Here is a 114,159-nt window from a genome sequence, read left to right on the forward strand (position 1 = left end):
GCTGACCGTCCTGCACGCGGGCGGCAAGTTCGGCGGCGGCGGTTACGCCGTCTCCGGCGGTCTGCACGGCGTCGGCGTCTCCGTCGTCAACGCCCTGTCCACGCGGGTCGCCGTCGAGGTCCGGACGGACGGCTTCCGCTGGACCCAGGACTACAAGCTCGGTGTCCCGACCGCCCCGCTGGCCAAGCACGAGGCCACCGAGGAGTGCGGCACGTCGGTCACCTTCTGGGCCGACGGGGACATCTTCGAGACCACCGAGTACAGCTTCGAGACCCTCTCGCGCCGCTTCCAGGAGATGGCGTTCCTCAACAAGGGCCTCACCCTCAAACTCACCGACGAGCGTGAGTCGGCGAAGGCGACGGCGGGCGCGGACAGCGCGGACGCGGTCGAGCCCGCCGAGGAGGACGTCGCCCGCTCGGTCACGTACCACTACGAAAACGGCATCGTCGATTTCGTGAAGTACCTGAACTCCCGCAAGGGCGACGTCATTCACCAGTCGGTGATCGACATCGAGGCCGAGGACAAGGAGCGACTCCTCTCGGCCGAGATCGCGATGCAGTGGAACACGCAGTACACGGAGGGGGTCTACTCCTTCGCCAACGCGATCCACACGCACGAGGGCGGTACGCACGAGGAGGGCTTCCGTGCGGCGCTGACCTCTCTGGTCAACCGGTACGCGCGCGACAAGAAGCTGTTGCGCGAGAAGGACGACAACCTCACGGGTGAGGACGTCCGCGAGGGTCTGACCGCGATCATCTCGGTGAAGCTCGGAGAGCCGCAGTTCGAGGGCCAGACGAAGACCAAGCTGGGCAACACGGAGGCCAAGACCTTCGTGCAGAAGGTCGTCCACGAGCAGCTGACGGACTGGTTCGACCGGAATCCGAACGAGGCCGCGGACATCATCCGCAAGGGCATCGCGGCGTCGACGGCGCGCGTCGCGGCTCGCAAGGCGCGCGACCTGACCCGCCGTAAGGGGCTGCTGGAGAGCGCCTCGCTGCCGGGCAAGCTGAGCGACTGCCAGTCGAACGACCCCACCAAGTGCGAGATCTTCATCGTCGAGGGTGACTCCGCCGGCGGCTCGGCGAAGTCGGGCCGTAACCCGATGTACCAGGCGATCCTGCCCATCCGAGGCAAGATCCTGAACGTCGAGAAGGCCAGGATCGACAAGATCCTGCAGAACACCGAGGTCCAGGCGCTGATCTCGGCCTTCGGTACCGGGGTCCACGAGGACTTCGACATCGAGAAGCTCCGCTATCACAAGATCATTCTGATGGCGGACGCCGACGTCGACGGCCAGCACATCAACACCCTGCTGCTGACCTTCCTGTTCCGGTTCATGCGGCCGCTGGTCGAGTCCGGGCACGTGTACCTCTCCCGTCCGCCGCTCTACAAGATCAAGTGGGGCCGGGACGACTTCGAGTACGCGTACTCCGACCGTGAGCGTGACGCTCTGGTGGAGCTCGGCAAGCAGAACGGCAAGCGGATCAAGGAAGACTCGATCCAGCGCTTCAAGGGCCTCGGCGAGATGAACGCCGAGGAGCTGCGCATCACGACGATGGACCAGGACCACCGGGTGCTCGGCCAGGTCACGCTGGACGACGCGGCGCAGGCCGACGACCTGTTCTCGGTGCTGATGGGTGAGGACGTCGAGGCGCGGCGCTCGTTCATCCAGCGCAACGCCAAGGACGTCCGCTTCCTCGACATCTGAGTCGGCCGTACAAGCAAGCCGCAGCTCGAAAGGACTTTGACCAGCAATGGCCGACGAGAACACCCCTGTGACACCTGAAGAGGTACCCGCGGTCGCGGGCGTGGGCATGCGTGTCGAGCCCGTGGGGCTCGAGACGGAGATGCAGCGCTCCTACCTCGACTACGCGATGTCCGTCATCGTGTCGCGTGCGCTGCCCGACGTGAGGGACGGTCTGAAGCCCGTCCACCGCCGGGTGCTGTACGCGATGTACGACGGTGGCTACCGGCCCGAGAAGGGCTTCTACAAGTGCGCCCGTGTCGTCGGTGACGTCATGGGTACGTACCACCCGCACGGCGACTCCTCGATCTACGACGCGCTCGTGCGACTGGCGCAGCACTGGTCGATGCGCATGCCGCTCGTGGACTCCAACGGCAACTTCGGTTCTCCGGGCAACGACCCGGCCGCGGCGATGCGGTACACCGAGTGCAAGATGATGCCGCTGTCCATGGAGATGGTCCGGGACATCGACGAGGAGACCGTCGATTTCAAGGACAACTACGACGGCCGCAACCAGGAGCCGGTGGTTCTCCCGGCGCGCTTCCCGAACCTGCTGATCAACGGTTCGGCGGGCATCGCGGTCGGTATGGCCACCAACATCCCGCCGCACAACCTCCGCGAGGTCGCGGCCGGTGCGCAGTGGTACCTGGAGCACCCGGAGGCTTCGCACGAGGAGCTCCTGGACGCGCTGCTCGAGCGCATCAAGGGCCCGGACTTCCCGACGGGCGCGCTCGTCGTGGGCCGCAAGGGCATCGAGGACGCGTACCGCACGGGCCGTGGCTCCATCACGATGCGTGCGGTCGTGGCGGTCGAGGAGATCCAGGGCCGTCAGTGCCTGGTGGTCACGGAGCTTCCGTACCAGACCAACCCCGACAACCTCGCACAGAAGATCGCCGACCTGGTGAAGGACGGCAAGGTCGGAGGCATCGCGGACGTCCGTGACGAGACGTCCTCGCGCACCGGCCAGCGTCTGGTGGTCGTGCTGAAGCGTGACGCGGTCGCCAAGGTCGTGCTGAACAACCTGTACAAGCACACCGATCTGCAGACGAACTTCGGTGCGAACATGCTGGCGCTCGTCGACGGCGTGCCCCGCACCCTGTCGATCGACGCGTTCATCCGGCACTGGGTGACGCACCAGATCGAGGTCATCGTCCGGCGTACGAAGTTCCGCCTGCGCAAGGCGGAGGAGCGGGCGCACATCCTGCGCGGTCTGCTCAAGGCGCTGGACGCGATCGACGAGGTCATCGCACTCATCCGGCGCAGCAACACGGTGGAGATCGCGCGCGAGGGCCTGATGGGCCTGCTGGAGATCGACGAGATCCAGGCGAACGCGATCCTGGAGATGCAGCTGCGCCGGCTGGCCGCGCTGGAGCACCAGAAGATCACCGCCGAGCACGACGAGCTCCAGGCGAAGATCAACGAGTACAACGCGATCCTGGTGTCGCCCGAGCGGCAGCGTCAGATCGTCAGCGAGGAGCTGGCGGCGATCGTCGAGAAGTTCGGCGACGACCGGCGTTCCAAGCTGGTGCCCTTCGACGGTGACATGTCCATCGAGGACCTGATCGCCGAGGAGGACATCGTCGTCACGATCTCCCGCGGCGGCTATGTGAAGCGCACGAAGACGGACGACTACCGTTCGCAGAAGCGCGGCGGCAAGGGTGTGCGCGGGACGAAGCTCAAGGAAGACGACATCGTCGACCACTTCTTCGTGTCGACGACGCACCACTGGCTGCTGTTCTTCACGAACAAGGGCCGGGTGTACCGGGCGAAGGCGTACGAGCTGCCGGATGCCGGGCGGGACGCGCGTGGTCAGCACGTGGCGAACCTGCTGGCGTTCCAGCCGGACGAGCAGATCGCGCAGATCCTGGCGATCCGTGACTACGAGGCGGCGCCCTATCTGATCCTGGCCACGAAGGGCGGCCTGGTGAAGAAGACGTCGCTGAAGGACTACGACTCGCCGCGTTCCGGTGGTGTCATCGCCATCAACCTCCGTGAGACGGAGAGCGGTGCGGACGATGAGCTGATCGGTGCGGAGCTGGTGTCGGCCGAGGACGATCTGCTGCTCATCAGCAGGAAGGCCCAGTCGATCAGGTTCACTGCGACGGACGATGCGCTGCGCCCGATGGGCCGTGCCACTTCGGGTGTCAAGGGCATGAGTTTCCGCGCAGGCGACGAACTGCTCTCGATGAATGTTGTCCGGCCCGGTACGTTCGTGTTCACTGCGACCGATGGTGGTTACGCGAAGCGGACCGCTGTCGACGAGTACCGCGTCCAGGGCCGTGGTGGTCTTGGTATCAAGGCCGCCAAGATCGTGGAGGACCGGGGATCGCTCGTCGGGGCGCTGGTGGTGGAGGAGACGGACGAGATCCTCGCCATCACGCTCGGCGGTGGTGTGATTCGTACGCGAGTCAATGAAGTCAGGGAGACGGGCCGTGACACCATGGGCGTCCAACTGATCAATCTGGGCAAGCGCGATGCCGTCGTCGGTATCGCGCGCAACGCCGAGGCCGGTCGTGAGGCCGAAGAGGTCGACGGGACCGATGAGGCTGAAGGCAACACGGTCGAGGCCCATGCCGAGAGCGTGGTTGAGGGCACTGTCGAGGGCACGGAGCCCTCGGCCGGGGAGCACGAGGAGTAGAGCGTGAGTGGAGCCACGGGCGCCGGTTCGGCCTCTTCCGGAGCTGGAGCGAGCGGTGCCCGTGGCCCTGCCACGGACTCCCAAGGGGGAACAGTGACGGACACTCGGGGACCTCAGCCCCAGTACGAGGGGTACGCGACCGGGCCGTTGCCCGGTGAGCGCGAGCCCGCACCGGGCCGGGCGGGGCCCTATCACCCGCCGCAGGCGTACCCGTCCCCCGCGGGCGGTACGCAGGGTGGCGGCACACAGGGCGGAGCGCAGGGCGTGGGCGGCGTACAGGCGACGCGTCGGCCCCGGACCGGGGCTCGGACCACTCCGCGTACCCGTAAGGCGCGCCTGCGGGTGGCCAAGGCCGATCCGTGGTCGGTGATGAAAGTCAGCTTCCTGCTGTCCATCGCGCTGGGGATCTGCACGGTGGTGGCGTCGGCGGTCCTGTGGATGGTGATGGACGCCATGGGCGTCTTCTCCACCGTGGGCGGCACGATCAGTGAAGCCACCGGCTCGAACGAGAGCAACGGCTTCGATCTGCAGTCGTTCCTGTCGCTGCCGCGCGTCCTCGTCTTCACCTCGGTCATCGCGGTGATCGATGTGGTGCTGGCCACTGCGCTGGCGACGCTGGGTGCCTTCATCTACAACTTGTCGGCCGGCTTCGTGGGTGGTGTGGAGCTCACTCTGGCCGAGGACGAGTAGGGCGCCGGGTATCGATTTTGGGACTGGCCCCGACGTGCGCTAATCTTCAGAAGTCAGCGCACAGCGCGGCGGGGCTATAGCTCAGTTGGTTAGAGCGCATCCCTGATAAGGATGAGGCCACAGGTTCAAATCCTGTTAGCCCCACAGGCAAGAAGGCCCCCGGTCCTCACGGACCGGGGGCCTTCTGCGTTTCCGTTGCCCGGCCGGATCGGACGTCTTCCGGGTTCCGGTCTTCCATGGAGGGCCGCTGTTCTCGGACCGGGCTCCGGGGGTGTGTTCTGCCGGCCCCTGCGGTCGTTGCTCAGGGGGGTGCGGCTCCTGGTGGGTCGTTGCTGCCGGGTTCAGGTGGCTGCGGGGGGTTCGGGCGGGGAGTGCCTGTCCTGGGTGTGTACGTGCGGACGGGCGCCGCTCAGGGGCGCGCGCACGGGAAAGGCCCCCGTCCGGTGTGAACCGGACCAGGGGCCCTGTGTGTCGTCTGAGGCGCTCTCAGGGCGGTAGCGGGGACGAGTCCCCGGCAGGTGTGCCGCCGTGGGTGGAGCGGGTGCTGTTGGTTGCGTGCGCGGCTTCCGTGGTGTCCGAGGACAGCTGGCGGGTGGCCGGTGAGGAACCGTGGGCCTCGGCGCGGATGCGCTGCTTCATCGTGGGTGGCAGCGCCCTGTCACGCGGAAGGGTCCATCGCACCGACGGGGTGGTCGCGGTTGCCGCGGTCGCACCCGTGTGCTTCTGGGTCGTGGTCGTGGGCTCCGCGGCTTCGGCCTGCGCCGCCGTGGCCTGCGCTGTGGCGAGGCCCAGCGAGGCGAGGAGTGCGAAGAAGGCGGTGATGAAGGCGGTCCAGATGCTCTTGACCCTGAAGGTGCTCATGGCCCCTCGCTTTCAGGTGGTCCGGTTTGCTTACCTTCCTGATGATGTGGATGTGGCTGCCGAATCCCTGGACCGACGCCCCCGCTGCGCCGATCTTCTGATGAACACCACTCTTATGGTTCAACCGGTCCGTAGATGTTGGTTCCGGGGGTGGTGAGCGGCCGGGAAGATCCCCGGGCGAGTGCCGGGAACGGTGCGGCGGTTGGGTTCCAGGGAGGTCACCGATCGGTATCGGCCGGTGTGTATAGTCGGGCGGCAGAAGTCCCTTACGTCAAGGAAAGACGAGGTCGCGCGGTGAAGAAGCTTCTCCTGGTCGCACTGGCTGCCATCGGCGGGCTCCTCGTGTACCGCCAGATCCAGGCGGATCGCGCCGAGCAGGATCTGTGGACGGAGGCGACCGACTCCGTGCCCGCAGGTTCGGGTGTGTGAGACGGAACAGCCTGCTGTGGGCCCCGGTCGCTGAGCGACCGGGGCTCCTTGCTGTCCGGACCCCGCTGTTGCGGGACCGTGACACCTGTGCACGTGAATTCACCTAAGCAAATCAATAGGTTGCGAGAGCAAAGCAACCGGGGTTTCAGGTGGATATCAGGTCGAGGGGGCTTCCATGGGACACGGACGAGGGCGGGAACCCGTCGCCGTACGGCTACGGCAGGGGCACTGGCCTTACGGGGTGCTGCTCGCACTCGCGGCGGGCGGACTGCCCGCCGCGGCTTCCGTACCCGCAGGGCCGGGCGCCTCGGACGCTCAGAACGGCTCGAGCAGCCTGGTGATGGTGCTCGACTCCTCCGGCTCCATGGGCGACGACGACGGCACGGGCAGGACCCGGATGGAGAGCGCCCGTGCGGCCGTGGGCACAGTCGTCGATGCGCTGCCCGACGGCTATCCGGCCGCCTTCGGGTGTACGGCGCAGACCGGCCCCGGGGCTGTACCGACACCCGCCTCGTACGACCGGTGCAGAAGCTCGACAGGGCCGCCATGAAGAGCGCCGTGGCAGGTGTGCGGCCCAGAGGGGACACCCCCATCGGGCTTTCCCTGCAGAAGGCCGCGGAGGACCTGCCCGAACCCCGGAACGGTGCCGTCGGGACGCGCACGATCCTCCTGGTCTCCGACGGTGAGGACAACTGCGGAACGCCTCAGCCGTGCGAGGTCGCCGAACAGCTCGGCAAGGAGGGGGTCGGGCTGCGGGTCGACACGGTGGGCTTCCAGGTGAAGGGGACGGCCCGCAAGCAGCTCGAGTGCATCGCGGAGGCGGGCAACGGGCGCTACTACGACGCACCCGATGCCGAGGCGCTCGCCAGGCAACTGCAGCGCTCGGCGCAGCTCTCCTCGGACGGCTATCGGTTGAAGGGTGAGCGGGTCGAAGGAGCGACGACCGCGGACAAGGCCCCTGCGATCGCTCCGGGGCAGTATCTGGACACCAGCGGACCGGGCGAGAAGCGGTACTACGCGGTCGACCTCGACGCGGTGTCCACGGCCGATTTCTCGGTGACCGCCGTTCCCCGGCCCGGTGCGGCCGTCGACAGCTTCGACGCCTTGACTACCGGCGTCGCCCGCGGCGCAGACGACTCCCTCTGCGGGACGAACACCGCGCACTTCTTCCAGAAGGAGGGGCGACTCCCCTGACCTCGGCTGTCTCCCGGATCCGTTCCGAGGGCGGCAGCCGCAGCCGCGACGACGCGGGCCGCTACTGGCTGGTGGTCGCACGGCAGAGCAGGAAGGGATCAGATGCCGCCCGTTGGCCCCTGGAGCTGCTGTACGGGGTGGAGGCACCACCGGCCGACGGGGTCACCCCGGCCCAGTCCCGGCCGGAGTACGGGGACGGCGGGAGGGAGGCCGCACTGCCCTCGGGGGATCCGCGTGAGGTCCGTGGAGGAAGCGGATTCAACGACGCCAGGGAGCTCGGCCAGGGGGTGTGGCGGGACCGGATCCTGTCTTCGCAGACCCTTTGGTACAAGGTTCCGGCCGGCTGGGGCCAGCAGGTGCGCCACGACGTGGAGTTCGCGAACGAGCCGACCGTGGAGGGCGGTTCCTCCACGTACTCCTACGGCGGGACGCAGCTGTTCACTCCGGCCAGGTTCCCGGTCGGCGGCAGTGGTGAGTTCAGCTCCACGGCGATGTACAACGGGAGGCCCGCCGCGATCAGGATGGGGTCGGTCCCGGTCGCCTGGACCAACCGCTACGAGTCCCGGTCCGCGGTCCAGCCGGTACACGCCGGAGGCGACTTCTACGTCGCGGTGACCCTGGGGGCGAAGGCCGCGCAGATCGCCGACAACCCCAGGATCGGCGTGGTGCTGCGCGTGACGGTCCTCGGTGACGCGCTCGCGGGCCCCCAGCACGGAGCCCCCGTGTCGACGAGGGAGACCGGTGACACGAAGGCGGACGATGGCGGCAAATCGACTGTGGCCGCAGACAGCAGTGGTTCGGGCGGGGCAGGATGGACCGGCATCGCGACCGCTGCAGGGGCGGGTGCCGTGGTCGCTCTGATCGCGGGGCTCGTCTTCGTGCGCAGTCGTCGCAGGCCGGGCCGGCGGACGACAAGGGGAAGTGCGTGAACAGGCAGCGCAACAGGGGCCGGGTGATCCTGGCATCGATCGCGGCTGTGTGCGCCGCGGTGGTGCTGCCGGGACAGGCACACGCAGCCGACGGTCCCGGCTCGTACGCCTTCGACCCTGCGGCAGCAACGGTCAAGGGCACGGAGACGAACGCCGAGGCGGCGGAACTGAAGCCGGGTTCGGTCTACAGGAGTTCGATTCAGCGGGGCCAGAAGCTCTACTACCGCCTCGAACTCGACACGAAGACCAACGCGTACGTCTCCGCGGTCGTCGTGCCGAGGAAGGCCGGCAAGGTCGCCTACGGGGACGGCATCACGGTCAGCATCAGGAATCTCGACGACACCCGGTGCAGTTCCGAGGACGCGATCTTCGAATCGGCGGAGTTCCCGCGTCCGATTGCCGCCTACGCCCATCGGACCGTGGAGGACAGCGACGACCCGTGCAGCGCGGCCGGCACCTACAACGTGCTGATCGAGCGTGAGAGCAAGGCGACATCCGCCTCGGACGAGTGGGACCTGGAGCTGCGGTACGACGCGGAGCCGGCGCTGAAGGACGCCGGCTCGCTGCCGACCGAGGCGCCGGAGAACTGGTCGTCAGCCTCGCCCGCTCCACCCGCCGGGAAGCAGGAGCGGGCCGGTGGCAGCAGCTACTACGACGCCACCAGTGTGACGTCCGGCGAGTGGGTGGACAGCATCAAGCCCGGACAGACCCGCTTCTACCGTGTACCGGTCGACTGGGGTCAGCGGATCTTCGCCTCGGCCTCGCTCAGCAACAACAACGCCTCGACCGAGTACCTCGGCAACGCCTTGGCGCTGTCGCTGGACAATCCGGCGCGCGGCCATGTCGACGACGCGACGCTGTCCTACTCCGGGGTGCCCGTCTCGGGTGCTCTGGACCCCCTGCCGGCCGTCGCGTACGAGAATCGCTACGCCTCGAGTTCGAAGGTCGCAGCCATGCGGTTCGCGGGCTGGTACTACCTGTCGGTGACGCTCACCCCGGAGGCGGCCGAGTACTACGGGGACAAGGGGATCGGACTGACGCTCAGGATCAACGTGCGTGACGAGGCCGGTCCGACGCCCTACAAGGGGGACGCAGGGATCTTCGGCGTCACCGAAGAGGACAAGGACATGGCCGAGACCGGGCAGAGCGCGCCCCAGGCCCGCGAGAGCGACACCATGAAGATGGTGGCCGCGGCGGGGATCGGCACGGGCTCCGTGCTGGTGCTCGGGCTCGGGGCGTGGACGCTGATGGCCAGGCGCCGAGCCGAACCGGCCGCTGTGCCGCCGGTTGCGGGCGGGCAGCCGCCGTTCGGCGGACCGCCCCGAGCCTGGTAGGCGCTCGGGCGGGCCCGACCGTCAGGTCTGGGTCAGCGCCCAGATGCCCACCGCGAAACAGATCAGAGCGACGAGCAGCACCGGGACCGCCACCTTCGGGGGCGGTCCCGGGCGCGTTCGGGGAGCGTGCGGGACGTTCCCGTGAACGGGGTGCCCGGTGGCGGGGGCGGGCGGGACAACTGCCGTGCCCGGGTGCGGAACCTGAGGGTGCTGGGCGGTGTATGCACGAGTAGGAAATGAATCGTGCTGCACCGCTGCTGTCGGGGCCTGGGCGAAGTCCGGTGCGGAAGCGGAGGAAGGGGAGGCCGCGTGCGCCGGGAACGGGGTGGGGGGTGTGTTCGGCTGCGCCTGCTGAGGGGGCGGGGCGAGGTGGAAGCTGCCCGTCTCCGACATCGAGGCGTGCGGCTGGGCGTAGGGCTGCTGTACGGGGGCCTGCTGTGCCTGATGAGGCATCTGCTGCCCGCCCGTGGGGCCCTGCGCGGGCGTCCGGAGGCCGTTTGCGGGGGCCTGGGCGCGCTGGGAGCCGTTGACGGGCCCGTCGGGGCCGAATCCGGTCGGCAGGGGGCCGATCTGGTCGAAGACTTCCACCGGCTCGTTGTCCGTGTCGTTCTCCGGCAGCATCTCGACCGCCGCAGCCAGGGCCTTGCGGGCACCCGTGGCGGTCCGGAAGCGGGCCTGGGGATCGGGCTGCAGCAGACCGGCCAGGACCTGCCACAAGGGCTCGGGGATGCCCTGGGGCGCGCCTGGGGTGCCGTGTGCGGCGAAGTGCTCGATGAGCGCCTGGGCGTCGGGCTTCTGCCCCTGCAGCAGGTAGAGCGCGACCAGACCGACGGCGAACAGGTCCGCGGGGAAGTCGGGCTCTGCTCCCATCATCTGTTCCGGCGCGAAGTAACCAGGCGTGCCGACCACATAGTTGGTCTCGGTCAGGCGCGGCTCGCCCTTGCGCATGGAGATACCGAAGTCGGAGAGCCGCAGATGCGGCCGACCGGTTCCGGTGGCCTCCATCAGGATGTTGGCCGGCTTGATGTCGCGGTGCACGACGCCCTCGGCATGCACCGTCGACAGCCCGGACAGCAACTGGTCGAGGAGGAGGCAGACGAAGCGCGGGGGCAGCGGGCCGTAGTCGCCGATGACATGGGCCAGCGATCCGCCGCTGACCAGGTCCATGGTGAACAGGACCTTGTCGTCGTCGGCGGCCCAGCTCGCGGGGGCGAGGACATGAGGGTGCTCGATCCGCAGTGCCTGCTCACGGACGAAGCGCAGCAGCGTGTGCGCGTCGCTCTGCTGCAGGACCTTGGCCGCCACATACCTGCGGCGCCGGTGGTCCCAGGCGCGCCAGACGGCGCCGACCCCACCACGTCCGATCGGATCGATCAGTTCGTACCGACCAGCGAAGACCTCACCCATTGTCCTGCGCCCGCTCCCCGTTCCGGTTTCGGCTGTGTCCCGGGCCGTCGGGATCATGCCAGGGCCCCGTCGAGCGGGACCCTGCTCCCCGGGCCTCAGGGTCTGTCTAGCTCTGGTGGCCTTCGTAGTGCGCGACCGCGTCGGCGGTGCGCCCTGCTCCGTACACCCTGAGGAACTCTGCCAGTTCGGGGTGGGTCGGGGCGAGGGAGTCCGCGGCGTCGATGATGTCGCCGGCCGCGGCGACGGACCGCAGCAGCGACTGGATCTCGCGGACCACGCGGCGGACGGTGGGTGCCCCTCCGGTGGTCGTGGTCTGGCCGGTGTTGGTCAGGACGGAGCCGCCCTGGGACTTCTTGATCTCTTCCATCCGGTCGGTGGCCTCTCCCGCGCTGACGCTGCCGTCGGCGACCTGACTGGCGAGTTCCTGCAAGGCTTGGACGCGCTGGACGACCGCGGGGTTGCCGATCTTGGCCCGCTGGCCGCTCATCAGCTGGGAGAGCATGGGGGCGGACAGCCCGAGCACCGCGGCGAGCCGGGCCTGGTTCAGGCCCAGATCATCGATCAGCCTGCGGAAGAGCGCCCCCAGCGGCTCTCCGTACCAGCTGCGCTGGAGCTCCCGGGCTCTAGCCGTTGCCTCTTGCTGCGCGGCGTCCATTGCGTCTCCCCTTCGCTGCGGCTTCGCTGCTGCGAACCTCGTCGTGCATCTTACGGAGAGCGGTTGCAGACCGGGAGTCCCAATCCTTTTGCAAGATTCAGGGGGTCACCCGGTACTCTGTTCTGCGGCGGACGTCGTGACACGCAAGTGTCCGGTGCTGTCCCCTTTCCGGGGCCTTAGCTCAGTTGGTAGAGCGCTGCCTTTGCAAGGCAGATGTCAGGAGTTCGAATCTCCTAGGCTCCACAGTCAAATGCCCCCTGACCTGCGGTAACGCAGGACGGGGGGCATTTTCGTGCTCATCGGTGGGGCCGGCGGAGCCCGAGGGGCGTTGCGTGCCCGATGGCTGCCGACGAGGCGGTGGCATTCACAGCGTGTGGGGCGCCCTTCGGCCGCGTGGTTCTTCGATCGCTGTGATCTCCGGCTCAGTGCCCGGCTCGTACCGGGGGGCCGAAGAATCCGGCGCCGCCGGTGACGTACGGCTGGGTGCTGTCGATGTCCCGGGGCCGAGAGCCCTCAGCCGATCGAGGCGTCCACGCCTTGGGGACCCGTACACCGCACTTAGCAGAGGGGCGCCGAAGACCTCACGGTCTTCGGCGCCCCTCTCGCGCCGGGTGTTGCGCGTGTACTCAGCGGCGGTCGTCGCGGTCGGTGCCGTCCGCAGTCTCCGAGCCGGCTTCGTCGTCGTCCTGCTTGGCCCTGACCTCCGGGTCGAGTACCGCCCCGCCGCTGCCGTCGACCGATGTCAGCGGGGTGCGGTCGTCAGGAACCTCGGTGGCGACCGGCGGCTCGACCAGCCAGTCGGGGTTGGCCTGCTTGTCCCACCACTTCCAGGCGGCGAAAGCGCCGCCCGCCAGAGCGCCCAGCACAAGGAGTCCCTTGGCCACCCGGCCGGTCCTGGCCCGTCGCTCGCGCTTCCTGACGAGCTTCTGGATCTCCTTGGCCGTCACCTGGCCGCGCAGCGCTGCGAGCGCGGCGGCGCTGCGGGCCGTGGCCTCCTCGGCGACGGGCTGGGCCACGGCGACCGCGTGCTCGACCCGCGGAACGGTGTAGTCGGCTGCGCTGCGGGCCGCCTTGCGGGTCCGGACGGCCGCGCGGTGTGCGGCATCGTCGACCTTGGGGGGCACGTGGGTCAGCGCCTGTTCGATACGTGGTGCCAGATACGCGTCGTACTGGACACGGGCTTGCGCGGCTGCCTTCGACATCTTGGGCGCGAGCAGTGCGCGAGCCTCCTGCGCGTAGTGCGCGGCCTGTTCCTTGGCCGTGTCGGCGTAGGGCGCCACCACTTCCGCGGCGTGCTGCGCGCTGTCCTTCGCCGAGTAGGTTGCGGCGCGCACGCTGTCGATGCGGGTCACGGGATCCTCCTCCTTGGTGGCGGGTAGGTACTCCGCCTATCCACCCATTTCGAAATCATGCCTGCTGGGGCCGTCCGCGCCATGCGGGACGGGCATCCGGGTCATGAGGGGCACTCTCGGTCAATGCGGTGCAAGGGGAGCGTGCCGACGACAATGCCACGGTTCGCGCCAGTGCGCGTCGCGTCGTCGCGCACTTGGCCGCATTTATCCCGCCGGAGGATTTTGAAGGGTGCCCGGAAGGCGGGCAACAAGGTGAGTGCGGCGGGCTACCGGGGCGGCGACCGGGCGGCGGAGGGGGTGCTCCGTGCGAGTATCGGTGGTCGTCAGCGAAGACTTACGGAAGGCAGATCGTGGCCGAGCAGCTTTACGCCACCTTGAAGACCAGCCAAGGCGACATCGAGATCCGGCTCCTGCCGAACCACGCGCCCAAGACGGTCAAGAACTTCGTCGAGCTCGCCACGGGCGAGCGCGAGTGGACGAACCCGTCGACCGGTCAGAAGTCGACGGACAGGCTGTACGACGGCACCGTTTTCCACCGTGTCATCAGCGGATTCATGATTCAGGGCGGCGACCCGCTGGGCAACGGCACGGGCGGCCCGGGGTACGAGTTCGGCGACGAGTTCCACCCGGACCTCGGCTTCAACAAGTCCTACCTGCTGGCGATGGCCAACGCGGGCCCGGGTACCAACGGTTCGCAGTTCTTCCTGACGGTGTCGCCCACCGCATGGCTGACGGGCAAGCACACCATCTTCGGTGAGGTCGTGGACGAGGCCGGCAAGAAGGTCGTGGACGCCATCGCGGCGGCTCCGACCAACCCGCGCACCGATCGTCCGCTGAAGGACGTGGTGATCGAGTCGGTCGTCATCGAGACCCGCTGACCACAGCCCGCCGACGGCCGCCGCCACGCGAGGGCACCCGGAAACGCTGCGGGACCCTGCGGGAGACCTTGTGGGATCCCGTAGGAACCCGTGGGTCCCGTGTGGGGAACCAACCGCCCTGCTTGTCCGTACTGTTGCATAACGGGCGAGCGGGGCGGTGGCATGTGCGCCGCCTCCACGGACGAGGACCGAAGGGGCCATGACCGATGGAGCAGCAGCCGCCAGAAGGCCAGGACCCGTCAGCGGGCACGGAGGGCCCACTCACGTGCTACCGGCACCCGGGCAGGGAGACGGGGATCCGCTGCGTACGGTGCGAGCGGCCCATCTGTACCGAGTGCATGATCAGCGCCTCGGTCGGCTTCCAGTGCCCGGAGTGCGTCCGTGAGGGATCAGGTACGGGACACCACCCGGCGGCGAACCGTCCGCGCACCCTGGCGGGGGGAGCTGTCGCGGAGGACCCCCGGCTGATCACCAAGATCCTGCTCGGGATCAATCTCGCGCTGTTCGTCGCCGTATGGGTCACCGGCAGGTCCTGGCTGGTCGACGATCTCCTGCTGTTCGGCCGTGCCTATTCGGGCGACGCGGGGGCCGGCGTCGAGGGGGTTGCCGAGGGGCAGTGGTACCGCCTGGCGACATCGATGTTCCTGCACCAGGAGGTGTGGCACCTCGCCTTCAACATGCTGGGCCTGTGGTGGCTCGGCGGGCCGCTGGAAGAAGCGCTCGGCCGCGCCCGCTACCTCACCCTCTACCTGCTCTCCGGCCTTGCGGGCAGCGCGCTCACCTACTGGATCTCCGATCCCGCGCAGGGTTCGCTCGGGGCTTCCGGTGCCATCTTCGGGCTGCTCGGTGCCACTGCCGTGCTGATGCGCCGGCTGAACTACGACATGCGGCCGGTGATCGCGCTCCTCGTGGTGAACCTGATCTTCACCTTCAACCCGTGGGGCGGTATCGCCTGGCAGGCACACGTCGGCGGACTGGTCGCCGGCACGCTGATCGCGATCGCCATGGTGCACGCACCGCGTGAACGCCGGAATCTCGTGCAGTACGGAGCCTGTGCGCTGGTCCTGGTGGCGGTCGTCGGGATCGTCCTCGCCAGGACGGCAGCGCTCAGCTGAGCGGAATCAGGTGTTCAGGTGCTGAGTCTGGGGCTGAGTTGTCCACAGAGTGTGCCGGATCTTGTGCATGACGTGGGGAACAGGTGTGCCCCTTGTCACTGAACTGGGTTTCTCCAGTCAGGACAAGGGGCGTACCCTCCCGCGATGCGAGAGTGTGCAGTCACACCGGCGTCAACTTCGACGGAGGTTATCCACAGATCGTCTGACCTTTTCCCCCACCTGTGGATAACTCTGTGGGTAACTTCAGGGCAGGGCTACTACTTCCACTGGGTGGAGACGCCGAAGCCGCCGGCGATGAAGCCGAAGCCGACCACGATGTTCCAGTTGCCCAGGGCGTCGATCGGCAGGTCACCCTCGGTGACGTAGAAGACCACGATCCAGGCCAACCCGATCAGGAAGAGCGCCAGCATGACCGGCGCCACCCAACTGCGGTTGGTCAGCTTTATGTTGGTTGCCTGCTTCGCCGGGGGAGGCGTGAAGTCGGCCTTCTTGCGGATACGTGACTTCGGCACGAGGGGCTCTCCTGTCGATGCGCTGCGTGACCGCGCAGGGATCTGTGGCTGGCGCCGGGGGCGCAAGGGGGAATGCTGCCTCCCCGGGGCGTCCGTTAGCGTAGTGCTTCCGTGGCGCCTAAGGAGATAAGGGTACGTTGAGCAATTCTGCCGACTCTCCTCGATCGCCGGTCCGGCGCGTGTCCCGATGGCCGGCCCGGGGGCTCACTGCTGCCGTTTTCGCCCTGGCAGGACTGATTTTCGTCACCAGTGCAAACACGGCCAAGGGTACCGATATCCGCACGGACTCCTCGCTGCTGAAGCTCTCCGACCTCATCCAGCAGCGCAGCGAGCACAACGCCGAGCTGGACGAATCGACCGCCTCCGTGCGTGCGGACATCGACGCGCTCGCCCAGCGTGATGACGGGAGCACCAGGGCGCAGGACGCCGAGCTCGCCGCCCTGGAGCGGGCCGCCGGCACCAAGAAGCTTACCGGCGCGGCCATCGGCGTCACCCTGAACGACGCCCCGCCGAACGCCACGGCCAACCCCGGCTACCCCGAGCCGCAACCCAATGACCTGGTCATTCACCAGCAGGACCTGCAGGCTGTGGTCAACGCGCTCTGGGAGGGCGGAGCCCGCGGTATCCAGGTGATGGACCAGCGGCTGATCTCGACGAGCGCGGTCCGCTGCGTCGGCAACACGCTGATCCTGCAGGGCAGGGTCTACTCGCCGCCGTACAAGGTCACGGCCGTGGGCGACCAGGACAAGCTCAGGCAGGCGCTCGACGACTCCCCGGCGATCCAGAACTACCAGCTGTACGTGAAGGCGTACGGCCTGGGCTGGAAGGTCGAGGAGCACGACCGGACGACCCTTCCCGGCTACTCGGGCACGATCGATCTCCACTACGCACAGCCTGTGGAGTGACCACCCGCCCCACCTGCCCCGAGTGCCTCCGGACGCGGCGCCGCACAGCCTGTGACGGACAGTGAGCCGAAAGCTTTCCACAGCTGACCCCCGCCTGTGCCCGGGCCCTTTAGTCTGGTGCCGTACCGAATGGAGGCGACAGCATGTACGGCTGGATCTGGCGGCATCTGCCGGGCAACACATGGGTGCGGGGCTTCATCTCGCTCGTGCTCGTCCTGGCCGCTGTCTACGCGCTCTTCCAGTACGTCTTCCCCTGGGCGGAGCCTCTGCTCCCGTTCGGTGATGTGACGGTGGACGGCGACAGCACCGGCGGAGCGGGGACCGGTCAGTGAGCGCACGCATTCTCGTCGTCGACAACTACGACAGCTTCGTCTTCAACCTCGTCCAGTACCTCTACCAGCTCGGTGCCGAGTGCGAGGTCGTGCGCAACGACGAGGTGACCACGGGGCACGCACAGGACGGCTTCGACGGTGTCCTGCTGTCTCCCGGCCCCGGCACGCCGGAACAGGCTGGCATCTGCATCGACATGGTGCATCACTGCGCGCGGAGCGGCGTTCCGGTCTTCGGCGTCTGCCTGGGGATGCAGTCGATGGCGGTCGCGTACGGAGGCGTGGTGGACCGCGCGCCTGAGCTGCTGCACGGCAAGACCTCTCCCGTGATCCACGAGGGCAAGGGAGTCTTCGCCGGGCTGCCCTCGCCCTTCACCGCGACGCGCTACCACTCGCTCGCCGCGGAACCGGAGACCGTTCCGCCCGAGCTCGAGGTCACGGCGCGCACCGCCGACGGCATCATCATGGGGCTGCGTCACCGCGAACTGGCGGTGGAGGGTGTGCAGTTCCACCCGGAGTCGGTGCTGACGGAACACGGTCACCTGATGCTCGCCAACTGGCTGGAGCAGTGCGGCGATGCGGGGGCGGTCGCGAGGTCGGCGGGGCTCGCCCCGGTGGTGGGCAAGGCCGTCGCGTGACCCCACTCCGCCCCGAACCCGATGCCGGGCAGGAAGGCCCGTACACGCAGGGAGCGTACGAGGGCGACGGCATGTTCGAGGCGGCGGTGGACAGGCTTGCCGACCCGTTGAACGACCCGCTCCCGGGGCAGCACGCGTCGCCCTGGTTCCGGACGGAGGGCGTTCCGGCGGGCGGTGGTATTCGGCAGGAGCCCTCGGAAGAGGCCCAGCAGGCGTCTCAGCAGCCCCAGCAGCCCCCGAGGGAGCGGCATGACCCCGAGGGGTATCAACGGCACTGGTACGGGCGGCAGGGGCCGCGGGAACCGGCTCCGCAGCCGGTTCCCGCCCCGCGCGAGGCCGTGATCCCCGATCCCGAGCCGCCCGCACAGGTCCGCGCCCCCGTTCCCCCGGTTCGGAACGACGAGACCGTCGCCCTGCGGACAGTCGATACCCGGCGCGCGGAGCGGACGGCCGAGGACGACGAGCCGACGGCCGGGGCAGTGGCGGAGCCTCCCGCGACGGGAGGGCGGGCCGAGCGCCGGAGGGCGGCCAAGGGGCGAGGAAGACGGCGCGGAGAACCCGTGCCCGCGGCGGAAGGGGGTACGGCGAAGCCGGCCGTCCCGATGTCGCGGCTGGAGGCCCGGCGCGCGGCTCGTGCGGCCAAGGACAGCCCGGCTGTCGTCGCCAGCAGGGTCGTCGGCGAAGTGTTCATCACCTTCGGTGTGCTGATGCTCCTGTTCGTCACCTATCAGCTGTGGTGGACCAACATCAGGGCCGACCAGATCGCCGGCCGGGAGACGAACAAGATCCAGGACGAATGGGCGAACGGCGAGCGCACACCGGGCGCGTTCGAGCCCGGCAAGGGCTTTGCCATCATGCACATCCCGAAGCTGGACGTGGTCGCCCCGATCGCCGAGGGCATCAGCAAGGACAAGGTTCTCGACCGGGGCATGATCGGTCACTACGGCGAGGGCAAGCTGAAGACCGCGATGCCGTCGGCGAAGCGGGGGAACTTCGCGGTGGCGGGCCACCGCAACACCCATGGCGAACCGTTTCGCTACATCAACAAGCTGAAGCCGGGCGACCCGATCGTGGTCGAGACGCAGGACGCGTACTACACCTACGAGATGTTCAGCATCCTTCCCCAGACGTCTCCGTCCAACGTCTCGGTGATCGGCGAGGTGCCTCCGGGGTCCGGCTTCACCGGCCCGGGCAGGTACATCACGCTGACGACGTGCACACCGGAATTCACGAGTACGTACCGAATGATCGTGTGGGGCAAGATGGTCGAGGAACGACCGCGCAGCAAGGGCAAGCCCGACGCGCTCGTCGGCTGAACATCATCACGACAGGGACGGATGCGGTGGCAGCGAGGACCGAGCACGAGGAGCGGGCCGACGGGTCGGCGCCACCGGTGCGACGCAGCAGTACCCGCCATCCCGTCGCGGCGGCCGTCAGCGTCTTCGGTGAACTGCTGATCACCGCCGGCCTGGTGCTGGGGCTCTTCGTCGTCTACTCGCTGTGGTGGACCAACGTGCTCGCCGACCGCGAGGCCGACAAACAGGGCAACACCATCCGCGACCGCTGGGCGGGCGGGCCCGGAGCCCTGGACACCGGGGACGGGATCGGTTTCCTCCACGTGCCCGCGATGAAGAACGGCGAGGTGCTGGTCAAGAAGGGCACCGACCCCAAGACCCTCAACAACGGCATCGCCGGCTACTACACGGACCCGGTGAAGTCGGCGCTGCCCACGGACGAGCAGGGCAACTTCACGCTGGCCGCGCACCGGGACGGGCACGGCGCCAAGTTCCACAACATAGACAAGGTGAAGAAGGGCGACGCGGTCGTCTTCGAGACCAAGGACACCTGGTACGTCTACAAGGTCTTCGCGGAGCTTCCCGAGACGTCGAAGTTCAACGTCGACGCGATCGCACCGGTGCCGAAGGAGTCCGGCGTGAAGAAGCCCGGCCGCTACATCACGCTGACCACGTGCACACCGGTCTACACGTCGAAGTACCGCTACATCGTGTGGGGCGAACTGGTGCGGACCGAGAAGGTCGACCGGGACAGGACGAAGCCGGCGGAGTTGCGCTGAGGTGAGCGAGGTCCTTCGAGGACCTCGCTCACCCAGGACGAACCGGGCCCGAAGCCGCAACCAGACCTTGCGACTTCGGGCTTCGGCGTCCTTGGACCTCAGCGCGGAACCTGCAGCCTCGCGCCGGCGCTCCAGACCCGCGGTAGATGACAGGCCCTCTCGAAGAGGCCCAGTCTTACCGGGTGCACAGCAAAGGGCCCCGCGCACCTCGAGGTGAGCGGGGCCCGATGGTGGTGCCGTGGCCCGCGGGTCAGTCCGCCGAGCCGGACGGGCCGCCGAAGATGTTGCCGTCTCCGCCGCCGTCCCCGCCGATAGTCGTGAGAGTTACGGTCTGGCCCTTGGGGACCTGAGCGTTGGCCCCAGGTTCGGCCTTCACCACCAGGGCGTTCGGCTTGTCCGACGAGTTCGGGGCGAGGGCGACCACGAGGCCCAGGCTTTCGAGCGTGGCCTTCGCCTGCTGGTATCGCTGGCCGACGATGTCACCCGGGATGGTGACCTGCTCCGGCTGTGCGGGGCCCTTGGAGACCTTCAGAACGATCTGGACGTCCTTGGCCTGCTTGCTGTTCGCCTCCGGAGTCTGCTCGACTACAACGCCCAGGGGCTCCTGGGAGTCGACGTCGGTCCTGGAGACGTTGGCGAAGCCCACGCCCTTCAGCTGCGCCTCGGCGTCCGTGAACTGCCTGCCGACCACGGACGGCAAATCCTGCGTGGCCTTCTTGGCCACGGTGATCGTGACCTCGGACTCCTTCTCGGCCTTCGTGCCGCCCTCGGGGTCCTGCTTGGTGACCGTGCCCGCGGTCGCCTCGGACTCGACCGCCTTGACGGTCACCGTGAAGCCCTTGTCCTCCAGCTCCTTGCGGGCGGTCTCCTCGGTCTTCTCGACGACGCTGGGGACCTCGACCTTCGGAGCACCGGTGGAAACGACGACGGTGACGGTGTCGCCGACCTCCAGCGTGCCGTCCTGCGGGGACTGGCTGCAGATCTTGCCCTTTTCCTGGTCCTCGCAGGGTTCCTTCGCTCCGACCTTGAGGACGAGCTCGGAATTCTCCGCGAGTTTCTGCGCGTCCGCCAGCGTCGAGCCGACCATGTTCGGGACGTCGGCCTTGCCGCTGCCCCCGTCGGTGGAGCTGAAGACCTCACGGCCGATGAGGATCGCCCCGATGAGCACCAGGATGCCTGCGACGACCAGCAGGATCGTCGAGGTGTTGCTCTTCTTCTGGCGTCGGCGGTCGGGGCGGTCGTCGTAGCCGTAGCCGCCGTCGTCCGGGTTGACCGGAGGCAGCATGGACGTCTGGGCGCCGCCCGGGTCCGTCTGGCGCAGGGCCGTGGTGGGCTGGTCGTTGCCGTAGGCGTCGTAGCCGCCGTAGCCCGCCGCGCCCATCGCCGCCGTGGCCGCGACCGGCTGGCCGTCGAGGCAGGCCTCGATGTCGGCGCGCATCTCGTCGGCCGACTGGTAGCGGTAGTCGGGGTCCTTGGTGAGGGCCTTCAACACGATCGCGTCCATCTCGGGCGTGATCTCGGAGTCGAAGTTGCTCGGCGGCTGCGGCTCTTCCCGTACGTGCTGGTAGGCAACCGCGACGGGCGAGTCCCCGATGAACGGGGGCCGGACCGCCAGGAGTTCGTAGAGCAGGCAGCCGGTGGAGTACAGGTCGGAGCGTGCGTCGACCTGCTCGCCCTTGGCCTGTTCAGGGGAGAGGTACTGGGCGGTGCCGATGACCGCCGCGGTCTGGGTCATCGTCATGCCGGAGTCGCCCATGGCGCGGGCGATGCCGAAGTCCATGACCTTGACCTGGCCGGTGCGCGTCAGCATGACGTTCGCCGGCTTGATGTCGCGGTGGACGATCTGGGCACGGTGCGAGTACTCCAGGGCCTGGAGGATCCCGACCGTCATTTCGAGAGTGCGTTCGGGCAGCAGCTTGCGGCCGGAGTGCAGAAGTTCTCTGAGGGTCGACCCGTCGACGTACTCCATCACGATGTACGGGATGGAGACCCCGTCGACGTAGTCCTCGCCGGTGTCGTAGACAGCGACGATCGCGGGGTGGTTGAGCGAGGCGGCCGACTGGGCCTCACGGCGGAACCGGGCCTGGAAGGACGGGTCGCGGGCGAGATCCGCCCGCAGCGTCTTCACGGCGACGGTGCGGCCGAGCCGGGTGTCGTGCGCGAGGTAGACCTCGGCCATGCCACCACGGCCGAGCACCGAGCCCAGCTCGTACCGGCCGCCGAGGCGACGCGGCTCTTCCATAACTGATCCAGCCCTCTCCGTCAGTCCCGACCGCACCCGTGTGTGGTCCGGCGGTGCGCTGTTCGCGCATACGCTACCGGGCACTCCCGGCGTGATCAGCCCGCACCCGTCACCTGATATCCGACCGGTATCCCAATGTGCTGATGTTGACGGATGCTGTGACGGGTCTCACTACTTTCCGTCCAGAACCGCCTGCATCACACTCTTGGCGATCGGGGCGGCCAGGCCGCCGCCGGAGATGTCGTCGCGGTTGGCGTTGCCGTCCTCGACGACCACGGCGACGGCAACGGGTGAGCCGCTGTCGGTCTTGGCGTACGAGATGAACCAGGCGTAGGGCTTCTCGCTGTTGTTCAGCCCGTGCTGCGCGGTTCCGGTCTTGCCACCGACTGTGACGCCGTCGATCTGCGCGTTGGTTCCCGTGCCGTTCTTGACCACGGTCTCCATCATCTGCTGCAGCTTCTGGGCGTTCTCACCCGAGAGCGGCTGGCTGAGCTGCTCCTTCTCGTGGGTGTAGACGGGGTCCAGGTTGGGGGCCTGGCGCTGGGCGACCATGTACGGCTGCATGAGCTTGCCGTCATTGGCGATCGCGGACGCCACCATCGCCATCTGGAGCGGTGTGGTGCGGTTGGACGCCTGGCCGATGCCCGCCATGGCGTTCTGCGGCCGGTTGTCCTTCGGGTAGATGCTGGCGTCGGCGCGGACGGGAGTGAAGACTTCCTCGTTGAAGCCGAACTTGTCGGCCTGCTCGATCATCTTGTCGTTGCCGAGGTCGTCGCTCATCTTGCCGAAGACGGTGTTGCAGGACCAGCGCAGTGCCTCCCGGAGCGAGGCGTTCTTGCAGGGGATGTTCCCCTCGTTCTGCAGCAGGTTGGTCGACTGCGGGAGCCGCCAGGGCAGCGGGGAGTCCGTCTTCGCGTCGATGTCGGTGTAGAGGCCGTTCTCCAGCGCCGCGGCGGCCGTGACGACCTTGAACGTCGAGCCGGGCGGGTAGGTCTCCCGCAGGGCCCGGTTCAGCATCGGCTTGTCCTTGTCCTTCAGGAGCTTCTGCCGGGCGTCCGAGTCCTTGAGGCTGTTGCCCGCGAAGACCGAGGGGTCGTACGAGGGGGTGCTGGCCAGGGCCAGGATGGCGCCGGTCTGCGGGTCGAGCGCGGCGACGGCGCCCTTCCTGCTGCCGAGCCCTTCGAAGGCGGCCTTCTGGGCGGCGCCGTTCAGGGTGGTGACGATGTTCCCGCCGGTCTTCTTGTCGCCGGTGAACATCGAGAGCGTCCGGTCGAAGAACAACTGGTCGTCGTTGCCGGTGAGGATGCCGTCCTCGAGGCTCTCAAGCTGGGAAGCGTCGAAGGCCTGCGAGGAGTACCCGGTGACGGGCGCCCACATGGGGCCGTTCTTCCAGACCCGCTTGTACTTGAAGTCGCTTCCGGTGGTCTCGACGGAGCCGGTGACAGGCTCCCCGTCGACGATGATGTTGCCGCGCTCGTGGGCGTAGCGCTCGATCTGGACGCGGCGGTTGTGCTCGTTGGAGTTGAGCTCGTCGGCGCGGACGTACTGGAGGTAGTTGGTACGGATCAGCAGGGCCAGGACGAGGATGCCGCAGAAGATGGCGATCCGGCGGAGGGGCTTGTTCACGGTCGGACCACCTGGGTCATCTCGGCGTCCGGGGATGGTGCGGGGGCCGGCGCCGGACGGCGTGCGGTGTCGCTGATTCTGATCAGGATGCCGATCAGGGCCCAGTTGGCGATGACGGACGAACCACCGGCCGCGAGGAACGGCATGGTCATACCGGTCAGCGGGATGAGACCCATGACACCACCGGCGACGACGAAGACCTGGATGGCGAATGCACCGGAGAGGCCGATCGCCAGGAGCTTGCCGAAGGGGTCGCGGGCGGCGAGCGCCGTGCGGACTCCGCGTTCGACGATCAGGCCGTAGAGGAGCAGGACGGCCATCATTCCGGCCAGGCCAAGCTCTTCGCCGACCGTGGAAAGGATGAAGTCCGCGTTCGCGGCGAATCCGATCAGGTCGGAGTTTCCCTGACCCCAGCCAGTGCCGAGGGTTCCGCCGGAACCGAAGGACATGAGGGACTGAGCGATCTGGTCACTCTGCTGCAGGGTCTTGTCGGAGAAGGGGTCGAGCCATGCGTTGACGCGCTGCTGGACATGCGGCTCGAAGGTTGCGACGCCAACGGCGCCGACCGCGGACATCAGCAGGCCGAAAACGATCCAGCTGGTCCGCTCCGTCGCCACGTACAGCATGATCACGAAAAGACCGAAGAACAGCAGCGATGTACCGAGGTCTGTCTCGAAGACCAGGATCAGGATGGACAGTCCCCAGATGACGAGGATCGGTCCGAGGTCACGGCCGCGTGGCAGGTAGATCCCCATGAAACGGCGGCTGGCCAGGGCCAGGGCATCGCGCTTCACCATCAGGTAGCCGGAGAAGAAGACCGCGATGATGATCTTTACGAACTCACCGGGCTGGATGGAGAAGGGGCCGAGGCTGACCCAGATCTTGGCACCGTTCACGGCGGGAAAGAACATGGGCAGGATCAGTAGCACCAGCGCTACGACCATGGAGATGTACGTGTACCGCTGAAGGATCCGGTGGTCCTTCAGTACGAGTAGTACAGCAACGAACAGGATGACCCCGATAGCCGAGTACATCAACTGCTTGGGGGCGTCCGGGCTGAAGGATCCGAACAGCGTCTCGGCCCGCTGGATCAGCCGCGGCGACTGGTCGAGACGCCAGATCAACACCAGGCCGAGTCCGTTGAGGAGAATGGCCAGGGGCAGCAGAAGCGGATCCGAATACGGAGCGAATTTGCGGACCACGAGGTGGGCGACGCCACCGAGCAGAATCAGCCCGAGTCCGTATCCGAGCATGCCGGAGGGCAGCGTGCCGTCCATGGCAAGCCCCACGTTGGCGTACGCGAACACCGAGATGGCGATCGCGAAGACGATCAGCGCCAGTTCGGTGTTGCGGCGGCTCGGCGCATCGATCGCGCCGATGGTGGTGGTGTTGGTGACAACGCTCATGGTGCTGAAGGCCCCCTACGGCTTTACTGCTTACCGCACTGCGGGACCAGCTTCTTCTCTTCCTCCGAGAGGCTGGGGCCGGGAGTGGGAGTCGCGGTCGTCTTGGTCCCCTTGGCGGAGGATGTGGCGGAAGTCCTGGCGGCGGGGGCACCGGCGGTGCCGCCTGCCTCGCCCTGGCCGGTGGCGGCATTGCTGTCCGCCTCGGCTGCGCGGCGTTGAGCGTCCTTCTTGCAGGCGGAGGCCTGCGCTTCGAGTTCACTGACCTTCTTGCGGGCATCGGCGAGGTTGCCCTCGGCAATGGTCGCCTCGACCTGCTTGCGCTGGTAGGGCGGGAGGTACTTCAGTTCGATCTTGGTGCTCTCCTCGACCTTCGAGAGCGAGACCCAGGCGAGGTCCTGGCTGATGCCGCGGAACAGTGCGACGTTCTCGTCCTTGGCGCCCACGTAGAACTGGGTCTGGGTCCACCGGTAACCGCCGTACACGCCGCCGCCGATGACGGCCAGCGCGAGGACGATGTAGAAGGACCGCTTCAGCCACTTGCGGCCGCTGCGGGGCTTGACGAAGTCGTCGTCGCTGTACGGGTTGAAGGCGTCGTCCGGACCGGATCCGTAGCCCATGTCGTCACCGCTGCCGGGCGGGCCGAAGCCTCCGGAGGGCGGCGGGACGGGCCGGCCGAGACCGGCCGCGCGTCCTGCGGGCGTTTCCATGGCCCGGCTGTCGCCCTGCTGGGCGGCCTGGTTCTCGGCGACCGCGCCGACGATGACCGGGGTGTCGTTGAGCTGCCCGGCCAGGGTGTCGTTGCTGTCGACGTCCAGGACGTCGGCGACGATGCAGGTGATGTTGTCGGGGCCACCGCCGCGCAGGGCGAGCTGGATGAGCTCCTGAATGGTCTCCTGAGGGCCCTGGTAGCTGGCCAGGGTCTCTTCCATCGTCTGGTGGGAGACGACGCCGGAGAGCCCGTCCGAGCAGATCAGGTAGCGGTCACCGGCACGGACCTCACGGATGGAGAGGTCGGGCTCGACGTGGTCGCCGCTGCCCAGGGCCCGCATCAGCAAGGAGCGCTGCGGGTGGGTGGTGGCCTCTTCCTCGGTGATCCTGCCCTCGTCGACGAGACGCTGCACCCAGGTGTGGTCCTGGGTGATCTGCGTCAGGACACCGTCGCGCAGCAGGTAGGCGCGGGAGTCGCCGACGTGGACGAGACCCAGGCGCTGGCCCGTCCAGAGCAGGGCTGTGAGCGTCGTGCCCATGCCCTCCAGCTGGGGGTCCTCCTCGACCATGACACGCAGTTGGTCGTTGGCCCGCTGGACCGCCGTACCGAGCGAGGTGAGGATGTCGGAGCCCGGTACGTCGTCGTCGAGCTGGACGAGCGTGGAGATCACCTCTGAGCTGGCGACCTCACCGGCCGCCTGGCCGCCCATGCCGTCGGCGATGGCGAGAAGGCGGGGACCGGCGTAGCCGGAGTCCTCGTTCCCTTCCCGGATCATGCCCTTGTGCGATCCGGCGGCGAAGCGCAGCGACAAGCTCATGCGCACCTCGCCCGTCGGTTCGGGGTACAGCCGGTCTCGAGCCACACTGCCCACCCTCCGGTCGGGAGCCGGGCCGGGTCCGTTGTCAGGACCGCCGCGGCTCGCTCGCTCCGCTCGCTCATTGTCGTACTACTTCCGCAGCTCGATGACGGTCTTGCCGATGCGGATCGGCGCGCCCAGCGGAACAGGTGTCGGGGTGGTGAGCCGGGTCCGGTCGAGATAGGTGCCGTTGGTGGACCCTAGATCCTCGACGATCCACTGGCCGTCACGGTCCGGGTAGATCCTGGCATGCCTGCTGGACGCGTAGTCGTCGTCCAGCACGATCGTTGAGTCGTGCGCCCGGCCCAGGCTGATGGTCTGGCCCTGGAGCGCGACGGTGGTGCCGGTCAGCGTGCCTTCGGAGACGACCAGCTTGGTGGGTGCCCCGCGCCGCTGGCGACCGGGCTGCTGGCGCTGCTGAGGCGGCGCTGCCTGCTGTTGGCGAGCCTGCTGCGGGCGCGCGTCGGCTGCAGTGCGGCGTGAGCCGCGCTGCGTGACGCGCGTTCCGAACAGGTCGCTGCGAATGACCTGGACGGCCACGATTACGAATAGCCACAGAACAGCTAGGAAACCTAGCCGCATGACCGTCAGGGTCAGCTCTGACATTGCCCCCGCTTCACCCTTCGGCTTGCCGGTAAACGATGGTGGTGCTGCCCACGACGATCCGCGAGCCGTCGCGGAGCGTAGCGCGGGTGGTGTGCTGCCCGTCTACCACGATGCCGTTGGTAGACCCGAGATCCTGGATCGTCGAGGGCGTTCCGGTCCGGATCTCACAGTGCCGGCGCGATACGCCGGGGTCGTCGATCCGCACGTCGGCGTCGGTGCTTCGTCCCATCACCAACGTCGGGCGGGAGATCTGATGGCGGTTGCCGTTGATCTCGATCCAGCGCCGCACCTGCGCGTCGGGCGCGGGCCCGGACGCGGTCGGCGGGCGCCAGTCGCTGGAAGGGCCTCCCTGGCGCCCGGAGCCCGGCGGCGGAGCCGCGGGCATGGGCGGTGGGGAGGTCGGGGGGTAGCCGTAGCCGCCCGGCGCCTGGGGAGCCGCGGGACGGTTCGGCTGGGCGTGGGGTGCGGGCCCGCCCTGCTGGCCCTGCTGTGACGAACTCGACGCCAGGGTCCGGCTGCGTACCCGGTAGAGCCCCGTGTCGAGGTCGTCCGCCTTCTCCAGATGGACCTTGATGGGTCCCATGAAGGTGTATCGCTGCTGCTTGGCGTAGTCCCTGACCAGGCCGGACAGCTCGTCGCCGAGCTGACCCGAGTACGGGCTGAGCCGCTCGTAGTCGGGGGTGCTGAGCTCGACGATGAAGTCGTTGGGCACGACCGTCCGCTCGCGGTTCCAGATCTGTGCGTTGTTGTCGCACTCGCGCTGGAGGGCTCCCGCGATCTCGACCGGCTGCACCTCGGACTTGAAGACCTTGGCGAAGGTGCCATTGACCAGACCTTCGAGACGCTGCTCGAAACGCTTCATGACTCCCATGGGGCACCTCCTCCGGTGTCGTCGTCCCTGTACTGCTTACTGATCGTATCCACGCGTCGGGAAATCGGCTGGTTCCCCTTGTCTGCACAGTGGATGAGTGTCACCTCTCACACGGATCGTAGAGGTGGACTCCTGACAGTGTCCCGCACTCCGGGTGCACTCAGGAGGAGTGGGGGCGTCGGCCCCGCGTTCCCGGTTCCCTCCGTGCGTCCGATGAAACAACGGATGTGAATCCACCCTGTCCAGCGTGCTAATCTTCCGGATGTCGCCAGGCGCTCGCACCACTCGGTGGGAGAGTCTGAAAACACCACTCATGCGCGAGTGGCGGAACGGCAGACGCGCTGGCTTCAGGTGCCAGTGTCCTTAGGGACGTGGGGGTTCAAATCCCCCCTCGCGCACAACGGGCAGTTGCTTGCAGCTGCTGGGTTGGTTCGAACAGAACCCCCGCTCAGGAGAAATCCGGAGCGGGGGTTCTTCGTTGTCCGGGGCCACTGGCGTGTTCGGAGCCCTTGTGCGGTGCGGCTCCCCGGCCCGGCTGCCGATCCACCGGCCGGTTCCAATTCCCTCCGCACGGCTAGCGTGGTCCGCGTGAAATCCACCCTCGTCGGCTCGGTCCTGCTGTGGGCGGCACTCAACGTTCCGGTCGTCGCACTGGTCCCCGGATCGGGACTCGACGGGAGCCGGCGGTGGGAGACCCTCCTCGGTGCCGTCGCCGTCGGTATCGCTGTCGCGGTGCGGCGTACGCGGCCGCTGGTGTCCCTGGCCCTGTGCGTGGGGCTGTGGTGGACTCTCGCGCTCCTGCTCGACGATGTCGACTCCGTTGCCGTCATGACCCGCCTTCCGGCCGTGTGTGTCATGAGTTACGCCGTGGGACGACAGCAGGTTGACCGGCGGGCGGCGCTGCGGGTGCTGGGGCCGGTGGGTGTCGCGGCTTTGGCCGGCGGTGTCCGGTCGGGGCTGACGGTGCCCATGTGGGCGGTGACGGCGTCGGGGCTGATCTTCGCCGGACTGCTCCCCTGGCTGCTGGGCCGGTAAGCACGCCAGAGACACGAGCTTCAGGTGGCCGGCTGGGAACATGCCAGGCAGCTGGAGCTCCAGCAGCGCGCAAGGGTCGAGCAGGCACGGCTGCGGGAGCGGGCCCGTATCGCGGAGGACATGCACGATTCCCTGGGGCATGAGCTGAATCTGATCGCTCTGCGGGCCGGGGCTCTGCAGATCGCTCGGGACCTGGGGGACCACCATCGGGAGACGGCGGCAGGCCTCCGCGCGGGTGCGGCCGAGGCGATGGAGCGGTTGCGGGACATCATCGGAGTCCTGCGCGAGGAGGGGGCGCCGGCGCCGTTGGAGCCTTCGCCTTCCGGTGTGGGGGTGCTGGTGGACCGGGCACGTGCCTCCGGCGCGGGTGTGGAGCTCCGGTGCACAGGAGAAGCCGGCGAACTGCCAGGCATGACGGACAAGGCTGTGTACCGGGTGGTGCAGGAGTCGTTGACCAATGTGATGAAGCACGCTCCCGGGGCGGCGGTGACCGTGAGGCTGGATCACACCCCGCTCGACGTCACCGTGGCCGTACGCAACGGCCCGCCGGTCCGGGACCCGCTGGAGAACCGCGCGCGGGGTGGTCGCGGGCTGATAGGGCTGCAGGAGCGGACCCGGCTGGCGGGCGGTGAATTCTGGGCGGGTGCGCTGCCTGACGGTGGGTTCGAGGTGACTGCGCGGCTCCCGCGCGTGCCGGGCCGGGCCGGCGCCAGGGCGGCGGGCAGTGTCCCGGAGGCAATTCCTGCGGGGGTGCTGCCCGCTGGAGGAGAGCCCGCTGGGCGCATCGCCGGTCGGTTCGGGTCAGGGAGCGGCTTTGGGCGGCCTCATGCCTGCCACCGTGGGGCTGCGGCGGCGTTTCGTCGTTGCGGTCGGCCTTCCGCTCGGTCTGTTCGCCTGCCTTGCCGTCGCGATGCTGGGCTATTACGCGTACGGGGCGGCTTCGTCGGTGCTTCCGCCGTCCGCGTACGCGCACTTGGAGACCGGTGCACCTGCGGATGCGGTCAGTCGGTTGCTTCCGGCCAGGGAAATGAGCGACGCCCCTTCCGAGCACCGGCCCGAGCCGTCGGGAGCCACCTGCAGTTACTACAGGGCCAGTGCCGATCTGTTCGTCACCGTCGACGTGTACCGACTGTGCTTCGCCCACGACCGGCTGGTCGACAAGACCGAATTGACGGCCGCATCGCGCCTCCAGGCGGATCGCGACTGACGTCCGAGGGGATGCCGAAGGTCGTTCTACGGCATGACGAAAGTGGGGGTGACTGCTTATGTCCGCGGGATGTGGCCGTACCCGGCCGGAACCTACGTTCCAGATGACATGGAGACGCGGGAATCGGCGTACGGGGAGCGGCACCGAGTATGTACGACAACGTGGTTCAGCCGGAAAGTATGGTCCGCTCGGCGAAGGCGGGTCCGGAGTACGGGGTCGGCGTGTACCGCGACATCACGGAATGGGCCGCCGACACGCCTGGGTGGGCGCAGGGGCTGGGTGAATTGGTCACCGAGGGCGGAATTCTCGTGTTCGTCGTTCTCTTCGTGATCCATTGGTGGAGGGCCCGCACGCGCGACAACAGAGCAATGGCTCACGCTCTGCTCGCCCCGCTCGTTGTCGCCGTGGTCTACATCGTCAGCGAGATCGTCAAAGTCCGGCTTCATGAGGAGCGTCCCTGCCGGGACATCCCCGGCGTCGGACCGATCGTCTCGTGCCCGGAGCCGGGCGACTGGTCCTTTCCCAGCAACCACGCGGTCATCGCTGCGGCGTCGGCCATGACTCTGCTGCTCACCTGGCGCCTGGTCGGTCTGCTGGTCCTGCCCCTGGCGGTGCTGATCGCGCTGTCCCGCGTCTACGTGGGCGTCCACTATCTGCACGATGTGGCGGCGGGTCTGCTGCTCGGAGCGCTGGTTGCCCCGCTGCTGCTGGGGATTCTGGCGGTGCCCGGCAGCTGGGCAGTGGGCCGTCTCCGGGGGCAGAGAGGGCTGGTGCCCGTCCTCGGGTGCTGAACGGTCTTCTGCCGGCGTTGGGGCGGCTGCCCCGATTCAGGCGCCGCCGCCGATCAGCCCAACCTCGTAGGCGACGATCGCGGCGTGGACGCGGTTGCGTACGCCCAGCGTGGAGAAGACCGATCCCACGTAGCTCTTGACCGTGCCCTCCACGACGTGGAGCCGCTGCCCTATCTCCGCATTGGACAGCCCGCTGCCGAGCAGGACGAGCACCTGCCGTTCCCGTTCGGTCAGCGCGTCCACCCTCGCGCGCAGCGCGGTGCTGCGCTCGTCGGCCTGTGTGCCGGCGCCTCGGTTCAATTCGGCGATGAGGTGCTGTGCGACCTTCACAGAGAGATGGGAGGCGCCGGCTGCGGCAGTGTGCACGCCCGCGAGCAACTCGCGTGGGTCCCCCGACTTGAGCATGAAGCCGCTGGCCCCACCGCTGAGCGCCCTGCTGACGTATGCGTCTTCGGAGAATGTCGTCAGGACGAGGACGGAAATTCCGGTGGAGGCGCGCCTGATTTCCTCCGTTGCCGCGAGTCCGTCCATGACCGGCATGCGGATGTCCATGAGGACGACATCGGGGCGGTGTTCAAGGGCAAGCGCCACAGCTTCACGGCCGTCGGAGGCTTCGGCCACGACTTCGATCTCGGGGTCCCCGGAGAGGATGGCGCGGATTCCGGCGCGGATCATCGCCTCGTCGTCGGCCAGAACGATTCGGATGGTGGGGAGGCTGTCTCCGCTTCCCGCTCTGTGATGAATAAGGGCCAGCGGCTGACCGTAACGGGGATGGCGGCTGGATGCGGCCGTTGTTTCACGTGAAACGTCGGATCCGCACTGCGCGGGAGTCGTACAGAAGTGGTGTGGGCGTCCCTCCAGGAGCTGTGAGAAGGCGAAAACAGGGCCACGGAGCGTTGGTCTGCTCCGTGGCTTCGGTCGTGCTACCCGGTTGCTCCGGATGTTTCCGAACGCTCAAGCGGCGAGACGTGCCGCTAGGGCCTTGGCCTTCTCTGTGGCGTCGTTGAATGCCTGGGTGCGGGAGGCCTCGGCGAGCGGAATGAGTTCGGCCATCTCGGGATTCGAGTGTGCCAGCGTCAACTCCGGCACGATGAAGTCGACTTCGACGCCGAACATGCCGGTCAGTACCTTCTCCAGGTAATTCTGGACGAACTCGAAGCCCTCGCGAGGAGTGCCGGGTGCGTATGAACCGCCGCGACTGGCGACGACGGTGACAGGGGCGCCGGTGACCGGGCTGTCGGCGCCGATGTTGTGTCCGACGATGATCACCTGATCCAGCCACGCCTTCAAGGTCGACGGGATCGAGAAGTTGTACATCGGAGCGCCGATCAGCACGGCGTCCGCGCCGGCCAGCTCAGCGGCCAGCTTGCTGCGCAGCGCGTCGTCGGCGCCGGCGGAAACGGCCGTGGCATCCAGGTGGGGCAGGGGGTCGGCGGCGAGATCGCGGTACACGACCTGGCCGTCGGGGTGCTGCTCGCGCCAGGCCTCGACGAATGCGGCGGTGATCGCGCGAGACGCGGAGTCCTGGGGGAAGACAGCGGAGTCGAGGTGCAGAAGCGTGGCCATGGGGATCTCCACAGGGAGTCGGGTGGGCGGGGAACGGTTCCGGGTCACGGGCGCGCCGTGGGAGGCGCCGAATCGCATCGGTATTTTCGTACGTACCTATTGATAACATAGTCGCTTACTTTTCATAAGTCCCTCACGGTGGCGCAGTACTCTGGAGCCATGGCAGATCACGACGCACAGGCCTGTCGGCGGGTGGATGTGGGCATCAGCCGCGTCTTCGAGCTGTTCGGCAAGCGATGGACGGGCCCGATCGTCTCGGTGCTGATGCAGCAGCCGGTGCACTTCGCGGATCTGCGACGGGCGATCCCGGGCATCAGCGAGCGCATGCTCTCGGACCGGCTCTCCGAGCTGGGGGCTGCGGGTCTCGTTGTGCGCGAGGTCGACGAAGGGCCCCCGCTCCGCGTCTCCTACCGCTTGACGGAGGCCGGTGCCGCGATGGGGCCGGCGCTCAAGGAGCTGGGGCGGTGGGCCGATACGTATCTGATCGATTCGGGCGGCTGCTGACCTGCCGCCGAGTGGGCCGGCGGTGCACGTGGCCACCTGACGAGTGGACCGGCGGGTGTGCCTGATCGCTTACGGGCGAGCCCGGCGGTGCGGGCGGACGTCTACCGGGTGGTGTCGTCGTCGCCGGACGTGTTGTAGCGCAGCAGGTACTCCGCGAATCGGGCCAGATCGTCCGCAGTCCACTCGGAAAGGCGCTCCCGGTAGGCCGCGCGGCGGCTGGCCTGGGTGGAGGCGAGCGCCTGCGTGCCTGTCGCGGTGGGGTGCAGTACCTGGATGCGGTGATCGTCCGGATCCGGATGGCGCTCGACCAGGCCGAGCTTCTCCAGGGTGGCGACCTGTCTGCTGACCGTGGACTTGTCCAGCATGTAGTGCGCCGCCAGGTCGGTGGCACGGCAGCCGTGCCGGTGGTCGATGTGGGCGAGCAGCGTGTACGAGACGAGGGGCAGCTCCGGGTGGAGGCGTGCGGCGGCTGCGCGTGCACGGCGTGCGAAGGCCGTCAGTTCGCGCTGGATGACATCCAGCGACTCTTCGCGTTTCCGGGGGGCGCCTGCCACGGGGTCACCTTTCTCGAAATCTAATTGTATGCTACAACGAATTAGAGGTTGTAAAAGCCAACGATTGGAGACTGCTCGAATGTCCGCGGGTCCGAGTGCGCCGTCCGGCTCCACTGCCGGAGCGCTGCGTCATGTGCTCAGTCATCTCGTTACGCCGCTGCTGATGTGCGTCGGCATGGGGCTCGCTTACCTGGGTGCCTTTCACGCTCCGGAACCGCACGACCTGAGGGTGGACGTCGTCGGCTCGGGAACGAGTGCCCACGTGCTGGCGCAGACCTTGCAGGACAGGGGTGACGGTGCGTTGAGTGTGCGTACGGTAGCCGACCGCGACACAGCGGTGAACCACCTGCGGACACAGCAGAGCTACGGTGCCTTCCTGCCGGGGAGCAGCCCCGAACTGATTGTGGCCACCGCCTCGTCGGAAACCAGCGCGACGGTGGTGCAGAAGGTCTTCACCGGCGTCGCCGCCGAACAGGGGGCGCCCCTCAAGGTGACGAACGTCGAGCCGACCGCGGACGGCGATCCGACCGGCCAGGGGATCTTCTTCCTTCTGGTGGCCGTCAGTATCGGGTCGTACGCGTCGGTCGCGGTGATCGGCGGCGCGGGCGCGGTGCTGGCTCTGCGGATCAGGGCCGCGCTCGCCGTCGGCGCCTCGCTCGTTGTGAGCGCGATCGGTGCGGTGTTCGCAGGGCCGCTGTTCGGCCTCGTGGACCATGGGCTCGGCGGGCTCTGGGCCATGGCGTGGCTCTATTCGGCGGGGATACTGCTGATCGGCGTCGGGCTGCACACCTTCCTCAAGCGGTGGACCACGCTCGGCGTGATGGTGCTCTTCGTCATGCTCAACTTCACCAGTTCGGGCGGCATCTTCCGGCCGGAGCTCCAGCCGGGATTCTTCGGCTCGCTCCATGCCTTCTGGAACGGTGCGGGCTTCGTCGAAGGTGTGCGCAGCCACGTGTACTTCGGCGGCCACGCGCTGGGCGGCCACGTACTGGTGCTCGCGGTGTGGTTCGTGGCGGGACTGGCCGCCATGGGTGTGGCCGGTAGGGCCGAGTCGAAGGGGCGTCGCGCGGCTGCCGAGCGGTCCCCCGCCGAAGCGCTTGCCGCGCCGGGGGCGGGGGCCGAGGAGGAGATGGAAGAGGCGGTCACGGTCTGATCCGTTCGCGGCGCCCTGGAGTTGTCCACAGGCCGGTTCCCGGAGTTGTCCACAGGGGCAGACGGCCGTCGCGGGACAGCGGTACCGTCGTCCGCAGTTGATGTTGGACGAAACGGGTCGACGAGGCGGGGGAGGCGGCGCTCCATGAGTGAAGTCGATGCGACGGTGCCGGTACAGCGGGCGGCAGCGGTAGATGCGCGCATTCCGGTCGTGCCCGGGTTTGCGCAGCGCGTGGTCGCAGGTGCGTCGGACGGGGGATCTCCGAAGGCGGCGGGCAAGGCGCTGCGGGCCACGGTTCCGCGGGCCTCGCACAGCTCCCTGGTCCTTCCTGCCGGCCGGCCCGACGCGGTGCAGGCGGTCGAGGAGTCGAACCGCGGCAGGGTGCCCGGACTCACGCCGATCCGAGTGGGGCGAATGGCTGCTACGCCATTCGCTTTCATGCGCGGCTCGGCCGGGCTGATGGCCCACGACCTCATGGGTACGCCGGTCACCGGTGTGGGCGCACAGCTCTGCGGCGACGCGCATGCGGCCAACTTCGGTCTGTACGGCGATGCCCGCGGCAGCCTCGTCATCGATCTGAACGACTTCGACGAGACCGTCTTCGGTCCGTGGGAGTGGGACCTCAAGCGGCTCGCCACCTCGCTGGTGCTCGCGGGCCGCGAAGCCGGAGCGGACGAGGACACCTGCCGTCAGGGTGCGTACGACACGGTGGGTGCCTACCGTCGCACGATGCGCCTGCTTGCCGCGCTGCCCGCACTCGACGCCTGGAACGCCATCGCGGACGAGGAGCTCGTCTCCCACACCGATGCACGGGACCTGCTCGGGACACTGGAGCGGGTCTCGGCGAAGGCCCGGAACAACACGAGTGCCCGCTTCGCCGCCAGGTCCACGGAGGACTCCGAGGACGGCGGACGGCGCTTCGTCGACGCACTACCTGTGCTGCGCCGGGTGCCGGACGCGGAGGCCGCGGCGGTCGCGGCGGGTCTGCGCGGTTACCTCGGCACGATTTCGGAGGACCGTGTTCCGCTGCTTGCCCGGTACGCGATCCACGATGTGGCGTTCCGAGTGGTGGGTACGGGAAGCGTGGGCACCCGGTCGTACGTGGTGCTGCTGCTCGATCACCGGGGCGAGCCGCTGGTCCTGCAGGTGAAGGAGGCCCGCCCCTCCGCCTTGGCGCCTTATCTCCCGCAGGCCGGCTTCGATGTGCCGGACGTGGTGCACGAGGGGCACCGGGTGGTGCTCGGGCAGAAGCGGATGCAGGTCGTCAGCGACATACTGCTCGGCTGGGCAGAGGTCGACGGCAGGCCCTTCCAGGTACGGCAGTTCAGGAACCGCAAGGGGAGCGTGGACCCGGCCGCCCTCGCCGCGGACCAGGTCGACGACTACGGACGGATGACGGGCGCGCTGTTGGCCAGGGCCCACGCGCACAGTGCCGATCCCCGTCTGCTTGCGGGCTACTGCGGGAAGAATGCCGAGCTGGACGAGGCGGTAGCCGATTTCGCTGTGACGTATGCGGACAGGACCGAGGCGGACCACGCCGAGCTCGTACGGGCCGTCGGAGCCGGGCGGATAGCCGCCGAGCTCGGCGTATGAGGGGCTTGCGGGCGACCGCGGGTCCTCGGTGTGCGGGCCGTGGCCATACGCTGGACGGGTGACCGACGAAGCCGCCGGGGTGCCGACCACCCGGAACGACGAAGACCGGCAGAACCACGACCGGCAGGACGAGCCGAATGCCGCTCCCGACACGTCGCAGGGTGGCCTGCAGGGTGATGCGTACGACGCACCGCAGGCCGATCTGCACGGTGCAGGTGCGGCCGACTCCGGTGCGGCCGGGTTCGGCGCTGCTGACTCCGGCGCTGCTGACTCCGGTACGGCCGGTGACGCGACCAGTGGCGGTGCGGCAGGTTCCGCGGCGGATGCAGCCGGTGCGCCCCGGCCCGAGGAGCGGCTTGCGAAAGCCGTCCGGGTGGCCGAGCAGGCGTTGATCGAATTCGAGATCGCGGTGGAGACCTTCCGGGTGGAGGTAGAGAACTTCTCCCGGCTGCATCACCAGAAGCTCGGCCCGATGTACGCGCGACTGGACGAGCTCGACGCGCAGATCGCGGAGGCGCGGGCCGCGAAGTCCGGTGATCCTGAGGATCTGCGCAAGGCACAGGAGGCCCGGGCGATCGTCATGCCGATGCCTGGGGTCGACGAGCTGTTCCACGACTGGATGGACTCCGACGGTCTTTCACCCGAGGCCGCGGCCATGCTCACGGAGCAGCCCGTTCGGCCTCCGAAGCGGGTCAGGCCCAGCGAGGAGGCGCGCAGGCTCTATCGCGAGCTGGCCCGCAAGGCGCACCCGGACCTGGCACCGGACGAGACGGAGCGGGAACGCCGCGATGAGTTCATCGCCCGCGTCAACGCTGCCTACGGCCGTGGAGACGTGGACCTGCTGAAGGAGCTGGCCAGGGAATGGACGGCGGGCCCGGTGGCACCGGAGCTCCGGCTCAGCGAGAGCGAGGAGCTCTACGCCCGGCTGGATTGGCTCAGCAGGCGCAAGGAGCTGCTCACGGTTCTTGCCAGAGAGCTGGAGGACAGCGCGATCGGTTCGATGCTGCGGATGGCTCCGGAGGACCCCGACCGGCTTCTCGACGACATCGGCGAGAAGCTGCTGGGCGAGGTGTCCCAGCGTGAGGCCGAGCTGGCGGGCCTGGTGGAGTAGCGTTTCCGGTGACTCAGCCGCGTACGTACGAGAGAAGGCATGACCCATGAATTTCGCCCAACTGCCCTCTGTGGACGTCGCGGCAGTGCCGTCGGACGGCTTCGTGCTGGACGTCCGGGAGAACGACGAATGGTCGGCCGGGCATGTCGAGGGTGCGCTGCACATTCCCATGAGTGACTTCGTCGGCCGGTTCGGTGAGCTGACCGCGGCGGCCGAGGACGGGCGGCGCGTGCATGTGATGTGCCGGGTGGGCGGCCGGTCCGCACAGGTCACCCAGTACTTGGTGCAGCAGGGGATCGACGCGGTGAACATCGACGGCGGAATGCTCGCCTGGGACGGCGCGGGGCGCCCGATGGTCACCGACAACGGCAGTGCGGCCTTCGTTCTCTGAGGCTCCCTTCTCCGACGTTCCTGAACGTCCTCCAGTTGATTGTGAACGAGGACCGAGCAGCCGGTGGGCTGCTCGGTCCTCGTCCACGTTCTGGCTGTGACGGCTCTGGAACGCGGTGGTTCGGGCTGCTGCGGTTCAGCGGGCAGATGGTTCAGTGGGGCATACGGGTCGGTGGGGCAGAGCCTCAGCGGTCGAAGTCGAGCTCGACCTCCGGGGTGAGCGGGTGCGACTGGCAGGCCAGCACGAACCCCGCCCCGGTCTCCTCCGGCTCCAGCGCGAAATTGCGGTCCATCCGCACTTCGCCCGAGACCAGGAAGGCCCGGCACGTTCCGCAGACTCCGCCCTTGCAGGCATAGGGGGCGTCCGAGCGGCTCCGCAGGACCGTCTCCAGCAGGGATTCGCCGTCCTGCACGGGCCAGCTGCCCGAGCGGCCGTCGAGGGTCGCTGTGAGCGTGCTGTCCGCCGGTACGGCGGCCCGGGCAACGGACGGTGATGTTGTTCCCTCGTCGGCGACGTGGAAGATCTCCTGGTGGATACGGGCCCGATCGACGCCGAGCTCTCGCAGCGCACCTTCCGCTCCACGGACCAGGCCGAACGGCCCGCACAGGAACCAGCCGTCCACGTCGGGCACCGACAGGATCGCGGGCAGCAGCCCGATGAGCCGCTCGCGGTCCAGTCGGCCGGAGGGGAGCCCGGCCGCCTGCTCCTCCCGGGACAGCGCCGTCACCAGGTGGAACCTGTCCGGATAGCGGTCCTTGAGCTCGGCCACCTCGTCCAGGAACATCGTGGAGGCAGCCGTACGGTCACTGCGGATCAGGCAGAAGCGGGCCGCGGGTTCCCTCGCCAGCAGCGTCGCCGCGATCGACAGCACCGGTGTGATGCCGCTGCCGCCGACGATCGCCGCGAAGTGGCCGGGGCGCGGGTCGAGCACGAAGCGGCCCATCGGGGCCATCGCTTCCACCTGGTCCCCGACGGCCAGTTCCTTGAGCGCGTACGTGGAGAAGACACCGCCGTCGACCATGCGGATGCCCACCCGGAGCACCGGGTCGCCGGGCTCCTGGACGGCCGGTGCGCAGATCGAGTACGACCGGCGGATCTCCTCGCCGCCGGCGCTGTAGCGCACGTTGAGGTGCTGGCCGGGGCTGTGGCGGAAGGTCTCGCGCAGCTCGGGCGGCACGGCGAAGGTGACAGCCACCGCATCGTCCGTGATCCGTTCGATGGCGCTGACCCGGAGCGGATGGAACATCTACAACTCCTTGAAGTGGTCGAACGGTTCGCGGCAGTCGACGCAGCGGCGCAGTGCCTTGCACGCGGTGGAGGAGAAGCGGCTCAGCAACTCCGTGTCGGTGGAACCGCAGTGCGGGCAGCGCACCGCGAGGGTCAGCGGCACCGGTCCGCCCCGCACGCCTCCGGGACGGGGCGGCGCAATGCCGAACTCGGCGAGCTTGCGCCGGCCCTCGTCGCTGATGTCGTCCGTCGACCAGGCCGGAGCGAGGACGGTCACCACGGAGACGTCGGCCACGCCGTGATCGTGAAGCACCCGCTGGATGTCGGCGGACATGGCTTCGATCGCCGGGCAGCCGGTATACGTCGGAGTGAGACGCACGGTGACGCTGTCGGGGCCGTGCACCTGCACACCGCGGAGCACACCGAGCTCGTCCAGGGTGATGACCGGCAGCTCGGGGTCGGGCACGGAGCCCGCGAGCCGGTGGAGCTCCGCTTCCAGGAGGGTCTCGGTCACCATGACGCCCCCGGGTGGCTGCGGTGCAGGTGCTGCATTTCGGCGAGCATCCGCCCGAACGGCTCGGTGTGCAGACCTTGCCGGCCCGCCCCTGCCGTCCATGCTCCGGACCGCGGGCCGGACGGGAGCGTCAGCGTGGCTCGCTCGACGACGGAGGTGACAGCAGTCAGCCAGCTGTTCTGCAACGCCTCCCAGTCGGCGTCGACCCCCTCGACGGGCTGGAACAGCTCGCCGGTGAACCGCCACAGCGTGTCCAGGCCGCGCTGCATGCGCTCGTGGCTCTCCGCGGTGCCGTCGCCGAGCCGCAGGACCCACTGCTCCGCGTGGTCGCGGTGGTAGGCGACCTCCTTGACGGCCTTCGCCGCGAGGTCCGCGAACTCGCCCCCGCCCGCGGCCAGCTGCTCGTGGAGCAGGTGCTGGTAGACGGAGAAGTAGAGCTGGCGGGCGATGGTGTGGGCGAAGTCGCCGTTCGGCTGCTCGACCAGCTGGAGGTTGCGGAAGGAGCGCTCCTCGCGGAGAAAGGCCAGCTCGTCTTCGTCGCCGACGAACGAGAGCAGCAGTCTGGCCTGCCCCAGCAGGTCCAGGGCGATGTTGGCCAGGGCCACTTCCTCCTCCAGAACGGGGGCATGCCCCGCCCACTCCCCCAGCCGGTGCGAGAGCACCAGCGCGTCGTCGCCGAGTGCGAGGGCCGCGGTCACAGGTGCTTCACCCCTTCGGGGATCTCGTAGAACGTGGGGTGGCGGTAGGGCTTGTCCCCGGCGGGCTCGAAGAACGAGTCCTTCTCGTCCGGCGAGGAAGCGGTGATCTCGGTCGAGGGAACGACCCAGATGGAGACGCCTTCCGAGCGGCGTGTGTACAGATCGCGTGCGTTGCGCAGGGCCATCTCCGCGTCGGGCGCGTGCAGGCTGCCTGCGTGGGTGTGGGAGAGCCCGCGCCGTGAGCGCACGAACACCTCCCACAGCGGCCAGTCGGTCGAACTGCTCATGCTGTTGCCTCCCCGGGCTCTGCGCTTGCTCCGGATGCCCCGGGCTTTGCTGAGTGCTTGTCTGCGTATGCCGCTGCCGCGTCCCGGACCCAGGCGCCCTCTTCGTGGGCTGTGCGGCGCTGGGCGAGCCGTTCTTCGTTGCAGGGGCCGTTGCCCTTGAGGACCTCCTGGAACTCCGTCCAGTCGATCGCTCCGTAGTCGTGCTGGCCGAGCTCCTCGTTCCACCGGATGTCGGGGTCCGGGAGGGTGAGGCCCAGCGCTTGCGCCTGCGGGACGCAGATGTCGACGAAGCGCCGGCGCAGCTCGTCGTTGGAGTGCCGCTTGATCTTCCAGGCCATCGACTGTTCCGAGTGCGCCGATGCGTCATCGGGCGGGCCGAACATCATCAGCGACGGCCACCACCATCGGTTCACGGCGTCCTGAGCCATCTCGTGCTGGGCGGCGGTGCCTCGGCTGAGGGCGAGGAGGAGCTCGTAACCCTGGCGCTGGTGGAAGGACTCCTCCTTGCAGATCCGGACCATCGCCCGTGCATAGGGGCCGTAGGAGCAGCGGCACAGCGGCACCTGGTTGGTGATTGCGGCGCCGTCGACCAGCCAGCCGATCGCACCGACGTCCGCCCAGGTCAGCGTCGGGTAGTTGAAGATCGACGAATAGCGCTGGCGGCCCGCATGGAGCTTGTCGAGCAGCTCCTCGCGGCTGGTGCCGAGCGTCTCGGCGGCGCTGTACAGATACAGCCCGTGCCCCGCCTCGTCCTGCACCTTCGCCATCAGGATCGCCTTGCGGCGCAGCGAGGGCGCGCGGGTGATCCAGTTGGCCTCGGGCTGCATGCCGATGATTTCGGAGTGCGCGTGCTGGGCCATCTGGCGGACGAGTGAAGCCCTGTAGGCGTCCGGCATCCAGTCCCGCGGCTCGATCCGGTCGTCGGCTGCCACCGCGGCGTCGAATGCCGCGGTGCGCGCCGCGTCCGCCGTGCCTGCCGTCCCCTGCGTCGTCTGGTCCGCAGTCACTGCCGCCATCCCGCACTCCCTACCGACCGATCGTTCGGTTCATTGACTTCAATGGTGAGTCGGAGGCCCGTAGGGTGTCAACCCTGTGGATAACTGAGTGGTGATCGATGGTGATCGGGGCGGGATGGATTCGGACCACGGTGGGCACGCCGGAAGCGAGAAGAAGCTCGCCTGGCCGGAGGTGGTGAGTCATCGGGAAGCCGGTCCGGACGGGGAGCCGCACGCTGCAGCCCCGCACCCCGACAGCGAGGACGAAGACGCGGGTGCCGGGTCGGCGGAGATACCCGGCACCGGGGCAGGTCGTCGGCCGGACACGGCAATGGATGCCGCACCCGGTGCAGCTCCCGCACCCGGCACCGCGCCCGCCCTCGCACCCGGCGCGGATCCCGGCCCGGCACCCGGCACCGCCCCCGCAGTCGGTGCGGATCCCGGGCAGCCTCGCCGTCCGAGCGCCGGAATAGCCGCGCTCTCGCTTCCGTACCAGGTCACCGCAGCGCTGGCGCTGTCGGTCATCGGGCTGCTGGCCGTCGGACACCTGGCCATGGTGTTCCTGCACGTCGCACCGTCCAACACGCTGACGAAGCAGCACGGCGAATCGGTCGATGCCTGGGTCTACCCGGAGTTCGAGCAGAACTGGAAGCTGTTCGCCCCCAATCCGCTCCAGCAGAATGTCGCCGTGCAGGTACGGGCCGAGATCGCCGGCGATGACGGCCGACGCACCACGCGCTGGATGAGTCTCTCCGGCGAGGACGGCGAGGCGATACGCGGAAACCCCCTCCCCAGCCACGTCGACCAGAACGAGCTCCGCCGTGCCTGGGACTTCTACGTGGGCTCCCACGACAACGAGAACCGCCCCAACGGTCTGCGGGGCGAGCTCTCCGAGCGCTACATCCGCCGGATCGTGATGCTGCGTCTCATCGACCACAACTACGCGGGGACGGTCGAACGCATCCAGGTGCGATCCGCCGTGCGTTCTGTCGGGGTGCCGCCGTGGAGCGAAGAGAAGATCAACACCAAGCCGAACTACCGGGTGCTCCCATGGTGGACGGTCACCTCTGACGATCTCCCCGAGTCGGCCGCGGCCGCCCGGGCAGCACAGGCCGAGGAGGCGGAGAAGTGAGCGCACCCACCTCTCGGACCCGGAAGAACGTACGGAATTCCGACCGTCTCGCCCGTGGCATCCAGCGCGTCACCGCGTCGCCCGTCGGCGCGTACCAGAGCGCCGTCGTCCGGATCGGTGTCTCCGCCACATATCTGCTGTTCCTGCTGCGTGAACTGCCGCACCGCCATGAGCTGTACGGCCCCGACGGCCCCTGGCGCTGGGACATGGCGCGTCAGCTCATCCACAGCAACGAAGCCTTCACCGTCCTCATGTGGTCCGACAGCTCGCTCTGGTTCGAGATCGTGTACGCGCTCACGCTGCTGTCGGCCGCGCTCCTGATGATCGGGTGGCGCACCCGCGTCACGTCCGTCCTTTTCATGGTCGGGGTCCTCTCGCTGCAGAACCGCAGCATCTTCATGGGCGACGGCGGCGACAACGTCATCCACCTGTTGGCCGTCTACCTGGTGCTCACGCGCTGTGCGCGTGTCTGGTCGCTGGATGCGCGCCGGGCGGGACTGAACGCCGCCCGTTCCGCGGAGGGCCGCGCTCCGGTCCGGGACGTGGCGGGGCCGCTCCTCTGGGCAGCGGCCGGTCCCGTCCTGCTCGTGGCCACGCTGATGGGTGGACTCGGCGGCACGTGGTGGCTGAAGTCACTCCTGTGGGTGCTGTGGCTGGGGAACGCCGTCTGGTGGCTCGTGAACCGCAACGCACCTGACCGTGAGCTGCACACGCTGCTCGACGTCGTGGCCAACCTCGCCCACGGCGCCGCCCTCGTCGTGATCATGGCCGAGGTCTGCCTGATCTACGCGACCGCCGGCTGGTACAAGATCCAGGGATCGCGCTGGCAGGACGGCACCGCGCTCTACTACCCGCTCAAGCTCGACTACTTCACGCCGTGGCCGGGGCTGTCCGGTCTTCTCGCGTCCAGCGCCCTGGCCGTCATGGTGCTGACGTACGCCACGGTCATCGTGCAGGTCGCCTTCCCCTTCACGTTGTTCAACCGCCGGGTCAAGAACGTCCTGCTGGTCGTCATGATCGGTGAGCACGCCGGCATCGCCGTCCTGCTGGGCCTGCCGTTCTTCTCGATGGCGATGATCGCCGCGGACGCCGTCTTCCTGCCGACCGTCTTCCTGGTGTGGCTGGGAGCCAGGGTGACGCGCGGCCGGCAGCGGCTGTTCTCCCGCCCGGCGGGCACGCCCGTGCTGCCCGGGCAGCGGCAGCCGGGCGGTCAGGAGCAGGAGGCACCGCAGCACGGCGGTGGCGGTGGCCATACGCTCGTCGGGTGAGCAGCGAGACCGGTAGTACACAAGAGCCCCCGGCGACCACGGCGCCCGATCCGTCCGCCGAGCCGATCCAGTACGACGACGGCTACGGCACGGAGATCGGCGTCGGCCCCCATCCGCTGCCCTGGCCCGAGGGGGAGCGCTACGACCCCGAGCTGCTCGCCCACGGGGACAGGCGCAACGTGGGCGACTCCTACCGGTACTGGACGAGGGAGGCGATCGTCGCCGATCTCGATCTGCGACGGCACGACTTCCACGTCGCGGTGGAGAACTGGGGGCACGACTTCAACATCGGTTCTGTGGTGCGCACCGCCAACGCTTTCCTCGCCAAGGAGATCCACATCGTGGGCCGGCGGCGCTGGAACCGGCGGGGGGCGATGGTCACCGACCGCTACCAGCATGTGCGGCACCATCCCGACACCGCGGACCTGACCGCCTGGGCGTCGGCCGAGGGGCTGCCGATCATCGGGATCGACAATCTTCCCGGGGCCGTGCCTCTGGAGCGTACGGAGCTGCCGCGAAGGTGCGTGCTGTTGTTCGGGCAGGAAGGGCCCGGGCTGACGGAGGACGCGCGCAAGCACGCGTCGATGGTGTGCTCGATCGCGCAGTTCGGCTCGACACGGTCGATCAACGCCGGTGCGGCAGCGGCCATCGCGATGCACGCGTGGGTGCAGCGGTACGCGGACATCCCGGACCCGCGGGTCCAGTAGCCGGTGGAGCGGGGCGCACGCTGTGCTCGCCTCGCTCCACCGGACTCCGGGGGCGCCGGACAGCCGACACCGGCCGTCGGTGGATCCCTACGCCTGGCGGCGGACCTCCACCACCCGGAAACGGTTGGAGACGAAGGCTCCGTCGCACAGCGCCGCATTGGCTGCCGGGTTGCCGCCCGAACCGTGGAAGTCGGAGAACGCCGCGGTCTGGTTGACGTACACCCCGCCCGTCAGATTCAGCGAGAGCTGGGCGGATTCGTCGAGGCAGACGTCCTCCACCGCGCGCTCCACGTCCGGGGACGTGGTGTACGCGCCGACCGTCATCGCGCCCTTCTCCCGAATGGTGCGGCGCAGGAGCTCCAGAGCGCCGGTGGTCGAGTCGACCGCGACCGCGAAGGACACGGGGCCGAAGCACTCCGAGAGGTAGGCCGCCCCCTCGTCCGGCTTGGTCCCGTCGAGCTTGACGATGACCGGTGTCCGGACCACCGCGTCGGGGAAGTCGGGATTGGCCACGGTGCGCGAGGCGAGGGCGACGTCACCCAGTGACGCTGCCGCCTCCAGGCGGGCCTTGACGTCGGGATTCACCAGGGCGCCGAGCAGCCCGTTGGCCCGGGCGTCGTCACCGAGGAGCCCGTTGACGGCTTCCGCGATGTCCGCGACCACGTCCTCGTACGACTTGGCGCCCGCGTCGGTCGTGATGCCGTCCCGTGGGATGAGCAGGTTCTGCGGGGTGGTGCACATCTGGCCGCTGTAGAGCGAGAGCGAGAAGGCCAGGTTGGCGAGCATGCCCCGGTAGTTGTCGGTGGAGTCGACGACGATCGTGTTGACGCCGGCCTTCTCCGTGTAGACCTGGGCCTGCCTGGCGTTGGCCTCCAGCCAGTCGCCGAAGGCGGAGGAGCCCGTGTAGTCGATGATCTTGATCTCGGGGCGTAGCGCGAGGGCCTTGGCGATGCCCTCACCCTGCCGCTCGGCCGCCAGCGCGATCAAGTTCGGGTCGAAGCCTGCCTCGGACAGCACCTCGCGTGCCAGCTGGACGGTCAGCGCGAGCGGCAGGACCGCCCCGGGGTGCGGCTTGACCAGGACGGGGTTACCGGTCGCCAGCGAGGCGAACAGGCCCGGGTAGCCGTTCCACGTGGGGAACGTGTTGCAGCCGATCAGCAGCGAGATGCCGCGGCCGGCTGCCGTGTACGACTTGTGCAGCTGGAGCGGGTCACGCTTGCCCTGGGGCTTGGACCAGTCGGCGGTCAGGGGCGTGCGGATCTGCTCCGCGTACGCGTAGGCCACCGCTTCCAGGCCGCGGTCCTGGGCGTGCGGGCCGCCCGCCTGGAACGCCATCATGAAAGCCTGCCCGCTCGTGTGCATCACGGCGTGGGCGAGCTCGTGGGTGCGGGCGCTGATCCGGGCGAGGATCTCCAGGCAGACCAGGGCCCTGGTCTCCGGTCCGGCCGCCCGCCAGGCGCCTGACCCGGCGGTCATCGCCGGGAGCAGCACGTCCGGATCGGCGTGCGGATACTCGACGCCGAGCTCCGGCCCGTAGGGCGAGACCTCCCCGCCGGTCCAGCCGTCGGTCCCGGGCTGGCCGAGATCGAGTTTGGTGTTCAGCACCGCGTCGAACGCGGCCTTTCCCTCGGCCGCGCCCAGGCTGCCGGGGAGGCCGCCCTCGCCATAGGCCTTCGGGTGCTCGGGGTGCGGGGACCAGTAGGCGCGCGTACGGATCGCGTCGAGGGCCTGGTCGAGCGTAGGGCGGTGGGTCTCGGACAGCTTCTCGGTGGAAAGCTCGGCGGCCATGACGGACCAACTCCTCGTCGAGCTGGGCAGGGATGTGCGGACGGAGTTAGAGTAACCGAACGATCGGTCGGGACAAGGGGCCCCAAGAAACCTGTGGACAACTCATGGGGGAGGATCGCGGTCATGACCACGGCCAAGCGGGACACGTACACCCCGGAGACCCTCCTCACCGTTGCCGTCCGTGTCTTCAACGAGCGCGGTTACGACGGCACGTCCATGGAGCATCTCTCCAAGGCGGCGGGCATCTCCAAATCGTCGATCTACCACCATGTGACCGGCAAGGAAGAGCTGCTGCGGCGCGCGGTGAGCCGGGCGCTCGACGGGCTGTTCGGGATTCTCGAGGAGCCGGGCGCTACGCGGGGGCGGGCGATCGAGCGGGTCGAGTACGTGACGCGCCGCACCGTCGAGGTGCTGATGGACGAATTGCCGTACGTCACGCTGCTGCTGCGCGTGCGCGGCAACACCGCGACCGAGCGCCTGGCCCTGGAGCGGCGGCGCGAGTTCGACCAGCGGGTGTCGGAACTGCTCAAGGCCGCCGTGGCGGACGGCGACCTGCGCGCCGACGTGGACATACGCATGGCCACACGGCTGCTCTTCGGGATGGTGAACTCCCTGGTCGAGTGGTACCGCCCGCAGCCGGGTGGCTCGGCCGAGAGGGAGCAGCTGGCCGACACCGTCGTCCAGCTGGCCTTCGAGGGGATGCGGGCCAGCCGCTGATCCGGCCCGGTCCGAACGCGAAGCCCTAGGTGAGCTCTGCCGTGCGGTCCGGGCGGGGGCCCAGGTCGGTCTCCTCGAACACCAGCAGGGTGCGGGTGGAGAGCACCTCGGGTATGGCCTGGATCCTGGTCAGGACCAGTTCGCGCAGTGCCCGGTTGTCCGGGGTGTGGACCAGGAGCAGGACATCGAAGTCGCCGCTGACCAGGGCGATGTGGGTGGCTCCCGGTAGGGCCTGGAGCTGTTCGCGCACGGTGCGCCAGGAGTTCTGGACGATCTTGAGTGTGATGTACGCGGAGGCGCCCTGCCCCGCCCGCTCGTGATTCACCCGTGCGCTGAAGCCGCGGATGACTCCGTCCTCGACGAGGCGGTTGATCCGTGCGTAGGCGTTGGCCCGCGATACGTGGACGCGTTCGGCGACAGCCCGTACCGAGGCGCGGCCGTCCGTCTGCAGGATGCGGAGGATGTCGCGGTCGACGGAGTCCAGCGGCCGCGCGGGCGGAACCTGGCCGGGGCCCTCGCCCTTGTCGGCCATTTGTTCAGCTGCCATCTGCCCGTGCCTCCCTGCTGTGGACGACCTGTCTCTATCCCAGGCTGTGGAGAACCGTTTGTCCACAGGCTGACGGTGCCTGTAGCCAAAATGCGCCCACGACCGAACAATCGGTAGGTGAGGCACACCACTCCCATGCCTCGCCTATTCCTTGACATTCCTGAAGATTTCGAACACCCCTCGATGTATCTCGATGCCAGGAGGTGCTTGTCATGACGGTCCAAGAGCTGCCCGGCGCAGCCGCCTACAGGCCCACGCCGCCCCCGGCCTGGAAGCCGCTCACCGACCCCGCGCCGCTGCTCCCGGACCCCGAGCCGTACCGCGTGCTCGGTACGGACGCCGCGGCCGACGTCGACCCCGAGCTGCTGCTGCGGCTCTACGGGGAGCTGGTGCGAGGCCGCCGGTACAACACGCAGGCGACCGCCCTGACCAAGCAGGGCAGGCTCGCGGTGTATCCGTCGAGCACCGGTCAGGAGGCGTGCGAGATCGCGGCGGCGCTCGTGCTGGAGGAGCGCGACTGGCTGTTTCCCAGCTACCGGGACACTCTCGCCGCCGTGGCGCGCGGTCTCGACCCGGTGGAGGCGCTGACGCTGCTGCGGGGAGACCGGCACACCGGTTACGACCCGCGTGAGCACCGCATCGCCCCGCTGTGCACCCCCCTGGCCACCCAGTTGCCGCATGCCGTGGGTCTGGCCCACGCGGCGCGGCTCAAGGGCGACGACGTGGTGGCACTCGCCATGGTCGGTGACGGCGGGACGAGCGAGGGCGATTTCCACGAGGCGCTCAATTTCGCGGCCGTGTGGCGTGCCCCGGTGGTCTTCCTCGTGCAGAACAACGGCTTTGCCATCTCCGTGCCGCTGGCCAAGCAGACGGCGGCACCGTCCCTGGCCCACAAGGCTGTGGGGTACGGCATGCCGGGCCGCCTGGTCGACGGAAACGACGCGGCGGCCGTGCACCAGGTGCTCGGCGAGGCGGTGGCCCGGGCCAGGCGTGGTGAGGGGCCGACGCTGGTCGAGGCCGTCACGTACCGCATGGAAGCCCATACGAACGCCGACGACGCCACCCGGTACCGCGTTGACAGCGAGGTGGAGGCGTGGCGTGCGCACGATCCGATCCGGCTGCTGGAGCGGGAGCTGACCGGTCGCGGGCTGCTGGACGAGGACGGCATCGGGACGGTGCGGGAGGCGGCGGAACGCATGGCGGCGGGGTTGCGCGACCAGATGAACGCTGATCCGGTGCTCGATCCGATGGACCTGTTCTCCCATGTCTACGAGGAACAGACCGAGCAGTTGCGTGAGCAGGCGGCCCGGTTGAGGGTCGAGTTGGACGCCGAGCACGGCGAGAGCGGCGCGGAGGAAGGTCGATGACGACTGTGGCGGCGACGGCCGGCGAGCGGGCGGGCACGGCCAAGCCGGCCACCATGGCGCAGGCGCTCGGTCGTGCGCTGCGCGACTCGATGGCCGAGGACCCGACCGTCCACGTGCTCGGTGAGGACGTCGGCACACTCGGCGGTGTCTTCCGCGTCACGGACGGTCTGGCGAAGGAGTTCGGCGACGACCGCTGTACGGATACGCCGCTGGCCGAGGCGGGAATCCTCGGCGCGGCGGTCGGTATGGCGATGTACGGGCTGCGGCCCGTCGTCGAGATGCAGTTCGACGCGTTCGCCTATCCGGCGTTCGAGCAGCTGATCAGCCATGTCGCGAAGATGAGGAACCGGACCCGGGGCGCCATGCCGCTGCCGATCACGGTCCGGGTGCCGTACGGCGGCGGGATCGGCGGGGTCGAGCACCACAGCGACTCCTCTGAGGCGTACTACATGGCGACGCCCGGTCTGCACGTCGTCATGCCGGCCACGGTCGAGGACGCGTACGGGCTGCTGAGGGAATCGATCGCCTCCGACGACCCGGTGGTCTTCCTGGAGCCGAAGAGGCTCTACTGGTCGAAGGCGGCGTGGTCGCCGGATGCGCCTGCCGTGGTCGAGCCGATCGGGCGGGCCGTTGTCCGCCGCTCGGGGCGCAGCGCGACCTTGATCACGTACGGGCCGTCGCTGCCGGTGTGCATGGAGGCGGCGGAGGCCGCCACGGCCGAGGGCTGGGATCTCGAGGTCGTGGACCTGCGTTCGCTCGTGCCGTTCGACGACGAGACGGTCGCGGCTTCGGTGCGGCGTACGGGCCGTGCGGTGGTCGTCCACGAGTCCTCCGGCTTCGGCGGTCCGGGCGGAGAGATCGCCGCCCGGGTCACCGAGCGGTGCTTCCACCATCTGGAAGCGCCGGTGCTGCGGGTGGCCGGGTTCGACATCCCGTATCCGCCCCCGATGCAGGAGCGCCACCATCTGCCGGGCGTGGACCGGGTGCTCGACGCGGTGGCCCGTCTTCAGTGGGAGGCGGACAACTGATGCCGCAGGTGCTCGAATTCAAGCTGCCCGATCTCGGTGAGGGGCTGACCGAGGCGGAGATCGTGCGCTGGCTGGTGGAGGTCGGCGATGTCGTCGCCATCGACCAGCCGGTCGTCGAGGTCGAGACGGCCAAGGCGATGGTGGAGGTGCCCTGCCCCTACGGGGGTGTGGTGACGGCGAGGTTCGGCGAGGAGGGTGCCGAACTTCCGGTCGGCGCACCGCTGCTGACGGTGGCTGTCGGGTCCCAGGAGCCGGTGACGGGACAGGGACCGGTTTCCGGTTCCTCGTCCGGATCTCGTGCCGCGACGGAGACGGGGCCGACGTCCGGCAGCGACTCTGGGTCCGGCAACGTGCTCGTGGGCTACGGCACGGGCGCACCTGCTGCGCGCCGCCGCCGGGTTCGGCCCGAGTCGTTCACGGGGACGGCCACGGCTCCGGGCGCGCCCACGGCTCCGCTTCCGGCCACGGCTCCGGCTCCGGTTCCGGTTCTGCCTGCGGTTCCTGCCGCGGAGGAGGCGCCGGGGCCCGTCGCGGTCATCTCTCCTCTCGTTCGGAAGCTCGCACGGCAGCACGGTCTCGATCTCCGGCTGGTGGCGGGTTCCGGGCGCGACGGGCTGATCCTGCGTGCTGATGTCGAATCCGCGATCAGGGTTGCGGAGGAGGAGCAGGTTGCCTCTGTGGTTCCGGCGTCTCGTCCGGTGGCCGCTTCGGCGTCCCGTTCGGCGGGTGAGCGGATTGCGTTGCGCGGGGTGCGCGGCGCTGTTGCCGACAAGCTGGCGCGCAGTAGGCGCGAGATTCCCGATGCCACGTGCTGGGTCGACGCCGATGCCACCGAGTTGATGGCGGCGAGGGCCGCGATGAACAAGGCCGGTGGTCCCACCGCGCCCAAGGTGTCGGTGCTCGCTCTGCTGGCGCGTATCTGCACAGCCGCTCTGGCCCGGTTCCCCGAGCTCAACTCGACTGTGGACACCGAGGCCCGTGAGATCGTCCGGCTGTCCGAGGTCCATCTGGGTTTCGCGGCCCAGACCGAGCGGGGGCTCGTCGTCCCGGTCGTCCGGGACGCGCACTCCCGGAATGTGGAGTCGGTCGGCGCGGAGATCGCCCGGCTGACCGAGGTGGCCCGGACGGGGAAGCTGACCCCGGCGGATCTGACCGGTGGGACGTTCACGCTGAACAACTACGGGGTGTTCGGCGTGGACGGGTCGACGCCGATCATCAACCACCCCGAAGCGGCCATGCTCGGGGTCGGCCGGATCGTGGCCAAGCCGTGGGTGCACGAGGGTGAGCTGGCGGTTCGCCAGGTCGTCCAGCTCTCGCTCACGTTCGACCACCGGGTCTGCGACGGCGGGACGGCGGGCGGATTCCTGCGGTACGTGGCCGATTGTGTGGAGCAGCCGGCGGTTCTGCTGCGCACGCTGTAGCCGGACGCGGGCTCCCCCGCGGGATCGGTGGGGCGGGGTGGCACTCATACTCGGAGCATGACCGTGTATGACGCCATCGTTCTTGCCGGAGGGGCCGCGAAACGGCTCGGGGGAGCCGACAAGCCAGGGGTCCGGGTGGGCGGCCGCGCGCTGCTCGACCGGGTGCTCGGCGTCTGCGCCGACGCCGGGGCCACCGTAGTGGTGGGCGGGCGAAGGCCTACCGCGCGTCCGGTCACCTGGACGCGCGAAGTACCACCGGGTGGCGGGCCGTTGGCCGCGCTCGGTGCAGGGATGCGGCACACGTCCGCGGAGAGCGTTCTGGTGCTCTCCGCGGATCTGCCGTTCCTGGGGGAGGCAACCGTCAGTTCGTTGCTGGCCGCTGTCGCGACAGGAGCTCACGAAGGCGCCCTGTGCACCGACCCGGACGGGCGGGACCAGCCGCTGGTCGCGGTATACCGAGCCGAGCCGTTGCGCCGTGAGCTCGCACTTCTCGCCACCGAGCACGGCAGCCTCGCCGGGCTGCCACTGCGGCTTCTGACCGGCGAACTGGACCTGGTGCGGGTCGAAGCCGGTCCCCTGGCCTCGTTCGACTGCGACACCTGGGAAGACATTGCTGCCGCCAGGGCGCGTATCAGGGAGCATGGGACCGTGCTGGATGAATGGATCAACGCAGTCAAGGACGAACTGGGCATCGAACTCGACGTCGACACCGGCGTTCTGCTCGACCTCGCCCGTGATGCCGCCCATGGCGTCGCCAGACCTGCCGCGCCTCTGACCACCTTCTTGGTGGGGTACGCGGCGGCGAAGGCGAGCAGCGGCGCGAGCCCGGAAGCCGCGGCCGAAGCGGTGGCGGAAGCCGCCAGGAAGGCCACCGCGCTCGCCCTCCGGTGGGAGGAAGAGGCGGGGAGCGGTAACGGGGCCGGCAACCCATGACGGCACTCGGAGGCGACGACGAGGGCTCTTTGCCGTCCGGACGTACGGGCAGCGGGTCCGGGACCCCGGCCCCGAATGTGGGCCGGGCTTCGTCGATGTCGGTGGAGGAGGTGTCGGCGGAGGAGGCGCGGGCCGCTGAAGAAGAGCGCGCCGTCGAGCAGGCCCTGGCACTCGTCGGGTGCCGGCCACAGGCTGCGCACCCGGCACCGGATCCCGCCCACTCGGCCGGCCTGTCCTCCTCGCCGGAGCCGTCCTCGCCGCCGGACTCGGCGAACGCGGAGTCCTCCGCCTCCCAGTCCTCCAGAGACCAGCCCTCCCGACCTCGGTCCCACAGCGACACACCCCCGGACTCCCCGGACTCCCCGAGTCGCTCCGGGGGGCCGTCCCCCGCGCGCGTCTCGCCCTCCGCCCAAGCCCGCCGCACGCGCGCCCACAGCACCCCCTGGTCCGAAGCGCGCGCTCTGGCTGAGCGCCTCGGCCGTGCCGCACCCCTAGCCGCCCATCGGCTTCCCCTGGACCGGGCGCTCGGCCACGTCCTGGCCGAGGCGGTTGTGGCGCTCACCGATCTCCCGTCCTTCGACACGTCCGCAATGGATGGATGGGCCGTTGCCGGACCGGGCCCGTGGACCGTACGTGCGGGTGAAGGGCTGCTCGCCGGACGCAGCGCGCCGGCGCCGCTTCCCGACGGTGAAGCGGTACGGATTGCCACCGGGGCCCGTATTCCGGTGGACGCCACCGCGGTCATCCGCAGCGAACACGCCCGCAGCGACGAGGCCAAGGGGCTGCTCCACGCGACGCGCAAGGTCGTCCCCGGGCAGGACATCAGGCCCCGCGGTCAGGAGTGCCGCTCCGGCGATCAGCTCCTGCCCGTCGGCACCCTGGTCACCCCTCCTGTGCTGGGCCTGGCAGCCGCTGCGGGTTACGACGCCCTCGTTGCCGTACCCCGGCCCCGGGTGGACGTGTTCGTTCTCGGCGACGAGCTCCTCACCGCCGGACTTCCGCACGACGGGCTGATCCGGGACGCACTCGGCCCCATGCTCGAGCCCTGGCTCCGGGCCCTGGGGGCCGATGTGACTGCCCCTCAACGCCTGGGCGATGACGCGAAGGCGCTCCGGCATGCCCTCACCACCTCGGATGCCGATCTGATCCTCACCACAGGTGGCACCGCCGCCGGGCCGGTCGACCACGTCCACCCGGTTCTGGCCGAGACGGGGGCCGAGCTGCTGGTCGACGGGGTGGCCGTGCGCCCGGGGCACCCCATGCTCCTTGCCCGGCAGGCCGACGGCGGCCCCTATGTGGTCGGGCTGCCCGGCAATCCACTCGCCGCCGTTTCCGGACTGCTCACCCTGGCCGAGCCTTTGCTTCGGGGGATCGCCGGACGAGCCCCTCAGGATCCGTACCGGGCGACAGTGCGGGACGAAGTGCACGGGCATCCGCACGACACCCGGCTCGTCCCGGTGGTCCATCGTGCGGACAGTGCGGGCGGCACGGACCACGTCGTTCCCCTGCATTACAACGGACCTGCGATGTTGCGCGGGGTCGCCGCTGCTGACGGACTGGCCGTTGTGCCGCCCGGCGGGGTACGGTCCGGCACCGAGGTGGAGATCCTCGATCTACCGTGGGCCTCGGCGACGCCGTGGACGGAAGGGTGTTTCACGTGAAACTTCCGGGCCAGGACGCGATGGCCAGGCGGGCGGACGAGCATGTCGTCCCCACTCGGGTGCTCCTGCCCCGACGGGTCGTCGACAGGCCGTTGCGCCAGGTCGCCAAGCGACTGGCGATGGCGCTGACGGTGCTGGCCACCACGGTCTTCATCGTCTGGATCGACCGAGACGGGTACCACGACAACGCCGACGGGAAGGTCGATTTCCTCGACGCCGTCTACTACGCGACGGTGACGCTGTCGACGACCGGATACGGCGACATCGTCCCCTACAGCCCGACTGCCCGACTGGTCAATGTGCTGCTCGTGACGCCGTTGCGCGTGCTCTTTCTGATCATCCTGGTCGGCACCACCCTCGAGGTCCTGACGGAGCGGACCCGGGAGGACTTCCGGCTGAACCGTTGGAGAACCAACTTGCGTGAACACACAGTTGTCGTCGGTTTCGGTACCAAGGGCCGCTCGGCAATCCAGACGCTCTGTGCCACGGGTCTCAAGAAGGACCAGATCGTCATCGTCGATCCGGCCGGCAAGGTGATCGAAGCGGCCAATGCCGAAGGCTTCGTCGGAGTGCTGGGCGATGCGACACGCAGCGATGTACTGCTGCGGGCGGAGGTCCAGAAAGCGCGTCAGATCATCATCGCCACTCAACGCGACGACACGGCGGTCCTTGTTGCGCTGACCGCACGTCAGCTCAACCGGGGCGCGAAAATCGTTGCCGCTGTGCGCGAGGAGGAGAACGCGCCTCTGCTGCGTCAGTCGGGCGCCGACGCCGTGATCACCAGCGCGAGCGCGGCGGGCCGTCTCTTGGGGCTCTCTGTGCTCAGCCCCAGCGCGGGCACGGTGATGGAGGATCTCATTCAGCAGGGAAGTGGTCTCGATCTCGTCGAACGGCCGGTGATAAAGGCCGAGGTGGGCAAGAGCGTCCGGGAGACCGACGACCTCGTGGTGAGTGTGCTGCGTGGCCACAGACTGCTCGGTTACGACGATCCGGCGGCCAGCCCTCTGCAGTTGACGGACCGGGTGATCACGATCGTGCGCGCCACCCCGCTTCACACGCCGCACTTGAACCATCCGCCGCAGTCCAACCAGCGCCACTAGGTCTCTTCCCCCGGGACGGTGCGTGTGCGTGTGCCGCGTTCGCCGGGCGGAGCGGAGTAGCCTCGCGGCCATGCATGCGATCACGATCCCCGAACCCGGTGGCCCCGAGGCGCTCGTATGGGCCGAGGTCCCCGATCCCGTACCAGGCGAGGGCGAGGTCCTCGTCGAGGTGGTGGCCAGCGCCGTCAACCGGGCCGACGTCCTGCAACGGCAGGGTTTCTACAACCCCCCGGCCGACGCCTCCCCTTACCCCGGTCTGGAGTGCGCGGGCCGTGTCGCCGCCCTGGGTCCGGGCGTGACCGGCTGGTCGGTGGGCGACGAAGTGTGCGGGCTGCTGTCGGGCGGTGGCTACGCGGAGAAGGTCGCCGTGCCGATCGGGCAGCTGTTGCCCGTGCCCGAGGGTGTGGACCTGGCGACGGCTGCCGCGCTGCCCGAGGTGACCGCCACGGTCTGGTCGAACGTCTTCATGGTCGCCCATCTGCGCCCCGGCGAGACGTTGCTGGTCCACGGCGGGTCCAGTGGGATCGGCACGATGGCGATCCAGCTCGCGAAGGCCGTCGGCGCGCGCGTCGCAGTGACCGCGGGCGGGGCGGAGAAGCTGGCACGCTGTCAGGAGCTCGGCGCCGACATCCTCATCGACTACCGCGAGCAGGATTTCGTCGAGGAACTGCGCAAGGCGACGGACGGTACGGGTGCCGACGTCATTCTCGACATCGTCGGGGCCAAGTACCTGGACCGGAACGTGCGTGCCCTGGCCGTCAACGGCAGGCTGGCGATCATCGGGCTCCAGGGGGGCGTCAAGGGCGAGCTGAATCTCGGCGCCCTGCTGAGCAAGCGTGCTGCCGTCACGGCCACCTCTCTGCGCGGTCGTCCGCTCGCGGAGAAGGCCGCGATCGTCGCAGCCGTACGGGAACATGTCTGGCCGCTGATCGGTGAGGGTGTCGTCCGGCCGGTCGTGGACCGCACGGTGCCGATGGCGGACGCTGCGGAGGCCCATCGGGTGCTGGAGTCGAGCGCGCACATCGGCAAGGTCCTCCTGCTCGCACCGGGCGCCTGACGCCGAGCAGCAGCCAAAGCGGGGCGCCGAGCACCGGGCACGGGGCGCCGAGCACCGGGCACCGAGCACCGGGCACGGACGCTGAGCACCGGGCACGGACGCTGAGCACTGAGCCCAAACGCCGCGCGCAGCACCCAGGCACCACCGCCTACGCGCAGGGGCCCGGCACACACAGCGTGTGCCGGGCCCCTGCGCGTACCGCGTTCTGCGGCCTGAGGTCGGATGACGAAGGCAAGGCCTACAGATACGGGCCGGATCGGGCCGGTCCGTGCGGGTCCATGCCGCCTTCCTCGTCCTCGTGGCCCACGCCAGGAGGGAGGGCGCGACGCATCTGTTCCAGCTGCGCACGGGCTGCCATCTGCTGGGCGAACAGGGCCGTCTGGATGCCGTGGAACAGGCCCTCCAGCCAGCCCACCAACTGGGCCTGCGCAATCCTCAGCTCGGCCTCGGAAGGGACCGACTCCTCGGTGAACGGCAGCGAGAGCCTTTCCAGCTCCTCCACCAACTCCGGCGCCAGCCCGTCCTCGAGCTCCTTCACCGAGCTCGAGTGGATCTCCTTGAGCCGGACCCTGCTCGCCTCGTCCAGAGGAGCCGCCCTGACCTCCTCAAGGAGCTGCTTGATCATGCTGCCGATGCGCATGACCTTCGCGGGCTGTTCGACCATCTCCGTCACCGGGACCTCGCGCGACTCGTCGTCACTGCCACCGCCGCCGATAGCCATTCCGTCCTGTCCCACCACAAGGACTTGAGGGTGCTCCTGCGACCGGTCATTCCTCGGCATCTCCATGCCGCCATTGTCTCGTATACCTGCTCCACATCACGGTGGTGCCCCCGGAAAGGGATGATCCACCCTTTCCGGGGGCACCGGAACAGCCGGTCAGCGGGCATTCACCCCGCGCGGCGGGCCAGTTTCAGCCGCGACCCGGCGAACGCGGCAGCGAGCAGCCCGGCCAGGACGGGCACGACCAGGGCCAGCAGCCCGATGGTCTCCCACGGCAGCACGATCGGCGTGTACGCGGAGTCCATGGGCTCCTTGCGCATGGCCGCCATCGCCTCGCGCAGATCGATCAGACGCAGCGACACCGCGGGCACGACACCGGCCACCGTGCCGAGCAGCACACCCGTGAGCGCGACCACCAGACACTGGAAGCCGGAGAGTGAACGCCGTACGCCCGGGGGCGCGCCCACCGCGCTGAGCGTGGTGAGGTCGGCCTCCGCGTCGGCCTTGGCCAGGCCGGTCGTGATGGCGGCGGCGCCCAGGGTCACCACGCCCGCGAACAGGGCGAGGATCAGCAGGATCACATCCTCGTCCCGGGATTCCGCTCCGGCCCCGTTCCCCGTCTGGAGGTAGGCGGAGCCCCCGGTCTGTGCGAACGCTGCCTGTACCGCCTGTTGTTCGGCGTCCGTCGGGGTGTGCGTGACGGTGTAGATGCTGCCGTAGTCCTGGGTGTGCAGTCCCAGCCGGTCCGCGGTCTCCTGCGGCAGGATCATGCGGATTCCGGGAGTGGCGGCGTATTTCCCGGGCGCGACGTACACCTTGATCCGGTCCGTGGTGGTCCTGGCCTTGCCCGGGTGCAGCTGGCGGTTCGCGGTGTCGCGCTCGTTGTACGTGTGCACGGCCTTCAGGGCGATCCGGCCGTTCTCCGCGTACGCAGGGTTGAGCAGAACGGGCGTGCCGTCCGCCAGTGCCCTGGCCGCCTCGGGGTCGTCGAGTTTCACGTACGAGGTCAGTACGGAAGCGTCTCCCACGACGATCTTGGCGATGCCCGAATCGAACGAGTACGCCTGGCGGTACTCGTCGACGCAGGCGGGGGAGCCCATCAGTTTCTTGTGGGCGTCGGCCGAGAGCCCTTCGGCGAGTTTCCTGGCTCCCGCTCCCTGAAGTGGGCAGCTGTGGCCCTTGCCGGTCGGCTTGACCAGCTCGAGTGTGCCGCAGCCGTTCTCCTCCTCGTAGTAGACGGAGCAGTCGGAGCCGGCCCAGACACGTCCGAAGTCGGCACGGCCGCCGCTGACGGCCAGGTTCCGCTCGACGGCGGCACGGGCCAGGGGGAGCTGATCGCCCTCCGTCGGCGGTGAGCCCACGAGCGCCGCTGTGCCGGGCGTGAGCATGGGTATGTGGTCGTACTCGTGCTCAGCCATCACGCTGGCCGTGTACGTGGCGATGGCCACGGTGCCCGCGACGGCGGCCATCACGGCGGCGACCGCAGGTGCGGTGCGGCCCCGGTTGCGGGCCGCGTCGCGCAGCGCCATCCGCGGGGAGAGCGGGAGCCGTGAGCCGAGCCGGCCCAGGAAGCCGACGATCACGGGGATGCAGGCGAGCACGCCGAGTTCGGCGACGACCGAGCCGCCGGCGACCAGTTCCGTGTTGCCCGTGGTGCCGCCGAAGACGGCGACAGCGATGCCGCCCGCCAGTGCCACACAGCCCACCGCGGGCAGGACGCGTGAGCTCCGGCGTGTTCCGCGGCGGCCCGTGAGGGATTCCAGCACCGACTGGCGGCCGGCCACGATCGCCGGGGCCAGCGCCGCCAGGATCCCGGTGACGAGGCCGATCACGGCGATCGCCAGCAGTTCCGAGGGGCGGATCTCGAGTTCGCCGAAGCGGTTCTCGGTCCAGCCCTCGATCAACGGGCGGAACAGGACGGTCAGCCCGAGACCGGCGGCGACACCGGCCACGGCGCCGAATCCGCCGAGCACCACGCCCCCGGCCAGCACCACCGCCCGTACCTGGCTCCGGTCACCTCCGCAGGTGCCGACGAGGCCGAGCTGCCTGCGCGAGCGGCGCGCACCGACCGCGAAGGCGGGGCCCGCCAGCAGGACGACCTCCAGGACGGCCATGGCGACAACGGTCACCACTGCCGTGCTCAGCTCTGCCGAGCCTTCCGGGAAGCCGCTTCCGGCCCGTGCGGCCAGCGGCACCTCGGAGTCCGGCGGCGGGTCGAGGGCCACCTGGCGGGACAGCACCAGGACGCCCTTCTTGTTGGCCGCGAGTACGTCCGACCAGGTGATACCGGCGCCGGGCGCACCCTGGACCAGCCACTTCGTGTCTCCGGGGTTGGGCGGAACGATCTTGTCGTCCTGGGCGGCCGCGGCCTTCCAGGGTGCGACGACCGCACCCGGGTCGGCGTACAGCGTGCTCGCGCCGAGCTCGCTGTGCAGTTCGACGCTTCCGGTGATCGTGTACGTCTGCTGGGGACCGCTCAGCGTCGTACGGGAGCCGATGGTCAGCCCGGTCGACTCGAGGAAGTGCTCTGTCGCGACGACCTCGTCCTTGCCTTCCGGGTACGTACCTTCGACCAGGTCGAGCTTGCCGCGGACCGCCGGGTCGGAGGTGCGCAGCTCCACGATCTCGATGTTGGCGATGCCGTGCCGGGTGGTGACCGTGGCGGGCACGGACTGCTCCGTGACGTACCGCGAGCCCTTCGGGAAGGCACTCGGTACGTCGACCGGCTTCGCGGTGCCGCTGTCCGGCTGCGGCGCGCCGGGCGGAACGTCGTAGGTCCTGAGGTCGGGCAGCTGCTCGACCTGGACGGGCCCGATGCCCGCCGAGCTGAACACGGCGTCCGCCGACCCCATCGCGGCGGTCAGCTTCTCGGCGGCGGTCGGCGTGGAGCTGCGGTACGTGACGTCGGCGGCGGTCACACCGAGGACCGGCAGGGCGATCATCGCGACGACGAGTGTGCTGCGGCCCTTGGACCGCAGGGCGTCGCGCCGGGCGATGCGGAGGGCGGCGCGCCACCCGGTGAAGAGCCTCACCTGGCACCCTCTGCGGTGAGCAGCGAGTCGGCGCCGGACGACAGGGTCTGGTCGACGATCGATCCGTCCCTGAGGAAGACGACGCGGTCGGCCCAGGCCGCGTACCGCGGCTCGTGCGTCACCATCACGCCGGCCGCTCCCTCGTCGCAGCGGTTGCGCAGCAGGGCGAGGACCGCTTCGCCGGTCTCGGAGTCGAGGGCCCCGGTGGGCTCGTCGGCGAGGACGAGGCGGCGGTCGCCCACGAGTGCGCGGGCGATGGCGACACGCTGCTGCTGGCCGCCGGACATCTCGTCCGGGAAGCGGTCGGCGATCTCGGTGAGGTGCATCTCCTCCAGTGAGGCGAGGGCCTCCTTGCGCGCCTTGCGGACGGATATGCCGTCGAGCTCACGGGGCAGGGCGATGTTCTCCGCGGCGGTGAGAGCGGGGATCAGGTTGTAGTCCTGGAACACGTACCCGACGCTGCGCCGGCGCAGGGCGGCGACGCCCTTGCGGCCGAGCGTGGAGATGTCCTGGCCCTCGATGACGACCTGGCCGCTGCTCGCGGCGTCGAGACCGCCGGCCAGGGTCAGCAGGGTGGACTTGCCGGAGCCGGACGGGCCCATCACGGCGACGAGCTCGCCCGCGTGCACGGAGAGGTTGATGCCGCGCAGGGCGTGCACCTCCGCGATGCCGGAGCCGTGGGTACGGGTCAGCGCCCTCAGTTCGAGGACGGGGGCGTCCACGGGGAGGCCGGAGGACGGGAAGGGTGCGGACGAGGACATGGTGGTTGGTTCCCCCTAGGAACGACGTGCGGAAGGTCGGGGCGGGCCGGATCGGTGTGTGGGCGGCGGTCTGTCACGGCCGGCGCGCCACACCGGCCCGGCGCAGGCGGTCAGCTGTCCGTCGGTCAGCGGCGGGTGCCGCGGAGCCGGGAGGCCGCTGTGCGGGCGCTTCCGCGACCGGTGGCCGCGGTGGACCCCGGCCCGGCAGCGGGTTCGGTGGCGGCGGCTTCGGCGAGGCGGACGAGGCGGGACTCGCAGTGGTCCAGCCAACGGGCCTCGGCCTCGGCCTGGAAGATCAGCTGCTCCACCACGAGGAGCCAGGCGACCTCGTCGCGGTCGGCGGGGACGTCCGCGAGTGCCTGCGCCTTCAGCCGCGTGTAGTCCTGCATGGCCTTCACGGTGTGGCTGCGCTGGGACTGGATGACGGCCCGGATGTCGACGCCGGGCGCCCCGACCGCCATCGCGAGCTTGATGGCCAGCTCGTCCCGGGGCGGGTTGCTGCGGTCGACCGGGGTCTCGAACCAGTTCCGCAGCTCGGTGCGGCCGTCGTCGGTGATCGAGTACAACGCGTGGCCCGCGTCGTCCTCACCGTCCTGGGCGACCATGCCGTCGCGTTCGAGCCGGCTGAGGGTCGTGTAGACCTGGCCGACGTTCAGCGGCCAGGTGGAGCCGGTGCGGGACTCGAATTCGGTACGGAGCTGGGAGCCGTACCGAGGCCCTCGCTCCAGGAGGGCAAGCAGCCCGTGGCGGATCGACATACTGAGTATGTATACCGAGTATGTTGCGAAGCGCAAGCCCCTCGCCGGTCAGTTCGCGCGGCGCAACCGGAATCCCAGGAACCCCAGACCCAGTCCGACCAGGGCGATTCCCACACCCAGTGACACCTGCTGCACCTGTCGTACGACGGGCTCGTCGAGTGCCTGCCGTGTGGTCCGGCCGCGCTCCGGGAACGCCTCGGGCGGAGGTGTGGTCGCAGGCACGGGATCCGCCTCCGGCGGGACCTCGTCGGCGGAGGCCGAGGCGTCCGCGAGCTCCATGGGCGACAGCGACCGCCCGGGCCGCGCACGGCCCTCTCCGGCCTGCCTCCCGGCCATGGGCGTTTCTGTGTGCTCGGAGGAGTAGGAGCGGGGCAGGGCAGGTGGAAGGTCTACCGAGAGGGCAGGACGGGAGTTGCTGGATCGCGAAGGCTCGTCACAGGTCTGTGCGTGTCTACCCGGAAAGGTGTTTCGGTAGGCAGGAATCGACTTTCCGGGGGCCTCGCACCTGTGAGAGGCGCTATCGGCGTACGCTCCGCTTGCGAAGCTCAGGTGCGCTCCGAGGCTGACGGTGATGCATGCCAGGACGACGCCTGATCGCAATGGAATCCATGTCAGCTCCATGGGGCAAGAGTCGCACGAGGGGGCGGGCGCGGCATCTCGTCCATCAAGCAGTCGGCCAGGCGTACGCTGTACGCCCGGCCGAATGCTTGATGCGGAATCAATGACTATTTGTAGGCGTTGAGCTTCCATGCGCTATAGGCGCAGTTGAGGATGTCATCGCCCTCACCCCGGATTACCTGAAGTCGTACGTGGGTGATGCCCTGGGGGTCGCTGAGAGTGGTGGTCCACTCCGGCTGGGCCCCCTTTCCGCCGTAGTTGTACCGCCATGCCCAGTTGGCGACGCTGTTGTCGCTCGCTTCGTGTTGAGCCGAAGGCGGGCGTGGTGGTCATCGGCCAATAGGTCGCCCGATGGGAACGCACTTCACTGAGGTACGTCTTGCTTGCCTTATGCAAGCGTCACCTTGGGCGCCGGTGGTCTCGGCGGACAGCACTGCCCCGTATGCGGCTGACGCCGATGACGTCGTGGCAACAGTCAAGAATGCGGCCGATGCTGCAAGGAACAGCATGGATTTGCCTCGAAGGCGCATTCCCCCCATGGTTGATTTCTTGCAGAGGGAGTACTAGTTCCTTGACAGATCATGTTCAAGGCCGCTGATTCCGGACATCGTCAGGCGGGGTCGCCCGTGGAGACCTTCAGTTCGAAGTGGGCACCGCGCTCCGGCACAGCCGTACCGGGCGAGGGGAACTGCCCCACGACCTGGCCTTCGGCGTACGTGTTGCCCGGCTCACTGATTTCCTTGATCGTCCAGCCTGCGGCCAGAGCGCAATCCTTCGCCGAAAGGATGTCCTTGTAGACGAACTTCGGCGCCTGGACCTTCGTCGGGTCGTCCGTGTCCTCTGTGGCGTCCGTGCAGTCTTCCGTGTCCATCGTCCGGTTCCGCTCCGGCGGCCTGTGCTCGCCCGCCACCGTCGACTCGCTGGTGTCCGGGTCGCCGCCCTTGCCGTTGTCCGGGTCGTCCTTCATGTTCAGGAAGGTGACCAGGCCGCCGATCGCGAGCAGGGCGACCACGATCGAGCCCACGACGACCGGCATGTTGCGCTTGGAGCCGCCGCCGTTGACGGCGGTGGAGGACTGCGGGGACAGCGTGTACGGGGGCGGCGTCTGGTGGGCCAGGGGCGCGTGGGTGCCGTACGGCTGGGGAGCCTGTGGGTAGCCGTAACCCGCAGTGGGTGCGGGGGTCGCCGGGCCGTACGGGCCGGGCTGGTGGTGCTGGTGGGTCTGCGGCTGGTACGGGGTCTGCACGCTGTGCGGTGCGGGTGTGGTCTGGTCGACGGGCGGGAAGACCGCCGAGCCGACGCCCGAGCCGCTGTTCGCCGGGGCGCTGCCACCGATGATCACGGGAGCGCCCGCATGGCCGCCGGCGCTCAGGACGCGGACGACCTCGTCCTGCATCGCGGCAGCACTGGGGAAGCGCTCGTTCGGGTTCTTCTTCAGCGCGCGGGCGACGAGCGCGTCCATCGCGGGAGTGATCGACCGGTTGATGCTGGACGGCGCGACCGGCTCCTCCTGCACATGCGCGTAGGCGATGGCGAGAGGGGAGTCCGCTTCGAACGGGATCCGGCCGGTGAGCAGCTGGAAGAGCATGATGCCGACCGAGTAGAGGTCGGACCTGGCGTCCACGCCGCGGCCGAGGGCCTGCTCGGGCGAGAGGTACTGGGGCGTACCGACGACCATGCCGGTCTGGGTCATCGAGGTGACGCCCGACTGCATGGCGCGGGCGATGCCGAAGTCCATGACCTTGACGACGCCGCGCTTGGTCATCATCACGTTGCCGGGCTTGATGTCGCGGTGGACCAGGCCCATCTCGTGGCTGGTCTCCAGCGCGGCGAGCACGTCGGCCGTCACCTTGAGCGCCTTGTCGGCGGGCATGGCGCCGTAGTTCTGGATGTCCGCCTGGAGGACGGAGCCGAGCGGCTGCCCCTCGACGTACTCCATGACGATGTACGGCATCAGCGCACCGCCGAGCTCGTCCTCGCCCGTGTCGAACACCGAGACGATGTTGGTGTGCTGCAGCTTGGCGACGGCCTGCGCCTCGCGCCGGAACCGCTCGCGGAAGGACTGCTCGCGCCCCAGCTCCGTGTGCAGCGTCTTGATCGCGACCTGCCGGTCGAGGGCGGCGTCGTACGCGAGGTAGACGGACGCCATCCCGCCTTCGCCGAGAAGGTCGCGCAGCTGGTAGCGGCCGCCGGCCACGGAACCGCCCGCGTAGCGACCCTGTGCACCGTGTGCGCCGTCCTGGCTCATGACTTGCATCCCCCTCGGCGCCCACGGACGCGTGATCCCTATTACGGGCCAAGTCTGCCCGAGGGGTCCGACACGTCAAGCCAGGTGCCCGTTCCGTGACCCTACGCACAAGAAGCGTCTCGGAAGCGTTACAGGAACCGCATGGAATTTGCGTGAGCGGCGCGCCAGCCGATTGGATGACCCGTCCCTCTCGGAACCGGTGTGTCCGGCAGAGGCTGTAGCGTGACGTGGCAATGCAGCAAGGCACCGTGAGAACGCGCAGAAGCGCGGACAGATACGACGGCGAGGACTGATGGCACCCGAACCCGAAGCAAACGGCGGCGGATTCTCGGATGGCACCGACTCCGGGATCGTCGGCGGCGTGGTCGGGGACGGCCGTTACCGCATGACCCACCGGCTGGGACGCGGCGGTATGGCCGAGGTCTTCGCCGCGGAGGACGTGCGTCTGGGACGCACGGTCGCGGTGAAACTGCTCCGTTCCGATCTCGCCGAGGACCCGGTCTCCAAGGCCCGCTTCACACGCGAGGCGCAGTCGGTCGCGGGCCTCAACCACCATGCGATCGTCGCCGTGTACGACTCCGGCGAGGACGTCGTGGCCGGCGCGACCGTCCCGTACATCGTCATGGAGCTCGTCGAGGGCCGCACGATCCGCGACCTCCTGCTCAACGCCGAGGCCCCGCCCCCCGAGCAGGCGCTGATCATCGTCTCGGGTGTGCTGGAGGCGCTCGCGTACTCCCACCAGCACGGCATCGTGCACCGGGACATCAAGCCCGCGAACGTGATCATCACGCATTCCGGCGCGGTCAAGGTGATGGACTTCGGCATCGCGCGTGCGCTGCACGGCGCCCAGTCGACGATGACCCAGACGGGCATGGTCATGGGCACGCCTCAGTACCTCTCCCCCGAACAGGCGCTCGGCAAGGCGGTCGACCACCGTTCCGACCTGTACGCCACCGGCTGCCTGCTCTACGAACTTCTCGCCCTGCGCCCGCCGTTCACCGGTGAGACCCCTCTCTCCGTCGTGTACCAGCACGTCCAGGACATTCCGGTGCCGCCCTCCGAGGTATCGGACGGCGTGCCGCCGGAGCTGGACGGCCTCGTCATGCGCTCGCTCGCGAAGGACCCGGACGACCGGTTCCAGAGCGCCGAGGAGATGCGCGGCCTGGTCCAGTACAGCCTGCAGATGCTCCAGGTCCAGGGCGGCCACACGGGCACCTGGAACACCGGCCCGGTCGTGATGCACGAAGGCGGCCACACCGCGCCGATGAACATCGGCGGCGGTACGGCGGCGATGGGTCACCCGATGCACGGGGACACCTCGCAGGGCCCGATCCTGCCGCCCATGAACCCCGATGACGGGGCGTACGCCGGCGGGCACCACAACGGTGGTGGGCGCGGCAAGATGTGGCTCTTCGTCCTGCTGGCCCTGATCGCGATCGGCGCGGGTGTCGCGTTCGCCGTCAACGCGGCGAACGACGCGAACAACAAGAAGACACCGACCAACCCGTCGACCTCGGTGTCCCCGTCCGAGTCGGAGGCCTCCCCGGAGCCGACCGACGAGGAGACGGAGGAGACCCAGGAACCGGACGACTCCACGGGCGGCCAGACCTGGCCCACCAAGGACCCGACGTGGACCCCGTCCACCGAGCCGACCGAGCCGACTCAGGAGCCGTCGGAGACCCCGACGTCGCCGGACCCGGGGACGAGCGACGGCACCACGACGACGGACGGTGGAACGGGCGACGACGACGGCGGCACCGACGACGGCGGAACCGGAACAGACACCGGAGCGACTACGACGGGGACCACGGACGGAAGCACCGCTGGTACCCCGGGTGGTGCTGCCGCGGGCGATCCCGCCGGAGGCGCCACCGGGTAGGCGCCGTGGGGGGCCCTCAGCCCGTGAAGGCCCCGCACACCGCCTCGTACTCCCGCGTCCACCACACCGCCAGGGCCGACACCGCAGGAAACTGCGGGTCGGCCCTTCGGTCGTGCAGGCGGTAGCGCCAGCGCAGTATCCAGAAGTCGTTCAGCCGCTCCCACCACACGCGGTGCACCGCCGCCGCCAGTTCGGCCGCTCCGGCGCCGGCCGACCGCCGGTAGGCGCGCGCGTAGGCCCGGACCTTCTCCAGGTCCAGTTCCCCGTCCGGCCGGACGAAGAAGATCGCCGCGGCCCGCACGGCCTCCTCGGCACGGGGCTGCACGCCCAGCCGGTCCCAGTCCACGATCGCGACGGGGTCCGCACCCCGGTAGAGCAGATTCAGCGGATGGAAGTCGCCGTGCACCCAGCCCCTGGCGGGCCCCGCCGGGGTGGGCGGGCGGCGGTGCGCGTGTTGTTCCAGCAGGGCGCGGCGTTCGACGAGACGGTGTACGGCGAGTTCGTCGAAGGCGTCCCGGGGGCCCATGCCGCGCGCGGCCGCCAGCAGGTCGTCGATCAGCGCGAACGTATCGGCGGGATCAGGGCTCTGCCCTCCTGCCGGAGGCGGCGGATCCGCCTCCATGACCTGCTCCAGATGCGTGTGTACGGCCCCGAGGAGGGCCCCGAGCCGTTGTGACTGGGCGGTCGTCAGCTGGGCGCCGTCCCGGTGGAGACCGTCCACCCAGGGGTGCAGGGCATAGTGCTGACCGTCGATCACCGTGACGGTGTCACCCTCCGTGTCCGCGAGGGGCGGGGCGACCGGTACCCCCAGGGAGTGGAGCTGCTGGGTCGCCCGGTGCTGCCTGACGATCGTGGCGTGGTCGCCGCTGGCGTCGTCGAGGTGGTGCTTGTCCAGGTGGTGCTTGAGGAAGTACGCACCGCGGGCGGTGGAGATCCGGTAGCCGTGGTTGAGCAGGCCTTTGGTGAGCGGCTCGCAGGTGAGGGGCTCACCGGCGTCCGGATAGCGGCGCAGCACCTCGCCGACCGGCGGAACAGGTGGGAGGGTCACAGATGAGCGCAGCACTCGCCACATGTTAGGTGACGCTGAGTGGCTGATTTCACTGACTTGCGTCGAAGCTCAGAGTGTGCATCTGGACGACGTGCGGATCGAGCCGGAGAAACACCGGATCAAAGGTCTCGCCGTTCACCTCGGCGGGGCCGGCTCCGAAGAGTTCCCGCTGGTCAGCGGTCGGGTGCACGAGCTCGGCGAGGCCGGTGAACTGGACCGACCACAGGTCCTCCGCACCGTCGGACGCGCTGTCCGTCCTGGAGTTGAAGTTGTCCGCCCCGTAGGCGATGACGCTTCCGTCGCAGGACTCGTGATGGCCGAGCCCTCTGTGCATCCGCAGGACGACACGGCCCTCGATCACCAGGTGACGGGCCACGGCCAGGAAGGGCAGGGCGCGCATGCTGGTGGCCAGCCGGCCGTAGTGGACGCTGCCGAGCAGTTCGATGGCGCGCAGTTCGTCGGAGGGGTGGGGAGGGGGCATGCGCTCCACTCTCCGGCATCTTGTAGGGGCCGGGTAAGAGTCGGCCGCCCCGGTCGTGCCGGGACCAAAGTCCCGGCAGCGCGACTCAGCGCTTCTCGGCCTGGAGCCGGGCCACGTACGCCGCGGCCTGCGAGCGCCGCTCCATGCCCAGTTTGGCGAGGAGGCTGGAGACGTAGTTCTTGATGGTCTTCTCGGCCAGGTGCAGCCGCTCGCCGATGACCCGGTTCGTCAGCCCCTCGCCGATCAGGTCGAGAATCCTGCGCTCCTGGTCGGTCAGGCCGGAGAGCCGGTCGTCGCCCTTGCCGTCCTTTCCTTCGCGCAGCCGCTCCAGGACCCGCGCGGTGGCCGCAGGGTCCAGCAGCGATTTCCCGGCCGCGACATCCCGTACGGCATTCAGCAGTTCGTTGCCGCGGATCGCCTTGAGCACGTATCCGGAGGCGCCGGCCATGATCGCGTCGAAGAGGGCCTCGTCATCGGCGTACGAAGTGAGCATCAGGCATTTGATCGACTCGTCCTTCGAGCGGACCTCGCGGCAGACCTCGACCCCGCTGCCGTCCGGCAGCCGTACGTCCAGGACGGCGACATCCGGCCGTGTCGCCGGGATGCGTACGAGCGCGTCGGCGGCCGTGGAGGCCTCGCCGACGACCTCGATGTCCTCCTCGACGGAGAGCAACTCGTGAACTCCGCGCCGGACCACCTCGTGGTCGTCCAGCAGAAATACGGTGATTTTTCCATCTTCGGGCACAATCGCAGTCTCACACATTCCCTTCCTGTATGCCCTTCCCTGGCGGTGTCGACCGGGATAACGTGCCGTTGTTCCGGCGGCCTGCAAGGCTGTTGCCAGTGCTGTGACCAGCACGACTTCGCGATTTTTTCGATTTACTTGGAAATCCAAGCAAAATCGCAGGTCACAAGGTGTTTCGCAGTTATGCGGTGCACTGGGTAACGTGCCTATGACAGGGCGCTCGCCGGGGCACCTGTCACGCCTGTTCCCGGCCGAGCGGCACCCACCCCGTGCACGGGTCCGGACACAGGCGAGCCGCACTGGCTTCCCGGCCATCCCGGGGGCCGGACCGACGGAGGAGCACGCACGTGACCGTGGAAAGCACTGCCGCGCGCAAACCGCGACGCGCCAGCAAGCGGACCAGCGCCGCGAAGACACCACAGGCTTCCGAGCCCCAGCTGGTACAGCTGCTGACGCCCGAGGGCGAGCGCGTCGAGCACCCGGACTTCGAGATCGACCTGAGCGCCGAGGAGCTGCGCGGTCTGTACCGCGACATGGTTCTGACCCGCCGTTTCGACGCCGAGGCGACCTCGCTGCAGCGCCAGGGCGAGCTGGGCCTGTGGGCCTCGCTGCTGGGCCAGGAAGCCGCGCAGATCGGCTCCGGCCGGGCCCTGCGCGACGACGACTACGTCTTCCCGACCTACCGGGAGCACGGTGTCGCCTGGTGCCGGGGGGTCGACCCGACCAATCTGCTCGGGATGTTCCGCGGTGTGAACCACGGTGGCTGGGACCCGACGACCAACAACTTCCACCTCTACACGATCGTCATCGGCTCGCAGACCCTGCACGCCACCGGCTACGCCATGGGCGTCGCCAAGGACGGCGCGGACTCGGCCGTGATCGCGTACTTCGGTGACGGCGCCTCCAGCCAGGGCGATGTCGCGGAGGCCTTCACCTTCTCCGCCGTCTACAACGCCCCCGTGGTGTTCTTCTGCCAGAACAACCAGTGGGCGATCTCCGAGCCCACCGAGAAGCAGACCCGAGTGCCGCTCTACCAGCGCGCACAGGGCTTCGGCTTCCCTGGTGTCCGGGTCGACGGCAACGACGTGCTGGCCTGTCTGGCGGTCACCAGGTCGGCGCTGGAGCGTGCCCGCCGGGGCGAGGGTCCCACCCTCGTCGAGGCGTTCACCTACCGGATGGGCGCCCACACCACCTCCGACGACCCGACCAAGTACCGGGCGGACGAGGAGCGGGTGGCATGGGAGGCCAAGGACCCGATCCTGCGGTTGCGCACCTACCTGGAGAACCAGGGCCTCGCCGACGCGGAGTACTTCGCCGCGCTGGAGGAGGAGAGCGAGACCCTCGGCAAGCGGGTGCGCGAAGTGGTACGGGCCATGCCCGACCCGGACCGGCTGGCGATCTTCGACCACGCCTACGCCGACGGCAGCCCGCTCGTCGACGAGGAGCGCGCACAGTTCGCCGCCTACCAGGCATCGTTCGCCGAGGAGGGCAACTAGCCATGGCCGTTGAGAAGATGTCCATCGCGAAGGCGCTCAACGAGTCGCTGCGCAAGGCACTGGAGACCGACCCCAAGGTCCTCATCATGGGTGAGGACGTCGGCAAGCTGGGCGGGGTCTTCCGCATCACGGACGGGCTCCAGAAGGACTTCGGCGAGGACCGGGTCATCGACACCCCGCTCGCCGAGTCCGGCATCGTCGGTACGGCGATCGGTCTGGCCCTGCGCGGATACCGCCCGGTCGTCGAGATCCAGTTCGACGGCTTCGTCTTCCCCGCGTACGACCAGATCGTCACGCAGCTCGCCAAGATGCACGCCCGTGCGCTCGGCAAGATCAAGATGCCGGTCGTCGTCCGTATCCCGTACGGCGGCGGCATCGGTGCCGTCGAGCACCACAGCGAGTCGCCCGAGGCCCTGTTCGCGCACGTCGCGGGCCTGAAGGTCGTCTCGCCGTCCAACGCGAGCGATGCCTACTGGATGATGCAGCAGGCCGTGCAGAGCGACGACCCGATCATTTTCTTCGAGCCGAAGCGGCGTTACTGGGACAAGGGAGAACTCGACACCGAGTCCATCCCCGGCCCGCTGCACAAGGCCGCCGTGGCACGTGAGGGCTCCGACCTCACGCTCGCCGCGTACGGCCCGATGGTGAAGGTCTGCCTGGAGGCGGCCGCCGCCGCGCAGGAGGAGGGCAAGTCGCTGGAGGTCCTGGACCTGCGGTCGATGTCCCCGATCGACTTCGACGCCGTCCAGACGTCGGTCGAGAAGACCGGCCGGCTCGTGGTGGTCCACGAGGCGCCTGTGTTCTACGGCTCCGGGGCCGAGATCGCCGCCCGGATCACCGAGCGCTGCTTCTACCACCTGGAAGCACCGGTACTGAGGGTCGGCGGCTATCACGTCCCCTACCCGCCGGCCCGGCTCGAGGACGAGTACCTGCCGGGTCTCGACCGGGTGCTCGACGCCGTCGACCGCTCGCTGGCGTACTGAGGAGAGGGATCGTGACGACGATGACCGAAACGTCTGCTCGTTTCCGCGAGTTCAAGATGCCGGATGTGGGCGAAGGACTGACCGAGGCGGAAATCCTCAAGTGGTTCGTCCAGCCCGGCGACACCGTCACCGACGGACAGGTGGTGTGCGAGGTCGAGACGGCGAAGGCCGCCGTGGAACTGCCGATTCCGTTCGACGGGGTGGTGCACGAGCTGCGCTTCCCCGAGGGCACGACCGTCGATGTCGGCGAGGTGATCATCGCGGTGGACGTGGCACCCGGCAGCGCTGACGTCCCCGCCGTTCCGGAAGCCGCTCCCGCGGCCGCTCCGGAGCCCGTGGCCAAGGCGGACCCGGAGGCACCCAAGGGCCGTCAGCCGGTGCTCGTCGGTTACGGCGTGGCCGAGGCCTCCACCAAGCGCCGCGCCCGCAAGGGCGTCGAGGTCCCGGGTCCGGCCGCGGCCGCGATCCAGGCCGAGATCAACGGCCACCATGCCGTGGTCCCGGAGACCCGGCCGCTCGCCAAGCCGCCGGTGCGCAAGCTCGCCAAGGACCTGGGCATCGACCTCGCCACGGTCACACCGACCGGTGAGGGCGGCGTCATCACGCGCGAGGACGTCCACGCGGCGGCCGCGCCCGCTGCTGCCGAGGTCCCTGCCGCACCGGCGCCGGTGGTCGCTCCGGCCGCTCCCGCCGCTCCCGCGGTGGCGACGGTCCAGGGTGCCCGGGAGACCCGTATCCCGGTCAAGGGCGTACGGAAGGCCATCGCGCAGGCCATGGTCGGCAGCGCCTTCACGGCTCCGCACGTCACCGAGTTCGTGACGGTCGACGTGACCCGCACGATGAAGCTGGTCGCGGAGCTCAAGGAGGACAAGGACCTCGCGGGAGTCCGGGTCAACCCGCTCCTGATCATCGCCAAGGCGCTCCTGGTCGCGATCAAGCGCAACCCGGACGTCAACGCGGCCTGGGACGAGGCCAACCAGGAGATCGTGCAGAAGCACTACGTCAACCTGGGTATCGCCGCGGCCACCCCGCGCGGACTGATCGTGCCGAACATCAAGGACGCGCACGACAAGACCCTTCCGCAGCTTGCCGCGGCACTGGGCGAGCTGGTCTCCACGGCGCGCGAGGGCAGGACGTCCCCGGCGGCCATGGCGGGCGGCACGGTGACCATCACGAACGTCGGCGTCTTCGGCGTCGACACGGGTACGCCGATCCTGAACCCGGGTGAGTCCGCGATCCTGGCGGTCGGCTCGATCAAGCCGCAGCCGTGGGTCCACAAGGGCAAGGTGAAGCCCCGCCAGGTGACCACGCTGGCACTGTCGTTCGACCACCGGCTGGTCGACGGCGAGCTCGGCTCGAAGGTGCTCGCGGACGTCGCGGCGATCCTGGAACAGCCCAAGCGCCTGATCACCTGGGCCTAGCGAGCCTGTTCCACAGACGGAGAGAGGGGCCTCCCGCATCGCGCGGGAGGCCCCTCTCTCCGTCTGCCGTGGCCGGGGCTACTTCTTGAAGCCGTAGTCCAGGAGCTTCGTCGCGTCCGCGGTCCGGGTGGTCGAGGACGTCGACGTGAGAACGGTGCCGATGACGGTCCTGCCGTTACGGGTCGCGGCGAAGACCAGGCAGTACTTGGCCGTCGGGCCCGAGCCGGTCTTCACACCGATGGCACCGGTGTAGCTGCCGAGCAGGGCGTTGGTGTTGGACCACGACATGTAGCGGTAGCCGCCGGTCTTCGTCGTGACCTTCTGCTTCGTCGACTTCGTCTTCACGATGGCGCGGAACGTGGAGTTCTTCATCGCGCCGCTGGCGATCGTCGTCAGATCGCGGGGCGTCGAGTAGTTCGAGCCGCTGCTGATGCCGTCGAACGAGTCGAAGTGCGTGTTCTTCAGGCCGAGAGCCTTCGCATCGGCGTTCATCTTGCCGATGAAGGACTTGACCCGTGCCGCGCGGGTGGTGCCGGTGCCGAACTTGTCCGCCAGGGCGTACGCCGCGTCGCAGCCGGACGGCAGCATCAGCCCGTAGAGGAGCTGGCGGACCGTCACCTTGTCGCCGACGATCAGCCGGGCCGACGAGGCGGTCTTGGAGACGATGTAGTCGCTGTAGGCCTTCTGGATCGTGACCTTGGTGTCCAGGTTCAGGTTCTTCTGGCTCAGCACGACCTTGGCGGTCATTATCTTCGTGGTGGAGCCGGTGGAGCGGCGTATGTCCGCGCTCTTGCTGTAGAGCGCCCTCGCGGTGCCGTTGTCCATCACGAAGCCGCCCTTGGCGGCGATCGTGGGCGTGGGCGGAGTCGCCGCCTGTGCCGTGGAGGCGAACGCGCTGCCGGTGAGGACAGCGCCCGCGGTGAAGACCACGGTGGCGGCAACGGTTGCGCGATTTATGCCCTTAAGACCAAGTTTCAAGTCAAACGCTCCAAATACCGCTGAATTGCGGCTACATGAGAGTGCCGCTCGAAGGTGAGACTCCTGAGAGTCGCGAATGGATGTGCCCCCGCGCGGGTGAATTCGGCCGCCCGGCCGACGGGCCGTGCGGCTCCGGGGTGTGTCCCGCATGGTGGACGACGTCTGGCATGGGTACATGTTGTATCTATGCTGTGTGCATGCCTGCCGCACCCCCTGCCCCCGCCAAGCAGCCCCCCGCCAAGCAGCCCCCCGCCAAGCAGCCCCCCGCCGCCGAGCGTGTGTACACACACATCAAGAAGGCGGTCCTGGACCGCCGTTACGAGGGCGGCACCCTCCTCACGGAGGGCGACCTGGCGGAGGCCGTGGGCGTATCCCGTACCCCCGTGCGGGAGGCACTGCTGCGCCTCGAGGTCGAAGGGCTGATCAAGCTCTACCCGAAGAAGGGCGCCCTGGTGCTCGCCGTGTCCGCGCAGGAGATCGCGGACGTCGTGGAGACCCGGCTGCTCGTCGAGGAGTTCGCCGCCCGCAAGGCCGTCCCCGCCCCGGCACAGCTGATCGCCCGGCTCGAACAGCTGCTGGAGGAACAACGGCAGCTGGCCGAGGAGGGGGATCTGTCTGCCGTATCGGTGAAGGACCGCTGTTTCCACGCCGAGATCGTGCGGAACGCGGGCAACGAGATCCTCTCGCGTCTCTACGACCAGCTGCGTGACCGGCAACTGCGGATGGGCGTCGCCGTGATGGAGGCGCATCCCGGCAGGATCGCCGCCAACATCACCGAGCACGGCGAGCTGCTGGACGCCATCAGGGCCGGTGACGCGGAAGGCGCCGCGCAGGTCGTGCGTCGCCACGTCAGCCGGGTCAAGGTGCTGGTCAGGGGTGATGACCGGTGACGTCGGGTGTCCCCACCCTCTCCCTGCCGGGCGATCCGCCCGGCGGCCGGCGTGCCGCCCGGATCTGGGGCATCGGGGTGGCCGTCTACTTCGTGGCCATCATCTTCCGTACGAGCCTGGGCGTCGCCGGGCTCGACGCCGCCGACCGTTTCGACGTCAACGCTTCGGCGCTGTCGACGTTCTCCATCCTCCAGCTGCTCGTCTACGCGGGCATGCAGATACCGGTCGGCCTGATGGTCGACCGGCTCGGCACCAAGAAGGTCCTCACCATCGGGGCGGTGCTCTTCACCCTGGGACAGCTCGGCTTCGCGCTCTCCCCCTCGTACGGAATGGCGCTCGCCTCCCGTGCCCTGCTCGGCTGCGGCGACGCCATGACGTTCATCAGCGTGCTGCGCCTCGGTGCCCGCTGGTTCCCCGCCCGGCGCGGGCCGCTGATCGGCCAGGTCGCCGCGCTGTTCGGCATGGCGGGCAACCTCGTCTCGACCCTCTTCATCGCGCGCGCGCTGCACGGGTTCGGCTGGACCACCACCTTCGTGGGCAGTTCGCTCGCCGGCGTGGTGGTGCTGGTCGTGCTGATGCTCTACCTGAAGGACCACCCCGAGGGCCACGAACCGCCGCCCGCCGAACACGCGGGCGCCGCCTACGTGCGCCGGCAGATCGCCGCCGCGTGGCGGGAACCGGGCACCCGGCTCGGCATGTGGGTGCACTTCACCACGCAGTTCCCCGCGATGGTCTTCCTGCTGCTGTGGGGCATGCCCTTCCTGGTGGAGGCGCAGGGGCTGAGCAGGGGAACCGCCGGTGAACTGCTCACCCTGGTGGTGCTCTCCAACATGGGGGTGGGGCTCGTGTACGGGCAGATCATCGCCCGTCACCATGCGGCGCGCGCCCCGCTGGCCCTCGGTACCGTCGCGGTGACCGCGCTGCTCTGGGCGGCCACGATCCTCCACCCCGGTGACCACGCCCCGATGTGGCTATTGGTCACCCTGTGCGTGGTGCTGGGCTCCTGCGGACCCGCGTCGATGATCGGCTTCGACTTCGCCCGGCCCGCCAATCCGCCGGAGCGCCAGGGCACCGCGTCGGGCATCGTCAACATGGGCGGCTTCGTCGCCTCGATGATCACGCTGTTCGCGGTCGGCGTGCTGCTGGACGCGACGGGTGACAACTACCGCGTAGCGTTCGCCTCGGTCCTCGTCCTGGAGGCGCTCGGGGTGCTGCAGATCCTGCGGCTGCACGCGAGTGCCACGCACAGGGAGCGCGACCATCACGTGGTCAGCCGGGTGGAAGCCGTGCACGTACCCGCGTGACCGCGCCCCGGCGGCGCGTCCGTCGCTGTCCTTCGAGGGACGGGCGCCGCCGGTCACTTCACCCCGGCACGAGGCCCCGTCGGGTGCCGCGACGGCGCACTACGACGACACGACGAAGTTCCGCAGGATGCTCGCCGCCAGGTCCTGGTCGCCGTCGACCTTGATCCGGTCCTCGACCGCCTGCGGGCGCACCCGGCCGCAAGCCAGGCGGTAGTACGTCTCCCAGTCCATCCCCAGGGTCGCCGCGGGGCCCAGTGACGGCGCACCGTCGACCGAACCGCGTCCGTCCCCGTCGACGCGGACCGTGCGCAGGAACTCCACGGGGCCGTGCACGTCGAACACCACCGCCGAATTGGGCGGCGCCCCCGCGTCCTTGGCGACCACATCGGGCAGCGCGGCCAGGAGGGTGTCCCGGGTGATCAGGGCGCCGGGGGAGTCCATGTTCCCCGGCTGTCCCAGCGTCGCACGCAGGTCCTGCTCGTGGACCCAGACGTCGAAGGCCCGCATGTGCAGTGCCAGTTCCAGCGTCTGTTCGGCGCCCAGGGGAGCCCGCACCATCGTCTCGGGCGCCCGGGTCTCGTTGCGCAGCTGACGCATCCGACGGATGAGCGTGTACTCCAGCTCGGAGGTCATCTCCGGCGCGGTGTGGTGGCGCCGTACGTCGACCTGCATCTCCATGTACCGCTGGTGGTCGTTCTGCACGTGGTAGAGGTCGCGCGGCAGTGTGTGGATCGGGCGCGGATCGCCGAGCTGCTCGCACTCCATGCCGATGACGTGCGAGACGATGTCGCGCACCGACCAGCCCGGGCAGGGTGTGCGGCGGTTCCACTCCCCCTCGGCGAGCGGCTTCACCAGCTCGGCTATCGACTCGACGGATTGGGTCCAGGCATCGGCGTAGGTCTGGAGGCTGGGATGGACGGTCACGGGACCCCTCGTGCGGTTCTGCGGTGCATGGGCTGGAGTGCAGGGAGTGCTGGCGGCTGGCCGGCACTGACGGCGCTGTCTGCGGGCTGCGTGGGAGGTTCGCTCGCTAAGTTACGCTGCGAGCAGGCACCCCGGCAGTGCTTTCGTGTGACGATCGTAGGCCCGTGTTGACGGCTCGAATGCCAGGACGGTGGTAGTGTGCGCGCCTCCCTCATCCAGATCGCAGTAGACCCGGACGAATCAGTCAATTCCCGTAGGGAGCGAGCAGCTTCGCTGGTCGTGGCCCAGGGAGATGCGGATCTGGTGCTCCTGCCCGAGCTCTGGCCGGTCGGCGCCTTCGCCTACACCGCTTTCGCCGACGAGGCCGAACCGCTCCAGGGGCCCACCCATGACGTGATGGCGAAGGCCGCGGCCGAGGCCGGGGTCTGGCTTCACGCGGGCTCCTTCGTCGAGCGGGCCGATGACGGGACCCTCTACAACACCTCGCTGGTCTTCTCGCCCCAGGGCGAGCGGGCAGCCGCCTACCGCAAGATCCACCGCTTCGGCTTCGACAAGGGCGAGGCGGTGATGATGGGCGCCGGCGAGGAGCTCGTCACGGTCGCCCTGCCGCAGACCACTCTCGGTCTTGCCACGTGCTACGACCTGCGCTTCCCGGAGATGTTCCGGGGCCTGGTCGACGCGGGTGCCGACACTCTGGTCGTCGCGGCCGGCTGGCCGGAGCGCCGCCGCTCGCACTGGACGCTGCTGGCGCAGGCGCGGGCCGTCGAGAACCAGGCGTACGTCCTGGCCGTCGGCACGGCGGGAACCCACGCCGGGGTCGAGCAGGCCGGGCACAGCATCGTCGTCGATCCGTGGGGCGAGGTGCTCGCCGAGGCAGGGGCCTCGGAGGAGGTGCTCACCGTGGAGTTCGACCCGGCGAAGACGGCCACCACGCGGGAGCAGTTCCCGGCACTCAAGGACCGGCGCCTGGGTCTCGCTCCGCCGCGCTGACGTTCGGGAGTTACGGCGTACCGGCCGAGCGGGCGTTTCACGTGAAACAGCCTGCCCGGCTGTCAGCCGTCACCGAGCTCCTTGTCGTGTTCCTTGTCCGCCAGGACGATCACGCACACCGCCACCGCGATGAGCAGCGACGTGTCGGCGTCCTCGCGCACGATGTCGATGCCGTACGTGTCCCGGACGGTGAGCCACCGCCGCGAGATCTGGGCGAGCAGTTCGCCGTCGTAGTCCACGGCGAATTCGCGGTCCAGGATCTTGCCGCTGACGTCGAGTTCGGTGCCGTCCACCAAGGTCACCCGGTAGTGGTTGCGCAGCAGCGAGAGCCGCTTGCGCCTGACCTTGGCGAGCTCCTCCCCGTTCCGTTGGATGATCATGGTGTCGCGCAGGCTGAGCAGCTTCTGACGGAACTCGACCAGCACCAGGCCGTCCGCGTCCTTGAGCTCGAAGGTGTCGCGGACCCGCATGGCCTTGCCGTCGACGAGGAAGAGCTTGCGCCCGTCCGTGTCCTCGATCCAGTAGTCGTCGCCGACGGCGAACAGACGCTCACGTACGAGAAGTCTCATGGATCACAGGTTCCCCGACGCCCCACCGGAATGCGCGCAGGCCGAGGTGATGTTGACTGTTGTCATGACTGCACGTGCACGCGTTCGCGCCCCCGAACTGATCGGCAAGGGCGGCTGGCTCAATACAGGCGACCAGCAGTACACCCTCGCTGATCTGCGAGGACGCATTGTGATCCTGGATTTCTGGACCTTCTGCTGTGTGAACTGTCTGCATGTCCTGGACGAGCTGCGCGAGCTGGAGGAGAAGCACCGCGACACCGTGGTGATCATCGGGGTCCACTCACCGAAGTTCGTGCACGAAGCGGAGCACCAGGCCGTCGTCGACGCGGTCGAGCGCTACGAGGTGCACCACCCCGTACTCGACGACCCCGAGCTCGCCACCTGGAAGCAGTACGCCGTGCGGGCCTGGCCGACGCTCGTCGTCGTCGACCCCGAGGGTTACGTCGTCGCTCAGCACGCGGGCGAGGGGCATGCTCACGCGATCGAGAAGCTCGTCGAGGAACTGGAGGCCGAGCACGCGGAGAAGGGCACGCTGCGCCGCGGCGAGGGCCCGTACGTGGCGCCCGAGCCCGTCGCCACGCATCTGCGTTTCCCGGGCAAGGCGCTGCTGCTGTCCGACGGTGGCTTTCTCGTCTCCGACACCACCCGACACCGTCTGGTCGAGCTCGACGCGGACGGTGAGACGGTCCGCAGGCACTTCGGTGCCGGTGAGCGCGGGCTCGTGGACGGCGGGCCGGACGAGGTCCGGTTCAGCGAGCCGCAGGGGCTCGCGGTCCTGCCCGACGGCCGGATCGCGGTCGCGGACACGGTGAACCACGCGATCCGTGCGCTCGACCTCACGACCGGGCTCACGACCACACTCGCCGGAACGGGCCGTCAGTGGTGGCAGGGCTCCGCCACCAGCGGTCCGGCCCGGGACGTGGACCTCTCCTCGCCGTGGGACATCGCCTGGTTCGGTGACCGGCTGTGGATCGCCATGGCCGGGGTGCACCAGCTGTGGACGTACGACCCGGCCGGGGGCACGGTGCGGGTCGTCGCAGGGACGACCAACGAGGGGCTGGTGGACGGACCCGGCGCCGAGGCGTGGTTCGCGCAGCCGTCCGGTCTCGCCGCGGCCGAGGACCGGCTGTGGGTCGCCGACTCGGAGACGTCCTCGCTGCGCTACGTCGACCGGGAGGGTGCCGTGCACACCGCGGTCGGCACCGGACTCTTCGACTTCGGCCACCGCGACGGCCCGGCCGGCCAGGCCCTGTTCCAGCACCCGCTGGGCGTCACGGCCCTGCCCGACGGCTCCGTCGCCGTCAGCGACACGTACAACCACGCCCTGAGGCGTTACGACCCCGAGAGCGGTGAGGTCACCACGCTCGCCACGGACCTGCGTGAGCCGAGTGACGCCGTGCTCGTCGACGGCGATCTGGTCGTCGTCGAGTCGGCCCGGCACCGGCTGACCCGGCTGCGGCTGCCCGACGAGGCGGTACGCGTTGCCGACCAGGCGCACCGTACCAAGCGCGCCGCCACCGAGATCGCCGGCGGAACGTTGCGGCTGGACGTGGTCTTCCAGGCACCCGCGGGCCAGAAGCTGGACACCCGGTACGGTCCCTCGACCCGGCTGCTCGTCTCCTCGGCCCCGCCGGAACTGCTTGCGGAGGGTTCGGGGCCGGGTACGGACCTGGGCCGTGACCTGGTCCTGGCGGACGGTGTCACCGAGGGCGTCCTGCATGTCTCCGCGATGGCGGCGTCCTGCGACGACGACCCGGAGAACGAGTACCCGGCCTGCCATGTGCACCAGCAGGACTGGGGTGTGCCCGTCCGCGTCACCGCCGACGGGGTGTCCCGGCTCCCGCTGGTGCTGGCCGGCATGGACGACCGGGGCTGAGGAACCGGAAGCCGTCGGCGCCGTCGCGCAGCCCGTGGCGCCGGGCTGCGCGACGGCGCCGCATCGGCCGTTCCCCGAACCGCCGGGGGGCCGACGGGGTCCGCGGCGCGCCTCGCCCCGGGGGGCCGGTTCCACCCCGTACGACGCCGCGTCCGCGCCCTCGGGTCACTGGTAGCGGCGCTCGTCCTCCGACACGACCGTGGTGGTGGGCGGCACGACCATGCGGCGACGACGCGCGATGCTCATGTAGACGAAGACCCCGACGAGCCCGACCAGCATCATGATCCAGCCGACCAGGTCGACGTTGACCGTCTCCAGCTTCCAGTCGGTGGCGAAAGCGAGAATCGCCCCGGCACCGATCAGGAGAATGCATCCTCCGAGTCCCATGATTTCCGCCTCCTCGACGACCCGGTGAATCCGGGCCGGTGTACCGGTCGCGTACCCGGCCCGGCAACAACCATGTCCCGGTGACCTGTGGAGGAGGCGGAGGGTCAGCCGGCCAGGAACGCCGCCAGGGCGTTCGCCAGCAGGTAGGGGTCGTCGGCGCCGCACAGTTCGCGGGCGCTGTGCATCGACAGGATCGCGACGCCGACGTCGACGGTCTGGATGCCGTGCCGGGCGGCGGTGATCGGACCGATCGTCGTACCGCAGGGCATCGCGTTGTTGGAGACGAACGTCTGCCACTGCACGCCCGCCTTCTCGCACGCCGCCGCGAACACGGCCCGGCCGCTGCCGTCCGTCGCGTACCGCATGTTGACGTTGACCTTGAGGATCGGGCCGCCGTTGACCACCGGGTGGTGCGTCGGGTCGTGGCGCTCGCCGTAGTTGGGGTGGATGGCGTGACCGGTGTCGGAGGAGAGGCAGACGGTTCCGGCGAACGCCCTGGCGCGGTCCTCGTAACTGCCGCCGCGGGCGAACACGGAGCGCTCCAGGACCGCGCCGAGCAGCGGGCCGTCCGCGCCGGTGTCGGACTGGGAGCCGTTCTCCTCGTGGTCGAAGGCGGCCAGCACGGGGATGAACGGGATCTCGTCGTCGCTCTGCCCGGCCACGGCGGCCAGCGCGGCCGTCGCGGCGTGCACGGAGAGCAGGTTGTCCATGCGGGGTCCGGCCACCAGCTCGCGGTCGCGGCCCAGGTAGGCGGGCGCCTCGACGGCGTGCGGCATCAGGTCCCACCCGGTGACGTCGTCGGCTTCGACGCCGGCCTCCTCGGCGACGAAGCGGATGAGATCGCCCTCCTGGACCTCACCGAGCCCCCAGATCGGCTGCATGTGCTTCTGGCGGTCGAGCTTGAGCCCTTCCGTGTTGGCCGACCGGTCCAGGTGCACGGCCAGCTGCGGCACGCGCAGCAGCGGGCGGTCGATGTTGACCAGCCGGTGCGTACCGTCGCGGAGCGAGATCCGGCCGGCGAGGCCCAGGTCGCGGTCGAGCCAGGTGTTGAGGAGCGTTCCGCCGTAGATCTCGACGGCGATCTGCCGCCAGCCGTAGGACCCGGTGTCGGGCATCGGCTTGACCCGCAGATTGGGGGAGTCGGTGTGCGCTCCCGCGATCCGGAACGGGGTGTTGGCCGTGGCCCCCTCCGGCACGTACCAGGCCACGATCGCCCCGCCGCGCAGGACGTACTTCCCGCCCGTGGTGGCGTCCCATTCCGCGGTCTCCTCGACCTGCCGGAAACCCGCCTTCTCCAGCCGGGCCGCGGCGGCCGCCACGGCGTGGTACGGGGAGGGGCCGGCCATCAGGAAGGCCATCAGGTCGTCGGTGTGACCGCGGTCGAAGCGGAGGGGAGAACTCATGCTCTTCACTTTAACGACGGCTGAAGGGGAGCATCCGCCGCGTCGGACGAGGGCCGCGGCCCGTCGTCCGGAAAAGGCCCCCGCCCGTGCGCAGGACCCGGGTGCCGATCATGGCGACGGCCCGCCCCGGGTACCCGGGGCGGGCCGTCTGTGCCGAAGGGCGAACGGAGGACCTTAGAACGCGGCCTCGTCCAGCTCCATCAGCGAGTTGTCCACGGCCTCGGCGAGCGCGCGCTCGGCCGAGACACCCGGCAGGACGTTCGCGGCGAAGAACTTCGCGGCGGCGATCTTGCCCTGGTAGAAGGCGACGTCCTTCGGGGAGGCGCTCGGCAGCTTCTCGGCAGCCACGGCCGCACCCTTCAGCAGCAGGTAGCCGACGACGACGTCGCCGGAGGCCATGAGCAGACGGGTGGTGTTGAGGCCGACCTTGTAGATGTTCTTGACGTCCTCGCCGGTCGCGGTGAGGTCGGTGATCATCGTGCCGACGATCGCCTCGAGGTCCACGACGGCCTTGGCGAGGTTGTCCAGCGCGCCGGACAGCTCCTCGTTGTCCTGAGCACCCGCGAGGAACTTCTTGATCTCCTCGGAGAGGGTGTTCAGCGAGGCGCCCTGGTCGCGGACGATCTTCCGGAAGAAGAAGTCCTGGCCCTGGATCGCCGTCGTGCCCTCGTACAGGGTGTCGATCTTGGCGTCACGGATGTACTGCTCGACCGGGTACTCCTGGAGGTAGCCGGAGCCGCCGAAGGTCTGGAGCGACTGCGCGAGCTGCTCGTAGGACTTCTCGGAGCCGTAGCCCTTCACGATCGGGAGCAGCAGGTCGTTGAGGCCGTTCAGCGCCGTGGCGTCCTCGCCCGCGGCCTCCTGCACCTGGATCGCGTCCTGGACGGAGGCGGTGTACAGCACGAGGGAGCGCATGCCCTCCGCGTACGCCTTCTGCGTCATGAGGGAGCGGCGCACGTCGGGGTGGTGCGTGATGGTGACCTTGGGGGCCGTCTTGTCCATGAACTGCGACAGGTCGGTGCCTTGGACGCGCTCCTTGGCGTACTCCAGCGCGTTGAGGTAGCCGGTCGACAGGGCGGCGATGGCCTTCGTGCCGACCATCATGCGGGCGAACTCGATGATGCGGAACATCTGGCGGATGCCCTCGTGCTTGTCACCGATGAGCCAGCCCTTCGCGGGGTGCTGGTCGCCGAAGGTCATCTCGCAGGTGTTGGACGCCTTGAGGCCCATCTTGTGCTCGACGTTCGTCGCGTAGACGCCGTTGCGCGCACCGAGCTCACCGGTGGTCCAGTCGAACTCGAACTTGGGGACCAGGAAGAGGGAGAGACCCTTGGTGCCCGGGCCCGCGCCCTCGGGGCGTGCCAGCACGTAGTGGAGGATGTTCTCGGACATGTCGTGCTCGCCCGAGGTGATGAAGCGCTTCACACCCTCGATGTGCCAGGAGCCGTCCTCCTGCTCGACGGCCTTGGTGCGGCCGGCGCCCACGTCCGAGCCGGCGTCCGGCTCGGTCAGCACCATCGTCGAGCCCCACTGCTTCTCGACGGCGATCTCCGCGACCTTCTTCTGCGCCTCGTTGCCCTCGTCGAAGAGGATGCCGGCGAACGCCGGGCCGGACGAGTACATCCATACGGCCGGGTTGGAACCGAGCAGCAGCTCCGCGTAACCCCAGATCAGGGAGCGGGGGGAGGTGGTGCCGCCGATCTCCTCGGGAAGGCCCAGGCGCCAGTACTCGGAGTCCATGAAGGCCTGGTACGACTTCTTGAAGGTGTCGGGGACCGGCGCGGTGTTGGTCTCCGGGTCGAAGACCGGCGGGTTGCGGTCGGCGTCGGCGTAGGAGTCGGCGAGCTCGTTCTCCGCGAGCCGGGTGATCTCGTCAAGGATGGTCTTCGCCGTGTCGACGTCCATCTCCGCGAACGGGCCGGTGCCGTACAGCTTGTCGCGCCCGAGGACCTCGAAGAGGTTGAACTCGATGTCGCGGAGATTCGACTTGTAATGCCCCATGGGAAGGCTCCGTAATCAATAGCAGTGGCGCGCAGCGCCCCGTGGAGGAGTGAGGATCGGGCGACGGGCGGACGTGGGTATATCAGCTGACCTCTCCGATGATGCTACCCGTCAGTAATAAGACGCAACCCCTCAAGGCTCGATGTGTCCGATTACTCTTTGCGGCATGTATGGCTACGACCAGAACCCGGGTGCACAGCAGCAGATGGGTGGCGGCTACGGCGAGCAGCCGCTGTATCCCGAACCCTCGCCGCCCTCCCTGGCTGACGCGGTACGGGCCTTCACGACCGGCTCCCTGTCGGCGGAGGACTTCCAGCAGATCTTCGCGACCTCGAAGGTCTACTGCCCACGCGGCGACAATCCGGGATTCCTCGCCCTCCACAACACCCAGCAGCCGGTGATCCCCATGTTCACCACGCTCAAGGAGCTGCGGCGTTATGCGGGCAAGGAGTCCAAGTACTTCGTGATCACCGGGGCCGAGGTGATCGACCTGCTGCCGACCGGCTACGGCTTCGTCCTGGACATGGAGGGCGAGCATCGCATGGTCTTCGACGCCAAGGCGGTGGAGCAGATGGTCGACTTCGCCATGCGCCGCATGTACGGCTGAGGGCGGCGCGGCTCAAGGCCTTCGCCGCTGCGCGGACGCCGATCGCGGGACCCGGGGAGGGGCCCGTACCGACTGGGTACGGGCCCCTTCGCGCGGTCCGGGGCCGGGCGGGAATGGATGTCGCCTTGCTAGATGTTCACCATTCAACTAAATTGAATGCAGAAGACCCTCCGGAGGTGGCTCCCATGCCCGCAGTGACCGTCGAAAACCCGCTGACCCTGCCCAAGGTCGCCGCCCCGGCCGATGCCGTGGCCCGCCCCGTGCTGACCGTCACGACCGCGCCGAGCGGCTTCGAGGGTGAGGGCTTCCCGGTGCGGCGCGCCTTCGCCGGGATCAACTACCGGCACCTCGACCCGTTCATCATGATGGACCAGATGGGTGAGGTGGAGTACGCCGCCGGCGAGCCCAAGGGCACTCCCTGGCACCCGCACCGCGGCTTCGAGACCGTCACCTACCTCATCGACGGATCCTTCGTCCACCAGGACAGCAACGGTGGCGGCGGCACCATCGAGAACGGCGACACCCAGTGGATGACGGCGGGCTCCGGTCTGCTGCACATCGAGGCCCCGCCGGAGTCCCTCGTCGTGTCCGGCGGCCTCTTCCACGGCCTCCAGCTCTGGGTGAACCTGCCGAAGGCCGACAAGATGATGGCCCCGCGCTACCAGGACATCCGCGGTGGTCAGGTCCAGCTCCTCGCCTCCCCGGACGGCGGCGCGCTCCTGCGCGTCATCGCCGGTGACCTGGACGGCCACGAGGGCCCGGGGATCACGCACACCCCGATCACCATGGTCCACGCGACGGTGCGGCCGGGCGCCGAGGTGACCCTGCCGTGGCGCGAGGACTTCAACGGCCTCGCGTACGTACTGGCCGGACGCGGGACCGTCGGCCAGGAGCGCGGCCCGGTCCGCATGGGGCAGACCGCCGTGTTCGGTACGGGGTCCTCGCTGACCGTCCGCGCCGACGAGGCGCAGGACGGCAACACCCCGGACCTGGAGGTCGTGCTGCTCGGCGGCCGTCCCATCCGTGAGCCGATGGCGCACTACGGGCCGTTCGTGATGAACACCCAGGACGAGCTCAGGCAGGCATTCGACGACTTCCAGGCGGGCCGCCTCGGTACGGTGCCCGCCGTCCACGGCATGTGACCGCACCGCACGGAGTGTGGGTGACGGACCGTCACCCGTACGCCCGTGCGGGCGGGACACCGTGTCTGCCCCGTGATCGGGTGGGAGCGTGCCTACCCGGAAGCCCCTCCTGCCCGACATCGCGCGGCGGACGGCCGCCTGGTGCGGCGTGCTGCTCCTGGCCGCCGGTGTCGCGGCAGTGGCGATCTGGCTGGTCGTCGTGCTCAAGACGGCGGTCACCCCGGTCCTGCTCGCCCTGCTCGGCACGGCACTGCTGGGGCCGGTCCACCGCTGGCTGACCGCCCGCAGGGTGAACAGGTCGCTGGCCGCCGGGCTCACCTGCGTGGCACTCGTCGGGGTGGTCGGCGGCGCCGGGTACATCGTCGTCACGGTGCTCGTCGACACGGGTCCGCAGATCGTCGACTCGCTGAAGGACACCGCGCAGTGGGTCGTCGGCCACCTCGACATCGAAGGCGTCGCCGACGTGGACGACCTCGCCGACAACGCCAAGAGCCTCGTCGAGAAGTTCGGTGCGAGCGCCGCGGGCGGACTGCTCAGCGGGATCAGCCTGATCGGCTCGCTCGTCACCACCAGCGTCCTGGCGCTGCTGCTGACCTTCTTCTTCCTGCGTGACTCCGACCGGGCCGCGGGCCTCGCCCACAGCCTCGCCCCGCGCGGTACCGGTGCCCTGGTGGAGGCCATGGGGCGCAGGGCCTTCGAGGCCGTCGAAGGCTTCATGCGCGGAACCACGCTCATCGCCCTCATCGATGCCCTGTGCATCACGGTGGGCCTGCTGATCCTGCGGGTGCCCGGCGCGGCAGGGTTGGGGGCGCTGGTCTTCGTGGGCGCCTACATCCCGTATCTGGGTGCCTTCCTCTCCGGTGCGGTCGCGGTGCTGGTGGCGCTCGCCGACCGGGGGTTCGTGATCGCGCTCTGGGCGCTCGGGGTGGTGCTCGCCGTCCAGGTGCTGGAGGGCCATGTCCTGCAGCCGGCCATCCAGAGCCGCACGGTCCAGATGCACCCCGCCATGATCATGATCGCTCTGACCGCGGGCGCGAGCGTCGCGGGCCTCCTGGGCATGCTGCTCGCGGTGCCGCTCTGCGCGGCGGTGTTCGGCGTGATCGGTGAGCTGCGCAAGGGCTACGAGGCACCTGAACCCTCATGACCGCCTCACCACCGAGACCCGCGCGCTTCAGGACTCCGGTGGTTCCGTCGACTCGCACAGCTCGAACCAGATCGACTTCCCCTCCCCCCGCGGATCCACCCCCCACGTGTCGGCGAGCATCTCCATCAGGACCAGCCCCCGCCCGCTGGACGCCATCTCGCCGGGGCGTCGCTTGTGCGGGAGCTCGTCGCTGGCGTCGGCCACCTCGACGCGCAGCAGCCGGTCGCCCTGTTCCCCGCTCACCTCGGCGACGAGCAGGGCGTCCCCGTCCGTGTGGACGAGGACGTTCGTCGACATCTCCGAGACCAGCAGTTCCGCCGCGTCGATCTGCTCCCCGTCGGACCAGTCGTGCAGCAGCTCACGCACCTGCTGCCGGGCGGCGGCGATGCGCTCGGGCTCGGCCTGGGCGATGGTCATCGCCGAGCGGCGCCCCGGTGCCGTGAGGGTCGTCGCGCCCTCCCGGCGCAGCACGAGCACCGCGATGTCGTCCTCGCGGCGGTCCACCAGGGGCCCGGTCGTGTGGTGCGAGCCCGGGCCGTGCACCGCCTGTACCAGGGAGTCGGCGAGCTCCTCCAGGTCCTCGGTGGGCTCCTCCAGGATCGGCCTGAGCCTGGTCCAGCCGGTGGCCATGTCGTGCCCGCCGGTCTCGATGAGCCCGTCCGTGCACAGCATGATCGTTTCGCCCGGTTCCAGGACGACACGGGTCGTCGGATAGTCCGCGTCCTTCTCGATGCCCAGCGGCAGACCTCCGGCGGTCTGACGGATCACGGCGGTGCCGTCGACGTTGATCACGACCGGGTCGGGATGGCCGGCCCGGGCGATGTCGAGGGTGCCGGTGTCCGGATCGGCCTCCGCGTACAGACAGGTGGCGAAGCGTGCAGCGGTGGCCTCGTCCTCCTCTGCCGCGCCGTCGTACTCCTCGGTGAGCCCGGACAGGAAGCGCGACGCCCGGGAGAGCACGGCGTCGGGGCGGTGCCCCTCGGAGGCGTAGGCCCGCAGGGCGATCCGCAACTGGCCCATCAGCCCCGCGGCCCGTACGTCGTGGCCCTGGACATCACCGATGACGAGGGCGATACGGCCGTTGGGGAGCGGAATCATGTCGTACCAGTCGCCGCCGACCTGGAGCCCGCCGCCGGTCGGGACGTAGCGGGCGGCCACCGTCAGGCCGGGGACCCCCGGGCCGAGGGACGGCATCATCGCCTTCTGCAGCCCCAGCGACAGCTCGCGCTCCGTCTCGGCCGCCCCGGCGCGGGCCAGCGCCTGTGCCAGCATCTTGGCCACGGTCGTCAGCACGGCCCGCTCGTCCGGCGAGAAGGCCACACTGTGCCGGAACGCGGCCATCCAGGCGCCCATGGTGTGCCCCGACGCGATCAGCGGCACGAAGGCCCAGGAGCGGCGTCCGAAGCCGCGGGCGAGCGGCCAGGTGGTCGGGAAGCGCTTCCGGTACTCCTCGGGCGTGGGGAGGTAGATGGCCTGCCCCGTCCGCACCACCTCGGCGGCCGGATAGTCGGTCTCCAGCGGCATGTCCGTGAAGGGCTTCTCGTCGCCCATGTTGTGCCCGTGGTGGCCGACGACGGTCAGGCGCTCGCCAGAGATGCCGAAGACGGCCAGCCCGTCCGGTGAGAACCCGGGCATGGACAGCGACCCGGCGACCCGCAGGACCTCCTCGGTGGACCCGGCCTCCGCCAGCGCGCGCCCCGCGTCCAGCAGGAAGGCCTCGCGCGAGCGGCGCCAGTCCCCGGTGATCGGGCTGAGCGCGGCCAGGACTCCCGCCGACGGTTCGGAGACCTCCTGGAGGATGCCCATCAGCACGTACTCGAAGCGGCCCGGACTCTTGACGGGAACGGGCTTCGAGCGGCTGCGTACGGTACGGAGCACCGTGCCCTGCTCGTCCACGATCCGCAGTCTGGCCTCGGCCACGGTGTCCTCGGCGATCGCGAAGTTCACCACCCCGTCGATCTCGTTCCAGTCGGCCGGATGGAAGCGGGGGCGTACCTCCTCCGAGGGGTAGACCGAGGCCTCGGCAGGCAGACCGAGCAGCCGGGCCGCCTCCGCGTCGAGCGTGACGGTGCCGGCGGAGCTGTCCCAGCTCCACAGACCGGTCACGATCGCAGCCAGGATCTCCTCGGTGCGCATTGCCCCACTTTATGAAGATGTTCTCCACGGACGCCACCGAGGGACGGCCGCCCGACGGCCGTCCGCGCAGGGTCACCGGCTGCGTCCCGTGCGGCCCGGGAGGCCGTGCGGGATCAATGTCAATGAAGTGGTGCGCCTACGGGCGGTAGCCTGGGGTGTCAATCCACCCCGACCGCGAAGACTGGATGAACGACGATGCATCGGTACAGGTCCCACACCTGCGGCGAGCTCCGCGCCTCTGACGTCGGCACCGACGTCCGGCTGAGCGGCTGGCTGCACAATCGCCGAGACCTGGGTGGCATCCTCTTCATCGATCTGCGCGACCACTACGGTCTGGTGCAGCTCGTCGCCCGCCCCGGCACCCCCGGCAACGACGCCCTGTCGAAGCTGACCAAGGAGACGGTCGTCCGGATCGACGGCAAGGTCTCCGCGCGCGGCGCCGACAACGTCAACCCGGAGCTCCCGACCGGCGAGATCGAGATCGAGGTCACCGAGGTCGAGGTGCTGGGCGAGGCCGCCCCGCTGCCCTTCACGATCAACACCGAGGACGGGGTCAACGAGGAGCGGCGCCTGGAGTACCGCTTCCTCGACCTGCGCCGTGAGCGCATGCACCGCAACATCATGCTGCGCTCGTCCGTGATCGCCTCCATCCGCTCCAAGATGGTGGCCCTCGGCTTCAACGAGATGGCGACCCCGATCCTCGCCGCGACGTCCCCCGAGGGCGCCCGCGACTTCGTGGTCCCGTCCCGTCTGAACCCGGGCAAGTTCTACGCCCTTCCGCAGGCGCCGCAGCAGTTCAAGCAGCTGCTGATGATCTCCGGCTTCGACCGCTACTTCCAGATCGCACCGTGCTTCCGCGACGAGGACGCCCGCGCCGACCGTTCGCCCGGCGAGTTCTACCAGCTCGACGTCGAGATGTCGTTCGTCGAGCAGGAGGACGTCTTCCAGCCGATCGAGAAGCTCATGACCGAGCTCTTCGAGGAGTTCGGCAACGGCCGCCCCGTCACCTCGCCGTTCCCGCGCATCCCGTTCCGCGAGTCGATGCTGAAGTACGGCAACGACAAGCCTGACCTGCGTGCCCAGCTGGAACTCGTCGACATCTCCGACATCTTCGCGGACTCGGAGTTCAAGGCCTTCGCCGGCAAGCACGTCCGCGCCCTCCCGGTGCCGGACACCGCGGGCCAGTCCCGCAAGTTCTTCGACGGCCTCGGTGCGTACGCGGTCGAGCACGGCGCCAAGGGCCTCGCCTGGGTCCGCGTCGGCGAGGACGGCACGCTGGCGGGCCCGATCGCCAAGTTCCTCACCGAGACGGACGTCAAGACCCTCACCGAGCGTCTGTCCCTCGTCCCCGGCCACGCCGTCTTCTTCGGCGCGGGCGAGTTCGACGAGGTTTCCAAGATCATGTCCGTCGTCCGCGTCGAGGCCGCCAAGCGCGCCGGCCACTTCGAGGAGGGCGTCTTCCGCTTCTGCTGGATCGTCGACTTCCCGATGTACGAGAAGGACGAGGAGACCGGCAAGATCGACTTCTCCCACAACCCGTTCTCCATGCCCCAGGGCGGCATGAAGGACCTGGAGGAGAAGGACCCGCTCGACATCCTGGCGTGGCAGTACGACATCGTCTGCAACGGCATCGAGCTGTCCTCCGGCGCCATCCGTAACCACGAGCCCGAGGTCATGCTGAAGGCCTTCGGCATCGCCGGGTACGAGGCGGAGACCGTCGAGAGGGAGTTCGCGGGCATGCTGCGCGCGTTCCGCCTCGGCGCCCCGCCGCACGGTGGCATCGCCCCGGGCGTCGACCGCATCGTGATGCTGCTGGCCGACGAGCCCAACATCCGGGAGACGATCGCCTTCCCGCTCAACGGCAACGCCCAGGACCTGATGATGGGCGCCCCGAGCGAGCTGGACGAGACCCGCCTGCGCGAGCTGAACATCCAGCTCCGCAAGCCTGTCGCGTCGGCCAAGGAGAAGGCGGAGGCCAAGGACTCGGTGGCCAGGGACACCGGCGCGAAGTAAGCGTCAGCGGTTCCGCTTCGGTTCCACGTGAAACAGTCCCCGGCCGCTCCGGCCGGGGACTGTTTTCGTGCGCGCACGGGATACGCACAGGAACGCACAGCCTGCGCTCACGTCCCTGCCAGCTGGACTGCCTAGCCTCACCCCTCATGACAGAGAATCAGGGACCCGCACACACAAAGGATCTGACCCGCCGACGCGTGATCCTCGCAGGTGGTGCGGCCATAGCCGCCGCAGGCATCGGTGCCGGAGCCGTCGCGACTGCCTCGGCCGGCGAGGAGAAGAGCGGCAACAGCAAGAAGTCCGGTGAGGGCGAGGAGTGCTACCGGCTGACCTCGGAGACCACCGAGGGCCCGTACTACATCGACGCCGACAAGATCCGGAGGGACATCACGGAGGACAAGGAGGGCATCCCGCTGACCCTCCGGCTCAAGGTGATCGACTCCGACACCTGCAAGCCGCTGAAGCGGGCCGCCGTCGACATCTGGCACTGCGACGCGCTGGGGATCTACTCCGGTTACGAGAGCATGAGCCAGGGCGGCCCCGGCGGTGGCGGGACCCCGCCGAGCGGCGCCCCCACGGACGCGCCGACCGATGCCCCGACCGACGCGCCCACGGGCGCACCGACCGGCACTCCCCCGTCCGGCGGCCCCGGCGGCGGCGGTGGGCACAGCGAACCCACCGACGACGAGCGGTACCTGCGGGGCACACAGCTCACGGACAAGCACGGGTACGTGGAGTTCACGACGGTCTTCCCCGGCTGGTATCAGGGCCGTGCCGTGCACATCCACACGAAGGTGCACGTCGGCGGGAAGATGACCGACGCCGGGTACGAGGGCGGGCACACCTGCCACACCGGCCAGTTCTTCTTCGCCGAGTCCGCGGTCCTCGACGCGGCCAGGATCGAGCCGTACTCGACCAGCACCACCACCCGCACGACGCTGACCGAGGACACCATCTACGACCAGAGCGGTGTCACGGGCGGGCTGCTCAAGCTCACGTACGGCAAGGGCCGCATGGCGCGCGGTGTGACCGGCTCGATCACGATGGGCGTCGACCCGGACGAGACCAACGACGGCACCGGTCTCTGAGGTTCTCCGTCACCTTGAGGAGGGCCTGGAACCCCACGGTTCCGGCCCTTCTCCCCGCGCACGGACAACTGCGCGGAACTCGCCCCGCCCCGGGTGCATGGAACCCGTACAGCCGGATGGCCCCGGTTCCGATTCGACGCCGCGGGGCCCGGCAATGACTGGCACCGAAGAAGACCGACCGCCCGTCATAGAGGAGCTCCGCACCGTGTCCCTCCTGCGCCGCCCGTATGCCCTTCTCGTCGCTCTGTTCCTGCTGGTCATCGGCTGCTCCGCCGGTGCGGTGCAGACCTCGGCGCCCCGTGGTGCCGCCGGTCCCGAGTCCGCGGCATCCCTCTCCCCCTCTCCCGAGCCCGTCCGCCCCCGGGAGATTCCGGGGCTGGGCCCGGACACCCGGGCGCAGATTCCGGACTCGGCCCGGCAGGCCGTCGTGGTGACCGGTGAGGGACCCGACGCCAACCGCTCCACGGCCGTGCTCTACACCCGCGACGGCCCCGCTCTCGGCTGGAGACCGGAAGCAGGGCCCTGGCCCGCCCACAACGGTAGGGAGGGCTGGACGGACGTCCACAAGGCTGACGACCTCAGATCACCCATCGGCGTCTTCAGCCTCACCGACGCGGGCGGCCGCCTCGCCGATCCCGGTGCGCTGCTTCCGTACGACGAGCAGCCGCGCTTCGCGGTGAGCGGCGAGGGCTTCTTCGGGGAGTCCCTGGAAGGGTCCTTCGACTATGTCGTCGCCATCAACTACAACCGGATCCCCGGGGTGACCCCCTTGGACCGCACCCGGCCGCTCGGCGAGGAGAGGGGCGGCGGCATCTGGATCCACGTGGACCACGGCGGCCCGACGCAGGGCTGTGTCTCGCTTCCCGAGGAACGGATGAGGGAGCTCCTGCTCGTCCTGGACCCGGTGAAGTACCCCGTGATCGTGATGGGGGACGCCGCTGCGCTGGGGGTGTGAGCACGGTACGCACGGAGCCCGGGACCGATGGCCGGTCCCGGGCTCCTCCGCTGCCTGCGTAAGGTCGCGTACTCTTAGGCGGGCTTCTCCTCCAGGCGCGGGAACAGCACCGCGCCCTTCGTCACCGTCGTCCCCACGGACAGCTGTCCCCAGCGGCCCGCGTCCTGCACCCGCTGATCGCTCAGGGCGCCCAGCGACGCCTCGGCGCCGAGGGACTCCCACAGCTTCTGCGAGGTGTCCGGCATCACGGCATTGAGCAGGACCGCGACACCGCGCAGCGACTCGGCCGCCGTGTACAGGATGGTCGCGAGCCGGGCCTGGCCCTCCGGCGACTCGTCCTTGGCGACCTTCCACGGCTCCTGCTCCGTGATGTAGCCGTTGACCTGCTTCACGAAGTCGAAGATCGCCAGGATGCCGCCCTGGAAGTCCAGCTCCTCGCCGATCTTCAGGTCGGCCGTGGCGACGGCCTGCGCGAGGCCCTCCTGGACCGCCCGCTCGGCGTCACCGGAGGCCGTGGCCTCCGGGAGCGCGCCGCCGAAGTACTTGCCGACCATGGCCGCGACCCGCGAGGCGAGGTTGCCGTAGTCGTTGGCGAGCTCCGAGGTGTAGCGGGCGCTGAAGTCCTCCCAGGAGAACGAGCCGTCGCTGCCGTACGCGATGGCCCGCAGGAAGTACCAGCGGTACGCGTCCACGCCGAAGTGCGAGGTCAGGTCCTGCGGCTTGATGCCCGTCAGGTTCGACTTGGACATCTTCTCGCCGCCGACCATCAGCCAGCCGTTCGCGACGACCTTGCCGGGGAGCGGCAGCCCCTGCGCCATCAGCATCGCCGGCCAGATGACCGAGTGGAAGCGCAGGATGTCCTTGCCGATCAGGTGCACGTTCGCCGGGAACGTGCCGTCGAACTTCTCCTGGTTGGAGCCGTAGCCGACCGCCGTCGCGTAGTTGAGCAGCGCGTCGATCCACACGTAGATGACGTGCTTCGGGTCCCACGGCACCGGGACGCCCCAGTCGAACGTGGAGCGCGAGATCGACAGGTCCTGCAGACCCTGCTTGACGAAGTTCATGATCTCGTTGCGCGCGGACTCGGGCTGGATGAAGCCCGGGTTGGCCGCGTAGAACTCCATGAGCTTCGGGCCGTACTCGCTCAGCTTGAAGAAGTAGTTCTCCTCCTTGAGGAGCTCCACCGGCTTCTTGTGGATCGGGCACAGCTTCGTGCCGTCCTCGGACTCGATCAGGTCGCCGGGGAGCTTGTACTCCTCGCAGCCCACGCAGTACGGGCCTTCGTACCCGCCCTTGTAGATCTGGTCCTTGTCGTACAGGTCCTGCACGAACTCCTGCACACGGTCGGTGTGCCGCTTCTCCGTCGTACGGATGAAGTCGTCGTTCGCGATGTTGAGGTGCTCCCAGAGGGGCTTCCAGGCCTCCTCGACGAGCTTGTCGCACCAGGCCTGGGGCGTGACGTTGTTCGCCTCGGCCGTGCGCATGATCTTCTGACCGTGCTCGTCCGTGCCGGTGAGGTACCACACCTTCTCGCCGCGCTGGCGGTGCCAGCGCGTGAGCACGTCGCCCGCGACGGTCGTATAGGCGTGCCCCAGGTGAGGAGCGTCGTTGACGTAGTAAATGGGGGTCGATACGTAGAAACTCTTCACGCCGTCGCCCCCTTGCTTCTCGGATCCAGTGGCCGCCATGGTCGAAATCCTAACGGTCCGTGGGAGCTCCACTCACATCGATAAATGCGGCCCGGCACTCGGAGAGCTTTGCGAGACATTCCTTCCCGTACCAAAGACGCATCCTGGGAGGAGTGGGCACGCGTGCACGAGGCGGGAGGATCCTGATGCTCACCGCCTCGGGGACCATGGAGGACCGGGTGGAAGGGCTCGGGCTCGGGACTCGGCCTATCGCTCGTACGTTCTCTTGCGGTGGCTCACGGCGGTACGGTCACGGCGGTACCCGGCCCGGGGGCGGGTTCGCCGTGACCGTACCGCCGCCGGTGGATCAGTCCCCGGCGACGATTCCGCGGGCGGCTGCCCAGGCGGGAAGCCCGGCGAGCACCTCGCGGTAGAACGTCGCGTCGGGCACCTCGCGCGGGGCCGGACCGGCGTGGAAGAAGCCGGCGTTCTCGACGTCCAGCCTGCGCAGGAAGTCGAAGCCCTTCGCGTCCTCGTCGCCGAAGGCGACGAACTGGAAGAACAGCGGCAGTCGTGCCGCGTCCGCCAGCGCCTGCTTCGCGGCCTGCTTGGCGTCCGGGGCGCCGTCCGTCTGGAAGATCACCAGCGCGGGCCCGGTGGCCTCGGACTTCTCGTAGTGCGTGACGATCTCCTCGACGGCCCGGTGGTAGTTGGTACGTCCCAGGCGTCCGAGACCCGCGTGCAGCTCGTCGATCCGGCCCTCGTGGGCGGTGAGGTCGATCGCGCCGGTGCCGTCGATGTCGGTCGAGAAGAAGACGACGGGCACGGTGGCGTTCTCGTCCAGGTGCGCGGCGAGTGCCAGGGTGCGGTCGCCCAGGTGCTGCGCGCTGCCGTCCTTGTAGAACGACCGCATCGACCCGGACCGGTCGAGCACCAGGTAGACGTTCGCCCGGAGGGCGGTGAGCCCGTGCGCCTCGAGCGCGGCCTGCGCCGCCTTGTACGGGGCGACGAGTTCGGGCGCGGCGGCCTTGATCCGGGCGAGGGTGACGGCGGGCTTACCGCCGACAGCGGGGGCCGGGGCGGCTGCGGGGGCCTCGACGATCTCGACGACCGGCTCGGCCTCGACGACGGGCTCGGCCTCGACGACCGGCTCAGGGGCGGCCTCGACCTCAGCGGCCTCGACGACCGGCTCGATCTCGACGACCGGCTCGGCCTCGACGACGGTCTCCGCCTCGACGACCTCGGCGACCGGCTCGGCTGCGGGGGCCTCGACGATCTCGACGACCGGCTCGGCCTCGACGACGGGCTCGGCCTCGACGACCGGCTCAGGGGCGGCCTCGACCTCAGCGGCCTCGACGACCGGCTCGATCTCGACGACCGGCTCGGCCTCGACGACCTCGACGACAGGTTCGGGCACGATGGCCGACTCGGTGACCGGGGCCTCGTGGGCGGCCTCGACCTCAGCGGCTTCGGCGACCGGCTCAGGGGATGCCTCGGCCTCGACGGCCTCGACGACCGGCTCGGCTTCGACGACCGTCTCGGCGGGCTCGGCGACCACGACGGGCGCCTGCTCCGGCTCCGCGTCGATGTCGATCGTGATCGGCGCCGGGTCAGCCGGCTCGTCCGCAACGGTCTTGGTCTCCGCGACGGTCGCGGTTGCCGCAGCCGGCTTGGCGTCGGGAGCCGACCCCTGTGCCGGAACCGTCGGCGTGGGCCCGGAAGCTGAGGTGGATGTGGTGGTGGCCGCCTTGTCGAAGGCCTCCGCCACCAGGTCCGTTGCCAGTCCGTTCTCCCGGTCCGCGGTGGACCGCGTGGAAGAGGAGGAGGCCGGTGCCGGTACCGAGGCCTTCGCGGGCTCGGCCGCCGAAGTGGTGGTCTCCGGCTCCGGCTCCGTGGGCTGGGTGCGCCCGGCCTGGGGCGGGACGGTGGCCGTGACCGGCTCGTCCTGCTCCGTGCGGCCGAACACCTTGCGCAGCAAGCTCCGAATGCCCATGGGCGAGGCCTTTCGCATGAGTTGGTGGCGATAAATGTCCGTACTGCGGGAATTGATCCCTGGCCAGGGCGGATACGTAAGGTTAGCGGCCGGATCCGGCCGTTCGGTGGCGCGGCCCGCCCCTGTGTCAACCGAGCTCCAACCGAACTCCAATTGAGCCCTGAGACCAGCGGTGGCCAGGACTTCACCCCTCGTTCACCGGCTGTCCCTCGTACCGCGTGGATGCACACCTACCGTCACGCAGGACACAGACGGAGGGACGAACAACGTGCGCAATCTGCTGCCGCTCATCGGCTCGCACCAGGGCGGGCGCTCTGCGCTGACGTGCCGCTACCGCTGCGGTGACGCCTGTTTCCAGGAGATACCGAACACCAGCGGAAACGAGTACGCCGGCGACATCATCGCCGGTGCCCTGTCGCGCCGGTCGATGATGCGCGCCGCCGCGGTGGTGACCGTCGCCGCTGCCGCCGGAACCGCCGCTCTCACCGGCCCGGGCGCCCCGCGCGCCGAGGCCGCCGCGCTCGCGGGCCACGGCCACACGCCGAAGCCCCCGCACCAGAACACCCCTTCGGGCGCCCGCGGCCTGCGCTTCGCGCCCGTGGCACCGAACAAGAACGACAAGGTGACCGTCCCGGACGGCTACAGCCAGAACGTGGTGATCCGCTGGGGCGAGCCGATCCTGCGCGGCGCCCCCGCCTTCGACCCGGAGAAGCAGTCGGCGAAGGCACAGGCGGGCCAGTTCGGCTACAACAACGACTTCCTCTCCCTGCTCCCGCTCCCCGGCGAGCGGGGCCGCCAGGTACTGGTCGCCAACCACGAGTACACGGACGAGATCCTGATGTTCCGTGGGTACGATCCGGCCAACCCGACCCGTGAGCAGGTCGAGATCGCCTGGGCCGCGCACGGACTCTCCGTGGTCGTCGTCCAGGAGGAGAGCCGCACCGGCAGGCTCGGCCCGGTCAGCCGTCACCCGCTGAACCGCCGCCTCACCGCGACCAGCGAGTTCAGGGTCACCGGCCCGGCCGCGGGCAGCCCTCTGCTCCGTACCTCCGTCGACCCCACCGGCCGCAAGGTCCTCGGCACGCTCAACAACTGTGCGGGCGGCACCACCCCGTGGGGTACGACGCTGCACGGCGAGGAGAACTTCAACCAGTACTTCGCCAACGGCTCCAGCGACACGGACAAGCGCTACGGCATGGCGGCGAGCGCCACCGAGCGCAAGTGGGAGCGTTTCGACAAGCGCTTCGACCTGGCCCGGGAGCCCAACGAGGCGCACCGCTTCGGCTGGGTCGTCGAGCTCGACCCGTACGACCCCGACTCCGTCCCGCGCAAGCGGACCGCGCTCGGCCGCTTCAAGCACGAGGCGGCGCAGCCCCGGCTGACCGCCGACGGCCGCCCCGTCGTCTACATGGGCGACGACGAGCGCTTCGACTACTTCTACAAGTTCGTCTCCAGCAAGAAGATGAAGAAGGGGAACTCGCGTGCCGCGCGCGAGCACAACCTCACCCTGCTGGACGAGGGCACGCTGTACGTCGCCAAGCTGACCGGTGACTCTCCGGCCGCGGAGTTCGACGGCACGGGCAAGCTGCCCTCCGACGGCGAGTTCGACGGCAGCGGCGTCTGGATCCCGCTCGCCACGGGCAGCACCTCGCACGTGCCCGGCATGACCGCCGAGGAGGTGTACGTCTTCACGCGCCTGGCCGGTGACAAGGTCGGAGCCACGAAGATGGACCGCCCCGAGGACGTCGAGCCGTCGCCGCGTACCGGCCGTGTCTACATCGCTCTCACCAACAACACCGACCGCGGCAAGGCGGGCAAGCCCGGTGCGGACGAGGCCAACCCGCGCAACGCCAACAAGCACGGCCAGATCCTGGAGCTCGCGGAGAACTGGGACGACCCGGCGGGGGACGGTTTCGCCTGGCGGCTCTTCCTCGTCGCGGGTGACCCGAACGACCCGTCGACGTACTTCGCGGGCTTCCCCAAGGAGAAGGTCAGCCCCATCTCCTGCCCGGACAACGTGGCCTTCGACGACCACGGCAACCTGTGGATCTCCACGGACGGCGCCCAGCTCGGCTCGCACGACGGCCTGTTCGGTGTCGCGACGCAGGGCGAACGGCGGGGTGAGCTCAAGCAGTTCCTGACCGTGCCGTCCGGCGCCGAGACCTGCGGTCCGGTGATCCAGGACCGCCGGGTCCTGGTGGCCGTGCAGCACCCGGGCGAGATCGACGGCGCGTCCGTCGAGAAGCCGGCGAGCACCTGGCCGGACGGACCCGGCCGGATCGTCCGTCCGTCCGTCGTCGCCGTCTGGCGCAAGGACGGCAGCGACATCGGCGTCTGAACCGCCCCGATTCCCCTGCCGCTTTCGGTAGACATCAGGCCTGTGCCCATGCGGTGCAGGGTGCAAGCGTGAGATGCACGGCTACAACATGGCCGAGGTCATCGGCGACTTCGGTTCCTGACCCCGTCCGGGGCGCCTCACCGCACTAGAGTCGGTTGCATGGTTTCCGGTGAGGCGCCGCAGGCGGAGGGAAGTGTCCGGGTCGACGTCTGGATCTGGTCGGTCCGGCTGACGAAGACCCGGTCGCAGGCCGCTGCCGCCTGCCGGGCAGGGCATGTGCGGGTCAACGGCGAGCGGGCCAAGCCCGCCCAGGCGCTGAACGCGGGCGACGAGGTACGGCTGCGGCACGCGGGCCGGGACCGGATCGTGGTCGTCTCCAAGATCGTGAAGAAGCGTGTCGGGCCGCCGGTCGCCGCCGACTGCTTCGTCGACAACAGCCCGCCCCCGCCGCCGCGCGAGGCCGCGATCCAGGTCCCGGTCCGCGACCGCGGCGCGGGACGCCCGACCAAGCGCGACCGCCGGGAGATGGAACGCCTCCAGGAGCGGGGACCCGGCCCGTCCTAGGGCTTCTCGTCGAAGGACCGGCTTCACAGGACGAAGACGGTCTTTCCGCGCGCACCGCCCGTGCGGTTCTGGGCGAGCGCCTGCGGGGCCTTCTCCAGAGGGAGTTCGGCGTCCACCGGCACGGCCAGCTCGCCCTGCACCGCGCGGGCGGCCAGTGATTCGAGCAGTTCCGCCGCGGGGGCGAGCCGGAAGTCGACCCGCGCGACGCCGGGCGGGCCCGCGACCCCCCGGGTGGTGACGGCGACACCGCCGTCGCGCACCAGCGCGGCATGCGCGGCGAAGTCGTCCGGGTCGGTGGAGACCAGGTCGACGAGCGCGTCGACACCGTTCGGGTACACGTCCCGTACCGCTGCGGCCAGCTCACCGGGACCGAGGGTCGTGTCGACCGCGGCGGCGGCGCCGAACGCCCGCATCCGCTTCTCCTCGTCGCCCCGTACCGCGGCGACGACCCCGATCCCCCGGGCGGCGGCGAGCTGGGTCAGGAAGGTGCCGACGCCGCCCGCCGCGCCGATGATCAGCAGACTCCGGCCGCTGCGGACCGCCGTGCCCCCCAGAATCTGCGCGGCGGCCGTCCCGGCGGACGGGAGAGCCGCCGCGATCTGGAGCGGCAGGTCGCGCGGCACCAGGGCGATCGGGGAGTCCTGCGGCACGGACACGTACTCGGCGTACGCCCCGCAGCGCCCGACCGGGGGCGCGGTCACCCGGCCGAAGACGGCGTCACCCACCCGGAAGCGGTTGTCGCCGCTGCCGATCATGTCCACCCGGCCCGCGAAGTCGACTCCGACGATCAGCGGGAAGGTATGGGGAGCAACCCCGTCCAGGGCGCCGTCCGCGGTCTGCCAGTCGAGCGGGTTGAGCGCCGCGTACTCGATCTTCACCCGTACGTCGCCCGCATCGGGATCGGGCTTCGGCACGTCGACGAGACAGGGCTCCGCACAGAACGCGCTGACAGCGATGGCTCGCATACGGCAGACCTCTCAGTCGCCCCCCTGCTCTCACGGGTCCCACTTTCGCCCGGCCCACGTGCCCGCGCATGTCGGAGGCCGGCGGGCCGGAGCCACCCTCCTACGTCCCGGCGTTCCGTCCGGCGCCCCGCCGCGCCGACACGTACCGTCCCACCAGTCCGCCGACCACCAGGACCGCGCCCACCACGATCACGATCCACACGGTCGTCCGCAGCGAAGCGGTCAGCGCGTCGTACACGGCCGCGGCACCGCCCCGGTCGCTGCCCGGCACCTCGTCCAGCACCCGGTCGCGGCCCACCGCGACCAGGATGCGCAGCACGATCGCGCCGAGCACGAGCCCGCCGCCCACCATGGCGGCGGTGCCCAGCCCGGCCCGCACACCTCCCCGTACGAGCGCGAGACCCAACACCAGGACGAGGAGCACCACCGTCCCCACGGCCGGCCAGACGCCGCACCGGCGCAGCCACTGGAAGGAGCTCCGCAGGTCGTCCGCCCGGTCGGCCGAGAGCACCGTGATCGCGGTGCTCCCGACCGGGATCTGGTCGGCGAACGGCACTCCGGAGTTCAGCAGTTCCCCTTTGACCTGCTCGATCACCGGCGCCAGATCGATGATCACCGGCTGCCCGCTGTCACCGTGCAGCGCGGCGGTCACGGCGTGGTGCGCCGTCCGGTTCGCGGTGTCCCAGGCCCGCTGGAAGGACTCGGTGGTGGTGAACGACTGCACGGTCTCGTGCAGGAACTGCTCCAGGGTCTCCTGGAGCGGGCCGAGGTCGATGTTCTTCATCGCCTCGTCGGTGACCAGGGTGGCGACGGTGTTCTGGACATCGGGGTCGGAGGCCAGCGGGGAGACGGCGGCCAGGTACCGGTCGGTGTCGTCGATCTCCAGGTCGACCCACGCGGAGAGCGCGCTCACCGGCACCAGCACGGCAAGCAGGACCAGCAGTACTGCCGACAGAGCCGCTGAGATGTAGGTCCGCACACCACCCAGACAATCCCGTGCGGGGCCGAGGCGCTCCGGGCCGTAGCCCATTCGAGTTGCCGGTCGGCGCGGTCGGGTGTGCCCTGGAGTGACGGAGGACGGGGGCGAGGGAAGGAGCTGTCCGCCATGGCCACTCACGCAACGATGCCGACGCGCCGACGCATGCATGCCCGCACACCGGCACGGCGGACGCACAGCGCGCTCGCCTGGGCGCTGCCCCTCACGCTTGGCGTGATCCTGGGTTTCTGGGCCTTCTTCATCCGGCGCGACGGCGGGGCGACCACCGGCGGGCAGATCTGGCTCGGTGTCGTGTCAGGAGTGGCCTTCGCCGCGCTGTGTTTCGTGCTGGGCAGGGTCGGGCCCGCCCTGCCGAGGGAGCTGCGGGCGGCAGCGTACGGCGCGCTGACCGGCATCGCGATCGGCTTCCTCTACAGCCTCAACGGCAACAGCGTGTTCTCGTCGAGCGTGCTGGGGCTGGTCGTCGGTGCAGGGATGTTCTGCTCCGCCTTCTACCTCTACTACACGCGGGAGGACTGAGCGCCGGGTCCCTCCCGGGCCGGTGCGTGGCCGCCAGATCGGATCTGGCGGCCACGCTTTTCCTTCTGACGTACCCCGCGGCGTCGTGCTCCCGTGCCATCGTGGCCCTGCCCCCCGACCTCCTCCCGGTAATCCCGGCAATCCCGACAAGGAAGGGACCATGAGTACTGAACTGGCCATCGAGACAACGGGGCTGGTGAAGATCTTCGGCGACAACCGTGCCGTGGACGGCATCGATCTCGCCGTTCCCACCGGCACCGTCTACGGCGTCCTCGGACCCAACGGTGCCGGGAAGACCACCGTCGTAAGGATGCTGGCGACGCTGCTGCGCCCGGACGAGGGCCAGGCACGGGTCTTCGGCCACGACGTCGTGAAGGACGCCGACGCGGTCCGCAGCCGGGTCAGCCTCACCGGGCAGTACGCCTCGGTCGACGAGGACCTGACCGGTACGGAGAACCTGGTGCTGCTGGGCCGGCTGCTCGGGCACTCCAAGCCCGCGGCCCGGACCAGGGCGGCGCAGCTGCTGGAGGCCTTCGGGCTGAGCGAGGCGGCGGGCAAGCAGGTGAAGAACTACTCGGGCGGCATGCGGCGCCGCATCGACATCGCCGCGTCCATTCTGAACACCCCGGACCTGCTCTTCCTCGACGAGCCGACGACCGGGCTCGACCCGCGCAGCCGCAATCAGGTGTGGGACATCGTGCGGGCGGTCGTCGCCCAGGGCACGACGGTCATGCTGACCACGCAGTACCTGGACGAGGCCGACCAGTTGGCCTCGCGCATCGCGGTCATCGACCACGGCAAGGTGATCGCCGAGGGCACGAAGGGCGAGCTCAAGGCATCCGTCGGCTCCGGCTCGGTGCATCTGCGCCTGCGGGACCCCGCCCAGCGGCCCGAGGCGGAGCGGGTGCTCGCGCTGGAGCTGGACGCCACGGTCCAGCTGGACCCGGACCCGGTGGCGCTGACGGCCACGGTCAACGGCCACGGCACGGAGAAGGGCGCGGCGGAACGGGCCGCGCGGGCGCTCGCCGAGCTGGCCAGGTGCGGCATCCACGTGGACAACTTCGCGCTCGGGCAGCCCAGCCTCGACGAGGTCTTTCTCGCGCTCACGGACAAGAAGGGGATGTCGGCGTGAGTACCGCACCGGCCAAGACCCAGACGGAAGACTTCGAGCTCGCCGCGCCGGACGCCGAGACGCTCGCCTCCCTGCTGGTCGGCCAGGAGCGGCCGCCCAGGCCCAGTGCTCTGTCGGCGTCCTTCACCTTCGGCTGGCGGGCGATGCTGAAGATCAAGCACGTGCCTGAGCAGCTGTTCGATGTCACGGCGTTCCCGATCATGATGGTGCTGATGTACACGTACCTCTTCGGAGGAGCGCTGGCCGGTTCCACCGAGGCGTACATCCAGTTCCTGCTGCCCGGCATCCTGGTGATGAGCGTCGTGATGATCACGATGTACACGGGTGTCTCGGTGAACACCGACATCACCAAGGGCGTCTTCGACCGCTTCCGTACGCTGCCGATCTGGCGGCCCGCGCCGATGGTCGGCTATCTGCTCGGCGACGTCCTGCGCTATGTGCTGGCCTCGGCGGTCATGCTCGCCGTCGGCATGATCATCGGCTACCGGCCGGACGGCGGGATGCCGGGAGTGCTGGCGGGCGTGGCCCTGCTGCTGGTGTTCTCGTTCGCGTTCTCCTGGATCTGGACGATGTTCGGGCTGCTGCTGCGCACCGAGAAGTCGGTGATGGGCGTCAGCATGATGGTGATCTTCCCGCTGACGTTCCTGAGCAACGTGTTCGTCGACCCGAAGACCATGCCCGGCTGGCTGCAGGCCTTCGTGAACAACAGCCCGGTCACCCATGTGGCCACGGCGGTCAGGGAGCTCATGGCCGGCAACTGGCCGGCGACGGACATCGCCTGGTCGCTGGGCTGGTCGGCCCTGTTCGTGGTGGTGTTCGGCACGGTGACGATGCGGCTCTACAACCGGAAGTGACTTCGGCCGTTGACCCTCCCGGTGGGGGAAGCTCCAGCATCGGCGGGACCGGACGAACCCCGTCCGGTACGAGGAGGTCGTGCGTGGAACGCGAGAGCCGGGTGGCCGGGGACGGTACGGGGCTGGTGACGATCGGGGACTTCGCCCGGCTGTCACGGCTCTCCGCGAAGGCCCTGCGCCGCTATGACGAGCTGGGCCTGCTCCGGCCCGCCCTGGTCGATCCGGTGAACGGTTACCGGTACTACGACCGGGCGCAGGCCGGGACGGCCCGGCTGGTCGCGTGGCTGCGCCGGATCGGGATGCCGCTCGCCCGGATCGCGGAGGTGGTCACGCTCGACGAGGGCGCGGCTGCCGCGGACATCCGCGCCTACCGGGCGCAGGTGGAGGCCGAAACCGCGGCCCGGCGGGAGCTGGCGGCTTTCCTCGTCGACCATCTGTCAGCGAAGGGGAACGTCGGGATGCCGAACGGCAACGAGTCCGGAAGCGGGCCGGGAACACTCGGGATCAGGTACGCGGCACTCGCCCACCCGGGTGCGGTGCGGGAGTCCCAGCAGGACACGGCGTACGCGGGAGCCAGGCTGCTCGCCGTGGCCGACGGCTTCGGGGAGGGCGGTGCCGGAGCGAGTGCGGCGGCGATCGACGCGCTGAAGCCTGCGGCACGGGGGGCGGTGGACTCCGCCGACCTGCTCGGCACGCTCCAGGACGCGGCGGACCGCGCCTCGCAGGCCGTACGGGCGGCGGTGGCGGGCGGTGCGGCTCCGGCGGAGTCGGGGACCACGCTCACCGCGCTGATGTGGACGGGCTCCCGGCTGGGGCTGGTGCACATCGGGGACTCGCGGGCCTACGTGCTGCGGGGCGGGGAGCTGTTCCACATCACGCACGACGACACCCTGGTTCAGTCGATGATCGACGACGGGTCGCTGACCGAGGACGAGGCGGCCTCGCATCCGCAGCGTGCGCTGCTGCTCAAGGCGCTGGTCGGTGCCCCGGGCGAGGACGGGGCCCGGCCGGATGTGCGGCTGCACGACACCTTGCCCGGCGACCGCTACCTGCTCTGCTCGGACGGTCTGTCCGCGGTCGTGGACGAGGCGGAGGTGAGCCGCGCGGTCATCGCGGCGGACGGCCCGGACGCGGCCGTGCGCGATCTGGTCGCCCTGGCCGGTGACGCGGGAGGTCCCGACAACGTGGCCTGCGTCGTGGCCGACATCGTCGCGCTCTGACGTCGGAGCCGTGCTCGTCATGTCGCACCCCCTGCGGGCCGGGACCAGACTGGAAGACAGGGACAGGGACCTGCCCTGAGAAGCCCTGGAGGAGCCATGACGGCCACGACAAGGAACGAGACGCCCGTTGCCTTCGAAGGCGAGGGGGCGGAACTGCGGATGAAGGAGATCGGGGGAGACCTGACGGTCGCCTTCGTCCGGTTTCCCAAGGGCACGGACATGCGCCCGGCGCTCAAGGGCCTGCCGGACGACCTGTGCCCCTGCAACCACTGGGGCTATCTCCTCAAGGGCCGGCTGAAGATGTGGACAGGTGCCGACTCGGAGTCGTACGAGATCTACGAGGAGGGGCAGGCGTACTACTGGCCTCCCGGCCACGCCCCGGAGGCGCTCGAGGACTGCGAGTACGTGGACTTCTCGCCCACCGAGGAGTTCGCCCGGGTGCTCGAACACGTCAATTCCCAGGGCTGAAACCGTCCGGCCGTGAAAGGGGCGGGCCACCGCGTGGGCGGCCCGCCCGTGAGCCGGATCAGGAGGAGGTCCTAGTCGCGGACGACGGTGACCGGGCAGGGGGCGTGCTGTACGACGTGGAGGCTGACCGAGCCGAGCAGCGTCGCCTTGAAGCCGCTGTAGCCGCGGGCGCCGACGACCAGCAGATTCGCGCCCGCGGCCCGGTCGAGCAGGGACTGCGCGGGGTTCCCGATCACGACGACCTTGCTGACCGATGCCGCGCCTTCGGCGCCGAGGGCCTCCTCCAGTGCCTCGGTGAGGGCCACGATCGCCACGGCCTGCGGGTCGAAGTCCTCCGGCAGGCCCGGCATCATGGACGCCCAGCTGGACGCGGGGTACTCCCAGCTGTTGACCGCCTCGACCGTGTCCCCGGTCAGTTCTGCCTGGCGCACGGCCCAGCGCAGCGCCTTGATCGACGCATCCGAGCCGTCCACGCCGACGACGATCCTGCCCATGTCTGCCTCCCGTTCGGTCCGATCACTCCTGGCCTGCTTCTCACCATGCCTCTATTCGTGACAACTCTAACCAGAACGGGCATCAGGGGTCTGTGGGTCGACGGCAGGCCTCAAGGTGTTCCGTTCAGGTGGTGCGCAGTTCGGCGAGCTGCTGCTCGAACGGCACGACGGCGTCCTCGCCGTCGTCGAGGGTGAGCGACCGGGACGCCCCGGAGACCGTCCGCCCCATGACCGCGGAGGCGAGTTCACCGCCCGCGCGCCGGATCCGGGAGGGCAGCCCCTCGGTGTACTCGTCGCCGGACGAGCCCCAGTCCTCGGACGCCGCGTATACGGACGTCGGCAGGACGACCGCCCGCAGGTAGGTGAAGAGCGGGCGCATCGCGTGCTCGAGGACCAGCGAGTGCCGGGCTGTACCGCCGGTCGCCGCGACGACGACGGGCTTGCCGGTCAGGGCGGTGTTGTCGATCAGGTCGAAGAAGGACTTGAACAGTCCGCTGTACGAGGCGGTGAACACGGGTGACACGGCGATCAGCCCGTCCGCCCCGGTCACCGCGTCGGTCGCCGCCTTGAGCCCCTTCGGCGGGAAGCCGGTGACGAGGTGGTTCGCGATGTCGACGGCGAGGTCGCGCAGCTCGATGACCTGTACGTCGACCCTGCGGTCCTGGCCGGACGCCAGCTGCTCACGGGCGGCGTCGGCCAGCCGGTCCGCCAGCAGTCGGGTGGACGAGGGGCTGCTCAGCCCGGCGGCGACGGCGACGATCTTCAGGGGGGCGGTGGTGAACACGGTGGTCAGGCCTCCTTCTGGGTGGCGCGGGCGGCGGTGACCGCCGGGTGGACGGGTGCGTCCGGCACGCCGGCCGGGCGCAGGGCGGCGAACTCCTTGCGCAGCACGGGCACGACCTCCTCGCCGAGGATGTCGAGCTGCTCCAGGACCGTCTTGAGCGGCAGTCCCGCGTGGTCCATCAGGAACAGCTGGCGCTGGTAGTCGCCGACGTGCTCGCGGAAGGACAGGGTCCGCTCGATGACCTCCTGCGGGGAGCCGACGGTCAGCGGGGTCTGCTCCGTGAAGTCCTCCAGGGAGGGCCCGTGGCCGTAGACCGGTGCGTTGTCGAAGTACGGGCGGAACTCCCGTACCGCGTCCTGCGAGTTCTTGCGCATGAACACCTGGCCGCCGAGGCCCACGATGGCCTGCTCGGCGGTGCCGTGTCCGTAGTGGGCGTAGCGCCGGCGGTAGAGGTCCACCATCTTCTCGGTGTGCTCCAGGGGCCAGAAGATGTTGTTGTGGAAGAACCCGTCGCCGTAGTAGGCGGCCTGCTCGGCGATCTCCGGGGAGCGGATCGAGCCGTGCCAGACGAACGGCGGGACGCCGTCCAGCGGGCGCGGGGTCGCGGTGAAGGACTGGAGCGGCGTACGGAACTTGCCCTCCCAGTCGACGACGTCCTCGCGCCACAGCTTGTGCAGCAGGGCGTAGTTCTCGATCGCGAGCGGGATGCCCTGGCGGATGTCCTTGCCGAACCAGGGGTAGACGGGGCCGGTGTTGCCGCGGCCCATCATCAGGTCGACGCGGCCGTCCGCGAGGTGCTGGAGCGTGGCGTAGTCCTCCGCGATCTTCACCGGGTCATTGGTGGTGATCAGGGTCGTGGACGTGGACAGGATCAGCTTCTCGGTGCGGGCGGCGATGTAGCCGAGCGTGGTCGTCGGCGAGGACGGGACGAACGGCGGGTTGTGGTGCTCGCCGGTGGCGAAGACGTCCAGGCCCACTTCCTCGGCCTTGAGCGCGATCGCGAGCGTCGCCTTGATCCGCTCGTTCTCGCTCGGCGTCGTACCGGTCGTGGGGTCGGTGGTGACGTCCCCGACGGTGAAGATCCCGAACTGCATGGCGCCCGCCTCCAGCTAATGGTTGAACATTGAACTAAGTGAACACACCCTACAACGGGAGACCCCGCCCCCCTATTCCGCGGGCTCCGAGCCGCCCGGGGCTGCGTACCCTGGAGCCGGGCCTGGCGCGGTGACGGAGCGGAAAGAGGTGGGTCATGAGCGAGAGCGAGAGCTGGAAGGAGCGCGGTGTCGTCCTGCGCGTCTTCGTCTACGTCTTCGCGACGCACCTCTTCGCCGGGTTCATCATGCTGCTCTTCCACGTGGGCGGCCACGCGGACAAGTGACTACAGTGGGCGCATGACCTCCGTCCCGTGCCTGAACCGGTGGCGCTCCTCCTAGGAGCGGCCACCTTCATCTGCACGGAACCAGGGCCGTTCGACATGGACGGCCCTTTTTTGCTGCCCCGATGTCCGTCGGCGGGCCGTCCTCCACGCATACGCGATCAGCGAGGAGAGCCACGTGACCGTCACAGACCTGCCGCCCGCCGGCCCCGCAGCACCCGCCCTGCGCCGCAGCGCCGAGCTGGAGGAACAGCTCGCGCAGGACCCGGGCCGATTCCGGGTCCTCACCGGTGACCGGCCCACCGGAGCCCTTCACCTCGGGCACTACTTCGGCACCCTCCACAACCGGGTGCGCCTCCAGGACCTCGGCGTGGACGTCTTCGTCCTGATCGCCGACTACCAGGTCCTCACCGACCGGGACGTCGCCGAGCGGCTCACCGAGCATGTGGAGGGGCTGCTGCTGGACTACCTGGCCATCGGGATCGACCCTGCCCGGACGACGGTCTTCAACCACAGCGCCGTACCGGCCCTCAACCAGCTCCTCCTGCCGTTCCTCTCCCTCGTCTCCGTCGCCGAGCTCGGCCGCAACCCCACCGTGAAGGACGAGATCGCGCACTCCAGGCAGTCCGCGGTCAGCGGGCTCATGTACACCTACCCGGTACACCAGGCCGCCGACATCCTGTTCTGCAAGGGCAACCTCGTACCCGTCGGGCTGGACCAGCTGCCCCACCTGGAGATCACCCGCACGGTGGCCCGCCGCTTCAACGAGCGGTACGGGAACGTCTTCCCGGAACCCGACGCGCTGCTGTCCGCCGCGCCCCTGCTGCTCGGCACCGACGGCACCAAGATGAGCAAGAGCCGGAACAACTCCGTCGCCCTCGGCGCGGACGCCGACGAGACGGCCCGGCTGATCAAGGGCGCTACCACCGACGCCGAGCGGCACATCACGTACGAGCCCGAACGGCGGCCCGGGGTGTCCGGCCTGGTGCTGCTGGCCGCGCTCTGCCTCGGGCGCGACCCGCACGACGTCGCCGAGGAGATCGGGAACGGCGGCGGTGCCGCGCTCAAGCGGACCGTGACGGACGCGGTCAACGCGACGATGGCCCCGATCCGGGCCCGCCGGGCGGAGTACGCGCGGGACATGACGTACGTGCGGTCGGTACTGCGCGCGGGCAACGAGCGGGCGAACGCGATCGCCGAGGCGACGCTCGACGAGGTGCGCGACGCGATGGGCACGCCCCGCTAGCCGCGCCGGCCCGTGGCCGAGCCTCGTCGACGGGTCACAGACGGTTCATCGAGCGCTGCCTGCGCAGCAGTTCCGCCAGCCCGCGCCGGGTCGCCGCGATCACCACCCGGTCCTCCGCCCGCAGCACATAGCCCGGATGCAGGTTCCAGACCAGGCCGGCCGGCCGGTCCGTCGCGTCGGGGCCGAAGGCGAGATCGGGGCGGCGGTCGGCCGGCGGGGTGGCGTCCAGGGCCAGGACGCGCCAGGAACCCGGGCGGAACGCCTGCTCGACGGTGTGGCCCTCCAGCTGCGGATGGCCCCTCACCTCCAGGGCGGCGAACAGCATGACCTTGCGTTCGACCGGGACCGCGCCCAGGATCTGGCGGCCCATCATGGCGACCGCGAACGACGGGGCGGCCAGGTGGGAGACGGAGCGGGAGCGGGTCAGGGCCTGCGGGTGGGCGGTGCGCAGCGTCCGGTAGACGGCGGTGGCGAACTCGTCGTCGTACAGGCGCAGCGCCACCCGCAGGTCCGGCTTCACCGAACGCGCGTACAGGGCGGCTTCGAGGTTCGTCGTGTCGACGCTGGTCAGGGCCAGCAGGGCGTGGGCCCGGCGGATCTTGGCCGCCTCCAGGACGCCCTCCTGGGTGACATCGCCGACGACCGTCGGGATGTGCATGCTGCGGGCCAGCGGGATGCCGCGCGCCTCCGGGTCCTCCTCGACGACGACGACGGGGATGTCCAGCTCCCGCAGCCGCACGAGGACCCTCGTACCGATCTTGCCGAGCCCGAGGAGTACGACATGGCCGGACAGGCCGCGCGGGGGCCGGCGCAGCGCGGACGCGGTGCGCAGCGAGCCGAACGCCTCCAGGACGGCGGCGACCAGCAGCGGCAGGAGGAGGAGTCCGGCCGTTCCGGAGAGGAGCTGGATGATCTGGCGGGACGCCGGGTCCTTGTCCCCGTCCGCCGGGTCACCCATCGCGAGCAGGTCGAGCAGGGTCAGGTAGGCGGCGTGTACGGGGCTGTCGCCGGTCGTGACGACCGAGGCGACGGCCAGGGCCACGACGGCCGTCGCGACGCCCGCTGCCGACCAGCGCAGCCGGCGCGAGAAGATGTGGCCGAGCGGGGCGCCCCTGCCGCCCATCCGGGTGGGCGTGCGGTCGGGTCCCGCCTGGCTGATCGCTTCCAGGACGACCGTGCCCCGGCCGGTGGCCGCGGCCACCGTCGCATGGTCGGGCAGGAGCTGGGGGCCTTCCTCGCCGCTGCTGTCGGAGCCCTCGGTGCCCGCGGGGTCATGGGTGGTGGAGGAGAGCAGGGCCAGCGTGCACAGGCCCGGGTCGGCGAGCTCGCCCTGCCGGGGCGGGGTGCGCTCGGCGGCGCGCAGGAGCAGGCCCTCGGCCTGGATGACCTTGCTGCTGCCCGTCAGTGCGGTGGCGGCCAGGGCGGGGGCGGCGGTGTCGGCGTCGGACAGGACGGTCGTGGAGGCGTCCAGGGCGGCCGGGTCGAGCCCCGGCATCGCGACGGCGGCCGCCTGGTCGAGCAGGGTCTCCAGGTGCTGGCCGAGCTTGCGGTTGTAGAGCCGGATGACCAGCCGCAGGCGCGGGTTGAGGCGGCGGGCCGTCAGAGCGGCCCGGATGTTGCGCTCGTCGTCGTCGTAGACCAGCGCGAGCGCGGCGGCCCGGTCGACTCCCGCCTCTTCCAGTACGTCGTCGGAGGGCTCGTGCGCCTCGATGATGCGTACGGCCTCGACCCCGGCGTTGGTGTCGCCGTCACCGGCCCCGCCCGCCCCGCCGCTGCGGTTCATCGCCGCCGACATGCGGCCGAACAAGGCTGCCGCCCGCGCGCGTTGGGTCAACGGCAGATCGGGGCGGCCGGTGTCGCGGCCCGGCGGGAGCAACAGGGTGACCCGCTCCCCGTACACATAGCGCAGCTCCACGGCCAGGCGCCGGGCGAGCGTGTCGTCGCCGCAGACCACCATGTGGCCGCTCGTGGTGGGTCGTTGGGGCTGCTGAGGAAGGGGAGGCACGAAACCCAGCATGCCTTGTCCTCTCCCGAATCTCGATCATCAGCTTTCGCTCACCGTGGTGAGCGGGCAGCGGCCGGTCAGCCGGCCTTGCGCGGCAGCGTTCGCGGGGCGAGCGCGGCGTCGTACGCCGAGACCCGGAAGAACTCGCCCTCGGCGTCGTACGCGTGGAGGAGCCCCGTACTGCCTGCCGCGAGCACCTCGCCGGGACCGGACGACGGCACCGGCTGCCGGACCTGCACGATCGTGGTCGAGCCGTCGGCCGCCGAAACCTCCGCCTGCCCGAAGTCGGCACCGACGGACCCCGTGCGGATCGTGCAGACCTGCCCCAGGAAGTCCTGCCGCGATGGAGGAGGTTCCGCCGGGAAGTACCGGCGGAAGTGGCGTACGAGCATGCGGACGACCCCCCAGGCGAGCAGCAGCGCCCCCGCAAGGACGGCGACATGGAGCAGGGAGCGGGCGGTGCCGGTGACACCGCTGCGCTGTACCAGGACCGAACCCGTGAGGCCGGTGAACCAGGCGATGACGACGGCGAGCGATGCGGACACGGCGACCGGTACCCCGCCGACGCCTGCCGCGTCGGCGTCGAGGTCGCTGTCGAAGGAGTCCGTTCCGGTGGCCCCGACCAGCACCAGCAGCCAGAAGCAGACGACGACGACCAGGGCGGCTCCGAGGACGACGGCCGGAAAGGTCAGTGCCGCGGAAAGAATTTCGGTCATCCGGTTCACCCCCTGCGACGCTGCGCGCCTCTGTCGGCCAGGGAGGGGCGGGGTACGACGGGGCCCCGGCGCCGCGACACCGCGAACGGCACCGCAGCAGCCGGGTCTTCTCCCCGTGTCCCCCGTGTTTCCCCCGCAACCCCGTGCTTCCCCCGTGTGTTGCTGAACAGATCGTGCCGGTCGGGGCCCTTTCCCCGCATTGCCGGAATCCGGCAGTCTTTACGAGATCCTGATGCCGGGCACCGGCACCCGGCCGTGTGCGTTGGAGGGGTGTCGGCGCCGGTCGGCGCCGTGACGCAGGGGAACGCAGGAGGAGTGAGCCGTGGCAGAGCCGGAGATCCCCGAGGAGTTCCTGGGGGACCACGCCCGCGTGCTGGGCGAGATCGCGGACACCGGCCGCCGACTCACCCGTGACGAGCTGGAGGCCCGCCGGGCGCTGGGCCGTGAGGCGGCGGAGGCCGGGTACCAGCTGCGCGCCCTGGTGAATCTGCATCTGGCGGCCACCCGCACCGCGTGGCCGCGCACCGCGATCGGGTCCGGTGCGGTCACCGATGCCGTGCTGGCCGCGGTGGAACAGGCGGTCGACGCCTTCGCGGAGGGCTTCGAGCGGGCGCAGCGGCTCACCGTACGGCGCGAGGAAGCTGCGCGGCGGGAGTTCATCGACGACCTGCTGTACGGGCGCAGCGACCTGGGCAGGCTCGCGGAGCGCGCCACGCGCTTCGGGCTGCGGCTCTCGCGGGCGCACGCCGTCGCCGTGGCGACGGGGCCGGAGGCGTACACCGAGACCGACGCCGTGTCCCGGAGTGTGGAGACGGCGCTGCTCACCCGCTTCAGCGGCCGGAAGATCCTGCTCACCACGAAGGACGGGCGCCTCGTCTGCATCGCCCCCGGCAGTCAGCCGGACGTCCTGAGGTACTTCGCCAAGCAGGCGCACGCCGCGACGGACGGCGGCCAGGTCGCGGTCGGGCGCGCGCACCGGGGTCCCGGCGGCGTCGTCCACTCGTACGACGAGGCGCTCGAGGCCCTCGATCTGGCGCAGCGGATGGGGCTCGACGAGCCGGTGCTGTACGCCACGGACCTGTTGGTCTACCCGGTGCTGACGCGGGACCGGCAGGCGATGGCCGACCTGGTGCGCAGCGAGCTCGGCCCGCTCCAGGAGGCACGGGGCGGCGCGGAACCGCTGCTGCGGACGCTGTCCGTGTATTTCGACGCGGGATGTGTCGCCGCCGAGACGGCCCGCCGGCTGGCGCTGAGCGTGCGCGCCCTGACGTACCGGCTTGAGCGCATACACCAGTTGACCGGTTCCGATCCGTCCGATCCGATGCACCGCTACACGCTTCAGACCGCGGTGATCGGGGCCCGGCTGCTGGACTGGCCGGCGAAGGAGCTCTGAGGCGGCGAGGGTGGCCCTGTCCCCCGGGGGTGCCCCGCGGATCAGGGCCACGGGGCACCCCCGCTCCCCGTCTCAGTCGGCGTCGCGCCCTGCGTGCTCCGGGGTGAGGTCGTCGTGCGAGGGCATGGGCCCGCTGCTCGCCACGACCGGTGCCGGCCGCTTCGCCTTGCCGGCCAGCTTCGCCTGAAGCAGGGAGGCGACCGGTTCGGTCCAGCGGGCGGTGAGCGGTCCGACGATCACCAGGATCAGCACGTACGCGGTGGCGATGGGCCCGATCCGCGGTTCCGTCGCCACGGCCAGACCGGCGATGACGATCGAGAACTCGCCGCGCGCGACCAGCGTGCCCCCCGCGCGCCAACGGCCCCGCGGACCGATTCCGGCGCGCCGCGACGCGTACCAGCCGGTGCCGATCTTGGTGAAGACCGTGACGATCGCCAGCAGGGCCGCCGGAAGCAGCACGGGAGGGATGTCCGCCGGATCGGTGGACAGACCGAAGAACACGAAGAAGACGGCGGCGA

102 protein-coding genes, 3 tRNA genes and 3 pseudogenes (2 of these 108 cut by a window edge) are annotated in these 114,159 nt (G+C 69.5%); 61 read left to right on the forward strand and 47 right to left on the reverse strand.

Annotated features, from left to right (window positions below; translation table 11 throughout):
• The 4 genes from gyrB to OG844_RS26935 all read left to right on the forward strand — a co-directional run.
• Positions 1-1,708: the 3' portion of a DNA topoisomerase (ATP-hydrolyzing) subunit B gene (gene gyrB / locus OG844_RS26920; RefSeq protein ID WP_406396272.1), read on the forward strand. It extends 362 nt beyond the left edge of the window; 1,708 of the gene's 2,070 nt are visible here — the last part of the coding sequence; its start codon lies off the left edge, out of view; it ends in the stop codon at positions 1,706-1,708.
• Positions 1,709-1,754: 46 nt separating this feature from the next.
• A complete protein-coding gene (gene gyrA / locus OG844_RS26925) occupies positions 1,755-4,382 on the forward strand; it encodes a DNA gyrase subunit A (protein ID WP_406393709.1) in 2,628 nt (875 codons plus the stop codon).
• Between the two features lie 93 nt (positions 4,383-4,475).
• The gene (locus OG844_RS26930; RefSeq protein ID WP_406393711.1) at positions 4,476-5,072 is read left to right on the forward strand and encodes a DUF3566 domain-containing protein; all 597 of its coding nucleotides are present in this window, start codon (positions 4,476-4,478) and stop codon (positions 5,070-5,072) included.
• A gap of 70 nt (positions 5,073-5,142) precedes the next feature.
• Positions 5,143-5,216: transfer RNA gene (locus OG844_RS26935), tRNA-Ile, on the forward strand.
• A 342-nt stretch (positions 5,217-5,558) separates the two neighbouring features.
• On the opposite strand, the gene OG844_RS26940 is transcribed toward OG844_RS26935, so the two are convergent.
• Positions 5,559-5,933 carry a DUF6344 domain-containing protein gene (locus tag OG844_RS26940; protein WP_406393712.1) on the reverse strand — a complete coding sequence of 125 codons (375 nt, stop codon included), beginning with the start codon at positions 5,931-5,933 and terminating at the stop codon, positions 5,559-5,561.
• Between the two features lie 294 nt (positions 5,934-6,227).
• Between OG844_RS26940 and OG844_RS26945 the strand changes: the two genes are divergently transcribed.
• The 3 genes and pseudogenes from OG844_RS26945 (at position 6,228) to OG844_RS26955 (ending at position 9,819) form a co-directional block, all read left to right on the forward strand.
• On the forward strand, positions 6,228-6,362 hold the full coding sequence (locus OG844_RS26945) for a DLW-39 family protein (RefSeq protein ID WP_003958712.1): 135 nt from the start codon (positions 6,228-6,230) through the stop codon (positions 6,360-6,362).
• Between the two features lie 244 nt (positions 6,363-6,606).
• Positions 6,607-8,485, forward strand: a pseudogene (locus OG844_RS26950) (vWA domain-containing protein).
• The gene (locus tag OG844_RS26955; RefSeq protein WP_406393714.1) at positions 8,482-9,819 is read left to right on the forward strand and encodes a hypothetical protein; all 1,338 of its coding nucleotides are present in this window, start codon (positions 8,482-8,484) and stop codon (positions 9,817-9,819) included. Before OG844_RS26950 ends, OG844_RS26955 begins: the two are co-directional and overlap by 4 nt.
• Before the next feature lie 21 nt (positions 9,820-9,840).
• On the opposite strand, the gene OG844_RS26960 is transcribed toward OG844_RS26955, so the two are convergent.
• Positions 9,841-11,226, reverse strand: coding sequence for a serine/threonine protein kinase (locus tag OG844_RS26960; protein ID WP_406393716.1), 1,386 nt, complete (start codon positions 11,224-11,226; stop codon positions 9,841-9,843).
• 106 nt (positions 11,227-11,332) lie between these two features.
• Positions 11,333-11,881 (reverse strand): DNA-binding protein, encoded by a 549-nt coding sequence (locus OG844_RS26965; RefSeq protein ID WP_266922196.1) that lies wholly within the window; start codon positions 11,879-11,881, stop codon positions 11,333-11,335.
• A 170-nt stretch (positions 11,882-12,051) separates the two neighbouring features.
• Here OG844_RS26965 and OG844_RS26970 point away from each other — a divergent pair.
• Positions 12,052-12,124 (forward strand) — tRNA-Ala (locus OG844_RS26970).
• A 383-nt stretch (positions 12,125-12,507) separates the two neighbouring features.
• Here OG844_RS26970 and OG844_RS26975 read toward each other — a convergent pair.
• Entirely contained in the window at positions 12,508-13,233 is a 726-nt protein-coding gene (locus OG844_RS26975) for a DUF5324 family protein (RefSeq protein WP_406393718.1), read from the reverse strand.
• A gap of 350 nt (positions 13,234-13,583) precedes the next feature.
• Between OG844_RS26975 and OG844_RS26980 the strand changes: the two genes are divergently transcribed.
• Together OG844_RS26980 and OG844_RS26985 are read left to right on the forward strand one after the other, a co-directional pair.
• Positions 13,584-14,111, forward strand: coding sequence for a peptidylprolyl isomerase (locus tag OG844_RS26980; RefSeq protein WP_406393720.1), 528 nt, complete (start codon positions 13,584-13,586; stop codon positions 14,109-14,111).
• Positions 14,112-14,317: 206 nt separating this feature from the next.
• Positions 14,318-15,226 (forward strand): rhomboid family intramembrane serine protease, encoded by a 909-nt coding sequence (locus tag OG844_RS26985; RefSeq protein ID WP_406393721.1) that lies wholly within the window; start codon positions 14,318-14,320, stop codon positions 15,224-15,226.
• Between the two features lie 257 nt (positions 15,227-15,483).
• Here OG844_RS26985 and crgA read toward each other — a convergent pair whose 3' ends face one another.
• Positions 15,484-15,738: a cell division protein CrgA gene (gene crgA, locus OG844_RS26990; protein WP_329209142.1), complete on the reverse strand. Its 255-nt coding sequence runs from the start codon at positions 15,736-15,738 to the stop codon at positions 15,484-15,486.
• Between the two features lie 137 nt (positions 15,739-15,875).
• Here crgA and OG844_RS26995 point away from each other — a divergent pair, with 137 nt between their 5' ends.
• The 5 genes from OG844_RS26995 (at position 15,876) to OG844_RS27015 (ending at position 19,684) form a co-directional block, all read left to right on the forward strand.
• Positions 15,876-16,643, forward strand: a complete 768-nt coding sequence (locus OG844_RS26995) for a DUF881 domain-containing protein (RefSeq protein ID WP_406393723.1) — start codon at positions 15,876-15,878, stop codon at positions 16,641-16,643.
• Between the two features lie 143 nt (positions 16,644-16,786).
• On the forward strand, positions 16,787-16,975 hold the full coding sequence (locus OG844_RS27000) for a hypothetical protein (protein WP_406393725.1): 189 nt from the start codon (positions 16,787-16,789) through the stop codon (positions 16,973-16,975).
• Positions 16,972-17,610: an aminodeoxychorismate/anthranilate synthase component II gene (locus OG844_RS27005; RefSeq protein ID WP_356417140.1), complete on the forward strand. Its 639-nt coding sequence runs from the start codon at positions 16,972-16,974 to the stop codon at positions 17,608-17,610. Before OG844_RS27000 ends, OG844_RS27005 begins: the two co-directional genes overlap by 4 nt.
• On the forward strand, positions 17,607-18,926 hold the full coding sequence (locus tag OG844_RS27010; protein ID WP_406393726.1) for a class E sortase: 1,320 nt from the start codon (positions 17,607-17,609) through the stop codon (positions 18,924-18,926). Before OG844_RS27005 ends, OG844_RS27010 begins: the two co-directional genes overlap by 4 nt.
• A gap of 26 nt (positions 18,927-18,952) precedes the next feature.
• Positions 18,953-19,684, forward strand: a complete 732-nt coding sequence (locus OG844_RS27015; RefSeq protein WP_406393728.1) for a class E sortase — start codon at positions 18,953-18,955, stop codon at positions 19,682-19,684.
• A gap of 250 nt (positions 19,685-19,934) precedes the next feature.
• Here the strand turns inward: OG844_RS27015 and pknB are convergent, their stop codons facing one another.
• From pknB to OG844_RS27045, 6 genes are all read right to left on the reverse strand, one after another.
• A complete protein-coding gene (gene pknB / locus OG844_RS27020) occupies positions 19,935-21,926 on the reverse strand; it encodes a Stk1 family PASTA domain-containing Ser/Thr kinase (protein ID WP_406393729.1) in 1,992 nt (663 codons plus the stop codon).
• A 171-nt stretch (positions 21,927-22,097) separates the two neighbouring features.
• Entirely contained in the window at positions 22,098-23,552 is a 1,455-nt protein-coding gene (locus OG844_RS27025; RefSeq protein ID WP_329209156.1) for a penicillin-binding transpeptidase domain-containing protein, read from the reverse strand.
• Complete coding sequence (locus tag OG844_RS27030) at positions 23,549-24,958, reverse strand: FtsW/RodA/SpoVE family cell cycle protein (RefSeq protein ID WP_406393731.1); 1,410 nt, start codon at positions 24,956-24,958, stop codon at positions 23,549-23,551. Before OG844_RS27030 ends, OG844_RS27025 begins: the two co-directional genes overlap by 4 nt.
• 23 nt (positions 24,959-24,981) lie before the next feature.
• The gene (locus tag OG844_RS27035; RefSeq protein WP_406393733.1) at positions 24,982-26,484 is read right to left on the reverse strand and encodes a Stp1/IreP family PP2C-type Ser/Thr phosphatase; all 1,503 of its coding nucleotides are present in this window, start codon (positions 26,482-26,484) and stop codon (positions 24,982-24,984) included.
• A gap of 129 nt (positions 26,485-26,613) precedes the next feature.
• A complete protein-coding gene (locus OG844_RS27040) occupies positions 26,614-27,129 on the reverse strand; it encodes an FHA domain-containing protein (RefSeq protein ID WP_351166481.1) in 516 nt (171 codons plus the stop codon).
• Between the two features lie 10 nt (positions 27,130-27,139).
• Complete coding sequence (locus OG844_RS27045) at positions 27,140-28,000, reverse strand: FhaA domain-containing protein (RefSeq protein ID WP_406393734.1); 861 nt, start codon at positions 27,998-28,000, stop codon at positions 27,140-27,142.
• A 315-nt stretch (positions 28,001-28,315) separates the two neighbouring features.
• Between OG844_RS27045 and OG844_RS27050 the strand changes: the two genes are divergently transcribed.
• The 5 genes and pseudogenes from OG844_RS27050 to OG844_RS27070 all read left to right on the forward strand — a co-directional run bounded on the left by OG844_RS27050 (position 28,316) and on the right by OG844_RS27070 (position 31,033).
• Positions 28,316-28,398 (forward strand) — tRNA-Leu (locus OG844_RS27050).
• A 190-nt stretch (positions 28,399-28,588) separates the two neighbouring features.
• Positions 28,589-29,035 (forward strand): hypothetical protein, encoded by a 447-nt coding sequence (locus OG844_RS27055; RefSeq protein WP_406393736.1) that lies wholly within the window; start codon positions 28,589-28,591, stop codon positions 29,033-29,035.
• Between the two features lie 24 nt (positions 29,036-29,059).
• Positions 29,060-29,713 (forward strand): annotated as a pseudogene (locus OG844_RS27060) (sensor histidine kinase); the annotation flags it as partial.
• Between the two features lie 148 nt (positions 29,714-29,861).
• The gene (locus OG844_RS27065) at positions 29,862-30,242 is read left to right on the forward strand and encodes a hypothetical protein (RefSeq protein WP_406396409.1); all 381 of its coding nucleotides are present in this window, start codon (positions 29,862-29,864) and stop codon (positions 30,240-30,242) included.
• Between the two features lie 149 nt (positions 30,243-30,391).
• Complete coding sequence (locus tag OG844_RS27070) at positions 30,392-31,033, forward strand: phosphatase PAP2 family protein (RefSeq protein WP_406393737.1); 642 nt, start codon at positions 30,392-30,394, stop codon at positions 31,031-31,033.
• A 36-nt stretch (positions 31,034-31,069) separates the two neighbouring features.
• On the opposite strand, the gene OG844_RS27075 is transcribed toward OG844_RS27070, so the two are convergent.
• Together OG844_RS27075 and OG844_RS27080 are read right to left on the reverse strand one after the other, a co-directional pair.
• Positions 31,070-31,708 carry a response regulator gene (locus tag OG844_RS27075; RefSeq protein ID WP_406393739.1) on the reverse strand — a complete coding sequence of 213 codons (639 nt, stop codon included), beginning with the start codon at positions 31,706-31,708 and terminating at the stop codon, positions 31,070-31,072.
• A 279-nt stretch (positions 31,709-31,987) separates the two neighbouring features.
• Positions 31,988-32,599, reverse strand: coding sequence for an FMN-dependent NADH-azoreductase (locus OG844_RS27080; protein WP_406393741.1), 612 nt, complete (start codon positions 32,597-32,599; stop codon positions 31,988-31,990).
• 159 nt (positions 32,600-32,758) lie between these two features.
• Between OG844_RS27080 and OG844_RS27085 the strand changes: the two genes are divergently transcribed.
• A complete protein-coding gene (locus tag OG844_RS27085) occupies positions 32,759-33,103 on the forward strand; it encodes a winged helix-turn-helix transcriptional regulator (protein WP_406393742.1) in 345 nt (114 codons plus the stop codon).
• Positions 33,104-33,204: 101 nt separating this feature from the next.
• Here the strand turns inward: OG844_RS27085 and OG844_RS27090 are convergent, their stop codons facing one another.
• Complete coding sequence (locus OG844_RS27090; protein ID WP_406393743.1) at positions 33,205-33,657, reverse strand: MarR family winged helix-turn-helix transcriptional regulator; 453 nt, start codon at positions 33,655-33,657, stop codon at positions 33,205-33,207.
• 79 nt (positions 33,658-33,736) lie between these two features.
• On the opposite strand from OG844_RS27090, the gene OG844_RS27095 reads away from it, so the two are divergent.
• The 4 genes from OG844_RS27095 to OG844_RS27110 all read left to right on the forward strand — a co-directional run bounded on the left by OG844_RS27095 (position 33,737) and on the right by OG844_RS27110 (position 37,905).
• Complete coding sequence (locus OG844_RS27095; RefSeq protein WP_406393745.1) at positions 33,737-34,810, forward strand: hypothetical protein; 1,074 nt, start codon at positions 33,737-33,739, stop codon at positions 34,808-34,810.
• A gap of 144 nt (positions 34,811-34,954) precedes the next feature.
• The gene (locus tag OG844_RS27100; RefSeq protein WP_406393747.1) at positions 34,955-36,403 is read left to right on the forward strand and encodes a DUF2252 domain-containing protein; all 1,449 of its coding nucleotides are present in this window, start codon (positions 34,955-34,957) and stop codon (positions 36,401-36,403) included.
• 58 nt (positions 36,404-36,461) lie between these two features.
• Positions 36,462-37,514 carry a hypothetical protein gene (locus OG844_RS27105; RefSeq protein ID WP_406393749.1) on the forward strand — a complete coding sequence of 351 codons (1,053 nt, stop codon included), beginning with the start codon at positions 36,462-36,464 and terminating at the stop codon, positions 37,512-37,514.
• 46 nt (positions 37,515-37,560) lie between these two features.
• A complete protein-coding gene (locus OG844_RS27110; RefSeq protein ID WP_406393751.1) occupies positions 37,561-37,905 on the forward strand; it encodes a rhodanese-like domain-containing protein in 345 nt (114 codons plus the stop codon).
• Positions 37,906-38,089: 184 nt separating this feature from the next.
• Here the strand turns inward: OG844_RS27110 and OG844_RS27115 are convergent, their stop codons facing one another.
• Genes OG844_RS27115 through paaA form a run of 5 tightly spaced genes read right to left on the reverse strand, consistent with a single transcriptional unit; the run spans position 38,090 to position 41,647 of the window.
• The gene (locus tag OG844_RS27115) at positions 38,090-39,151 is read right to left on the reverse strand and encodes a 2Fe-2S iron-sulfur cluster-binding protein (RefSeq protein ID WP_406393752.1); all 1,062 of its coding nucleotides are present in this window, start codon (positions 39,149-39,151) and stop codon (positions 38,090-38,092) included.
• The gene (paaD, locus tag OG844_RS27120; protein ID WP_406393754.1) at positions 39,152-39,649 is read right to left on the reverse strand and encodes a 1,2-phenylacetyl-CoA epoxidase subunit PaaD; all 498 of its coding nucleotides are present in this window, start codon (positions 39,647-39,649) and stop codon (positions 39,152-39,154) included.
• Positions 39,643-40,344, reverse strand: coding sequence for a 1,2-phenylacetyl-CoA epoxidase subunit PaaC (gene paaC, locus OG844_RS27125; protein ID WP_406393755.1), 702 nt, complete (start codon positions 40,342-40,344; stop codon positions 39,643-39,645). The genes paaD and paaC overlap by 7 nt, the downstream gene beginning before the upstream one ends.
• Positions 40,341-40,631, reverse strand: a complete 291-nt coding sequence (paaB, locus tag OG844_RS27130; protein ID WP_030972485.1) for a 1,2-phenylacetyl-CoA epoxidase subunit PaaB — start codon at positions 40,629-40,631, stop codon at positions 40,341-40,343. Before paaB ends, paaC begins: the two co-directional genes overlap by 4 nt.
• Positions 40,628-41,647, reverse strand: a complete 1,020-nt coding sequence (gene paaA / locus OG844_RS27135; protein WP_406393757.1) for a 1,2-phenylacetyl-CoA epoxidase subunit PaaA — start codon at positions 41,645-41,647, stop codon at positions 40,628-40,630. The genes paaB and paaA overlap by 4 nt, the downstream gene beginning before the upstream one ends.
• Positions 41,648-41,762: 115 nt before the next feature.
• Between paaA and OG844_RS27140 the strand changes: the two genes are divergently transcribed.
• The 3 genes from OG844_RS27140 to OG844_RS27150 are packed head-to-tail and all read left to right on the forward strand — an operon-like array spanning position 41,763 to position 44,733.
• Complete coding sequence (locus tag OG844_RS27140) at positions 41,763-42,758, forward strand: DUF5819 family protein (RefSeq protein ID WP_406393759.1); 996 nt, start codon at positions 41,763-41,765, stop codon at positions 42,756-42,758.
• Positions 42,755-44,026, forward strand: a complete 1,272-nt coding sequence (locus OG844_RS27145) for an HTTM domain-containing protein (protein WP_406393760.1) — start codon at positions 42,755-42,757, stop codon at positions 44,024-44,026. Before OG844_RS27140 ends, OG844_RS27145 begins: the two co-directional genes overlap by 4 nt.
• On the forward strand, positions 44,023-44,733 hold the full coding sequence (locus OG844_RS27150; protein WP_406393762.1) for a TrmH family RNA methyltransferase: 711 nt from the start codon (positions 44,023-44,025) through the stop codon (positions 44,731-44,733). Before OG844_RS27145 ends, OG844_RS27150 begins: the two co-directional genes overlap by 4 nt.
• An 87-nt stretch (positions 44,734-44,820) precedes the next feature.
• Here the strand turns inward: OG844_RS27150 and paaN are convergent, their stop codons facing one another.
• The gene (gene paaN / locus OG844_RS27155) at positions 44,821-46,521 is read right to left on the reverse strand and encodes a phenylacetic acid degradation protein PaaN (protein WP_406393764.1); all 1,701 of its coding nucleotides are present in this window, start codon (positions 46,519-46,521) and stop codon (positions 44,821-44,823) included.
• A 123-nt stretch (positions 46,522-46,644) separates the two neighbouring features.
• On the opposite strand from paaN, the gene OG844_RS27160 reads away from it, so the two are divergent.
• Positions 46,645-47,238, forward strand: coding sequence for a TetR/AcrR family transcriptional regulator (locus OG844_RS27160; protein WP_329209195.1), 594 nt, complete (start codon positions 46,645-46,647; stop codon positions 47,236-47,238).
• 25 nt (positions 47,239-47,263) lie between these two features.
• On the opposite strand, the gene OG844_RS27165 is transcribed toward OG844_RS27160, so the two are convergent.
• Positions 47,264-47,785 carry an Lrp/AsnC family transcriptional regulator gene (locus OG844_RS27165; RefSeq protein ID WP_406393766.1) on the reverse strand — a complete coding sequence of 174 codons (522 nt, stop codon included), beginning with the start codon at positions 47,783-47,785 and terminating at the stop codon, positions 47,264-47,266.
• A 212-nt stretch (positions 47,786-47,997) separates the two neighbouring features.
• On the opposite strand from OG844_RS27165, the gene pdhA (OG844_RS27170) reads away from it, so the two are divergent.
• The 7 genes from pdhA (OG844_RS27170) to OG844_RS27200 all read left to right on the forward strand — a co-directional run bounded on the left by pdhA (OG844_RS27170) (position 47,998) and on the right by OG844_RS27200 (position 56,352).
• Positions 47,998-49,152 (forward strand): pyruvate dehydrogenase (acetyl-transferring) E1 component subunit alpha, encoded by a 1,155-nt coding sequence (gene pdhA, locus OG844_RS27170; protein ID WP_406393768.1) that lies wholly within the window; start codon positions 47,998-48,000, stop codon positions 49,150-49,152.
• Entirely contained in the window at positions 49,149-50,180 is a 1,032-nt protein-coding gene (locus tag OG844_RS27175; RefSeq protein ID WP_406393769.1) for an alpha-ketoacid dehydrogenase subunit beta, read from the forward strand. Before pdhA (OG844_RS27170) ends, OG844_RS27175 begins: the two co-directional genes overlap by 4 nt.
• A complete protein-coding gene (locus OG844_RS27180) occupies positions 50,180-51,601 on the forward strand; it encodes a dihydrolipoamide acetyltransferase family protein (RefSeq protein WP_406393771.1) in 1,422 nt (473 codons plus the stop codon). The genes OG844_RS27175 and OG844_RS27180 overlap by 1 nt, the downstream gene beginning before the upstream one ends.
• A 57-nt stretch (positions 51,602-51,658) precedes the next feature.
• Positions 51,659-52,534, forward strand: a complete 876-nt coding sequence (locus OG844_RS27185) for an NTP transferase domain-containing protein (protein WP_406393773.1) — start codon at positions 51,659-51,661, stop codon at positions 52,532-52,534.
• Between the two features lie 95 nt (positions 52,535-52,629).
• Positions 52,630-54,195 carry a molybdopterin-binding protein gene (locus tag OG844_RS27190; protein ID WP_406396274.1) on the forward strand — a complete coding sequence of 522 codons (1,566 nt, stop codon included), beginning with the start codon at positions 52,630-52,632 and terminating at the stop codon, positions 54,193-54,195.
• On the forward strand, positions 54,153-55,295 hold the full coding sequence (locus OG844_RS27195) for a potassium channel family protein (protein WP_406393775.1): 1,143 nt from the start codon (positions 54,153-54,155) through the stop codon (positions 55,293-55,295). Before OG844_RS27190 ends, OG844_RS27195 begins: the two co-directional genes overlap by 43 nt.
• A gap of 70 nt (positions 55,296-55,365) precedes the next feature.
• On the forward strand, positions 55,366-56,352 hold the full coding sequence (locus tag OG844_RS27200; RefSeq protein ID WP_406393777.1) for an NAD(P)H-quinone oxidoreductase: 987 nt from the start codon (positions 55,366-55,368) through the stop codon (positions 56,350-56,352).
• A 238-nt stretch (positions 56,353-56,590) separates the two neighbouring features.
• Here the strand turns inward: OG844_RS27200 and OG844_RS27205 are convergent, their stop codons facing one another.
• The 6 genes from OG844_RS27205 to OG844_RS27230 all read right to left on the reverse strand — a co-directional run bounded on the left by OG844_RS27205 (position 56,591) and on the right by OG844_RS27230 (position 64,490).
• Positions 56,591-57,139, reverse strand: a complete 549-nt coding sequence (locus OG844_RS27205; RefSeq protein WP_406393779.1) for a bacterial proteasome activator family protein — start codon at positions 57,137-57,139, stop codon at positions 56,591-56,593.
• Between the two features lie 101 nt (positions 57,140-57,240).
• The gene (locus OG844_RS27210; RefSeq protein WP_406393781.1) at positions 57,241-60,105 is read right to left on the reverse strand and encodes an FtsX-like permease family protein; all 2,865 of its coding nucleotides are present in this window, start codon (positions 60,103-60,105) and stop codon (positions 57,241-57,243) included.
• Complete coding sequence (locus OG844_RS27215) at positions 60,102-60,866, reverse strand: ABC transporter ATP-binding protein (protein WP_406393783.1); 765 nt, start codon at positions 60,864-60,866, stop codon at positions 60,102-60,104. Before OG844_RS27215 ends, OG844_RS27210 begins: the two co-directional genes overlap by 4 nt.
• Positions 60,867-60,991: 125 nt before the next feature.
• Entirely contained in the window at positions 60,992-61,624 is a 633-nt protein-coding gene (locus OG844_RS27220) for a PadR family transcriptional regulator (RefSeq protein WP_406393785.1), read from the reverse strand.
• 48 nt (positions 61,625-61,672) lie between these two features.
• Positions 61,673-61,960: a hypothetical protein gene (locus OG844_RS27225; protein WP_406393787.1), complete on the reverse strand. Its 288-nt coding sequence runs from the start codon at positions 61,958-61,960 to the stop codon at positions 61,673-61,675.
• A gap of 892 nt (positions 61,961-62,852) precedes the next feature.
• The gene (locus OG844_RS27230; protein ID WP_406393789.1) at positions 62,853-64,490 is read right to left on the reverse strand and encodes a protein kinase domain-containing protein; all 1,638 of its coding nucleotides are present in this window, start codon (positions 64,488-64,490) and stop codon (positions 62,853-62,855) included.
• A gap of 292 nt (positions 64,491-64,782) precedes the next feature.
• Between OG844_RS27230 and OG844_RS27235 the strand changes: the two genes are divergently transcribed.
• Positions 64,783-66,369, forward strand: a complete 1,587-nt coding sequence (locus OG844_RS27235) for a protein kinase domain-containing protein (RefSeq protein WP_406393791.1) — start codon at positions 64,783-64,785, stop codon at positions 66,367-66,369.
• Positions 66,370-66,385: 16 nt separating this feature from the next.
• Here the strand turns inward: OG844_RS27235 and OG844_RS27240 are convergent, their stop codons facing one another.
• The 3 genes from OG844_RS27240 to OG844_RS27250 form a co-directional block, all read right to left on the reverse strand.
• On the reverse strand, positions 66,386-67,384 hold the full coding sequence (locus OG844_RS27240) for a phosphotransferase (protein ID WP_406396276.1): 999 nt from the start codon (positions 67,382-67,384) through the stop codon (positions 66,386-66,388).
• An 82-nt stretch (positions 67,385-67,466) separates the two neighbouring features.
• Positions 67,467-67,898 carry a pyridoxamine 5'-phosphate oxidase family protein gene (locus tag OG844_RS27245; RefSeq protein WP_406393792.1) on the reverse strand — a complete coding sequence of 144 codons (432 nt, stop codon included), beginning with the start codon at positions 67,896-67,898 and terminating at the stop codon, positions 67,467-67,469.
• A gap of 85 nt (positions 67,899-67,983) precedes the next feature.
• Positions 67,984-68,643, reverse strand: coding sequence for a response regulator transcription factor (locus OG844_RS27250; protein ID WP_351166411.1), 660 nt, complete (start codon positions 68,641-68,643; stop codon positions 67,984-67,986).
• Between the two features lie 347 nt (positions 68,644-68,990).
• On the opposite strand from OG844_RS27250, the gene pdhA (OG844_RS27255) reads away from it, so the two are divergent.
• Genes pdhA (OG844_RS27255) through OG844_RS27265 form a run of 3 tightly spaced genes read left to right on the forward strand, consistent with a single transcriptional unit; the run spans position 68,991 to position 72,543 of the window.
• On the forward strand, positions 68,991-70,139 hold the full coding sequence (pdhA, locus tag OG844_RS27255; RefSeq protein ID WP_406393795.1) for a pyruvate dehydrogenase (acetyl-transferring) E1 component subunit alpha: 1,149 nt from the start codon (positions 68,991-68,993) through the stop codon (positions 70,137-70,139).
• Between the two features lie 2 nt (positions 70,140-70,141).
• Entirely contained in the window at positions 70,142-71,122 is a 981-nt protein-coding gene (locus OG844_RS27260; protein WP_329209228.1) for an alpha-ketoacid dehydrogenase subunit beta, read from the forward strand.
• An 11-nt stretch (positions 71,123-71,133) separates the two neighbouring features.
• Complete coding sequence (locus OG844_RS27265; protein WP_406393796.1) at positions 71,134-72,543, forward strand: dihydrolipoamide acetyltransferase family protein; 1,410 nt, start codon at positions 71,134-71,136, stop codon at positions 72,541-72,543.
• 78 nt (positions 72,544-72,621) lie between these two features.
• On the opposite strand, the gene OG844_RS27270 is transcribed toward OG844_RS27265, so the two are convergent.
• The gene (locus OG844_RS27270; protein ID WP_406393798.1) at positions 72,622-73,521 is read right to left on the reverse strand and encodes a D-alanyl-D-alanine carboxypeptidase family protein; all 900 of its coding nucleotides are present in this window, start codon (positions 73,519-73,521) and stop codon (positions 72,622-72,624) included.
• Between the two features lie 197 nt (positions 73,522-73,718).
• Here OG844_RS27270 and OG844_RS27275 point away from each other — a divergent pair, with 197 nt between their 5' ends.
• Both OG844_RS27275 and OG844_RS27280 read left to right on the forward strand, forming a co-directional pair.
• A complete protein-coding gene (locus OG844_RS27275) occupies positions 73,719-74,411 on the forward strand; it encodes a GntR family transcriptional regulator (protein WP_406393799.1) in 693 nt (230 codons plus the stop codon).
• Complete coding sequence (locus OG844_RS27280; protein ID WP_406393801.1) at positions 74,408-75,715, forward strand: nitrate/nitrite transporter; 1,308 nt, start codon at positions 74,408-74,410, stop codon at positions 75,713-75,715. Before OG844_RS27275 ends, OG844_RS27280 begins: the two co-directional genes overlap by 4 nt.
• Positions 75,716-75,814: 99 nt before the next feature.
• On the opposite strand, the gene OG844_RS27285 is transcribed toward OG844_RS27280, so the two are convergent.
• Positions 75,815-76,639, reverse strand: a complete 825-nt coding sequence (locus tag OG844_RS27285) for a maleylpyruvate isomerase family mycothiol-dependent enzyme (RefSeq protein ID WP_406393802.1) — start codon at positions 76,637-76,639, stop codon at positions 75,815-75,817.
• A gap of 198 nt (positions 76,640-76,837) precedes the next feature.
• On the opposite strand from OG844_RS27285, the gene OG844_RS27290 reads away from it, so the two are divergent.
• Positions 76,838-77,629, forward strand: a complete 792-nt coding sequence (locus tag OG844_RS27290) for a carbon-nitrogen family hydrolase (RefSeq protein ID WP_406393804.1) — start codon at positions 76,838-76,840, stop codon at positions 77,627-77,629.
• Between the two features lie 62 nt (positions 77,630-77,691).
• Here OG844_RS27290 and OG844_RS27295 read toward each other — a convergent pair whose 3' ends face one another.
• Positions 77,692-78,198, reverse strand: coding sequence for an LURP-one-related/scramblase family protein (locus tag OG844_RS27295; RefSeq protein WP_406393805.1), 507 nt, complete (start codon positions 78,196-78,198; stop codon positions 77,692-77,694).
• A gap of 64 nt (positions 78,199-78,262) precedes the next feature.
• Between OG844_RS27295 and OG844_RS27300 the strand changes: the two genes are divergently transcribed.
• On the forward strand, positions 78,263-80,074 hold the full coding sequence (locus OG844_RS27300; RefSeq protein WP_406393806.1) for an NHL domain-containing thioredoxin family protein: 1,812 nt from the start codon (positions 78,263-78,265) through the stop codon (positions 80,072-80,074).
• Positions 80,075-80,239: 165 nt separating this feature from the next.
• Here OG844_RS27300 and OG844_RS27305 read toward each other — a convergent pair whose 3' ends face one another.
• The 3 genes from OG844_RS27305 to OG844_RS27315 form a co-directional block, all read right to left on the reverse strand.
• Positions 80,240-80,461 carry a DUF6458 family protein gene (locus OG844_RS27305; protein WP_406393807.1) on the reverse strand — a complete coding sequence of 74 codons (222 nt, stop codon included), beginning with the start codon at positions 80,459-80,461 and terminating at the stop codon, positions 80,240-80,242.
• A gap of 104 nt (positions 80,462-80,565) precedes the next feature.
• Positions 80,566-81,864, reverse strand: a complete 1,299-nt coding sequence (locus OG844_RS27310; RefSeq protein WP_406393809.1) for a M18 family aminopeptidase — start codon at positions 81,862-81,864, stop codon at positions 80,566-80,568.
• A gap of 174 nt (positions 81,865-82,038) precedes the next feature.
• The gene (locus OG844_RS27315) at positions 82,039-83,865 is read right to left on the reverse strand and encodes an acyl-CoA dehydrogenase (protein WP_406393810.1); all 1,827 of its coding nucleotides are present in this window, start codon (positions 83,863-83,865) and stop codon (positions 82,039-82,041) included.
• 166 nt (positions 83,866-84,031) lie between these two features.
• On the opposite strand from OG844_RS27315, the gene OG844_RS27320 reads away from it, so the two are divergent.
• The 3 genes from OG844_RS27320 to OG844_RS27330 all read left to right on the forward strand — a co-directional run bounded on the left by OG844_RS27320 (position 84,032) and on the right by OG844_RS27330 (position 86,758).
• Entirely contained in the window at positions 84,032-84,472 is a 441-nt protein-coding gene (locus OG844_RS27320) for an SseB family protein (RefSeq protein ID WP_351166227.1), read from the forward strand.
• A gap of 185 nt (positions 84,473-84,657) precedes the next feature.
• On the forward strand, positions 84,658-85,614 hold the full coding sequence (locus OG844_RS27325) for a pirin family protein (protein ID WP_406393812.1): 957 nt from the start codon (positions 84,658-84,660) through the stop codon (positions 85,612-85,614).
• An 88-nt stretch (positions 85,615-85,702) separates the two neighbouring features.
• Positions 85,703-86,758, forward strand: coding sequence for an AI-2E family transporter (locus OG844_RS27330; protein WP_406393814.1), 1,056 nt, complete (start codon positions 85,703-85,705; stop codon positions 86,756-86,758).
• A gap of 27 nt (positions 86,759-86,785) precedes the next feature.
• On the opposite strand, the gene OG844_RS27335 is transcribed toward OG844_RS27330, so the two are convergent.
• Entirely contained in the window at positions 86,786-88,894 is a 2,109-nt protein-coding gene (locus tag OG844_RS27335; protein WP_406393815.1) for a SpoIIE family protein phosphatase, read from the reverse strand.
• 195 nt (positions 88,895-89,089) lie between these two features.
• Here OG844_RS27335 and aspS point away from each other — a divergent pair, with 195 nt between their 5' ends.
• The 3 genes from aspS (at position 89,090) to OG844_RS27350 (ending at position 92,950) form a co-directional block, all read left to right on the forward strand.
• Complete coding sequence (gene aspS / locus OG844_RS27340; RefSeq protein ID WP_406393817.1) at positions 89,090-90,907, forward strand: aspartate--tRNA ligase; 1,818 nt, start codon at positions 89,090-89,092, stop codon at positions 90,905-90,907.
• Between the two features lie 146 nt (positions 90,908-91,053).
• Complete coding sequence (locus OG844_RS27345; protein WP_406393819.1) at positions 91,054-91,995, forward strand: intradiol ring-cleavage dioxygenase; 942 nt, start codon at positions 91,054-91,056, stop codon at positions 91,993-91,995.
• A 205-nt stretch (positions 91,996-92,200) separates the two neighbouring features.
• A complete protein-coding gene (locus OG844_RS27350) occupies positions 92,201-92,950 on the forward strand; it encodes a hypothetical protein (protein WP_406393820.1) in 750 nt (249 codons plus the stop codon).
• A 74-nt stretch (positions 92,951-93,024) separates the two neighbouring features.
• Here the strand turns inward: OG844_RS27350 and metG are convergent, their stop codons facing one another.
• Positions 93,025-94,638 carry a methionine--tRNA ligase gene (gene metG, locus OG844_RS27355; RefSeq protein WP_406393822.1) on the reverse strand — a complete coding sequence of 538 codons (1,614 nt, stop codon included), beginning with the start codon at positions 94,636-94,638 and terminating at the stop codon, positions 93,025-93,027.
• Between the two features lie 186 nt (positions 94,639-94,824).
• Here metG and OG844_RS27360 point away from each other — a divergent pair.
• Positions 94,825-95,012 (forward strand): annotated as a pseudogene (locus OG844_RS27360) (ATP-binding protein); the annotation flags it as partial.
• Here OG844_RS27360 and OG844_RS27365 read toward each other — a convergent pair.
• Positions 94,946-96,571, reverse strand: a complete 1,626-nt coding sequence (locus tag OG844_RS27365; protein ID WP_406393824.1) for a VWA domain-containing protein — start codon at positions 96,569-96,571, stop codon at positions 94,946-94,948. The pseudogene OG844_RS27360 and the gene OG844_RS27365 overlap by 67 nt on opposite strands.
• Before the next feature lie 268 nt (positions 96,572-96,839).
• Between OG844_RS27365 and OG844_RS27370 the strand changes: the two genes are divergently transcribed.
• Together OG844_RS27370 and OG844_RS27375 are read left to right on the forward strand one after the other, a co-directional pair.
• On the forward strand, positions 96,840-98,909 hold the full coding sequence (locus tag OG844_RS27370) for a PhoX family protein (protein WP_406393826.1): 2,070 nt from the start codon (positions 96,840-96,842) through the stop codon (positions 98,907-98,909).
• Between the two features lie 159 nt (positions 98,910-99,068).
• Positions 99,069-99,473 (forward strand): RNA-binding S4 domain-containing protein, encoded by a 405-nt coding sequence (locus tag OG844_RS27375; protein ID WP_406393828.1) that lies wholly within the window; start codon positions 99,069-99,071, stop codon positions 99,471-99,473.
• 23 nt (positions 99,474-99,496) lie between these two features.
• Here OG844_RS27375 and OG844_RS27380 read toward each other — a convergent pair whose 3' ends face one another.
• Both OG844_RS27380 and OG844_RS27385 read right to left on the reverse strand, forming a co-directional pair.
• Positions 99,497-100,438: an NADP-dependent oxidoreductase gene (locus OG844_RS27380; RefSeq protein WP_406393830.1), complete on the reverse strand. Its 942-nt coding sequence runs from the start codon at positions 100,436-100,438 to the stop codon at positions 99,497-99,499.
• A 100-nt stretch (positions 100,439-100,538) separates the two neighbouring features.
• Positions 100,539-101,417, reverse strand: coding sequence for a hypothetical protein (locus OG844_RS27385; RefSeq protein WP_406393832.1), 879 nt, complete (start codon positions 101,415-101,417; stop codon positions 100,539-100,541).
• A gap of 126 nt (positions 101,418-101,543) precedes the next feature.
• Between OG844_RS27385 and OG844_RS27390 the strand changes: the two genes are divergently transcribed.
• The 5 genes from OG844_RS27390 (at position 101,544) to OG844_RS27410 (ending at position 105,628) form a co-directional block, all read left to right on the forward strand.
• Entirely contained in the window at positions 101,544-101,954 is a 411-nt protein-coding gene (locus tag OG844_RS27390; RefSeq protein ID WP_406393834.1) for a hypothetical protein, read from the forward strand.
• A 160-nt stretch (positions 101,955-102,114) separates the two neighbouring features.
• Positions 102,115-103,086 carry an ATP-binding cassette domain-containing protein gene (locus OG844_RS27395; protein WP_406393836.1) on the forward strand — a complete coding sequence of 324 codons (972 nt, stop codon included), beginning with the start codon at positions 102,115-102,117 and terminating at the stop codon, positions 103,084-103,086.
• The gene (locus tag OG844_RS27400; protein WP_406393837.1) at positions 103,083-103,940 is read left to right on the forward strand and encodes an ABC transporter permease; all 858 of its coding nucleotides are present in this window, start codon (positions 103,083-103,085) and stop codon (positions 103,938-103,940) included. Before OG844_RS27395 ends, OG844_RS27400 begins: the two co-directional genes overlap by 4 nt.
• 83 nt (positions 103,941-104,023) lie before the next feature.
• A complete protein-coding gene (locus OG844_RS27405; RefSeq protein WP_406393839.1) occupies positions 104,024-105,160 on the forward strand; it encodes a MerR family transcriptional regulator in 1,137 nt (378 codons plus the stop codon).
• 96 nt (positions 105,161-105,256) lie between these two features.
• Entirely contained in the window at positions 105,257-105,628 is a 372-nt protein-coding gene (locus tag OG844_RS27410) for a hypothetical protein (protein WP_406393841.1), read from the forward strand.
• A gap of 71 nt (positions 105,629-105,699) precedes the next feature.
• On the opposite strand, the gene OG844_RS27415 is transcribed toward OG844_RS27410, so the two are convergent.
• The 3 genes from OG844_RS27415 to OG844_RS27425 form a co-directional block, all read right to left on the reverse strand.
• Positions 105,700-106,122 (reverse strand): universal stress protein, encoded by a 423-nt coding sequence (locus OG844_RS27415; RefSeq protein ID WP_406393843.1) that lies wholly within the window; start codon positions 106,120-106,122, stop codon positions 105,700-105,702.
• A 124-nt stretch (positions 106,123-106,246) separates the two neighbouring features.
• The gene (locus tag OG844_RS27420; RefSeq protein WP_406393845.1) at positions 106,247-106,906 is read right to left on the reverse strand and encodes an FMN reductase; all 660 of its coding nucleotides are present in this window, start codon (positions 106,904-106,906) and stop codon (positions 106,247-106,249) included.
• Positions 106,907-106,911: 5 nt separating this feature from the next.
• Complete coding sequence (locus tag OG844_RS27425) at positions 106,912-108,000, reverse strand: LLM class flavin-dependent oxidoreductase (protein ID WP_406393847.1); 1,089 nt, start codon at positions 107,998-108,000, stop codon at positions 106,912-106,914.
• A gap of 155 nt (positions 108,001-108,155) precedes the next feature.
• On the opposite strand from OG844_RS27425, the gene OG844_RS27430 reads away from it, so the two are divergent.
• Positions 108,156-108,284 (forward strand): DUF6126 family protein, encoded by a 129-nt coding sequence (locus OG844_RS27430; RefSeq protein WP_406393848.1) that lies wholly within the window; start codon positions 108,156-108,158, stop codon positions 108,282-108,284.
• A 175-nt stretch (positions 108,285-108,459) separates the two neighbouring features.
• The gene (gene trpS, locus OG844_RS27435) at positions 108,460-109,527 is read left to right on the forward strand and encodes a tryptophan--tRNA ligase (protein WP_406393849.1); all 1,068 of its coding nucleotides are present in this window, start codon (positions 108,460-108,462) and stop codon (positions 109,525-109,527) included.
• 34 nt (positions 109,528-109,561) lie between these two features.
• Here the strand turns inward: trpS and OG844_RS27440 are convergent, their stop codons facing one another.
• Complete coding sequence (locus OG844_RS27440) at positions 109,562-111,544, reverse strand: NAD-binding protein (protein WP_406393850.1); 1,983 nt, start codon at positions 111,542-111,544, stop codon at positions 109,562-109,564.
• Between the two features lie 65 nt (positions 111,545-111,609).
• Positions 111,610-112,248 (reverse strand): hypothetical protein, encoded by a 639-nt coding sequence (locus tag OG844_RS27445; protein ID WP_406393851.1) that lies wholly within the window; start codon positions 112,246-112,248, stop codon positions 111,610-111,612.
• 322 nt (positions 112,249-112,570) lie between these two features.
• Between OG844_RS27445 and OG844_RS27450 the strand changes: the two genes are divergently transcribed.
• Positions 112,571-113,641, forward strand: a complete 1,071-nt coding sequence (locus tag OG844_RS27450) for a PucR family transcriptional regulator (RefSeq protein ID WP_406393852.1) — start codon at positions 112,571-112,573, stop codon at positions 113,639-113,641.
• 72 nt (positions 113,642-113,713) lie between these two features.
• Here the strand turns inward: OG844_RS27450 and OG844_RS27455 are convergent, their stop codons facing one another.
• Positions 113,714-114,159 carry the 3' end of a cation:proton antiporter gene (locus tag OG844_RS27455; RefSeq protein ID WP_406393854.1) on the reverse strand. 808 nt of this gene lie beyond the right edge of the window, so 446 of the gene's 1,254 nt are visible here — the last part of the coding sequence; the start codon falls outside the window, past its right edge; the stop codon is at positions 113,714-113,716.

The organism is Streptomyces sp. NBC_00887, assembly GCF_045207585.1.

Bases quoted from the DNA above. Each gene is read 5' to 3' on its own strand.
- OG844_RS27445 (WP_406393851.1), bottom strand. From the start codon at position 112,248: ATGACCGAAATTCTTTCCGCGGCACTGACCTTTCCGGCCGTCGTCCTC.
- OG844_RS26985 (WP_406393721.1), top strand. From the start codon at position 14,318: ATGGAGCAGCAGCCGCCAGAAGGCCAGGACCCGTCAGCGGGCACGGAG.
- OG844_RS27415 (WP_406393843.1), bottom strand. From the start codon at position 106,122: ATGGGCAGGATCGTCGTCGGCGTGGACGGCTCGGATGCGTCGATCAAG.
- metG (WP_406393822.1), bottom strand. From the start codon at position 94,638: ATGGCGGCCACTGGATCCGAGAAGCAAGGGGGCGACGGCGTGAAGAGT.
- OG844_RS27230 (WP_406393789.1), bottom strand. From the start codon at position 64,490: ATGAGCCAGGACGGCGCACACGGTGCACAGGGTCGCTACGCGGGCGGT.
- OG844_RS27200 (WP_406393777.1), top strand. From the start codon at position 55,366: ATGCATGCGATCACGATCCCCGAACCCGGTGGCCCCGAGGCGCTCGTA.
- paaN (WP_406393764.1), bottom strand. From the start codon at position 46,521: ATGGCCGCCGAGCTTTCCACCGAGAAGCTGTCCGAGACCCACCGCCCT.
- OG844_RS27440 (WP_406393850.1), bottom strand. From the start codon at position 111,544: ATGCTGGGTTTCGTGCCTCCCCTTCCTCAGCAGCCCCAACGACCCACC.
- OG844_RS26960 (WP_406393716.1), bottom strand. From the start codon at position 11,226: ATGGGTGAGGTCTTCGCTGGTCGGTACGAACTGATCGATCCGATCGGA.
- OG844_RS27175 (WP_406393769.1), top strand. From the start codon at position 49,149: ATGACGACTGTGGCGGCGACGGCCGGCGAGCGGGCGGGCACGGCCAAG.
- OG844_RS27070 (WP_406393737.1), top strand. From the start codon at position 30,392: ATGTACGACAACGTGGTTCAGCCGGAAAGTATGGTCCGCTCGGCGAAG.
- pknB (WP_406393729.1), bottom strand. From the start codon at position 21,926: ATGGAAGAGCCGCGTCGCCTCGGCGGCCGGTACGAGCTGGGCTCGGTG.
- OG844_RS27140 (WP_406393759.1), top strand. From the start codon at position 41,763: ATGGATTCGGACCACGGTGGGCACGCCGGAAGCGAGAAGAAGCTCGCC.
- OG844_RS27190 (WP_406396274.1), top strand. From the start codon at position 52,630: ATGTCGGTGGAGGAGGTGTCGGCGGAGGAGGCGCGGGCCGCTGAAGAA.
- OG844_RS27295 (WP_406393805.1), bottom strand. From the start codon at position 78,198: ATGAGACTTCTCGTACGTGAGCGTCTGTTCGCCGTCGGCGACGACTAC.
- OG844_RS27390 (WP_406393834.1), top strand. From the start codon at position 101,544: ATGGCCACTCACGCAACGATGCCGACGCGCCGACGCATGCATGCCCGC.
- paaD (WP_406393754.1), bottom strand. From the start codon at position 39,649: ATGGTGACCGAGACCCTCCTGGAAGCGGAGCTCCACCGGCTCGCGGGC.
- OG844_RS27040 (WP_351166481.1), bottom strand. From the start codon at position 27,129: ATGTCAGAGCTGACCCTGACGGTCATGCGGCTAGGTTTCCTAGCTGTT.
- OG844_RS27030 (WP_406393731.1), bottom strand. From the start codon at position 24,958: ATGAGCGTTGTCACCAACACCACCACCATCGGCGCGATCGATGCGCCG.
- OG844_RS27115 (WP_406393752.1), bottom strand. From the start codon at position 39,151: ATGTTCCATCCGCTCCGGGTCAGCGCCATCGAACGGATCACGGACGAT.
- OG844_RS27035 (WP_406393733.1), bottom strand. From the start codon at position 26,484: ATGAGCTTGTCGCTGCGCTTCGCCGCCGGATCGCACAAGGGCATGATC.
- OG844_RS27065 (WP_406396409.1), top strand. From the start codon at position 29,862: ATGCCTGCCACCGTGGGGCTGCGGCGGCGTTTCGTCGTTGCGGTCGGC.
- OG844_RS27085 (WP_406393742.1), top strand. From the start codon at position 32,759: ATGGCAGATCACGACGCACAGGCCTGTCGGCGGGTGGATGTGGGCATC.
- OG844_RS27245 (WP_406393792.1), bottom strand. From the start codon at position 67,898: ATGCCCCCTCCCCACCCCTCCGACGAACTGCGCGCCATCGAACTGCTC.
- OG844_RS27220 (WP_406393785.1), bottom strand. From the start codon at position 61,624: ATGTCGATCCGCCACGGGCTGCTTGCCCTCCTGGAGCGAGGGCCTCGG.
- OG844_RS27300 (WP_406393806.1), top strand. From the start codon at position 78,263: ATGACTGCACGTGCACGCGTTCGCGCCCCCGAACTGATCGGCAAGGGC.
- OG844_RS26940 (WP_406393712.1), bottom strand. From the start codon at position 5,933: ATGAGCACCTTCAGGGTCAAGAGCATCTGGACCGCCTTCATCACCGCC.
- OG844_RS27095 (WP_406393745.1), top strand. From the start codon at position 33,737: ATGTCCGCGGGTCCGAGTGCGCCGTCCGGCTCCACTGCCGGAGCGCTG.
- OG844_RS27075 (WP_406393739.1), bottom strand. From the start codon at position 31,708: ATGATCCGCGCCGGAATCCGCGCCATCCTCTCCGGGGACCCCGAGATC.
- OG844_RS27305 (WP_406393807.1), bottom strand. From the start codon at position 80,461: ATGGGACTCGGAGGATGCATTCTCCTGATCGGTGCCGGGGCGATTCTC.
- OG844_RS27100 (WP_406393747.1), top strand. From the start codon at position 34,955: ATGAGTGAAGTCGATGCGACGGTGCCGGTACAGCGGGCGGCAGCGGTA.
- OG844_RS27395 (WP_406393836.1), top strand. From the start codon at position 102,115: ATGAGTACTGAACTGGCCATCGAGACAACGGGGCTGGTGAAGATCTTC.
- OG844_RS27375 (WP_406393828.1), top strand. From the start codon at position 99,069: ATGGTTTCCGGTGAGGCGCCGCAGGCGGAGGGAAGTGTCCGGGTCGAC.
- OG844_RS27000 (WP_406393725.1), top strand. From the start codon at position 16,787: ATGTACGGCTGGATCTGGCGGCATCTGCCGGGCAACACATGGGTGCGG.
- OG844_RS27215 (WP_406393783.1), bottom strand. From the start codon at position 60,866: ATGTCCTCGTCCGCACCCTTCCCGTCCTCCGGCCTCCCCGTGGACGCC.
- OG844_RS27315 (WP_406393810.1), bottom strand. From the start codon at position 83,865: ATGGGGCATTACAAGTCGAATCTCCGCGACATCGAGTTCAACCTCTTC.
- OG844_RS27310 (WP_406393809.1), bottom strand. From the start codon at position 81,864: ATGAGTTCTCCCCTCCGCTTCGACCGCGGTCACACCGACGACCTGATG.
- OG844_RS27425 (WP_406393847.1), bottom strand. From the start codon at position 108,000: ATGCAGTTCGGGATCTTCACCGTCGGGGACGTCACCACCGACCCCACG.
- paaA (WP_406393757.1), bottom strand. From the start codon at position 41,647: ATGGCGGCAGTGACTGCGGACCAGACGACGCAGGGGACGGCAGGCACG.
- OG844_RS27205 (WP_406393779.1), bottom strand. From the start codon at position 57,139: ATGGAGATGCCGAGGAATGACCGGTCGCAGGAGCACCCTCAAGTCCTT.
- OG844_RS27260 (WP_329209228.1), top strand. From the start codon at position 70,142: ATGGCCGTTGAGAAGATGTCCATCGCGAAGGCGCTCAACGAGTCGCTG.
- OG844_RS26965 (WP_266922196.1), bottom strand. From the start codon at position 11,881: ATGGACGCCGCGCAGCAAGAGGCAACGGCTAGAGCCCGGGAGCTCCAG.
- OG844_RS27110 (WP_406393751.1), top strand. From the start codon at position 37,561: ATGAATTTCGCCCAACTGCCCTCTGTGGACGTCGCGGCAGTGCCGTCG.
- OG844_RS27365 (WP_406393824.1), bottom strand. From the start codon at position 96,571: ATGGGCATTCGGAGCTTGCTGCGCAAGGTGTTCGGCCGCACGGAGCAG.
- OG844_RS27225 (WP_406393787.1), bottom strand. From the start codon at position 61,960: ATGGCCGGGAGGCAGGCCGGAGAGGGCCGTGCGCGGCCCGGGCGGTCG.
- OG844_RS27320 (WP_351166227.1), top strand. From the start codon at position 84,032: ATGTATGGCTACGACCAGAACCCGGGTGCACAGCAGCAGATGGGTGGC.
- OG844_RS27410 (WP_406393841.1), top strand. From the start codon at position 105,257: ATGACGGCCACGACAAGGAACGAGACGCCCGTTGCCTTCGAAGGCGAG.
- pdhA (WP_406393768.1), top strand. From the start codon at position 47,998: ATGACGGTCCAAGAGCTGCCCGGCGCAGCCGCCTACAGGCCCACGCCG.
- OG844_RS27080 (WP_406393741.1), bottom strand. From the start codon at position 32,599: ATGGCCACGCTTCTGCACCTCGACTCCGCTGTCTTCCCCCAGGACTCC.
- OG844_RS27325 (WP_406393812.1), top strand. From the start codon at position 84,658: ATGCCCGCAGTGACCGTCGAAAACCCGCTGACCCTGCCCAAGGTCGCC.
- OG844_RS27430 (WP_406393848.1), top strand. From the start codon at position 108,156: ATGAGCGAGAGCGAGAGCTGGAAGGAGCGCGGTGTCGTCCTGCGCGTC.
- OG844_RS27380 (WP_406393830.1), bottom strand. From the start codon at position 100,438: ATGCGAGCCATCGCTGTCAGCGCGTTCTGTGCGGAGCCCTGTCTCGTC.
- OG844_RS27160 (WP_329209195.1), top strand. From the start codon at position 46,645: ATGACCACGGCCAAGCGGGACACGTACACCCCGGAGACCCTCCTCACC.
- OG844_RS27165 (WP_406393766.1), bottom strand. From the start codon at position 47,785: ATGGCAGCTGAACAAATGGCCGACAAGGGCGAGGGCCCCGGCCAGGTT.
- OG844_RS27275 (WP_406393799.1), top strand. From the start codon at position 73,719: ATGCCTGCCGCACCCCCTGCCCCCGCCAAGCAGCCCCCCGCCAAGCAG.
- OG844_RS27335 (WP_406393815.1), bottom strand. From the start codon at position 88,894: ATGCGCACCGAGGAGATCCTGGCTGCGATCGTGACCGGTCTGTGGAGC.
- OG844_RS27180 (WP_406393771.1), top strand. From the start codon at position 50,180: ATGCCGCAGGTGCTCGAATTCAAGCTGCCCGATCTCGGTGAGGGGCTG.
- gyrA (WP_406393709.1), top strand. From the start codon at position 1,755: ATGGCCGACGAGAACACCCCTGTGACACCTGAAGAGGTACCCGCGGTC.
- paaB (WP_030972485.1), bottom strand. From the start codon at position 40,631: ATGAGCAGTTCGACCGACTGGCCGCTGTGGGAGGTGTTCGTGCGCTCA.
- aspS (WP_406393817.1), top strand. From the start codon at position 89,090: ATGCATCGGTACAGGTCCCACACCTGCGGCGAGCTCCGCGCCTCTGAC.
- OG844_RS27235 (WP_406393791.1), top strand. From the start codon at position 64,783: ATGGCACCCGAACCCGAAGCAAACGGCGGCGGATTCTCGGATGGCACC.
- OG844_RS27345 (WP_406393819.1), top strand. From the start codon at position 91,054: ATGACAGAGAATCAGGGACCCGCACACACAAAGGATCTGACCCGCCGA.
- OG844_RS27045 (WP_406393734.1), bottom strand. From the start codon at position 28,000: ATGGGAGTCATGAAGCGTTTCGAGCAGCGTCTCGAAGGTCTGGTCAAT.
- OG844_RS27185 (WP_406393773.1), top strand. From the start codon at position 51,659: ATGACCGTGTATGACGCCATCGTTCTTGCCGGAGGGGCCGCGAAACGG.